This is a genomic window from Streptomyces sp. NPDC047081, assembly GCF_040643775.1.
Taxonomy (GTDB): Bacteria; Actinomycetota; Actinomycetes; order Streptomycetales; family Streptomycetaceae; genus Streptomyces.
In genome coordinates, this window is the sequence record NZ_JBEYUY010000026.1 from 55,992 (window position 1) to 166,274 (window position 110,283).

The window sequence follows — 110,283 nt, forward strand, 5'->3', positions numbered from 1 at the left end:
GTACGGGCGTAACGGTCGAGGGCCGCGCTCAGCTCCTGCTCCGCGCGCGATACGTCGCCCATGCGCAGCCCCAGCTGGCCGAGCTGGAAGTGCGCCCAGGCCTCGCCGTGCACGGACTCGCCCGCCCGGTGCAGCACCAGGGACTGGGTGAGCAGCCGCATCGCCTCCGAGAGGTGGGCGCGGTCCCGCTCCACCGCCGCCAGGGCGTGCATCGTCCAGGCGCGGTCCGTCGCCAGTTCGGGTGCGGCCTGCAGGTCCAGGGCCTCGCGGAGTTTCGCCGCGGCCTCGGTGAGGTTGCCCTGGTGGTGGAGCGTGATGCCGAGGGAACACAGGGCGCGGGCCGCGCCGGCGTCGTGATGGGCCTCCATGTAGAGGTCGACCACCGAGGTCAGCGTCGTGCGCGCCTTGTCCAGCTCGCCCAGCTGCCGGGCCGCGATACCCGTGCGCCACTGCACCGAGCGGACCAGGAGCCCCTGGTCGACGGCCTGCGCCAGCTCGCTGATCTCGCCCAGGCGGTAGAGGTCGCCGCGCAGCAGGCAGTAGTCGCACAGGGCGCCGAGCAGGTTCAGCACCGCCGCCTGGTTCACGCCCTCCGCGTGCCGCAGCGTCGAGGTGATGAAGCTCGACTCGTCGTCGAGCCAGCGCAGCGCCTCGTCCAGGGACGTGAAACCGTGCGGACTGAACCGGTCCGAACGCGTCGACATGTTGCCGTCCACCAGCCGCAGCACGGAGTCGGCGAGGCCGCCGTAGTTGACGATCAGCCGCTCCTGCGCCGCCGTGCGCTCGGCCGGCTCCTCCTCGTCGAGCAGCCGGGCCTGCGCGAACGCCCGCACCAGGTCGTGCAGCCGGTACCGGTTGCCGCGGACGTGGTCGATCAGGCCCGCGCGGGAGAGGGCGACCAGCTGCCGGGTCGCCTCGGTCTCGTCGGTCGCCAGCAGCGAGGCGGCCGCGGCGGCACCGAGGGAGGCGCGGCCCGCGAGGGCGAGGCGGCGCAGCAGCCGGCGGGCCGTGTCCGACTGGTCGGTGTAACGCAGCCACAGCACGCGCTCGATCGGCTCGACCGGGCCGTACACCCCAAGATCCGTGGCCAGTTGGCGCGGTGAGCGCGGGCCCAGCGAGGAACCGGCGATGCTCAGCGCGAGCGGCAGCCCGCCGCACAGCTCCCTGATCCGGTCCGCGGAATCCGCGTCGTACGGGCCCGTACTGTCCTGCGCCGCAGCGTCCAGCAGCTCCTCGGCGCCCGCCGCGTCCAGCGCCTCCACCGCCAACTGGTGCACCTGGGCCGGGAGATCGGACGGCAGCTCCAGCGGTTGCCGGGCGGTCACCAGGACCAGGCTGTCGGAGCGCTCCGGGACCAGTGTGCGCACCTGCTCGGGGTCCCGGGCGTCGTCCAGCACGATCGTGACCGGCAGGCCCGTCAGATGCTGGTGGTACAGCTCGCTCAGCCTCTTGACCTGCTGGTCGGGGGAGGAACGCTCACGGAACAGCAGCTGCTCCCGCGGCGCGCCCAGCCGGTTCAGCAGGTGCAGCAGGGCGTCCCGGGTGGACAGCGGCTGCTCCTCGCTGAGGTCGCCGCGCAGGTCGACCACGCAGGCGCCGCGGAAGTAGTCCTTCAGGTCGTGCGTGGCACGCACCGCCAGGGTGGTACGGCCGCTGCCGGGCTCTCCGTGCAGCACCACGACCGTCGGCCGGGTCTCCGTGCTCGCCCGCGAGGCCTGCACCCACTGCCGGATCCGCGCCATCTCCTCCCGCCGGCCCGCGAACGCGCCCTCCGGATCCGGGAGTTGCCCGAACGACTGGGCCAGCACGCTGCGCCCCCGGGCCGCCGCGCTCTTGTCCGCGCCCTTCAGCTGTGGTCCGCCCGCCTTCTTCGGCGTCCTGGTCGCGGCCGTCAGCACCCGCTGCTGGTCGAGGAACGGACGGATGCCGCGTACCTCCAGCGCCGTCAGCCACTGCAGCCGCAGCTGCTCGGGACCGCCCGGCTGGCTCGCCGCGCCCGCGCGGTGATGTGCGGCGGGCAGATGGGAGCCGGCCACCTTCACCACGGTCGCGGCGGCGCCGACGACAGCGACCGTCGCGCCCACGCCGAACGCCGTGCCCGTGTCGGTGCCGAACGCGAGGTCGGCGGCCACGGCCGCGACCGCGGCGACGACCGCCACCAGCAGGGGAGTTCCGGCGCCCTCCTTGGCGTACCGCTGTCCGAAGGTGAGGCGGCCGGCCTCCGTCTCGTCCAGCGCCCGCGCGTAGGCCTCGTACTCCTCGGCGGCCGTCTCCGCCATCGCGTCCAGCGCGGCGCGCGACCGCGACAGCAGCACGGCTCCGTCGGTACGTCCGCCGGAGCGCCGCACCTCCTCCTCCACGGCCCGGGCCAACAGCCGTTCGGCGTCGGCCCGGTGGCTGTCCCGCATGTCACGTCCCCCTCCGGCGTCAACTCCTTTGCCTACGAGTGTCCTTCGGGGGAGCCGCGAGCGACAGAGGGCGGCGATCACGGGTGGGGCCTGGAGCGACCGGGTGGCTGGCACTCGCGAGGGGCGCGGCGGTCCCTGACGGCGAGCCGGACGCAGACCGCGGCCAGCGCCGCCTCCGCCGCCGCGCAAGCGACCGCCCGGGTCAGCTCGGTGCCGGGGCGGGCCGTCGTCATGTCGAACCACGCGTCCAGTACGGCGACCGCCGCCGTAGCCGAGGCCGTGAGGCGGGCACGGGCGTCGCCGCGCAGACCGAGCAGGGCCGTTGCCGCGCAGCCCGCCGCCATCAGGACGTCGAGGCCGATCCAGGCCACCGACCAGTTCCGCGCCTCGGTGTCGGCCGGGAGAGTCAGGCCCAGCACGACCATCCACGGCACGAGCAGCACCGCCGCGGCGCCCAGCAGGACCAGCGACCATCTCCGCAGCGCCACGACCGACGCGCCGACCGCCACGCCCAGTAACAGCAGCGTCCACCCCATGAACCGCTTCCTGCAGTGCCGCTTCTCCGTTCCCATGCCTCCACGCTAGACCGCAGAGAAAATTCTGCAAAGAAAACTCGGCAGACATCAGGGATGAGTCAGGGTTCTCAGGGTTACCGTGGGCCGCATGACCGACGGCACGCCCGCCCCGACGACCGGCGCCGAGCGCACCGAGCTGACCGGCCTCGAACGCACCGCCCTCTACAAATCCCTCGGCAACCCCCTGCGCCGCCGGATCCTCGACTACCTCGGCCGGCACGGTGAGGCCAACTCCACCGTGCTCGCCCGCGAGCTCGGCGAGAGCTCCGGCACCACCAGCTACCACCTGCGCAAACTCGCCGAGCAGAAGCTCATCGAGGAGATCCCGGAGAAGTCCGGCGGCCGGGAGCGGTGGTGGCGGACGCTGCCGTTCAGCCACACCACGCCCGACCCGGCGACGATGGGCCCCGAGGAGTACGCGGCGGCCGAGCAACTCGCCCTGCTGAAGATCGAGATGGACACCCGCCTGTTCCGCCGCGCCCACCAGGAGTACCGCGGCCCCGAGGGCTGGGCCCAGGTCCAGCGCACCGGCACCTGGATGACCAGGGAAGACCTCATCGAGTTCGTCCACGCCTACCAGGAGCTGCTCGACCGGTACGGCCACAGCCCGGAAGACGCCCCGGAGGGGGCGCGCCACATGTTCCTGCGCTTCTACGCGGCTCCCGAGCCCGTGGGAGAGTGGAACAGTGAACCGACTGGCCCATGAGACGTCCCCGTACCTCCTCCAGCACGCAGACAACCCCGTCGACTGGTGGCCCTGGTCGACCGAGGCCTTCGAGGAAGCCCGCAAGACGAACAAGCCCGTCCTGCTGAGCGTCGGATACTCCAGCTGCCACTGGTGCCACGTCATGGCTCACGAGTCCTTCGAGGACCAGGACACCGCCGGCTTCCTCAACGAGCACTTCGTCAGCGTCAAGGTCGACCGCGAGGAGCGGCCCGATGTCGACGCCGTTTATATGGAGGCCGTGCAGGCCGCCACCGGGCAGGGCGGCTGGCCCATGACCGTGTTCCTCACCCCGGACGCCGAACCCTTCTACTTCGGCACCTACTTCCCGCCCGCCCCCCGCCACGGCTCGCCCTCCTTCCGGCAGGTCCTGGAGGGTGTCCGCGCCGCCTGGGCCGACCGGCGGGACGAGGTCGCCGAGGTCGCCGGCAAGATCGTGCGCGACCTCGCGCAGCGGGAGATCTCCTACGGCGACGCCCAGGTCCCCGGCGACGAGGAGCTCGCGCGCGCCCTGCTCGGGCTCACCCGCGAGTACGACCCGCAGCGCGGCGGCTTCGGCGGCGCCCCCAAGTTCCCGCCGTCCATGGTGATCGAGTTCCTGCTGCGCCACCACGCCCGCACCGGTGCCGAGGGCGCCCTCCAGATGGCCGCCGACACCTGCGAGCGGATGGCCCGCGGCGGCATCTACGACCAGCTCGGCGGCGGCTTCGCCCGCTACTCCGTCGACCGGGAGTGGGTGGTGCCGCACTTCGAGAAGATGCTGTACGACAACGCCCTGCTCTGCCGCGTCTACGCCCACCTCTGGCGTGCCACCGGCTCCGAGCTCGCCCGCCGGGTCGCCTTGGAGACCGCCGACTTCATGGTCCGCGAACTGCGCACGAACGAGGGCGGGTTCGCCTCCGCGCTCGACGCCGACAGCGACGACGGGAGTGGCAGGCACGTCGAGGGCGCCTATTACGTGTGGACTCCGCAGCAGCTCCGGGAGGTGCTCGGGGACGACGACGCCGAACTCGCCGCCCACTACTTCGGCGTCACCGAGGAGGGCACCTTCGAACACGGGCAGTCCGTCCTCCAACTCCCGCAGCAGGACGGGCTGTTCGACGCCGGGAAGATCGCCTCCGTCCGTGAGCGCCTGCTGGAGAAGCGGGCCGAACGCCACGCCCCCGGCCGGGACGACAAGGTCGTCGCCGCCTGGAACGGGCTCGCCGTCGCCGCGCTCGCCGAGACCGGCGCCTACTTCGGCCGCCCCGACCTGGTCGAGGCCGCGACCGGCGCCGCCGACCTCCTCGTACGACTGCATCTGGATGAGCAGGCCCGCCTCTCGCGTACGAGCAAGGACGGGCAAGTCGGCGCGAATGCGGGGGTGTTGGAGGACTACGCTGATGTGGCCGAGGGGTTCCTCGCGCTCGGGGCCGTCACGGGGGAGGGGGTGTGGCTGGAATTCGCGGGGTTCCTGCTCGACCATGTGCTCGCGCGGTTCGTCGATGCCGAGTCGGGGGCGCTGTACGACACCGCAGCGGACGCAGAGCGGTTGATCCGCCGGCCGCAGGACCCGACCGACAACGCGACGCCCTCCGGGTGGACCGCCGCAGCGGGCGCGCTGCTGAGCTATGCCGCGCAGACCGGCGCCGAGCCTCATCGCGCCGCCGCCGAGCGGGCGTTGGGTGTCGTGAAGGCGCTGGGGCCGCGCGTGCCGCGGTTCATCGGGTGGGGGCTGGCGGTCGCCGAGGCGCTGCTCGACGGGCCGCGCGAGGTCGCGATCGTCGGGCCCGCGCTGGACGACGAGGCGACAAGGGCCTTGCACCGTACGGCACTTCTGGGCACCGCCCCGGGTGCGGTCGTCGCCGTGGGGGTGCCGGAGAGTGATGAGTTCCCGCTCCTCGCCGACCGGCCGCTCGTCGGCGGCGAGCCCACCGCGTACGTCTGCCGTAACTTCACCTGCGACGCGCCGACCACCGATGCCGAGCGCCTGCGGACCGCGCTGAACAGCTGAAACGACAAGGGCGTAACGAACCCGCACGCAGCCGGTGTTCGAATTGTTCACTCTATGGTCCCGTTGTGACGAAACGCGCTCTTCATCCAAACGGCCTGCGGGCTTCACAGATCGCCCCTAATGTCTACACAGTAACGCGACAGGTGTGACACACGGTCGCGGCAGGGGGCATTGGGGATCTGGGGGGATCTGTTGCTTACGTCTGTCTTCATCGCTGCCGTTTCACTGGCCCTTTTCTGGATGGCCGCCTTCACTTTGTGGTGGCAGATGCACGCATGGCGCACGCCGGAAGTGCTCGCCTCCACCCGGTTCAGCAGACCGGACGGGAACGAACATGTCTCGTTCTCGCTGCTGCTGCCGGCGCGGCATGAGCAAGCCGTCCTCGACCACACCATCCAGCGGCTGCTGGAGTCCACCCACACCGACTTCGAGATCATCGTGATCGTGGGGCACGACGACCCCGAGACCACGGCGGTGGCCGAGGCGGCCGCCGAACGCGACCCGCGCGTGCGGGTCGTGGTCGACACCCACGAGAAGAAGAACAAGCCGAAGGCCATGAACACGGCGCTGCCGCACTGCCGCGGCGATGTCGTCGGGGTCTTCGACGCCGAGGACCAGGTCCACCCGGAGCTCCTCGCCCACGTCGACCACGCCTTCCGGACCACCGGCGCCGACGTCGTGCAGGGCGGTGTCCAGCTGATCAACTTCCACTCCAGCTGGTACTCCCTGCGCAACTGCCTGGAGTACTTCTTCTGGTTCCGCTCGCGACTCCATCTGCACGCGCAGAAGGGGTTCATCCCGCTCGGCGGCAACACCGTCTTCGTCCGGACCGACGTACTGCGGGAAGCCGACGGCTGGGATCCCAACTGCCTCGCCGAGGACTGCGATCTGGGCGTACGGCTGTCGTCCGTCGGCAAGAAGGTCGTCGTCGCCTACGACTCCGACATGGTGACCCGGGAGGAGACACCCGGAAGCCTCATGTCGCTGCTCAAGCAGCGAACCCGCTGGAACCAGGGCTTCCTTCAGGTCTACCGGAAGAAGGACTGGAAGCAACTCCCGGGCTTCGGGCAGCGGTTGCTCGCACGCTACACCCTGATGACACCGTTCCTGCAGGCCTTCTCCGGCGTGATCATCCCGCTGAACGCGGCGGTCGCGCTCTTCCTCGACGTGCCCGTCGGGATCGCCTTCCTCACCTTCCTGCCGCTGGTCACGGCGGCCGTCACCTTCGTCTTCGAAGTCGTCGGACTGCACGACTTCGGCAAGCAGTACGGACTCCGTGTCCGGCTCGTCCACTACCTCAAGCTCGTCGTGGGCGGCCCCTTCTACCAGGTCCTCCTGGCCGGGGCCGCCATCCGCGCCGTCTGGCGTGAGCAACGCGGCCGCAACGACTGGGAGTTGACCAGCCATGTCGGCGCACATCTCAACGACACAGCGGTAATCCGAGAGGACGTCCCTGCGTGACCTCCACCCTTCCCGCGGTGACCACCCCGACGGTCCCCGCGCAGCGCCAGCCTGTGCCTGAAGCCCGTTCGACCGGTCGAACGACGCCGTCCGGGCGCCTCCGCTCCTCCCGCCCCGACCTCATCCTGTGCGGCACGCTCCTCGTGGCGATCCTCGTCGTGCAGGCCTGGAACATCGCCGACTACCCGACGCTCAGCGACGACGAGGGCACCTACCTCGCCCAGGCCTGGGCGGTCCAGCAGGACCGGGGCCTGGCCCACTACACGTACTGGTACGACCATCCGCCGCTCGGCTGGATCCAGATAGCCGTGCTGACCTGGATCCCGTCATTGCTGAGCCCCGGCTCGATGACCGTCGGCTCCATGCGCGTCGTCATGCTGCTGGTCTCCGCGGTCAGCGCCGTCCTCGTCTACGTCCTCGGCCGCCGCCTGTCGCTGCCCCGCTGGGCCGCCGGTCTCGCGATGGCCCTGTTCGGCCTCTCGCCGCTCTCGGTCGTGCTCCAGCGGGAGATCTTCCTGGACAACCTCGCGGTGATGTGGACGCTGGTCGCGTTCACCCTCGCCGCCTCGCCGAGCCGGCACCTGTGGCACCACTTCGGCGCGGGCCTCGCGGCCGCCACGGCCGTGCTCACCAAGGAGACGATGCTCGTCGTCCTGCCCGCCCTGTTCGTCACCATGTGGCGCCACAGCCACCGCGACACCCGCAAGTTCGCGGTCACCGGAGCCGTCACCGCCTGCGCCCTGATCGGCTTCAGCTACCCCCTCTTCGCCCTGCTCAAGGGCGAGCTGCTCCCCGGCGGCGGACACGTGTCCCTCTGGGACGGCATCAAGTACCAGATGACCAGGCCCGGTTCGGGCTTCATCCTCGACCAGTCCTCCGGCTCGTACGGCGTGCTCCACTCCTGGCTCTACTACGACCGTGTCCTGCCGCTCGGCGGCCTCGCGGGCGCCCTCCTGCTGATCGCCACCTGGCGCTGGTCCGTCACCGCCCGCGCCCTCGCCGGCCCGGCCCTCACGGTCGCGATCCTCACCGCGCTCGCCCTGCGCCCGAACGGCTATCTGCCCGCGATGTACGTCATCCAGGCGCTGCCCTTCCTCGCCCTGGTCCTCGCCGCGGGCACCGCCTCCGTCGCCCACGGCGTCCTGCGCAGGTGGCGGCGGCCCGACGAGCACAAATGGATGACGTACGGCCGCTACAGCCTCGCCGCCGTCCTCGCGCTCGCCGCCGGCGCGTACGTCGTACCGAAGTGGTACGACGGTGATCACACCGCCGTCACCGCCGACGCCAACGCCCCCTACCGGGCCGCCTCCAAGTGGCTCACCACCGAGGTCGCCGACCCCAAGGACACCCGCGTCCTGGTCGACGACGCGCTCTGGCTGGACCTGGTGCACGACGGGTACCGGCCCGGGCTCGGCGCCATCTGGTTCTACAAGGCCGACCTCGACCCGGCCGTCACCAAGACCATGCCGAACGGCTGGAAGGACATCGACTACGTCGTCGCCTCCCCGACCGTGCGGCGCGACGCGGTGGACCTGCCCAACGTGAAGGCGGCCATCGAGCACTCCACCCCGGTCGCCACCTTCGGCACCGGTCCCGACCGCATCGAGATCCGGCACGTCCAGACGACCGGTACGGCTGACGGAGGCCTGCGATGACCCACGAGTACACCGCCCCCGGAAAGCTGGGCGATCCCGCCGTACGCGGCGCGGAAGTCGCCGAGCCGGGTGCCGTCACCATCGTCGTACCGACGTACAACGAATCCGCGAACATCCGTCAACTCCTGCACCAGATCACCGAGTCGGTGCCGTCCCGGCTGCCCTGCGAGGTCGTCTTCGTCGACGACTCCACCGACGACACCCCCGAGGTGATCCACGAGGCGGCCAAGGACTGTCCGTTCCCGGTGACCGTGCTGCACCGAGAGGAGCCCGTCGGCGGGCTCGGCGGTGCGGTCGTCGAGGGCATGCGGGCGGCCGGGTCGGACTGGATCGTCGTCATGGACGGCGACTGCCAGCATCCGCCGTCGCTGGTACCGGAGTTGGTGGCCACCGGCGAGCGCGCGCACGCCGGGCTCGTGGTCGCCTCCCGGTACATCAAGGGCGGCAGCCGCGCGGGGCTCGCGGGCAGCTACCGGGTGGCCGTCAGCCGCGGGGCGACCTGGCTGACCAAGTCCCTCTTCCCGCGCAGACTGCACGGCATCAGCGACCCGATGTCCGGCTTCTTCGCGATCCGGCGCAGCGACATCACCGCCGACGCCCTCAAGCCGCTCGGCTACAAGATCCTCCTGGAGCTGGCGGTCCGCAGCCGCCCGCGCCAGGTCACCGAGGTGCCGTTCGTCTTCCAGGACCGGTTCGCCGGGGAGTCCAAGTCGAGCGCGCAGGAGGGCTTCCGCTTCCTGCGCCACCTGGTCGGCCTGCGCACCGCCTCGCCGATCGCCCGCATGGTGGGCTTCGGCCTGATCGGCGCGAGCGGATTCCTGCCGAACCTGGTCGGCCTGTGGGCCCTGATGGCCCTCGGCCTGCACTACGTACCGGCCGAGATCCTCGCCAACCAGCTCGGCGTGGCCTGGAACTTCGTCCTCGTCGAGCATCTGCTGTTCCGCGACCGCCGGCAGCACCGCAACCGGTGGGACCGCGCGGGCCGGTTCGCGCTGCTCGCCAACGCCGACCTCGTGCTGCGCATCCCGCTGATCGCGCTGTTCGTGGACCGGCTGGGGATGGGGGCCCTGTCCGCCACCGCGCTCGCGCTGGTGACGACGTTCGTACTGCGCTTCGTCGGGACCGAAGCGCTGGTCTATCTCCCGCGCAGGGGGCGCGGGGGACGCACGGAAGCAAGGAGAGCCGCGTGAACAGATCCCGTAGGAGAACGGCGCTGGTCGGGGTGGGTGCCCTGACCGCCGGTCTGCTGCTCACCTCGCCCCAGTCGGCGCAGGCCGCCAACCTCGTGGTCAACCCGGGCTTCGAGACGGCCGGTTCGGGCGACATGCCGTACTGCTGGGAGAAGTCCGGGTGGGGTGACAACGACTTCAGCTTCGAGACCACCTCGGACGCCCACTCCGGGTCCAAGGCCATGAAGGTCACGCTGACCCGGCGGGTCGAGGGCGACCGCAAGGCCATGATCCTGGAGACCTCGGACTGCGCGCCGGCCGTGGCGGTCGGCAAGCAGTACGACCTCTCGCTCTGGTACAAGACGACCACACCGGACGCCAACATCACCCTGTTCCGGCACGACACCACGGCCGGCTGGCAGTACTGGACCGACCTCAAGACGCTGGAGATGCAGGGCAGTTGGACCCAGGCCACGGTCCGCACACCCGAGGTCCCGGCCGGTACCGACCGCATCACCTGGGGCGTCTCCGTCTACGGCACCGGCTCGGCGACCACCGACGACTACACGATGGACCAGGTCCCCGACGTCACCCCGCCCGCGACCTGCACGGGCACGGCGGACGAGTGCGCCAACGGCCGCTGGGACGTGCTGCCCACGCAGAACCCGGTGCGCTCCATGCACTCCGTCGTCCTCAACAACGGCAAGGTCCTGCTGATCGCCGGCTCCGGCAACAGCGAGGAGAACTTCAACGCGGGCACCTTCACGAGTGCCGTCTACAACCCGGCCGACGGCTCCTACAAGGTCATCCCGACCCCGAAGGACATGTTCTGCTCCGGGCACATCCAGCTCCAGGACGGCCGGGTGCTGGTGCTGAGCGGCAACAAGGCGTTCCCGGCGGCGGACGGTTCGCACGGTTACGAGGGCTACAAGGACTCGTACATCTTCGATCCGGTCACCGAGACGTACAGCAAGACGAACGACCTCAACGACGGCCACTGGTACCCGTCGGCGACCGAGCTCGGCAACGGTGACGTCATCTCCTTCGGCGGGCTGCGCGAGGACTCGACCGGGTCGGTGACCGCCGAGTACTGGTCGGACGCCGAGCAGAAGTGGCTGGCGCTGTGGCAGGTCAACCAGACCTGGTCGTACTGGGGTCTGTACCCGTCGATGATCCTGATGCAGGACGGCCGGCTCTTCTACTCGGGCAGCCATGTCTTCGGCAACAACATCCCGGGCACCGGCTCGGCGATCTACGACTACGGCGCGAACACGATCACGCAGGTCCCGGGGCTGCAGAACAAGGACCAGCGCGACCAGTCCGCGAGCGTGCTGCTGCCTCCGGCGCAGGACCAGAAGGTCCTCACCATCGGCGGCGGCAACATCGACTCCAACCCGGAGGGCAACCGCCTCACCGACGTCATCGACCTCAAGCAGGCCAACCCGGCCTACACGGCGGGCCCGTTGATCCCGCAGGGAACGGTGGACCTGGGCAACGGGCCGGTGGCGGAGACCGGCAACCAGGGCAAGATGTACGTCTCCGCCGTACTGCTGCCCGACGGCAAGGTGCTGGAGACCGGCGGCGGTCTGCACAACCGGGCCAACCCGGTCTTCGAGGCGTCGATCTACGACCCTGACTCCAACACCTTCGATCCCGTCGCCGCCGACCCCGAGGCCCGCGGCTACCACTCGTCCGCGTTCCTGCTGCCGGACGGCCGGGTGATGGCCACCGGTGACAACCCGGGCAACGGCACCTGGAACCACAACGTGTCGATCTACACCCCGCCCTATCTCCTCAAGGGCACGCGGCCGACGATCACTTCGGTGATCGACACCGAGTGGAACTACGGCGACACCCAGCGGATCACCGTCGACCGGCCCATCGCCAAGGCCGAGTTGATCCGCCCGGCCGCGGTCACGCACTCCTCGGACCCGAACCAGCGGTTCGTGGACCTGCCGCTGTCCGTCGACGGCAACAACGTCGACCTGAACGTGACGAGCAACCCGAACGTGGCCCCGCCCGGCTGGTACATGCTCTTCGCGGTCGACGCCAACGGTGTTCCGTCGGTGGCCAAGTGGGTGCACCTGGCGGGCCCGCAGGCCCTCAGCGCCGAGACCGCCGACGCACACGTCCACTCCTTCGCGGACTCCCTGTCGGGCAAGGTGGTCGAGCCCGGCAAGCAGCGGAAGTCGCAGAAGGTCTCCGTCACCATCTCCGGCTGCGACCGGCACTACGGCACCATCAACGTCTGCGTGCCGACGGCCTTCCCGAAGGGCGTGAAGAAGACCACGGCCTCACGCTGCGCCTGGCTGAAGAAGAACGACTACGGCCGGCTCAAGGTCAACGGCAAGGACGACCCACTGGGCCTCGACCCGAGCGGGGACGGCGTCGCCTGCGGAAAGGCGGACCTCCGCAAGAGCTAACTCGCGAAGTCCTCCAGGGCGCGCTCCACGATGGCCACCAGCTGTTCGTGGTGCGCGCCCTTCCAGTAGGCGCGCCCGCAGTCCTGGCACTGCGCGAAGACGTCGTACGACCGCTGCGTCCCGCCGTGCAGCTGGTCCGCGACCTCCTCCAGGGTGGCCTCCTTCAGCAGGCCGTTGCAGGCGGTGCAGCGGGTCCAGGGCCGCAGTTCGGGGCGGAACCGGTCCAGGATGTCGCGGAGCTGGTCCTCGGGGCGGGTGCTGTAGACGTAGGCGCCGGCCCACAGTTCGCGGCGGCGCAGCAGCCCCCGGTCGCGGCTGAGCATCACGCGCTTCTCGGCGGCCGAGCGGGAGGCGAGGGCCGGGTCGCCGATGTCCGTCGACTCGTACGCCGTGTCCACGCCGAGCAGCCGCAGCCGGCGGGCCAGGGTGCCGAGATGGACGTCGAGCAGGAAGCGCAGGGGAGCGCCGGGGACCTGCTGGGGGCGGTCGACGGATCGCACCTCGACCGAGTCGCCGGCGGCGGGGACGTACGACGTGGGCACCTCACGGCCGTCGACCCACAGCGCCCCGACCTCGGTGAGCGGGACGCCGGTCGACTCGACGACATGGCCGAGGGAGGAGACGCCGTCGGTGACGACGGTCCGGCGCGGGGCGCGCTGCACGAACAGGGTCAGCTCGGGGGCGAACTCGACGTGGATCTCGGGACCGTTCACCCGGTCAGGATGTCACGGGAGGGGAGGCCGGGCTCAGGGGTTTTCGGCGGGGAAGCCGTGTTCCAGGATGGTGAGCGTCCGGTCCACGATGTCGCTGAGTTCGCCCTTGCAGTCGTTGTCCGCCCAGTACATGTAGGCCTCCAGGAGGCCGCCGGTGAGGGACATCGCGTAGACCCGGACCTCCAGGCTGTCGGCGTCCAGGCCGGTGCGCGCGGCGAGGGCCTCGCGCAGCAGCGACCCGGTCGCCGACATGCTCTCGACCATCCGGGAGCGGACGGCGGGGACCTGCCCCACCAGGTGCGTCCGCAACCGGATCACCTCGGGGTCCTCCACCATCATCAGCTCGTGGGAGCGGTGCAGCACGTACCGCATGGAGTCCATCCACGACTCGTCGGCGGGCCGCTTGCGCAACTCCTCCAGCATCACCGGGTCGTACTCGTCCGTGAGGACGATGTCCTCCTTGGTGGGGAAGTACCGGAAGACGGTCGACGGCGACACCTCGGCGCGCTCGGCGATCTGCTCGATCGTCGTGGAGTCGTAGCCCTGCTCCTTGATCAGCCCGTAGGTCGCGGTACGGATCGCCTCGCGGGTCTTGATCTTCTTGCGTTCGCGCAGGCCGAGCCCGGGTCGGTCGGCGGGGGAGAAGGGGGTATGTGCGGCCGTCATGCCGGTCATTGTCAGGCATCCGCCTGCTCGGCGGCCATCTCCGGGGTCTCGGCCGGCGTCGCGGCGGCCGGCGCGGTCCGGCCGCCCGGCAGGAACGCCGCCGACAGGAGTGCCGATACGAGTGCCGCGACACCGCACACCAGCAGCACCAGGCCCATGCCGTGCACGTACGCGCTGTTGGCGGAGGCCAGCAGATCCGCCGAGCCGGTCTTCTCGGCGACGAGGTGCGCCGCGACCACGGACTCCCCGGCGGTGTCGGCGGCCTGGGCGGGCAGCCCGGTCACGTCGAGCCGGTCCTGGAAGGTGCTGGAGAGCAGGCTGCCGAGCAGGGCGATGCCGATCGCGCCGCCGACCTGTCGGAGCGTCATCAGCAGCCCGGAGCCGCTGCCGGCGCGGTCGCGGGGCAGGGCGCCGAGGGCGTTGCCCATGGCCGGCATGAGCGCGAAGCCGAAGCCGAGACCGGTGACGGAGAGCCAGAGCGCGGTGTAGCCGTAGCCGTAGTCGACGCTCGTACGGCTGCCGAGGAAGGCCGCGAAGGCCAGGACCACCAGGCCCGCGCTCACCGTGGCGCGTCCGCCGAAGCGCACGGCGGCCTGCGGGGCGGTGCGGGAGGCGATCAGGAGGCCGCCCATCATCGGCAGCAGCCGGACCCCGGTGCCGAGGGCGTCGTTGCCGAGGACGGCCTGGAGATAGGGCGGCAGCACGAACAGCAGGCCGGACAGGACGAACATCACCAGGGTCGCGGCGATGGTGTTGAAGAGGAAGCCGCGGTGGGCGAGCAGGGTCATGTCCAGCATGGGGCGCTCGACCCGGCGTTCCCGCACGACCAGAGCGGCGATGAGTACGACCGCTGCGGCGAGCATGCCCAGGACCAGCGGGTCGCCCCAGCCGCGGGTGGGCGCCTCGATGATCGCGTAGACCAGGGCGCCGAGGCCGGTCGCGGTGAGCGCGGTGGAGAGGGAGTCGACCTTGGGGGAGGCGGGGTCGCGGGTCTCGGGGAGCAGGAAGACGCAGGCGACGATGCCGATCGCGGCCATCGGGACGTTGACCAGGAAGACCGAGCCCCACCAGAAGTTGTTCAGCAGCCAGCCGCCGATGATCGGGCCGAGCGGCAGGCCGAGCGCGGAGGCCGCGGTGACGATGGCGGTGGCCTTGGGCTGCTCGTCGGTGTCGAACATCGTGGGCAGCACGGAGAGCGCGAGCGGGGTGATCAGGGCGGCGCCGACGCCCATCAGGGCGCGGGCCGCGATGACCTGGTTGACGTCCCCGGCCAGGGCGCCGAGCAGCGAGCCGGCGAGGAAGACGCCGAGTCCGGCGATCAGCATCCGGCGCCGTCCGAAGCGGTCGCCGAGGAGTCCGGCGGGGAGCATCAGCGCCGCGAAGACGATGACGTACGCGTCCGCCATCCACTGCTGCTGGCCGGTGCTGGCGCCCAGGTCGGCAGCCATCGTCGGCAGCGCCACGTTGAGGATCGTCGTGTCGAAGCCGAGCGTGAGCATGCTCGCGACCAGGGCCCCGAGGGCCCACCAGCGCCGTGGGTTCAAGGTGGTAGTAACCATTAAATGAGAGTAGCTCTCAAAATATGGTTGCTGTCAATCGGGTTGGGCTCTCAATCTGCTTCGGGCATGCGAAAAGGGCCACGGCTGAGCAGCCGTGGCCCTGAAGGTGTGCCCGTGAGGCGCTACGCGTGCTGGTAGGCGACCAGCGAGATCCCCACGTAGTGGACGACGAAGGCGGCCAGCGTGAAGGAGTGGAAGACCTCGTGGAAGCCGAACCAGCGCGGTGACGGGTTCGGCCGCTTGATGCCGTAGATCACGCCGCCCGCGCTGTAGAGGAGGCCGCCGACGATCACCAGGACGAGGACCGCGATGCCGCCGGTGCGCATGAAGTCGGGCAGGAAGAAGACCGCCGCCCAGCCCATCGCGATGTAGCAGGGGGTGTAGAGCCAGCGCGGGGCGCCGACCCAGAAGACCCGGAAGACGATGCCCGCCGCCGCGGCACCCCAGATGCCCCACAGCAGCCACTGCCCCTTCGCGCCGGGCAGCAGCAGCATCGTCAGGGGCGTGTAGGTGCCCGCGATGATCAGGAAGATGTTGGCGTGATCCAGCCTGCGCAGGATGCCGTCCATCCGCGGGCTCCAGTTGCCCCGGTGGTACAGCGCGCTCACGCCGAAGAGCAGGCAGGCCGTCAGGACGTAGATCCCGCAGGCGATCCGGCCCCGGGAGGAGTCCGCGAGGGCCGTGAGGACCAGGCCGGAGACGAGCACGGCGGGGAACATGCCCAGGTGCAGCCAGCCGCGGAGCTTCGGTTTGATCGGCTCGGCGAGGTGCTGTGCGTGCTGCTTCAACTGGTGCGGCAGGGAGGGCGCGCTGGGACCGCGGCCGGCGGCCGGCGTGTCCGTTCGTGCGTCGGGGACGGGCGCAGTCATGCCCGGCATCGTACCTACGGAACCGTAAGTTACGGATTAGTGCGGGCTGAGAACCGGCGAAGAGTGGCCATCATCTCACGGCAGTTGACCACTCAGGATTCCCGCGCAAAGAAACGGTCACTTGAACCCTACGTGCACGCAAATAAACGCGTCGTACACGAAAGGCACGTGACGATCCCCACTCCGCTCACCTGTGCGGCCCTCTGGACATATGGGCGGAGGCGTCGGATGATCAAATGAGTGCGGTCGGCACCGGATGAGCGCTGAAGATCCAGCCACGAAGCGTCCGGGCCGCAGCCCCCACGGGGCCTCCAACAACAAATCCCTCACTTAGGAGCAATCGTGGCGCGCGACATCGCGGCTCCCTCCGTCGTTCCCACCAACCACAAGGAACTGGTCTCGTGGGTCAACGAGATCGCAGAACTGACGCAGCCGGACAGCGTGGTCTGGTGTGACGGATCCGAGGCCGAGTACGAGCGCCTGTGCGAGGAGCTCGTCGCGAAGGGCACCTTCAAGAAGCTCGACCCGATCAAGCGCCCCAACTCCTACTACGCGGCCTCCGACCCGACCGACGTCGCGCGCGTCGAGGACCGCACCTTCATCTGCTCCGAGAAGGAGGAGGACGCCGGCCCGACCAATCACTGGAAGGCCCCCGCGGAGATGCGGGAGATCTTCCAGGGCGAGAAGGGCGTCTTCCGCGGCTCGATGAAGGGCCGGACGATGTACGTCGTCCCGTTCTGCATGGGCCCGCTCGGCTCGGACCTCTCCGCGATCGGTGTAGAGATCACCGACTCCGCCTATGTCGCGGTCTCCATGCGCACGATGACGCGCATGGGGCAGCCGGTCCTCGACGAGCTCGGCTCCGACGGCTTCTTCGTGAAGGCCGTGCACACCCTGGGCGCGCCCCTCGCCGAGGGCGAGGCGGACGTCCCGTGGCCGTGCAACTCCACCAAGTACATCTCGCACTTCCCGGAGACCCGCGAGATCTGGTCCTACGGTTCCGGTTACGGCGGCAACGCGCTGCTCGGCAAGAAGTGCTACGCCCTGCGCATCGCCTCCGTCATGGCGCGCGACGAGGGCTGGCTCGCCGAGCACATGCTGATCCTCAAACTGACGCCCCCGCAGGGCGAGTCGAAGTACGTCGCCGCCGCCTTCCCGTCCGCCTGCGGCAAGACCAACCTCGCCATGCTGGAGCCCACGGTCTCCGGCTGGACGGTCGAGACGATCGGCGACGACATCGCCTGGATGCGCTTCGGCGAGGACGGCCGCCTCTACGCCATCAACCCCGAGGCCGGCTTCTTCGGCGTCGCGCCCGGCACCGGTGAGCACACCAACGCCAACGCGATGAAGACCCTGTGGGGCAACTCGGTCTTCACCAACGTGGCGCTGACGGACGACAACGACGTGTGGTGGGAGGGCATGACGGAGGAGACCCCGGCCCACCTCACCGACTGGAAGGGCAACGACTGGACGCCCGCGTCCGGGACTCCGGCCGCCCACCCCAACGCCCGCTTCACCACCCCGGCCGCGCAGTGCCCGATCATCGCGCCGGAGTGGGAGGACCCGAAGGGCGTGCCGATCTCGGCGATCCTCTTCGGCGGGCGCCGCGCCAGCGCCGTACCGCTGGTGACGGAGTCCTTCGACTGGAACCACGGCGTCTTCCTCGGCGCCAACGTGGCGAGCGAGAAGACGGCCGCGGCGGAGGGCAAGGTCGGCGAACTGCGCCGCGACCCCTTCGCGATGCTCCCCTTCTGCGGCTACAACATGGGCGACTACATGGGCCACTGGGTCGACGTCGCCAAGGGCAGGGACCAGTCGAAGCTCCCGAAGATCTACTACGTCAACTGGTTCCGCAAGAACGACGAGGGCAAGTTCGTCTGGCCCGGCTTCGGCGAGAACAGCCGCGTCCTGAAGTGGATCGTCGACCGCCTCGACGGCAGGGCGGAGGGCGTCGAGACCCCGATCGGCATCCTGCCGACCAAGGACGCCCTCGACACCAAGGGCCTCGAACTCTCCGAGTCCGACCTCGACTTCCTGCTCACCGTCGACAAGGAGGTCTGGCGCGAGGAGGCCGCGCTGGTACCCGAGCACCTGGGCACCTTCGGCGAGCACACCCCGAAGGAGCTGTGGGACGAGTACCGGGCGCTGGTGCAGCGCCTGGGCTGAGCACCCGAAAGACTCCGCGGCCGGTTGGGATGCCCTGACCAGTGATCGTCACGGCCGGCCGCGGTGCGAACCGACGAGGTCCCGTACAACGGCGTACGGGGCTGTGGGCCTGCCGTCGCTGTTCCGTCCGCCCCGACGGGAAGGCGACGGCAGGCCTTCGTCTTTTCCGCCGTCGCTTCCGTACGGACTTCCCGGCCGTCACCTCTGTGCGGATTTTTCCGCCATCACCTCTGTACGGACCGGGATTTCGCGGCACACTCGGGACATCCTGCAACGAACCCCGAAATGAGGTGAGCGGGGTGCGCACACCGGTCAGCGATCCCCTGAAGGTGGGGCCGTACCGCGTCGTCGGGCGCCTGGGCTCGGGCGGTATGGGCTGGGTGTATCTCGGCCGCTCGCCCGCCGGGCGCGAGGTCGCCGTGAAGGTCGTACGGCCCGAACTGGCCGCCGAGCAGGAGTTCCGGGAGCGTTTCGCCCGCGAGGTCGCGGCCGCGCGGGTGGTCAGCGGCGCCTACACCGCGGCCGTGGTCGACGCCGACCCCGAGGCCGAACTGCCCTGGCTGGCCACGCTGTACGTGCCCGGCCCCTCGCTCGCGGAGGCGGTCCGCACGGACGGTCCGCTGCCCGAACCGCAGGTGCGCCGGCTGGGCGCCTTCCTGGTCGAGGCGCTGCAGGCCATCCACGGCGCGGGGGTGGTGCACCGCGACCTCAAGCCGGCCAACGTGCTGCTCGCGTCCGACGGTCCGCGCGTCATCGACTTCGGGATCTCCCACGTCGACGGGGCGCCCGGACTCACCCAGGCCGGAATCGTGGTCGGCACGCCGCCGTTCATGTCGCCGGAACAGATGAAGGGGGCGGCGGTCGGTCCGCCGAGCGACGTGTTCTCCCTCGGCGGGGTGCTGGTGTACGCGCTGACCGGGAAGCCGCCGCACGGCACGGGGGAGGCGGTGCGCTACCGGGTCGTGCTCGGCGAGCCCGACCTCGACGCCGTACCCGCGGAGATGCGTCCGCTGATCGCGCACTGCCTCGCCAAGCGGCCCGAGGACCGGCCGCGGCTGGACGAACTCCTCGCCGCGCTGCTGGAGGAGACGCCGCGGGCGCCGGCCTGGCCGCCGGCGAAGGTGAGACGGACGATCGAGATACGGGTCGACGAACTCGCCGCGCGCCGCAAGGCCGGTACGAGCGTGTCCGTGCCGTCCTGTCTGCTGCTGCACGCCCAGGCGCTGCTGGACGCCGGGCTCACCGACGGGATGGTCGTGCGGGCGGTGGGCCGTGGCAGCGTCTGAGTCGCGGTCCGGTGCGGTACTCGAAATCGGGACGCACTGGCGGGAGTTGGTGCGGAATTGGGGGGACGGGCGGAATTACCGTGCCGCCGCCGACACGGATTCGGTGTCCCTCCAATTCGATCTGGAGGAAACGGGGCGGACGCTCACGGTCAGATTCATGACCACGAAACGGCTGCTTGTCGCTTTTGTCACGGACGGTCATTCTCTGCGCCACGATCAGCTGGCTGTTGCGGCGGCGGCGTCGAACGCGTGGAATACCGAACAATTGAACCCCATGCTTTCCGTGTGGGACGTACGGGGGCCGCGTCCGTGCCTCGCGGGGGTGTGCGATCTGCCGCTGACCTGCCGGGTCACCCAGGCGGACTTCGACGCGCTGGCCAGTGACTGGGTGGAACGGGCGCGACAGATGTTCCTGCGCTGCCACGAGGTTTTCAAGCTGTAGAAGTGAATTGCGAGAGTGCCTTCAAACCCTTTCGGCTAAGGGCTGGTTGCCGCCATTATGGGCGGGGGTTTTCGGGCCACGGGGGGTCGCCCATGAGGCGTTGGGTGTGTTGTGCGGTGCTGCTCGGGGTGGTCGCCGTTTTGGGGGCGGTGACACCGGCGAGTGCGGATGAGAAGTGCGGCGGGGACTTTCGGGCGAGGCTGGCGTGCTGGAAGTCGGGGCTGAGCGACGGGCTCGTCGGCGTCACCCTCAGACGGGAGCTCCCGCTCGACGGCAGCAAGGCCGGCCGCGCGACCATCATCGACGGCGTCCTGAAGCAGAGCGAGAACCTGGAAGTCCAGGTACCGGCCGGAGTCACCACCGGCGAGGGCGGCACGGTCCTTCTCATGCTGGTGGCACAGAACCACAGGCTCGTCGACCCGAAAGCCGTGATCACGCCGTTGTCGCCCGGCACGCGCACGGAGCTGGACAACGTCTGCAAGCAGAGGCAGTCGTTCTGTGACGCGGTCGACGGCAAGGGCACGCTCACCGGTGAGGACCTGGTCGGCAAGGGTGTGGCGACCCGTCACCACGCCTACGCCGTGGGCTCCACCGGCGACGACAACGGCCGTGACCAGTGGCTCCTCTTCGGCACCGCCACCGCCCTCATCCTCCTTCTCGCCGCCTTCGTCCTCGTCGTACGCCGCACCCGCACAGCCCCCGCCGCCCCTGCCGCCCCCGCCGTCCCGGCTGCCCGCACCGCCGACGAACCCACCCGCGCCCTGCGCACCTCCCGCGCTCCCTCGCGCCGCGTCGGCCCCACCCACCCCGCCACCCTCCGCACCCCCCTCCACCCCCAGGGCTACGTCGAGCTCGACCGGGTCCTCTATCGCGCCGTGTGGGCCGAGTCCGCCGAGGCGCCGCCCCCGCCCGGCTCCCGTGTCGATGTCGCCGATCCGCCCGACCCCGGCTCCGACGTGCTGTACGCCTATCCGCCCGCCCCCGCCCGGCACGCCCGTGCCCACTGAACGCACCGGTTCTTCAGGAGTAGCCATGTCCAGCGAATACCCGCCCACCCTGCCGGCGGAGTACGCCGACATCGAGTTCGAGAACAACGCCCAGCGGCTGCCGCTGGTGCTCTGCCTCGACACCTCCAGCTCCATGGCCGGCCCGCCCATCCAGACCCTCAACAACGCCCTCGTGGAATGGACCCGAGAGCTGCACGACGACGTCGCCCTCAGCTACAGCGTCGAGGTCGCCGTCGTCACCTTCGGCGGGCAGGGCGTCGCCGCCTGGCGCGGTCCCCAGCCCCTCGCCCCCGGCGCCCCGGTGAGCCCCTTCGTGCCCGCCCACATGTTCAGCCCGCCCCAGCTCGGCGCCGCAGGCGTGACCCTGATGACGGAGGCCCTGGAGCTGTCGATGCACATCGTGGCCGCGCGGAAAGCCGAACTGCGCGCCTCCGGGCTGCAGTACTACCGCCCGCAGATCTGCCTCGTCACCGACGGCCTGCCCACCGACGGCACCGGCCACCGCACCGACTCCTGGCACCGCCTCGTCCCCGTCCTGGAGGAGGAGCAGCGCGCCCGGCGCTTCCGGCTCTACGCCATCGGCGTCGGCGGCATCACCGACCTCGGCGAACAGGTCCTGCGCGCCTTCGCGCCCACCTTCAACGCCCGCATCCAGGGCTTCCCGTTCCGCGAGCTGCTGCAGATGATGTCCGCCAGCGCCAACGCCGAGCAGAAGGGCGCCGGAGACGAGGTCTTCGAGAAGATCTTCAGCCAGTTCAAGACCCAGCGGCCGGCCTGGGAATCCTGAGGCGGCCGGCGATGGGCGAAGGAACCGCCCTGCGGGGCGACGACGACCGGGACTCCCCGTGGCGCATCCACGGCGTCAGCGTCACCGGCTACCGCCACCACCGGGCCGGCATGCCCGGCCAGGACGCCTGTACGTACGGTTCGTCGGCGTCCGTCGCGGTGCTCGCCGTCGCCGACGGCGCGGGCAGCCGGCAGCGGTCCGGCCAGGGCTCGCGGCTCGCCGTGGAGCTGGCCGTCGAGCACTTCGGGCGCCGGGCGGCCGCCGCCCACGACTGTGAGCCGGGCAAAGGCGTCCACGAACTGCTCACGCAGGCCTACCGGGACGTCAGCAAGATCTTCCTGGACCGCACCGGCGCCGAGGCCGACGACTTCGCCACCACCCTCACCGTCGTCGTCCTCGCCCCCGGCTGGCTGGGCCACCTCAGCGTCGGCGACGGCTTCGTCGTCCTGCGGGCGGGTACGGAGGACGGCGAGCGGCAGTTCCATCTGCTGCCGCAGCCGGACGCCGCCGGTGAGTACAGCAACGAGACCGTCTTCCTCACCTCACCGGACGCGGCCCGCTGGGTCCACACCGACTGTGTCTCCGACCCCGGCGTCGACGGCGTACTGCTGTCCACCGACGGGCTCGCCCAGGCCGCGCTCTCCCGCTCCGCCGCGGGCCCGCCGATCCCCAACTCCTCCTTCGCCGACGCCGTGTTCCGCTCCCTCGACGCCCCCGGACCCGTCTCCGAGAGCGCCCACGAGAGCCTCACCGCGCTGCTCAGGTCGGACCGGCTGACCGCACTGAACGCCGACGACAAGACACTCCTGCGGGCCGTGCGCAAGGTGCGCCCATGAGCGGCCGCAAGGTGTTCCTGGACGGCAAGCGCGTCACGCTCGCCGAGCTGCCCCTCAAGGGCGGCGGACAGGCCGCCGTCTTCCCCGTCGAGGGCGACGACCACACCGTCGTCAAGCTCTACCGCGACCCCCCGGGCCCCGACCAGGAACGCCGGCTCACCCGGATGCTCGCCATGTCCCCGCTCGCCGCCCGCCCCACCGACGCCTCCCAGCCGCCCGAACTGGCCTGGCCCACCGCACTGGCCCGGGGCCCCGAGGGCGAGTTCCTCGGCTACGCCATGCACCGCTTCGGCGAACCCGGACACGTCCAGCTCGTCGGCCTGTTCACCCGCGCCCAGCGGCTGCGCCTCTTCCCGGACCGCGCGGACTGGCGGTTCCTGCTCGGCGTCTCCTGGAACCTCGCCTTCATGACCGCGCGCATGCACCACGACAACCTCGTCATCGGCGACTTCTCCAGCAGCAACGTGGTCGTCGACGCCAACGGCTTCGTCACCTTCCTCGACTGCGACTCCATCGCCTTCACCGACCCGGTGACCGGCGAGGCCTTCCCCTGTCTGATGCACACCACCGACTACTCCTCGCCCGAGCGGCAGGCGGGCGGCCCGGCGACCCGCGCCAGCGACGACTTCGCCCTCGCCGTCCTCGTCTACCAGCTGCTCACCGCCGGCAACCATCCCTTCGGCGGCGTCCCGCACGAGAGCACCTCCGAGTCGACGGTCAAGGACAACATCGCCGCCAGCGTCTCCTACGTGGTCCGCCCCGAACTCGTCGTCGTCCCGCGCGGCACCGTCGACCCCTCCGTCCTCCCGCCCGAACTCCTCACCCTGGCCCGCTCGGCCTTCGGCCCCGGCGTCCACGCCCCCGCGGCCCGCCCCTCGGCGGAGGCCTGGCTGCGCGCCCTCGACAAGGAACGCGCCCAGGTACGGGTGTGCCCCGCACGCCCCCTGCACACCTACGGCTCCCACCTGCCGACCTGCCCGTGGTGCACCCGGACGGCGACGACGGGCCACGACGTCTTCAACGGCCGGCGACCGGTCCCCGTACCGGCCCCGGCTCCACCTCAACAGCCGCCCGCCGCACGCCGGTTCAGCCCGCTGGTGGGTGTCGCGCTGCTGGTCGCGCTCCTGCTGATCATCGTGATCGTCGCACCGCTCCTGTGACCGCCCGCCTCACTTCGACCGGTCCTCCAGATACCGCGTGTGCGACTCCTGCCGCCGCGCCTCCGTCTCCCGCAGGGCCGCGGCCAGCCGTTCCGCCTCCTCCTGGAGCAGGGCCAACTGCCGCTCCAGGTGCCGTTCCGGCGGCTCCGCGCCCGGTGTCATCCGGGTCCACCACCGCGTTCGTACGAAGCTGTCGACGGCCTCGGGAAGGTCCTGCCGTACGAGCCGCGACAGGGTGTGCACGGCCTCCGGGTCCTGGGCGAGGGCCTCGGCGACCCAGCCGGGCTCCAGCAGCGCGGCCAGCACGAGCATCAGGTCGGTCTCCTGGTGCTTGGCCGCGCGCGGCAGGTCCACCTCCAGCAGATAGTCACCCAGCTTCCCGAAGTCCTCGCGCAGCTCGTCGAGTTGGGCCGACGGCGTCGGGAAGTCGGGCAGCGGAGGGCGTTCCGGCGGGGCGATCAGGGCGCCCGCGCCGTAGAGGCCGGCCACCACGACGGGCCAGTACGGTCCCGCCACACCGGTGAAGGTGAGGACGAGGCCGAGCAGTCCGCACGCGCTGCCCGCGATGTTCTTGCGCGACTCGAGGTACTTACTGATAGCCACGGATCTCCTCGAAGGCGCCGTCCAGCGAGCCCTGTCGGGCGTCGAAGAGGCGGCCGCCGGTCAGGTCGGCGATGTGGGACAGCTCACTGCGGTCGGAGTCGCCGAAGAGGATCGGGAAGACCGGGATCTCGCGCTGCCCGGCGCCGAGGGAGCGGTAGAAGGAGTCGAACTCCCCGGCCTTCGCGCCCTCGGTGTTCTCGCCGTCCGTCATCAGCACGATCGACGTGAACGTGTCGCGGTCGGTGCCGAGATGGTCGTACGCCTTCTCCAGCGAGGTGTAGATCGCGGTGCCGCCGTCCGCGGACAGTGCCTTGGTGTCCTTGCGGATGGCCGCGAGGCCGGCTTGCGGATCGGCCGGGTCGACGACGTGCGCCCGGACGCTCTTCACATCGGAGCCGAACGGCATCAGCGTCACCTCCTCGCGGTCGCGGAAGTCGCCGGTGAGGTCGGTGAGGGCCTTCTTCAGGCGGCTCAGGCGGTCGCCCCGCATCGAGCCGGAGGTGTCCAGGACGTAGACGGTCCGCGAGGGGCGGCGCAGCTCGTTCTCGTACGAGTCGAGCAGGCCGTCGGCGACGGATCGGGTGCCGGGGAAGGGGAGTTCGCGCCGGCGCGTGGTGTCGAGGCCGGCCGCCGGGGCCACGGAGGGGATCACCGGGCGGCGGTACGTGCTCGTGGTGATCGCGCGCTGGACCTTCGCCGTGCGCAGGGCCTCGGTCAGCCGGCGGACGTCCTCGCGGGTCGCGGCGGAGGTGCCGGCGAGCGAGGAGAGCGGGTAGTCGGCGGTGACCACGCCGTCCTTGGGACGGATCACGGTCAGGCCCGGGATGCCCTTGAGGACGGACTCGTAGTTGAGGAGGGCGTCGACGTTCCCGCGCCGTTTGTACGCCGTCGCCAGCCAGCCCGACGAACCCGACGTGAGCTTCTGGCCCTTGAAGAACTCCTTCAGCCGGGGCGTCGCCTTCGCCACGTCCGCGTCGGTGAGCGCGGACTGCGCGCCGGAGAGCGCCGAGGCCACGGAAACGAGGGTGGAAAAGCCGGAGTTGGAGCGCGCCGGGTCGGTCATGCCGTACGTCAGCCTGCCGTCCTGCACGGCCTGCTCGACCTGCGACCAGGTGACGTCGTCCGGCTGCCAGCCCAGTTCGCGGACGGTGGCCGTCTTCACTCCCACCGCGACCGGACTCGACATGATCGGCGTCTCCGAGACGATCTTCTTCGCCGCCTCCGGACGCAGCCGCAGATAGTCGTCCGAGGACAGCCACACGGCGTCGTAGCGGCCGTCGGCCTTTCCGGCCGCGAGCAGGTTCACCGCGTCCAGGGTGCCCAGGTAGGTGGGGCGGACCGTGATGCCGGAGTCCTTGCGGACCTGCTCCAACACCGGTGCCATGTCGGCGAGTTCGCTGGAGGCGAGGATGCGGAGGGTGCCCGGTGTGGGGGCGGCGGGGTCGGCGGGCTTCTTCGCCGTACTGCACGCGGTGAGCAGGGCGGCCGAGACCGCGACCACCGCCGTGAGGCTCCGTCTCATCCGAGGCCCCCTTCCAGGGCGCCCCGGGAGCGGCTGCGCTCCAAGTACGCGCTCGCGGACCGGAGTTCGACCGTGAGCGACTCGACGGTGGACGCCATCGCCTCGGTCGCCTGCACCTTGTACGTGTCGATCGCGTCCAGCGTCCGGTAGATCTGCTGGAACGCGGAGCGCAGGGTCTCGGCCCCCACGGCCGGGTCCGCGGCGATCCGCTGGATCTCCCCGCTCTGCGCGGCGAGCATCTCGGCGTTGCCCCGGATGAGGTCCTCGGTCGTCCCGCGCAGGGCGTTGACCTGCTCTACGACCTTCTTCTGGTTGTCGAGGGCGGAGGCCAGCATCACGGAGATCCGCAGGGCCGACACAGTCGTCGTGGCCGCCCGGTCGACGCCCTTGATCAGCTCGTCGTTGTTGCGGCGTACGACGTCCATGGCGAGGTAGCCCTGGGCGCACACCGCGAGCTGGGTGAGCAGGTCCTGGTGCTTCTGCCGGACCGGGAAGAGCACGTCGGCGCGGAGCGAGTCGGCCGCCTGCGGGTCGGCGACCCCGGCGATGTGCTGCTCGACCGCCCCGTCCAGCGCCTCGGTCAGCACGACGTACTCCTGCAGCTTGCCCATGGTCTCCCACAGGCGCACCCGCTCGGTCTGCAACGCGGCGTTGTCGCGCCGCAGTTCGTCCTGCCCGCCGCGCAGCGAGCCCACGATCTTGTTCAAAGTGCCCTGCGCGGAGGCGTACTTGGCGACGTGGTCGCGCAGCTTGTTCCCGCCGGGCAGCCGGGAGAGGAACTTCCGCCCCTTGTTGGCGGGCAGGTCACGCGGGTCCAGATCCTCGACCACACGCCGGAGTTCGACGAGCGAGCCCGCGACCTTCGACTGCGCGTCCCCGCCCCTGCTCGGCAGCGAGTTGACGGTCCGCTCCAGCATCCGGTTGGACTGCGCGGCCGCGGTGCGCATCTCGCCGGCGCCGAGACCGGTGATCTCGCCGACCTTGCCCGCGAACTCGGGCGAGCGGGCGTCCAGGGCGGCGAGATCGGCGACGTAGGCCGAAGCCTTCCGGCTCATGTCCGTGCGCACGCTGTCGTCGACCGGGACGAGCCCGCCGGCCTTCTCCCGAGGCACCGGCGCGACGGCCTCGGGCGGGGTGAGCGTGAAGACGTCGTCCCCGCTGAGGGTGTTCTGGTGACTGTTCTGACTGGTGTTGAAGCTGCTGGTCATGTTGGATCCCCCCGTTTCAGCCGCGCGCCCGGCGCGCCATCTCGTGCAGCACCGCGGAGGTGGGCACGGGCGCCTGCCGGACACCGGTCAGTTCCTGCTTGAGATAGGTGGTGTCCGAGGCGAACTCGGACGCGGCCCCCTGCGGCCGGAACCCGTGCCGCACCGCGAGCTTCCGCAACTGCGGGTCGGTGGACAGGAGTTCGGCGAGCGCCTTGCCGTTCTCGGTCAGCGGTACGACGGTGTGGTCGCTGTTGACCGTGGTGTCCGGGTACAGCGTCACGAGATCAGCAACGTCGTCGGGCTTCTGCCCGCCCGTCAGCAGCGAGGCGACCTGGGACTCGTACACCCAGACCAGCGGATTGCCGGCCCCGCTGACGAAGTCCCGGAACACGGCGTCCGAGCTGGACTGCTGGGCACCCTGGACGCTGACGAGCTTCTTCAACAGCGGCTCGGTACGGTCGAGTTCGGCCTTGTCCGCGACCACCTTGCCGCCGTTCGCCACGTAGGAGGCGGCGGCGAGGTAGAGGGCGCCGGAGTTGGAGGACTCGGGATCGGTGCTGGAGATGAACAGCGTCCCGCCCAACTCCCCGTACTTACCGGCCCCCTTGAGCTGCTGCCAGGTGCGATCGTGCTCGGCGGCGTCCACATAGGCGCTCATCTTCAGGACGCCGCGGTGCTCGGTGTCGAGCGTGGCGAGGCCGTTCGCCGCGAGCACCTGGGCGGCGCTGCGGTGGGCCACCACGACGAGCGGCGAGTAGAAGGGCCGCGGGAGGGTGCCGTGCACCTTGTAGCGGGAGGCCAGTTCGACGGCCGGGGCCTGGCTGGAAGGGAACGCGAGGTCGTACCCCTTGAGGTCGAGCCCCTCCATGGCCCAGGACCCGGAGGTCTCGGCCTTCACGGTGTAGCCCTTGGCGGCGAGGGCCTTCACCACAGCCGGATCCGAGAAGTACTCGGCCTTCTCCGACCCGATCACCATACGCACGGTCTTCGTTGCCGTGCCCTTGTCGTCCGTTTCCCGGCCCGCGAAGACGGCGGCCACCACGCCACCCATCAACAGAACCGCGAGGACGATCCCTGCGATACGTCTCACGCCGAGGAGCGTGCTCACGGAACCCCATGTTCCAGGGTTCCCTCGGTGAACGGACGATGAAGCAACGGTCCCGGAACCCAACGGAACCAGCCACGCCCCTAAGGGGCGCGGGGAACTGCGCGATCAACCACAACGGACCCGCACCCGCACCACGACACGCACCCCTACGGCGACTGGGCGCCGCGGCTCAAGCCAACGCAGTGTGCGGCTCCAGCGCCGCCGCGTGTACGTCCATCTGCTCCGCGGCGAGGATCGCCGCCGCCGTGTCCGCCCGGGACGCCGCCACCACCAGGGCGCGGCCGGCCAGGGCGTGGGCCCGCTCGTGCAGGGCCAGGGGGTCGTCGTCGGCCGGCACCACGGACATGCGGACCGGCGTCGTACCACCCCGGAGGCGGGACACCTGCTCGGCGAGCCGCTCGGCCGCGGTGTCCAGTTCCGCTGCCGGGGCCAGCGCCCGCAGCTCGTCGGTCACCGCGAGCAGCGCCGCGAGATGCCCCGCGAGCTGGATGTCCAGCTCCTCCTCGCGCGACCGGTGGGGGAAGTCGGAGGTGGTGCCGGCCATCGTGCTGTGGACCGACTTGGTGCGGATCGGTTCGTACATGGGATGGCCTCCTGAGCTATCAGGAAACCATCCTAGCTTAGATTCCGTCTAAAGTTGAGCAAACCAAAAAGATCTACGGCTGGCTGTATCCGTCCAGGAAGTTCCCGATCCGGGTGACCGCGTCCCGCAGATCCCCGACCGTCGGCAGGGTCACGACGCGGAAGTGGTCGGGCTCGGGCCAGTTGAACCCCGTCCCCTGCACCACCATGATCTTCTCGCGGCGCAGCAGGTCCAGGACCATCCGCCGGTCGTCCCTGATCTTGAACACCTTGGGGTCGAGCCGCGGGAAGAGATACAGCGCGCCCTTGGGCTTCACGCAGGTCACGCCCGGGATCTGGGTGAGCAGCTCGTACGCGACGTCCCGCTGCTCCTTCAGCCGCCCGCCCGGCAGCACCAGGTCGTTGATGGTCTGCCGCCCGCTCAGCGCGGCGACCACCCCGTGCTGCCCCGGCATGTTCGCGCACAGCCGCATGTTGGCGAGGACGGTGAGCCCCTCGATGTACGAGTCGGCGTGTGCCCGCGGCCCGGAGATCGACATCCACCCCACCCGGTAACCGGCCACCCGGTACGCCTTCGACATGCCGTTGAAGGTGAGGGTGAGCAGGTCCGGGGCGACGGCGGCGGTGGGCGTGTGCGTGGCGCCGTCGTAAAGGATCTTGTCGTAGATCTCGTCGGAGCACACGAGCAGGTTGTGCCGCCGCGCGATGTCGGTGAGCCCCTTGATCATCGCCTCTTCGTAGACGGCCCCCGTCGGGTTGTTGGGGTTGATGATGACGATGGCCTTGGTGCGGTCGGTGACCTTGCGCTCGACGTCGGCGAGGTCGGGCATCCAGTCGGACTGCTCGTCGCAGCGGTAGTGCACGGCGGTGCCGCCGGAGAGGGAGACGGCGGCGGTCCACAGCGGATAGTCGGGGGAGGGTACGAGGACCTCGTCCCCGTCGTCGAGCAGCCCCTGCATGGCCATGACGATCAGCTCGGAGACGCCGTTGCCGACGAAGACGTGCTCGACGTCCGTCTCGATGCCGAGGGTCTGGTTGTGCATGACGACCGCGCGGCGGGCCGCGAGCAGTCCCTTCGCGTCGCCGTACCCGTGGGCGCTCGACACGTTGCGGAGGATGTCCTCCAGGATCTCGGGCGGGCACTCGAAGCCGAACGCCGCCGGGTTGCCGGTGTTCAGCTTGAGGATCCGATGCCCGGCCGCCTCGAGCCGCATCGCCTCCTCGAGCACCGGGCCCCGGATCTCGTAACAGACGTTGGCGAGCTTCGTCGACTGGATCACCTGCATGTCTGGGAGCTTACGGCCCGGTAACGCTTCCCGGACCGTGTTTTCCACCACGCGAGACGCGGCGGTTTGACCTGTTATCGCCGGTAGCTGTCCCACCCGCCCCGCCCGTCCCTACAATGCGCGGCCATGCCGAGACGAGCTGACCACGAAAACGGGACGTACGACGCGAATGCGACGCTGGGTGCGGCGGGCTCGTATGGCATGCCCGGCGCGGGCGCGGAGGGCGGCGACCGTCAAGGTCCGCCGAACGTGTACCACCCGCGAGTGGAGGCGGCTCCCTCCTACGACGCGTACGCGGATCCGGCGGCGGCGCACGGGTGGGCGGACAACGCGTACGACGCGACGGCGGAGCTGCCGGCGGTGGTCGACGGGGGCGGCGAAGGGGCGCGTGAATCGGCGGGTGCCGCGGGTGAGGTGCCTACGGCTCTGGGCGGACGCCCCGTCGCCGGCGGTCGGGGCCGGCGCCGACGTGCCGTCCGGCGGTCGCGGCGGCCGCTGGCGGTCGCCGGCGCGGTGGGTGCGGTGTCGCTGGCCGCGGTGATCGCCGGGCTGTCGCTGTCCGGATCGTCTTCGCCGGACGGGGCGGAGGGCAAGGAGGGTCGGCCGGGACCGTCGGCCACGGCGTCCGATTCCGCGGCGCCCGGAGAGGCGGCGGGTGTGTCGGCGGACCCCTCGGGCGGGGCCCCGGGGGAGAACTCGTCGGACACCGGCGCATCTTCGGATACGACGTCCACGACGCCCGGCGCCGCGTCGAGCCCGTCCGTGCTCCGGGATGCCGCGAGCGCGTCGGCCACGACGGCAACCACCGCCCCGACCGCGAGCCCGTCCGCGTCGGACGGTTCAGGTGGGCACCCCGGCCGGGGACAGGGCCGCACCAAGCGACCCAAGTGAGCCGCGCGGGCTAGGCGCTCCGCGGGAAGTGCGGCGGCGGGCCGTCGAGCGTCTGCGGCATCGTCGTGGCTGGTCGCGCAGTTCCCCGCGCCCCTTTGGGGCGCTGCCGAACCGGTAGCGGACTTCACTCGGTCCGCTTAGAGCCCGCAGGCGGAGCCCTCGCCGCCCCAGATCCCGACCCCGCCCCAACCCGCGGCCGGAAACAACTCCTTGCTCAACCACCCCCCTCCCCTCACAATGCACATGTCAAAAAAGTGGGCGGCCGGAAGATCTCCGGTCGCTCAACTCGCAAGAGGGGACCCCCACATGAAGAAGCCTCTCGGCGCCGTCGTCACCGCCCTGGTACTCGCCGGGGCCGGCGCGGCACCAGCGGTCGCGGCGCCCGTGCAGGACACCGCGGCCGCACCGACGATCCAGGCCGTCAACTTCGCCGGCACCGTCTCGCTCAGCAACTGCTCCGGCTCGGTCATCCGCTTCCCCAACTCCGCCGACACCGACCCGGCGCTGGTCCTGACCAACGGCCACTGCCTGGAGACCGGCTTCCCGGAGCCCGGCGAGGTCATCACCGGCCAGTCCTCCAGCCGTACCTTCGGCCTGCTCAACGCCTCCGCCACCCGGGTCGCCACGCTCCGGGCCAACCAGGTCGTCTACTCGACCATGACCGACACGGACGTCACCATCTACCGGCTGACGACCACGTACTCCGCCATCAAGAGCTCCTACGGCATCAGCCCGCTCACCGTGCAGGACACCCACCCGACCGCCGGCACCGCGATCACGGTCGTGTCCGGCTACTGGAAGCGGACCTACGCCTGCAACATCGACGGCTTCGTCTACCGCCTCAAGGAGGGCGACTGGACCTGGAAGGACTCGGTCCGCTACACCTCCGCCTGCCAGACCATCGGCGGCACCTCGGGCTCGCCCGTGATCGACAACGCCACCGGCAAGGTCGTCGCCGTCAACAACACCGGCAACGAGGACGGCGAGCGCTGCACCGAGAACAACCCCTGCGAGGTCGACGAGAGCGGCAACGTCACCGTCCGCCAGGGAATCAACTACGCCGAGGAGACGTACAACATCCCGGCCTGCTTCACCACCGGCAACGCACTGAACCTCAGCGCGAGCGGTTGCACCCTGCCCAAGCCGTAACTCAGGGGCGGCCGGCGCTCCGTCGCACGGGACTGCGACGGACCGCCCTGCCCGCCAGCACGTCCGTCCTGCGCCCGTCCTCGATCACGAAACGGCCGTCGATCAGGACGTGCGGGATGCCCGTCGGGAGTGTGCGCGGGTTCTCGTACGTCGCTCCGGCCGCCACCGTCGCCGGGTCGAACAGGACCAGGTCGGCCCGGTAACCCTCGCGGACCAGACCCCGGTCGGGAAGACGCAGGCGCGCCGCCGGGCGGGAGGTGAGGTGCGCGACGCACTCCTCCAGGGACAGGACGCCCAACTCGCGCACGTAATGGCCGAGATACTGCGGGAACGTGCCGTACGCGCGCGGATGCGGCTTCGTGCCCTGCAGGATGCCGTCCGAGCCGCCGGTGTGGACCCGGTGCCGCATGATCTGCCGCACGTTCTCCTCGTGGCCCACGTGCTGGAGGATCGTCGAGCCCAGCCGGTCGTCAAGGAGCAGCCGCCGGGCGGTCGTCCAGGGGGCCTCGCCGCGCGCGTCCGCCGACTGCCGGACCGTACGGCCGACGAAGTCCGCGAGCTCGGGCCGGGTCACCCCGGAGATCTCGATCGTGTCCCAGTCGATGGGCACCCCGTGGCAGCCGTCCGCGCCGACCACCTCCATGTGGTGCCGGATCCGCTCGGCCGTCTCCTCGTCCGCGAGCCGCCGGAGGATCGCCTCCGGCCCGCCCTCGCTCGCCCAACTCGGCAGCATCGCCACGAGAGTTGTGCAGCCGGGCGTGTAGGGGTAGGTGTCGAGGCTGATGTCGGCACCCTCCGCCAGCGCCTTGTCCAGCAGCGACAGCAGCTCCGGCGCCCGGCCCTCGTTCACGCCGAAGTTCATGGTGGCGTGGGCCAGATGCAGGGAGCAGCCCGCCTCCCGGGTGAGGGCCACCATCTCGTCGTACGCCTCCAGCGCGCCGGCGCCGTACGAGCGGTGGTGGGGGCAGTAGTAGCCGTCGTACGAGGCCACCACCCGGCACAGCTCGGTGAGTTCGGCGTCCTTCGCGTACATGCCGGGCGTGTACGTCAGCCCGGACGACATGCCGACCGCGCCCTGCTGCATGCCCTCCGCGACCAACTGCCGCATACGGTCCAGCTCTTCGGGCGTCGCCTCCCGGTCCTCCCACCCCACGGCCAGCATCCGGACCGTGCCCTGGGGGATGAGATAGGCCGCGTTGACGGCGATGCCCCGGTCCAGCCGGTCCAGGTACTCGCCCACCGAACGCCAGTCGAAGTCGATGTCGTCCCCGTAGCCGTTCCACCCGGTGATCGCGCGGCGGACCTCGGCGAGCGTGCGGTCGTCGACGGGGGCGTACGACAGCCCGTCCTGGCCCAGGACTTCGAGGGTGACCCCCTGCGCGGCCTTCGCGCTGTGGTCGGGGTCGCGGAGCAGCGCGAGGTCGCTGTGCGCGTGCATGTCGATGAAGCCGGGGGAGAGGACCAGGCCCTCCGCGTCCAACTCGCGCCGCGCCTCGGGGCGTTGACACCCGGCCGCCGCGGCCTCCTGCACGATCGAGACGATCCGGCCGCCGTCGACGACCACGTCCGCGCGGTACGACGGCTCCCCGCTGCCGTCCACCACGTCCGCGTCCCGGATGACGAGTTCTTCCACGGCCTGCCTCCTAAAAGAAGGTACGGATGTAGTCGACGACCGTGCCGTCCGCCTCGACCAGCGGGATCAGCGGCCACTTGTCGAAGGACGTGCACGGGTGCGACAGCCCCATGCCCAGCCAGTCCCCGACCTCCAGGTCCGCCTCCCCGGTCGTGCGCAGCCAGGCGTGCTGGTCGGACAGGCCGGTCACCGACACCCCCGTCGCCGGCCGCTCGACGCCGTCCCGGTGCACCACCTGGGCGAACGGGAGGTCGAGGTCGTACGCCGCGTCCCGCTTGCCCGCGTTGGCGAAGGCCTGCTCGGCGGAGGGGCGGGAGACGACCTGCGCCCAGAGGCGGAACGCCGGCTCCAGCGCGCCCTCCTCGGGGACGCGGTTGAAGGGCGTGACCTTCCGGTAGTGGCCGTCGTCGTGCGAGACGTAGGCGCCGGAGCGCAGCAACTTCAGTACGGGCGCGGACAGTTCGGGAATCTCCGCGAACACGTCGGCCACCGCGTCGAACCAGGCGCTGCCGCCCGCGCTGACCACGATCTCCTCCAGCCCCGCGAACCGCCCCGCCTTGTCGAAGTCGACGGCGAGACCGACGAGTCGACGCAGCCACGCGTGCACGCGCTCCGGGTCGGCCTGCGGGACCTCGCCCTCGTAACCGGCGACGCCCGCGAGCCGCAGGCTGCGGGTGCCGGCCACGGCATCGGCGACCGCCGCGCACTCCGCCTCCGTACGGACGCCGGTACGGGCCCCCTCACCGGCGCCGAGCTCGACGACGACGTCGAGGGGGCGGGCGGCCCCTTGCAGCGCCGTGTCCATCAGCTCGACCCCGCGCACGGAGTCGACGTAACAGATGAAGCGGAAGCCGGGGTCGGCGTCGAGTTCGCGGGAGATCCAGCGCAGGGCCGCCGGGTCGACGAGTTCGTTGGCGAGGAAGACGCGCTGGACGCCGAACGCCCGGGCCACGCGCACCTGGTGCGGGACGGCGAGGGTGATGCCCCAGGCGCCGCGTTCGATCTGCCGGTGGAAGAGCTGCGGCGCCATGGTCGTCTTGCCGTGCGGGGCGAAGGCGAGACCGTGCCGGGTCGCGTACGTCTCCATCAGCGCGAGGTTGTGCTCCAGGCGCCCGGCGGACAGCGCGAGCACGGGCGTGGCGAAGCCGCCGGTGAAGAGGTTGCGGCGCTGGGCGGCCAGCTCGGCGACGGTGTGGCCGTCGGCGTCCGGGGGGAGGCCCTTGAAGCGGTGGTCGACGCGTTCGGCGGCAAGGCGGGCGAGAGCCTCGGCGGGGCTGTCGGCTGACATGGAGCCTCCCTGATCTGGACTGTTGCATTCTCTGCAACATCCATTGCGTATGTCGCTTACTGCTGTCTAACATCTCGGCCAACGCGGGGTCAACGGAGCCGCCACCTCGCACCGCACCCGGGAGCTACGACGATCGTGACCACCGACGGACAGCGCAATGCCCCCGACGGCGTGGACGTCGTCGCGCTCGGCGAGTCCATGGTCACGTTCCTGCCGACCAGGCCGGGGCGCCTCGCCGACGTTCCGTCGTTCGAGCGCGGGATCGGCGGCGCGGAGTCCAATGTGGCCTGCGTGCTCGCGGCGGCCGGGCACTCCGTGCGCTGGGTCAGCCGGGTCGGGGCCGACGGGTTCGGCGACCACCTCGTCGAGACCATCGGCTCCTACGGCGTCGACGTCACCGCCGTCCGCCGCGACCCGGCACGCCCGACCGGCATCTACTTCCGCACGGCCGGCGACCGGGCCACCGACGCGCACGAGGTCGCCTACTACCGGGCCGGATCCGCCGCCTCCGCGATGGCCGTGGGCAACACCGACCTCGACGCCGTGCGCGCGGGGCGGGTGCTGCACCTGTCCGGGATCACTGCGGCACTGTCCGAGAGCTGCCTGCGGCTGATGCGCGAGCTGACCGCGCTGCGCGCCGGCCGGCCGCTGGTCTCCTTCGACGTCAACCACCGGCCCGGCCTGTGGCTGGACGGCGACGGCCCGCAGGCGCTGCTGGAACTGGCCCGCCGCGCCGACCTCGTGTTCGTCGGGGAGGACGAGGCCGAGGAGGTCTGGGGCCTGCACGGCGCCCACGCCGTCCGTGCCGCCTTCCCCGACCCCGAGACCCTCGTCGTCAAGCAGGGCGGGCGAGGCGCCACCGTCTTCGCCAAGGGCGACGTCACCTTCGTCCCCGCGCCGCGGGTCGACGTCGTCGCCGCCGTCGGTGCGGGGGACGCCTTCGCCGCCGGCTTCCTCTCCGCCACCCTCCGCGGACTGCCCATGAAGGCCCGTGTGAGGCACGGACACCTCACCGCTGCCGCCGCGCTCACCGTCCCCGGCGACCTCGCCCCGCCCCCCGCCCGCGCACACGCCGACCGCCTCGCCGCCCTCGACGACGACACGTGGGAGACACTTCGACTCGGCCCCGGCTGGACGCAAGCCGAGCAGGCCCCGGAGGAGGTACGTACCCCATGAGCCAGACCGTCGACCGCGCGCTGAGCATCCTGCCGCTGCTCGCCGAGGGCCCCGCCGACCTCGGCCAGGTCGCCGCCCGCCTCGGCGTGCACAAGTCCACGGCCCTCCGCCTCCTGCGCACCCTGCACGAACACGGCATGGTCTACCGCCAGTCCGACCAGCGCTACCGCCTCGGCGCCCGCCTCATCGCCCTCGCCCAGGAGGCGATGGAGAACCTCGACATCCGCGAGATCGCCCACCCCCACCTCGTACGCCTCAACGAGCAGTGCGGACACACCGTCCACCTCGCGGTATACGAGGAGGACGAGGTGCTCTACATCGACAAGGTGGAGAGCCGCTACCCGGTACGGATGTACTCGCGGATCGGCAAGCCCGTCGCCATCACCGTCGCGGCGGTGGCGAAGCTGCTCCTCGCCGACCTCCCGGCGGGCGAGCGGCGGACGCTCGCCGACAAGCTCGACTACCCCATGTACACATCCCGTTCGACCCCCAACGCCCCTGCTTTCCTGCGGGAGTTGGACAAGGTGCGCGAACAGGGCTGGGCCACCGACCTCGGCGGCCACGAGGAGTCCATCAACTGCGTCGCCGCCCCCATCCGCGGCGCCGACGGCCGGGTGGTCGCCGCCATGTCGGTCTCCGCGCCCAACGTCGTCGTCACCGCCGACGAACTCCTCACCCTGCTCCCGCTGGTGCGCCGCACGGCCGACGCGATCAGCGGGGAGTACTCCGGCAAGACCCCCGTCAAGGAAGTCACCTCATGACCGAGAAGATCGCCCTCACCCCGAAGACCCACACCACTCCGCCCGCGAAGTTCTCGCACGGCGTGAAGAAGGGGAACGTCCTCCAGGTCGCCGGCCAGGTCGGCTTCCTCCCCGCCGAGGAGGGCAGGCCGCCCACGCCGGCCGGCCCGACCCTGCGCGAGCAGACCCTGCAGACCCTCGCCAACGTCAAGGCGATCCTGGAGGAGGGCGGCGCGAGCTGGGACGACGTGATGATGATCCGCGTCTACCTGACCGACGTCGACCACTTCGCCGAGATGAACGGCATCTACAACACCTACTTCGAGGAGCAGGGCCTCACCGCGCCCCCGGCCGCCCGCACGACGGTGTACGTCGGCCTCCCCGCCGGCCTCCTCATCGAGATCGACGCGCTGGCCGTACTCGGCTGACGCCCCCTCAACTCCCGCACGCCGTAACCGGCATGGCCGCTGCATGGGCCATGCCGCGGTCCCCCCTGCCCGAAAGCTCCATGTACTTACCCAGAGGACCCCCAATTGTCCTATCCGCTCGCCGCAACAGCCCCCGCCGTCACGACCCCACCCCACACCGGCGGACTGCTCCTCCTGGTCGACGGTACGGCCGGTCTCCTGACCGTCGCCGCCATCGGCATCGCGCTCCTCCTCTTCCTGATCATCAAGGTCAGACTCCAGCCGTTCGTGGCACTGCTCGCCGTGTCCATAGCCGTCGGCCTGATGGCCGGCCTCTCGGTGACCGAACTCTTCGGCACGGTCCAGCGGTCGGACGCCGTGTCCACCATCGAGACCGGCATGGGCGGTATCCTCGGCCATGTCGCGATCATCATCGGCCTGGGCACGATGCTGGGCGCGATCCTCGAAGTCAGCGGCGGCGCGGAGGTGTTGGCGTCCCGTTTGCTGAACCTGTTCGGCGAGAAGCGAGCGCCGCTGGCCATGGGTCTCACGGGCCTGATCTTCGGCATCCCGGTCTTCTTCGACGTCGGCATCTTCGTGCTCGCGCCGATCGTGTACGCGGCGGCGAAGCGGGGCGGCAAGTCGATCCTCCTGTACTGCCTGCCCCTGCTCGCGGGTCTGTCCATGACCCACGCGTTCCTGCCGCCGCACCCGGGCCCGGTGGCCGCGGCCGGCCTGCTCCACGTGGACCTCGGCTGGGTCATCCTGATGGGCATCGTCTGCGGCATCCCGGCGGTGCTCGCGGCCTGGGCCTACTCGGCGTGGGTCGGCAACCGCATCTTCGTCGCCGTACCGCAGGACATGGTGGAGGCGGCGGCGGAGGCCAAGCTGGCGGTCATCAACGAGCAGCGTGAGTCGGGAGTGGAGCCGCGCGAGCAGCCGGTCCCGCTGGCGACGGTCCTCGGCATCATCGGCACCCCGCTGGTCCTCATCCTCGCCGCGACCTTCTCCTCCATCGCGCTGGACCCGTCCACGGGCCGCTCCGTGATCGAGTTCTTCGGCCACCCCTTCGTGGCCCTGACGATCGCGCTGCTCCTGGCGTACTACCTGCTCGGCATCCGCCGCGGCTGGTCCCGCAAGTCGCTGGAGACGGTGTCGACGGCGTCCCTGAAGCCGGTCGGCAACATCCTGCTGGTGGTCGGTGCGGGCGGCATCTTCGGCGCGATCCTGAAGGCGAGCGGCGTGGCCCAGGCCCTCTCCGACACCTTCCACGACGTGGGCCTCCCGGTGATCGTCCTCTCCTACCTGATCTCGGTGGTCCTCCGGGTCGCCCAGGGCTCGGCCACGGTCGCGATCGTCACGACGGCCGGCATCGTCGCCCCCCTCCTCACGGAGGGCCACCACTCCCAGGCCTTCGTGGCCTTGGTCATCATGGCCATCTCGGCAGGCTCGATCTTCGCGTCCCATGTGAACGACGGGGGTTTCTGGATGGTGGCGAAGTACTTCGGCATCAGCGAACGCGACACCCTGAAGACGTGGACCGTGCTGGAGACGGTGCTGTCGGTGGTGGGGTTCGTGGTGGCTGGTTTGCTCAGTGTGTTCGTGTAAGGCGCGTGTAGGCGTCTGATAACGAAGTAGGGGCTGGCTGTGTTCGACACAGGATCGTCGACCATACTGCCCGCTGTGGAGCAGCGCATAGGTTCGAGCAGCCAGCCCCTGAAGGGCGAGCCCGTGAAGGGTGCCGGTTTCGACCCGGCCTTCATCCCCGGGCTCACCTCACCCGTGACCGAGGCCCCGGAGGACGCGAAGCCGGAGGTCGAGGACGAGGTCGATGACGAGGCCGAGGCCCTGGACGCGGAGGCCGACGAGGCCGAGGCCGCTGACGAGGCCGACGACGACTCCGAGGAGGGCGACGGCCCCGAGGGCCCCGTCTTCGAGGCCTCCGACCGGCGCGCGAGGATCGTCGCCGACCGCGACGGCGTCCGCCTCGCCCTCGACGACCAGGCCTGCGAGTTCCGCTGGGACGAGATCGGCGCGGTGGAGACGGAGTCCCCCCGCTTCGGCAAGCGTTTCACCATCACGGTCCACACCCCTGACCGCCGCTGGTACCCGATCGAGATCGAGGCGACGGCCAGGGCCCGCTTCAGCGAGTGGGAGAAGGAGTTGGACGCGGTACTCGACGCCTACTTCGAAGAAGACGCCGAGGACGCCGACTAGCCGCAGTACTGGGCGGCCTTCCCGATCGACCGGTACATGCAGTCCGCGTTCTCCAGCAACTGCAGCACCGCGTCCCGGTTCCGGGAGGTCTCCCGCTCGATCACCTCGTCGGGCGGGTAGAACCCACCCCCGGAACTGGACGTCGGATACATCTCGAAGGTGTACGAGAAGATCTTCTGCGTACCCCAGAGATAGTCGTCGATCGACCCGTCCGTGATGTACAGGTCACTGGACTGCTCGGCGGTGTACCCGTTGCTCGCGGCCATCTTCTGCCCCACGGCCTTGAACGCGGCCGCGTCGTCCGCCGTCATCCCGGTCGCCGTGTCCGAGTACGTGTACCCGAACGGCCACAACACCAGCTCGCTGTACGTGTGGAAGTCGATCCCGGCGGTGATCTGCTGCTTGCCGCCCACCACCCGGCCGCGCACGAAGTCGGCGACGACCTTCACCTCGGGCGCGGACTCGGCGGCGGCACCACGGTACGTTTCGGAGGACGTGGACCCCGAAGACCCGCCGCAGCAGCCCCACTTGTAGTTCCAGTTCCGGTTCAGGTCCGTACCGACGTACGAGGACCCGGAGTTGGGCTGCCGGTTCTTCCGCCAGGAGCGGTACGAACCCGTCGCGATGTCGTACTCCCCGCCGTCCGGGTTGAGATCCGGCACGATCCAGATCTCCCGCCCGTTCACCATGTCGGTGATCCGGGAGTCGCTCCCGTATCCAGCCCCCAACTCCCGCAGCAGGTACAGCGCCATCTCCACGGTGAGATGCTCGCGCGCGTGCTGGTGGAAGGTGAACAGGACCTCCGGCTCGTTCTCGTCCGTCGCCACGTTGTCGCTGACCTTGATGGCCACGATGTCCCGGCCCTGGTACGACTTGCCGATCACCCGCTTGCTCATGATGCTCGGGTAGGCGGCCAGCCGCTGGTCGATCTCCGTGTTCATCTCGGCGTAGTTGTGGTACTTCGAGTCGGCCGACGGGAAGTCGTAGAGCCGTACGTCGCCCGCGCCGGACGAGCGGTCCGGGGCCGAGCCCAACAGCGAGACGTCGTATCCCTGTTGGCGCAGTTTGGCGATCTGCGCGGCCCGCCCGGAGACGACCACCGTCTCCTCGTCGGCCTCGTCCACCGTGACCCCGGCCGCCGCGATCGCGGTACGCGTCACCGGCGTGTTGTGGTCGACGTTGATCTCGTACTGCCGGACGTCGTCGGCGGACGGGGCCGTGGCCCGCGCGCTGTCGGCGTTCGCCGAGAGGGGCGCCGCGAGGGCGAGGGCCAGGAGGGTGGCCAGGGCGGCGGTGCGTCTGCCGCCACGGGCGCCGGAGCCTCGTATCCGAAGTCGCATGAAGTCTCCTAGTGGGAGGTGGGGGTGGTTCAGCGCGACGTACGTGTGCGGGTGCGGTGCGCCCCATGGTCAGGGAATGGCATGGACAGGTCAAGATAGCGAAAACCGGCCGCGCAGTGTACGCGTGCTCGCACCCCCCGCATCGACCTCCGGCAAAGTGCACCCGCCCGTGTGAGCGGCACGTGCATATATGCCGGGCCGGGAGGAGAGTTGGGTTCCGTTGCCAGGGGAGGCTGATCATGGGCGGATCAGCGCCGCGACGGGACCGTCATCTGCCGGTCGAGACCACCAGTTTCGTCGATCGGCGCGGCGAACAGACCGAGGGCCGGGAACTGCTCACCAGGGCACGCCTGGTGACGCTGACCGGACCGGGCGGCGTCGGCAAGACGCGTCTCGCCATGCGTATCGCGGCCCGCGTCGAGCGCACCTTCCCGGACGGCGTGCGCTTCGTACAGCTGGCCGGGCTGCACGACCCGGCGCTCGTCCCGGTCGCCGCCGCCGACGCGCTCGGCCTGCACGACCACTCCCGCCAGCCCCCGCTGGACGCCCTGGTCGAACAGGTACGCGACCGCAGGCTGCTCCTCGTCATCGACAACTGCGAGCACCTGCTCCAGGCCTGCGCCGACCTGGCCGCCGCCCTGCTGCGCGGCACCACCGGCGTCCGCGTCCTCGCCACCAGCCGCCACCGCCTGGGCCTGACCGAGGAACACCTGCTGGAGGTACGGCCGTTACCCGTCCCCGACCCGGACGGCGATCTCAGCGCCGCCGACGGCTACCCGGCCCTCGCCCTCTTCGCCGACCGGGCCGCCGCCGTCGTCCCCGGCTTCGAGGTGACCGCCGCCAACCGTGCCGCAGTGGCCCGGCTGTGCCGCCGCCTCGACGGGCTCCCGCTCGCCATCGAACTGGCCGCCGTCCGGATGCGCGTCCTCGGTGTCGAACAGCTTCTGGAGCGCCTCGACGACCGCTACCGCCTTCTCACCGGGGGCTCCAGCGCGGCCCTGCCCCGCCATCAGACGCTGCGCGCCGCCGTCGACTGGAGCCACGAACTCTGCACCGAACAGGAGCAGTTGGTGTGGGCGCGGGCCTCCGTGCTGGCCGGCAGCTTCGACGCGGAGGCCGCCGAGGCGGTGTGCGCGGACGGGGAGAGGGTCTCGTCGTACGAGGTGCTGGAAGCCGTCGCCGGGCTCGTCGACAAGTCCGTGCTGGGGCGGGAGGAGGGGCCGGACGGGGTGCGCTACCGGCTGCTCGACACCCTGCGCCACTACGGGCTCGACCGGCTGCGGCAGTGGGACGGCGAGGAGGCCGCGGCCCGGCGGCGGCAGCGGGAGTGGATGCAGCGGCGGGCGGCCGGCTTCGAGCGGGCCTGGTTCGGGCCGGGGCAGCGGGAGATCGTCGCCCGGCTCCGCGCCGACCAGGACAACCTCCGTGCCGCTCTCGACTTCAGCCTCACCGCGCCGGGCGAGGCCCTCGCCGGGCTGCGCCTCGCGGGCACCCTGTGGTTCTACTGGCATGCCTGCGGGGCGCCCCGCGAGGGCCGCTACTGGCTCGACCGGGCCCTGGCCGCCAGTCCCGGCCCGACCAGGGAGCGGGCCCGCGCCCTGTGGATCGTCGGGCTGCTCGCCGGCTCCGCGGAGGACCTCACCCTGGGCCTCGGACGCGCCGAGGAGGCCCGGGTCCTGGCCCGTTCGCTCGGCGACGAGGCCGAGGCCGCGCACGCCGAGTACGTCATCGGCGTACTGCGCCTGTTCAACAACGACGTCCGCGGCGCGCTGGAGCACTACCGTGCGAGCGTCGCCCGCGGCCGCGTCCCCGGGCAGCACCTCAGCCTCGTCGGCCTCGACCGGGTCGAACTCGCCTGCGCCCTCAACTTCCTGGACGAGCCCGACCAGGCCGCCGCCGTGTGCGCCGAGACCCGCCGGCTGTGCGAGGAGCACGGCGAGGAGTGGGTGCTCTCCTATGTACTGCGCCAACTCGCCCTCGCCCACGCCGTCAAAGAGGACTGGGAGGAGGCCGAACGGCACGCCCGCGACGCCCTGCGCCTCAAGCTCGCCGTGTCCGACGTCATCGGCATCGGGCTCACCCTCGACCTGCTCGCCCAGACCGCCGCGCGGCGCGGCGCGTTCGAGCGGGCGGCCGTGCTGCTCGGCGGGGCCGACCGGGTCTGGTCCGACGTCGACCGCTTCCGCTGGGGCTCGAAGAACCTCGGCGCCACCCGCCGCGACAGCGAGGTCCGGGCGCGGGCGGCCATGGAACCGACCGTCTTCGAGAAGGCGTACGAGTGCGGTGCCGCGCTCGGGATGGAAGGGGCCGTCGGATACGCCGTCGAAGCGGACACCGGGGGCCAACGGCCGCTTCCGGAAGCCGAGTCGGCCGCCGAGGGGAAACCCACCGACGGCGTCCGGCTCACCCGTCGTGAGACCGAGGTCGCCCAGCTCGTCGCCGAGGGCCTCGCCAACCAGCAGATCGCCGACCGACTCGTCATCGCCCGCCGAACCGCCGAAGGCCATGTGGAACGCATCCTCAGTAAGCTCGGCTTCAGCAACCGCAGCCAGATCGCCTCCTGGGTGACGGCCCAACGCTGAAGCACCGGCCACACACGCCGCACCGGAGAACACCAACCCTCCCCGCGGCCGAAACCACCCGCGCCCTCCCATCGGGGAGCCGGCGCCGCGCCTTCCCGCGGGGGAGCGGGCGCCGCGCCTTTCCGCGGGGGAGCCGGGACCGCGCCTTCCCGCCGGAGAATCGGCGCCGCGCCCTCCGATCGAGGGAGCTGGCACCAGGCCCCCCATCGGGGAGCCGGCGCCGCGTCTTCCCGCGGGGGAGCCGGGGCCGCGTCTTCCCGCGGGGGAGCCGGGGCCGCGCCCTCCCACCGGAGAGCCAGGACCACGCCTGCCGTCGGGGAGCCGGAACCGCGCCTTCCCGTCGGGGAGCCGGGCGCCGCGCCCTCCCCCGGGAGAGCCGGAACCCCGCCCCCCATCGGAGTCGGCACCACGCCCTCCCGCCGGAGGGTCAAGACCACGGAGGAGTCATGACCGTTCAACCCGCCCCCCACGCCGCCCCGTTCGACCACCGCATGGCCGTCTTCGGCGCCGACGACGAGTTCGTGGCCGCCGCGCTGCCCTTCCTCGCCGAAGGCCTCGGCATGCCCGGGGAACCCCCGCCCGTCGCCATCGCCGCCCCCGACAAGCTGGACCTGCTGCGGGACGCCCTCGGCAGCGACGCCAAGGACGTCGGGCTCATGCCGCACACCGAGTGGTACACCGGCTCCGCCGCCAACGCCGTGGCCCAGGGCGCCGGTTACCTCGCCGCTCACGCCGGCCCCGGCGGCCGTATCCACCTCCTCATGGAACCCGAGTGGGACGGCCGGGCCGGCCGATCGGCGCGCGAGACCACCGAGTGGATCCGCTACGAGGCCCTCGCCAACCTCCTCTTCGCGCCCATGGCCACCACCGTCCTGTGCGCCTACGACACCCGCACCGCCGGCACCGCCATCGTCGAGGCCGCCCGCCGCGCCCACCCCAACACCGGCGTGTACGAGGACCCGGTCCGGCTCACCGCCGAGCTGGACGCCGTACCCCTGGCACCGCCCCCGTACGACGCGGAGCCGCTCGCCGAGCCGTACGCCGACGCCGTGCGCTCGCGGGCCGCCGCGCACGGGCTGTCCCGGGTGGACGCCGAGCTGTTCACCGAGGCCGTCACCGCCGCGGCCGACGCGTACGGGCCGGTCACCGGCGCCCTGCTGTGGGGCGAGGCACCCGCCTGCGTCGTCGAACTGCGCCTGCCGCGCCGGGTCGACAACCCGCTGGCCGGCTTCGTCCCACCACCCGTCCCCGACCTCGAACCGGACCAGGGCCTGTGGTTCACCCGCCAGGTCTGCGCGTACGTCGACATCCGCGACGACGCCCACGGGGCGACCGTACGGCTGCAGTTCGGGTAGCCCGTGGGGACCTACGCAGGTATGGAATCGGGTAGTCCTCCCCGTGCCCCGCACCCGCGGGGAGGCCAGGCTTCTCCCATGCTGCAACTTTCCGGGAGCCCCCACCCGGACCCCGACCCTCAGCACGCCGGCTACCCCGAACCGCCCCTGGGAGCGGGCTACTTGAGCGTCGAGTACGACCCCCGTCCCACCGCCGCCCGCGAGGCCCGCGTGGAGGTCCGCAGACAGCTGGAGCGCTGGGGTCTGGCCGAGCGGGACGCGGCGGGGGCCGGCGACGGGGCCGGCGGTGACCTCGTCGACGTGACCGAACTGCTGGTCAGCGAGCTGGTCACCAACGCCCTGCTGCACTCGCGCAGCCGCTTCCGGCTCACCCTGTCGGCCGCGCACGGCGTCCTGCGCTGCGAGGTGACCGACTCGGGGCGCCGTATTCCGCGAGTGGTGGAGGCGGGAACCTCGGAGAGCGGACGCGGAATGTTCCTGGTGGACGCGCTGGCGCTGCGCTGGGGCTGCCACCAGGACGGGCCGGGCAAGACCGTGTGGTTCGAGCTCGGCACCTGCGGGCTGGACGGCTGCGGTCGGCGACAGCCGTAACGCTCCGCTGGAGTTGGCCGTCCGGGGTTCGCCCAGACGCCGGGCGGCCAACGCCTCGTCCTAGGATCGTCCCCAGGATCTTCCTAGGACCACCACTTGGGGCTGAGGGCGATCGTGCGGAGCTGCTCGATGGTCAGTGCCGGAGTGCCGCGGGTCGCCGCCGTGTCCTGGGCGCCGGGGTTGAAGGCGCTGACCACCACGCGCCGACCGTCGCTGCGCAGGGTGTCGACGGTCCACATCACGACCCCCGAACCGCCCTTCTCCCCGGGCCCCTTGCGCACGGCGACCTTCGTCCCGTCGGCCAGGGTCTCCGAGTCCGCGCCGAAGAGGTCCCCGGCCACGTCCGACATGTCGGCCTGCACATTGACCTGGACCAGGCTCTTGCCCTTGCCGTCGTCGAGGACCAGGTAACCGAAGCCGGGGTCGTCGCCGCTGTCGTCGCTGGTCGCCTTGATCCCCTTCGGCAGCAGGGACTTGAGCGTGGTGCGCGCCGACGCGGTCGAGACCGGCGTGGACCCGGTCGGCTCCGCGCTCGGCTTGGCCGTGTCCTCGGGCATCGCGTCGATCGCGTCCCGCCAGGGCCTCGCCGCGGCGAGCTTCCTCAACTCACTCGCGGAGAGCGGTGGTTCGGGCCGGGTGATCGGCGCGTCCTTCTCGGCCGCCGCGTTCCACTCGCTGACGCTGACGTGCTGCCCCTCCGGCGAGACGAGTTCGGCGTTCCACCACTTGGTGTCCACGCGGCGGTCCGGATACTCGTACCCCTGCAGCACCATCACCAACGAGCCGTCCGGCAGCCGGGTCCGGGTGCAGGCGTCGTAGTGGGAGTAGACCTTGCCGGGGCACTGGGTGACCTGCCGCGCCTCGTCGCTGCCCGGCTCCACCCGCCCGAGGCTCACGCCGACGGCGGCGGCGCCCTTCCCGTCGTCGTACACGAGATGCACGTACGGCCCCGGCTCCTCGTTCGTGCCCCGTGCCTCGGCCTGGCTGAACTTGCCCTCGGGGAGCAGCTTTTCGAGCGTGCGGATCAGTTCGGCGCCGGAGACGGGGGAGGGGGCGGGTGCGGTGGCGCTGGGCCTGCTCGTGCCGACCGAGGACTCGTCCCGGTCCGCGGAGCCGGCCCCGGGCAGCAGCAGCGCGCCGCCCAGGCCGACCAGCGCGAGGGAGGCGGCCCCGCCCGCGACGGCGGCCCGGCGCCGCAGCAGCCGTCGGCGGCCCTTGAGCGCACCGGCCGTGACGAGCGCGGCCCGGTCGGTCTCGAAGACGGCGCCGGTGTCGCGCAGGCCGGCGGAGAGCCGCTCCTCGAAGGGATCGCTGTGCTGTTCGACGGGCATGACGGACCACCGTTTCGTGGAAGTTCGTGAAATTCGTGAAGTTCGTGGAAGATCGCTGAAATGAGAGGGAAGGGTGGGATGGGACGAGCTTTCAGGGACGCGCGTACTCGCCGAGGTCCTCGCCGAGCAGCTCCCGCAGCCGCCCCAGCGCACGGACGCACCGCGTCCGCACGGCGGCCGAGCTGACGTGCATGACGTCGGCGGTCTCCTCGATGGAGCGGTCCTCCCAGTAGCGCAGGACGACCACGGCGCGGTCCTTGGCGGGCAGCCGGGACAGGGCCTCCAGGAGAGTGAGCCGCAGGGGCGTGTCACCGCCGTCGGCGGGGCGTTCGGGCAGTACGTCGGTGGCGCGCTCGGTGCTGGAGCGCCGGCGCTGATGCGCGAGGAAGGTCCGCGTCAGCACGGTCTGCGCGTACGCGGCGGGGTTGCCGACCCGCGACATCCGCCCCCAGCTCACGTACAGCCGCCCGAGGGTCTCCTGCACCAGGTCCTCGGCGAGATGCGTGTCCCCGGCGGTCAGCAGACAGGCGGAACGGTAGAGATGACCGGCGCGCACCGCCGCGAACTCCGCGTATTCGTCCGCGCGAGCCTGTCTCATACCGTTCCCCCTGTCCGCGACGCCGTCCTCACTTCATTGATGCGATGGGCCCGGGGAAATGTTTCATGAGAGGGGGGATCGGCATGACGGACGACGACGGCCCACCGGCCGGCTGGGACGAGGGCGAGTGCCGGATGTGGGAGGCGTACCGCCGCGGCGAGTGGTGCGAGGGGCCGTCGGAGGTGCGCGGGTCGGCCGTGCGCCGGCTGCTGCTGGTCGCGCCGCCGGCGCACCCCGGCCACCTCGCCCGGCTCCGGCTGCGGGGCGTGCGGATACGCGGGGAGCTGGACCTGTCCGAGGCCGTGGTGCGCGGGGCCGTGCGCCTGCGGCGGTGCCGGTTCGACGAGGCGCCGCGTCTGGACGGCGCACAGTTGGAGGCGCTCGAACTCGACGAGTGCCGGCTCCCCGGGCTGCGAGCCCACAGCGCCCGGACCGCCCGGGAGTTCAAGGTCACCCGCTGCACGGCGGACGGCACCCTGGACCTGCGCTCACTGACCGTCGGCACCCATCTCCACCTCGACGGCACCAAGGTCCGCCCCGGCGCCGGGGAAGCAGCCATCGACGCCCGGTCCGTCGCCGTGGACGAATCCCTGTCGGCGACCGCTCTGGACTGCGCGGGCACCTTCTACCTGACCAACGCCCGCGTGCAGGACCTGCTCATACTCCGGGGAGCGACGATCAGCACCCCCAGCGGCAATCTCCAGATGTCCGAACTCACCGTCGGCGGCGGCCTGTACATGGGCCGCGGCTTCTCCTGTGCCGGAACGGTCAACCTCTGCGGGGCCTCGATCGGGGCGTCGCTGGAGCTCCTCGACGCCACCCTCACCGGCCCGGGCCCGGACGCGGGCGACTACGCCCTCCACCTCGGCTGTGCCCTGGTCGGCGGCGACATCCAGGCCGAACGGGGTCTCGTCGTCGACGGACCGATCACCCTCGCGGACACGTCGATACGCGGCAGCGTCGTCCTCAAGGGCGCCCGCCTGAACCATCCTTCGGGCACGGCACTCACGGCGGCCCGCGCACACATCGGCGGCGACCTCGACTGCCGGGACGGCTTCTCCGCGCACGGCACGGTCGACCTGTGCGACGCCCGGATCGGCGGTTCGCTCCTGCTTGATGGCGCCGAACTGACCGCGCCCGACAGCAGCCCGACCGCCCTGAGCGCCCACGGCATCGACGTCGGAGGCGTCGCGCACTTCAGCCGCGGGTTCACCGTCCACGGCAAGGTCGGCATGAGCAACGCCACCGTCCGCAGCTCCCTGTCCTTCAAGGGTGCGATCCTCGACACGGCCGTTGCCGAGGAAGCCCTCGTCTGCCGCAGCACGACGGCCGCCGCACTCTTTCTCCAGTTCCGGGAGCCTCCCAGGGGCGTCGTCGACCTCAGCCGTACCAAGGCGGCACTGATCTGGGACGAGCCCGCCACCTGGCCCGCCTCCCTGATCCTGGACGGCACCGTCTACGGCATCCTCCGCCCCGCCCTGCCGGCCACGGAACGCCTGCCCTGGCTGGCGCGCGACCCGCAGGGGTTCACGCCCCAGCCGTACGAGCAACTCGCGACCGTCTACCAGAGCCACGGCCGGGACGCCGACGCCCGCACCGTCCTCGTCGCCGAACAACGCAGCCTGCGGCCGACCCTCGCGTCCCCCGCCCGGCTGTGGAGCCTGCTGCAGGACGCGACGGTCGGCTACGGATACCGCCCGCTGCGGGCGGTATGGCTGCTGCTGTGCCTGCTGGCCGCCGGCTCCGTGCTGTTCGGGACCTGGCGGCCCGAACCCGTGGGCGGCGGCCCGTACCCCCGCTTCCAGCCGGTCATCTACACGCTCGACCTCCTGTTGCCGTTGGTCGACCTCGGCCAGGAGCGGGCGTACGAGCCGTCCGGGGCCATGCAGTGGGCGGGGATCGTACTCATCGGCACCGGCTGGCTGCTGGCCACCACCGTGGCGGCCGGCGCGAGCCGTGTGCTGCGCAGGAACTGACTAGGGCAGCGCGTGCACGTGCGGCCCCACCGTGTTGGACCACGCGCTTCCCGCCGCCGCGTCCCAGTTCGTCGACCAGGTCATCGCGCCGCGCAGGTCGGGATAGGTCTTCGACGGCTTGAAGGAACCGCAGTTGGTGCCCTTGGCCAGGCAGTCCAGGGCGTTGTTCACCACGGTCGGCGACACGTATCCGCTGCCCGCGCCGCTCGTCGAGGCCGGCAGGCCGAGGCCCACCTGGGACGGGGACAGGCCGCCCTCCAGCTGGATGCAGGCGAGGGCCGTCAGGAAGTCGACCGAGCCCTGCGAGTACACCTTGCCGTCGCAGCCCAGCATCGAACCGCTGTTGTAGTACTGCATGTTGACGACCGTGAGGATGTCCTTGATGTTCAGGGCCGTCTGGAAGTAGGCGTTGGACGTCGACTGCATGTCGATCGTCTGCGGGGCCATGGTGATGACGAGGGACGAGCCCGCCTTCGAGGAGAGCGACCTGAGCGCCTGGCTCATGTACGTCGCGTTGATGCCGTTCTCCAGGTCGATGTCGACGCCGTCGAAGCCGTACGTCTGCATCAGGGAGTAGACGGAGTTGGCGAAGTTCGTCGCGGATGTCGAGTCGCTCACCGACACGGTGCCGTTCTGGCCGCCCACCGAGACGATGACCTTCTTGCCGGCCGCCTGCTTCGCCTTGATGTCCGCCTTGAACTGGTCGACCGTGTAGCCGCCGAGCCCCGCCGAGTCCAGGTTGAAGGTCACCGCGCCCGGCGTCGTCGTCGCGTCCGCGAAGGCCACGGCGATGATGTCGTACTGCGAGGAGACGTCCGAGATCTTCTGGACCGTGGCCCCGTTGTTGAAGTTCTGCCAGTAGCCGGTCACCGCGTGCTTCGGCACCGAACCCCCGCCACCGGAACTCCCCGTGGTCGTCGTGCCCGTCACCGCCGTCGACTTCGCCGACTCACCGGCCGAGTTCGTCGCCGTGACCTGGAAGGAGTACGAGGTGGAGGCGGCGAGGCCGGTCACGGTCGCCGAAGTGCCGGTCACCGCCGTCACCTTCGTACCGTCGCGGTAGACGTTGTAGCCGGTCGCGCCGGAGACCGCGCTCCAGGCCAGCGACACCGACGAGGACGTCGTACCGGAGACGGCGAGGCCGCTCGGCGTGGCCGGGACCGTCGGCAGCGGGTCGGTGCCGCCGCCCCCGTCGGGGCCGTACACCGAGATGTCGTCGGCGTAGTAGGCGGCCTGGCCGTACCAGCCGTGCGTGTAGACCGTCACCGAGGTCGTCGCGGACCCGGTGGTGAAGCTCGTCGTCAGCTGCTTCCAGGAGGAGGAGTCGGGCGTCCATGTCGACACGTCCGTGGTGCCCGTGCCGGTGACGCCCAGGAACGCGTAGCCGCCCTGCACCCACGCGCTCAGCGAGTACGTCGAACTGGGCTTCACGGCGACCGTCTGGCTGCACTGCGCGCTGTCCTGCCCGGCCGGGGTGGCCTTCAGCGCGGCCGAGCCGCCGTGCACGGGGGAGGAGACCGTCGTACCGCTGCTCGCGGAACAGGTCCAGTTGCTCAGGCCGGACTCGAAACCGGCGTTCTTGGCGTTGTTGACGTCCGCTGCGGACGCCTGGCCCGCACCCAGGAAGGACAGGGCGAGGGCGGCGGTGACGGCTCCTGACCAGAGCCGGGCTGATCGTCTCTGAGGGGACATGACAATAAGTTGGTCCAGACCAATTCTTCTGTCAATAGGTCCAGACCAAATTGGGGATCGGTAAGATGCTCAACCTGCCCCGATTTGGCGTGTCTTGTGAGTCGACAGTTCCCCATCAGCTACAGAAACGCTGTTCTCCGGTCATAGAGGCGTGGTTACAGTGCTCAGGTAGTCACGGAGTGAAGTCATCTCGGTGCACCGGAGTGACCCCGGTGGATCGACGGCGTAACACGGGGAGTCGCGCGTGCCAACTGCCATTGCCGTGACCAGTGCCGACATGGCGCTGCCGCCGCTGGACGAGCGGACCCTGCCCGCCGTCGTGCTGCGCGACCTCGACCGGCAGCCGCTCGACCAGGCGCTGTCCGCCGTCCAGACCCTCATCGATCAGTACGGTCATCTCGTCGTCGTGAGCTCGCAGGCCGCGCCGCCCGGAGTGGAGCGGCGGCTGCACACCATCCGCTCCCTGCTGGAGAGCGACCGTATCGCCCTGTTCCGTCCCGATCTGCCCCCGCTCGGACTCGCCGTCCTGGCCCGCCAGTTGAGGCAGCTCGCCTCCTGCGACCTCAGCCCCGGCGTCCTCGCCTCCGCGGGCCGGCTGCTCACCCACTACATCCACGCCGGCGCCCTGCTCGGCTCGGTCGCCCGGCTCGACCGTATCCCCGTCGGGCTCCGGTCGCACGCCAAGTCCTGGGTGCCCGGCAGCCAGTTCGCGGTCCTCGCGCACCCCGAGCCGCAACTGGTGAAGCTCGGCCCGGGAGCGTCCCTGGCCGGACCGGAGTTCGGCACCTGGATGCTGGTCGCCAAGGGCCAGCTCCAGTCGGACTGGGTGACCGCCACACTGGCCAAGCAGTGGAGCGCGCAGGGCCTCAGGGAGATCGCGCCGCCCGCCGAGTCGGCCGCGTGGTGGGGCACGAACAAGCTGGTCGAGTTCGCGGCCTTCCTGCCCGACCTCTCCGTCCTCTACCAGCTGGTGACGTCGGTCCGGCAGAGCAGCTGCCACTGGTGCGGCATCGACGTCATCGGCGACCGCTGTGTCTTCTGCTCCGCCACCGCACCCCTGGTCAACAACGAACTCCCCGCCGGACGGGGCTCCTGACCCACCCGCTCGCAGAAGTATCTCACCACCCCCCATCCCCCAATGAGGTCGTACGGTTCATGAACTCCCGTCAGCGCCGCGGCGTGCTCCTGCTGATCGTGTCGGTGATCTGCGCCATCGGCGCCTTCGCCGGCGTCCTGTCCGTCATCAGCGACGTGAAGTCCAAGGTCGGACCGGAGGTGACGGCGTACGAGATCAAGAGCGACATCCAGCCGTACACCAGCCTCAACTCGTCCCAGTTCGAGAAGACCAAGATGCCGAAGCGCTGGCTGTCGGCCACCGCGATCACCGATCTGGACGCGATCCGCGACAAGGTCGCCGTGACGACCCTCAAGAAGGGCTCCCTGCTGCAGAGCGACATGATCGCCGATCAGCCCGCTCTGCAGCCCGGGCAGCAGGAGGTCGCCATCATGATCGATGCGGCGACCGGCGTCGCCGGCAAGATATCGCCGGACTCGCGGGTCAACGTCTACGCCACCTTCGAGGGACAGAAGGAGGGTGATCCCGACCTGTCCAAGATCATCGTAACGAACGCCCGGGTCCTGGACGTCGGCGACCTCAAGTCCCTCCAGCCCGACTCGAGCGACCGCACGCAGGCCACCGAGGTCGTCCCCATCACCTTCGCGCTCTCCGCGCTCGACGCCCAGCGCCTCACCTACGCCGAGTCCTTCGCCAAGCGGGTCCGGCTCGCACTGGTCGCGCCGGGCGAGACCGGCAGCATTCCCGAGCAGGACCGCACGTACGAACTCTCCAAGGACAAGTGAGAGGCCGCCATGCCCACGAGGATCCTCCCGGCAGTCGGCGACGCGGACGCCGTACGGTCCATCACGACGCTGCTCAGCCAGCTCCCGGACGCCGAGCCGGTGACGCCGGTCGTGGACTCCACCCAGCTCGTCGACACCCTCGCGCGGCTGGCCGCCGAGTCCGTCGACGAACTGCCCGAGGTCGTCGTCGTCCACGAACGCATCGGCCCGGTCCCGGCCCTGGAGCTCATCCGCGAAGTCGCCCTGCGCTTCCCGGCCGTGGGCGTCATCCTCGTCACCTCCGACGCGAGCCCCGGCCTCTTCCAGGCGGCCATGGACTACGGCGCCCGCGGCCTGGTCGCCCTGCCGCTGAGTTACGAGGAGCTCGCGAGCCGCGTCCAGGCGGTCGCCCAGTGGTCGGTGGGCGTACGGCGGCACCTCGGCGCGGGCGCCGGCCTCGACGTGTTCACCGGCGTCGGCGGCACCGTCGTCACCGTGAGCGGCGCGAAGGGCGGGGTCGGAGCGACCCTCACCGCGATCCAGCTGGCCCTGGCCGCGCAGGCCTCCGGGCGCAGCGCGGCCGTGGTCGACATGGACCTGCAGACCGGCGACGTGGCCTCCTACCTGGACGTCCAGTTCCGCCGCTCGGTCGTCGACCTGGCCGCCATCACCGACATCTCCCCGCGGGTGCTGGCCGACGCGGTCTACCGGCACGACACCGGCGTCGCGCTGCTGCTCGCGCCGGGCGAGGGCGAGCGCGGCGAGGAGGTCACCGACCGGGCCGCCCGGCAGATCGTCAGCGCCCTGCGCTCCCGCTACGAGGTCGTGGTCGTCGACTGCGGGGCGCAGCTGAGCGGCGCGGGCGCGGCGGCCGTGGAGATGGCGGACCTGGCCCTGCTGGTCACCACCCCGGACGTGCTCGCCGTGCGCGGCGCCAAACGGACCGTGCGCATGTGGGACCGGCTGCAGATCCGCAAGGCGGAGGAGACCACGGTGGTCGTCAACCGCTTCTCGCGCGGCTCCGAGATCCAGCCCCCGCTGATCCAGAAGATCACCGGCACGGCGGTGGCCGCGACCGTGATCCCGGCGAACTTCAAGGAGCTGCAGGGCGCGGTCGACGCGGGCCGCATCCACGAACTGGACAACAAGGGCACGGTGAAGCAGGCCCTGTGGGGGCTGGCGGCCGAACTGGGCCTGGTCAGGACGGCCGAGGGAGCGGCCCAGCGCGGCGGCCGGTTCCGCGGCGACCGGGGCGCGGTGAGCTTCCGGCGCCGACGGGAGCTCGGGCCGTGAGGGCGCCGGGGGCGATACGGCGCCGCGACGACGGCCAGGTCACGATCGAGTTCCTCGGCATGACCCCGCTGATCATCGTCACGCTGGTGCTGCTGTGGCAGTTCGTGCTGGCGGGATACACGTACACGCTCGCGGGGAATGCTGCCGACGAGGCGGTACGGGCGGGCACGGCGGCCGAGCCGGGGGAGCGAGCCGCCGCCTGCGAACAGGCCGCGCTGAAGGAGCTGTCGGCCGCGTGGAGGGACGATGCCACCGTGACCTGTGGGGGGACCGGCTATGTCACCGCCGACGTACACCTCAAGGTGCCCGTCCTCTTCCCCGGCGCCATCGCCTTCCCGTTCACGGTCGACGCCCACGCCGGCGCCGTAGAGGAGGCGAAGTGAGATGTCGTACGACATCGAAGAGCGCCCCGAGAGGCCGGGCCGCCGTGGGCGCCGGGACCGGGGGCAGGTCGCCATCGAGTATCTCGGGTTCATCCCGGTGCTGCTCCTGGTCGCGCTGGCCGGGGTGCAGTTGGGGCTGATCGCCTACGCCGCCCAGCAGGCCGGCACGGCGGCGCGGGCCGGGGCGCGCAGCGCGTCCCTGGAGCGGGACTACGCGGCGGACTGCGCGAACGCGGTCAGTCTGGACGCCACCTGCGACCGGGCGGACCTGGGCACCGAGGTGCAGGTCACCTCGCACGTCCGTATCCCCGTGCTGTTCCCGGGACTCGGCGACTACCAGGCCAGCAAGACCGCGGTCATGCCGCTCGACCACTGAGCACAGCGAGGAGCACCATGAGCCTGCGGGCACGCATCAACTCCCCGGAGGAGAACGGCCACCGGGGCGAGGACGGCCACCTGGTCGCCTCCTACCGGGCCAAGCTCCTGGAGGAGATCGACCTCGCGGAGATGTCCTCGCTGGCCGCCGCCGAGCGCCGGGCGCGTCTGGAGCGCGTCCTCGGCCACATCATCAGCCGCGAGGGCCCGGTCCTGTCGACCGTCGAACGCTCCCAGCTCATACGCCGGGTGGTCGACGAGGCACTCGGCCTCGGCATCCTCGAACCCCTCCTCGAAGACGCGTCGATCACCGAGATCATGGTCAACGGCCCCGACGCGATCTTCGTCGAGCGGGGCGGCCGCGTGGAACAGCTGCCCCTCCGCTTCGCCTCCCACGACCAGCTGATGCAGACCATCGAACGCATCGTCTCCACGGTCAACCGCCGCGTGGACGAGTCGAATCCGATGGTCGACGCCCGCCTCCCGTCCGGCGAACGCGTCAACGTCATCATCCCGCCGCTGTCCCTGACCGGCGCGACCCTCACCATCCGCCGCTTCCCGCGCTCCTTCACGCTCCAGGAGATGATCGGCCTCGGCTCGCTCGACGAACCCGTCCTCTACCTGCTCGCGGGGCTCGTGCAGGCCCGTTTCAACGTGATCGTGTCCGGCGCGACCGGCACCGGGAAGACGACACTCCTCAACGCCCTCTCCGGCCTCATCCCGGAGGGCGAGCGGATCATCACCATCGAGGACTCCGCCGAACTCCAGCTCCAGCAGTCCCACGTCGTCCGGCTTGAGGCCCGCCCGCCGAACGTCGAGGGCCAGGGCCGGATCACCATCCGCGACCTGGTCCGCAACTCCCTGCGGATGCGCCCCGACCGCATCGTCGTCGGTGAGGTCCGCGGCGGCGAGTCCCTCGACATGCTCCAGGCCATGTCCACCGGCCACGACGGCTCCCTCGCCACCGTGCACGCCAACAGCGCCGAGGACGCCCTGATGCGCCTGCAGACCCTCGCCTCGATGTCCGACGTCGAGGTCCCGTTCGTGGCCCTGCACGACCAGATCAACAGCGCCGTCGACGTCATCATCCAGCTCACCCGGTTCGCCGACGGCATGCGCCGCATCACCGAGATCGCCCTCCTCGACAGCCACGGCGGAGAGCCGTACCGCCTCGCGACCGTCGCCCGTTTCAACGCCCAGCCGATGACCCCCGACGGCCGCATCCACGGCGCCTTCCAGCACTTCCCGCTCACCCGCCGCACCGCCGACCGCCTCTTCATGGCCAACCAGCCCGTCCCGCAGGCCTTCGGCGTCGCCCAGTCCACCCACCAGCTCGCCCTCCGAGAAGCCAGGTAGTCCCCATGGAGCTGCACACCCTCGTCCAACTCACCACCGGCATAACGCTGCTGACCTGCGTCCTCGCCGTCGCCGGCCTGCACGCCTACGCCGCGGGCCGGGCCGAGCGGGCGGCACTCATCGAGCGGCTCTCGCAGACCGGCCAGATCACGTCCGGCCGCCGCGCCCGCCGCTTCCGCAAGCTGGACCGGCGACTGCGCCGCACCAAGGCCGGCAAGAAGCTGGAGCTGAGGCTCGCGGCGACCGGACTCGACGTCACCCCGGGCGAGTTCTTCGTCTACATGCTCGCCACCGTCGCCGCCCTCTGGCTCGTCGGCCAGGCCTCCCTCGCGCCCTTCTTCGGCCCGATCGCCGGCCTGCTGGGCGTCTGGGCGGCGCTGCAGTTCCTCAACTGGCAGCGCCAGAAGCGCATCGAGAAGTTCATCAACCAACTCCCCGAACTCGCCCGCATCCTGGCCAACGCCACCCAGGCCGGACTCGCCCTGCGCACCGCCATCAGCATGGCCGCCGAGGAGATGGAGGCCCCGGCCGGCGAGGAGCTGGAGAAGGTCGCCAACCAGCTGGCGATCGGCCAGTCCATGGACGACGCGCTGGGCGACCTCGCCGACCGGCTGCCCTCGCGCGAACTGGTCGTCCTGGTCACCACGCTGGTCCTCTCCAACCGGGCCGGCGGCCAGGTCGTCGGCGCGCTGCGCAACCTCACCGAGACGCTGGAGGAACGCAAGGAGACCCGGCGCGAGATCCGCACCCAGCTCGCCCAGGTCAACATGACCGCGTACGCCGTGCCGGTCATGGGCGTGGGCGCCCTGTTCCTGATGGACGGCGTCAAGGAAGGGGCCCTGGACCGGATGACCGGTTCCCCGATCGGCCAGGCCTGCGTGCTCATCGCCTTCGGGCTCTACGCGGTCGGCTTCTTCCTCATCCGCCGCATGTCCCGCATCGACGTCTGAGGAAGGAGGAAACCGACATGGCACTGCTGCTCGCCCTCGCGATGGGCCTCAGCGTCTGGGGCGTCTTCGCCGGCATCCGCATGTACCGGTCCGAGGCCAAGCTGCCCAGCGACCTGGTCCTCGCCCTGGAGGTCGGCGCCACCCGCACCGGCGCCGTCGACTCCCTCATCGACCGCATGGGCATGCGCTACGCCCCCGCGGTCCTGCGCATCATGGGCCCCAAGATGGTCGCCAAGTACCGCCGCAAGATCGACCTGGCGGGCAACCCCGGCGGCCTCACCATCGACCGCTACGCGGCCCGCCGAGCGGTCTACGGCTTCCTCGGCGCGGTCGGCTTCCTGGTCTTCCTGATGCGCGGCCAGTACTTCGTGGCCCTTCTCCTCCTCGCGTTCGGCGCGTTCTGGACGGAGGTCGGCATCTGGGCGGCGATCCGCATCCGCAAGGACGTGATCGAGCGGACGCTCCCCGACTTCCTCGACGTACTCGCCGTCGTCGTCAGCGCCGGCCTCGGCTTCCGCCAGGCCCTCGACCGCGTGGCCACCCGCTACGAGGGCCCGTGGGCCGACGAACTCCGCATCACCCTGCGCCAGATGGACCTCGGCATGAGCCGCCGCCAGGCCTTCGCGGAACTGCGCCGGCGCAACGACTCCGAGCAGGTGGCCATGTTCGTCACCGCCCTCCAGCAGGGCGAGGAACTCGGCGCCCCCATCGTCGACACCCTCGTCTCGCTGGCCAAGGACATGCGCCGCACGGACGCCCAGAACGCCCGCCGCAAGGCCGCGCGGGCCGTACCCCGGGCCACCCTCATGATCACCACGTTCATGGTCCCGGCCACCCTGCTCCTGCTCGGCGCGGGACTGCTGCTCGGCTCGGGCACCGACTTCGGCACGATCACGGGCAAGTAGACGGAGGAGGGCGACGACCATGGCGACGACGAGGGAAGTCAGCGGGCTGCTGTGGCGCCGCCCGAAGCCGCCCGAGATCACCACCCCGCCGGCCGGCACGATCCTCCCGGACCACGCCCGAACGGGCGCCCCCGACGTCCCGGTGACCTCGGTGACACCGGCACTGCCACCGGGCTGGGTACCGGCGGACGTTCCGCAACGGCAGCCGCTGCCGGGGGTGCCGCGGCAGGGGACACGGGCGGCGGAGCCGACGGCGGCCGACCGGGCTCCCGTCCTGGAGACCCCACAGGAACCCCCGGCGCCGAAGCCGAAGAGCGTGCCCGAACCGACCAGGAGGAGGCTGAGGCTGCCCAAGCGGCCCTTCAGGCTCAGCAAAGGGCAGGCGCCCGAGGCCCCGACCATCCCCCTCCAGATCAACGCCCTCCAGGCCATGTGCCGCCAGGTCTTCGCCTTCCGCCTGGCGATGATCGCGCTCGCGGCCCCCGCAGCCCTCCTCAACGCCGCCCCCGGCGTGCCCACCCGTCTGGTCGGCGCCGCCGTGGTCGTCACGTTCATGGGCTCGTACGTCCTCTACCGCGACTGGGAACGCTTCGGCCCCCTCCTCCTGCGCCACCCCACCCTTCTCGCGGCGGACACCCTGTTCGGCTCCCTGCTCCTGATCTCGGCGGGCCCGGACACCACCCTCGCCTACGTCGGCGTCTGCACCCCGCTGCTCGCGGGCATCGTCTACAGCTGGCGCGGCGCGGCCTGCTTCGCGTCCCTCCAGTCCCTGATCCTCCTCCTGGTCTACGCGACCAGGCACGACCTGCACGGAAACCTGGCCGAGTCGCTCCTCCTCCCCGGCCTCTGTGTCATCGCCGGCGCCGTGGGCTCGTCTCTCCGGGGCCTGATGCTCCGCTTCGGCACCGCGACCCAGGCCCTCACCCAGGTCCAGGCCCGCCTGGCGGTCACCGAGGCGGTCAGCGCCGAACGCGCCCGCCTGGCCCGCGAGATGCACGACTCGGTGGCCAAGACCCTGCACGGAGTGGCCCTGGCCGCGGACGGCCTCGCGGCCTCGGCGGACGCCGACCGCATCGACGCGCCCCTGATCAGACAGCAGGCCGAACTGGTGTCCCGCTCAGCCCGCCGCGCGGCCGCCGAGTCCCGCGAACTCCTCACCGACCTCCGCCGCGAACACGACCCGGACCACGGCACGGACGTGCTGACCGAACTGGCGTCCCACACAGCCGACTTCACCACCCGCACGGGCCTCCCTACCACCTACCGCCCGACGGGGGAGCCCCCAGCCCCTCAGCTGCTTCCCCCGGCCGTGGCGCGCCAGCTCCTCACGATCGCCGCGGAAGCCCTGGAGAACGCCCACCGCCACGCGGAGGCGACCCGAGCAGAGGTCACCGCCGGAGTCCAGAACGGCCTCCTGACCATCACCGTCCACGACGACGGCCGCGGCCTGCCTCCCGGAACGACCCTCGAACAACTGCGCCGCGAGGGCCACTTCGGCCTGGTCGGCATGGTCGAGCGCGCGGCCTCGGTGGGCGCCCGAATCCGCATCGGCCGCGGCGCCCACCCCCGCGGCACGGAGGTCCACCTAGAACTGCCGCTCGCGGCCCTTCGCACCACGGCCCCGGCATGAGTACGACGACTTCACCGCCCCCGACGCTCAACTCCCCCCACACCGACGAGAGGAGGCCGCCGATGCCGGACCCGACCAGTCCCCACCCCGGCTCCCCGCAGCCACCGCCACCGAACCCCTTCGAGGACTTCCCGCCGCCCGCACCGGCGACCCCCCTCCGCGTGGTGGTGGCCGACGACAACCCGGTGGTCCGGGCAGGCCTGACGGCCCTCCTCTCCGGCCGAGCGGACATAACAGTCGTGGCGGAGGCGGCGGACGGCCGTGAGGCCTACGAGGCGACGAACCACCACCACCCCGACGTCGTCCTGCTGGACGTCCGCATGCCCGGCGTCGACGGCATCTCCGCGCTGCCCTACCTGGCGCCGCTCGCGCCGGTCGTGATGCTCACGTACAGCAGGGAGTCGCAGATCGTCCAGGAGGCCCTGCGCCGGGGAGCCGGCGGCTACCTGGTCCACGGCGAGTTCACGGCGGACCAACTGGTGGCGGCGGTACGGGACATCACGGCAGGCCGGCCCCACTTCACACCCACGGCGGCAGGAGCACTGCTGGCCCAGCTGCGGGAGACGCCAGCAGGCGCCGGCACGACATTGCCCGAAGATCTCGGAAGTGCAACTGCACACAAACAAGATCCCCCAACACCCCGCTCAGAAGGCATTTTTATGAAAGGCCTTTCGCGATTGCAACCAGATGTGGGACAGTCGTGGAGACTCAGTACGAGGGAGGCGGAGATCATGGACCTCATCGCGTCCGGCATGAACAACCAGCAGATCGCCGCCACCTGCTTCATCAGCGAGAAGACGGTCAAGAACCACATCAACCGCATCTTCGCCAAGCTCCACAGCACCAGCCGCTCCGAGGCAACGGCCAAATGGCTCGGCACCGCGCCGCGCCCGGACCGAGGGCTGGGGTGAGCCGCGGTGAGGGGGCGGGAGTCGGGCCGGGCCTCGAATTGGGCCCGGATTTGGGCCCAGGGGCCCTCGGGGGCCCAGGACGCGGCGCCTTACGGTGCCCGGGTCGGAAGCGAACCCGGAGGGAAGCGCCATGAGCGACCTGATGCTGAAGAAGGCCGTCGCGGCCAAGGTGCGCGTGAACGGCTGGAAGAACACGACGGCCGAGGCGATGCGCAGGCGCGCGGGGGACAAGGGGCAGACGGCGGTCGAGTACCTGGGGATCATCGCGGTGGTCGTGGCGATCGTGCTGGCCATCACCGGCACGGACATCGGCCAGACGATCCTCGACAAGATCAAGGCGAAGATCGCCGAGATCACCTGAGGCCGTCGCGCAGGTTCAGTGACGCAGGGCAGGCTTTCCCCATCTACATCACGGTGGTGGCGGGCCTGCTCTTCCTTGCGTTCGCCTACTTCGCGGTCGGCCAGGCCGCGGTCAACCGGAACGGTGCACAGACGGCCGCCGACGCGGCAGCGCTGGCGGCGGCACAGAAGACCCGGGACCAACTCGCAGGTGACTGGGTCGACGACGTACTCGACCCGACCAAATGGCAGGACATCTTCGACGGGATCGGAGCGGTCGACGGTTGCGACCGTGCCGGTCAGCTCGCCGCTCAGAACGACGCGACGCTCGATTCCTGCAATCCGGGCAGTCTGCGTTACGACGTCGAGGTGACGACCAACAAGACGGTCGGGGAGTCGGTCGTCCCCGGTACGGAGAACATCAAGTCGGACGCCTCCGCCACCGCCGTGATCGAGCCGCTGTGCACATTCGAATCGCCGGGCGAGGACGGCGTGCTGCCGCAGCTCACCTGCAAGGACAAGACCTGGGACCTGGACCCGGACGATCTCGCCGATCTCCCGGAACCGCAGGACCTCTTCGACGTCCACCTGGCCGACTGACAAGCGAACGACGAGTGGAGAAGGAAACAGAGAGATGAGCATTCGGTTCACTGCGAAGGCCCGCAGGGGGATGGTCGTGCTGACCGTTGCGGCTGGTCTGGCCCTCGGGGTGACCGGCTGCGGCTCTGGCGGTGGCGACGACAAGAAGCCGGACACGTCGGCCTCCGCGTCCAAGGAGAGCGGGTCCGAGCCGAGCACTCAGGAGGGGCAGTCGGAGGAGCCGCTCGCCGAACTCAAGGGCCCGCAGAACCTGCTGCTCCAGATCACCTCGGCCAAGCGCGACTCCGGCGGGTTCGTCACGGTGAACGGAATCATCAAGAACGACGGTGGCAGCACCGCCGTGATCCCCTCCAACCTGAGCGGCAACGAGACCGAGATCATCAAGAACGGAAGCTCGCTCGGAGGCGCCACCCTCGTCGACTCCAAGGGGAAGAAGCGCTACTACGTCCTGCGTGACACGGACGGCCGCCCCCTGACCACAACCGGCCTGCCGACCCTGAAGTCCGGTGAGTCCATCCCGGTGTTCATGCAGTTCCCGTCACCACCGACCAGCACCACGGAGGTCGACTTCCAGCTGCCGGGCTTCGCCACCGCCACCATCCAGATCTCCGGGTGAGGCCCACCGTGACCACTCCACGCCTCCCCCTGGCCCTCACGGCCGCCGCCCTCCTGATCGCCACGAACCTGGTCGGCGTCACGACGGCCCGTGCCGACGAGACGCCCACCCCCCTCCCCCCGGACACGGAGGCCTCCGCGGCTGCCCCCGTGAAGGTGGACCCGAACGACCCCGACCTCAAGCTCCCCGAGGGCGCCACGCTCGCCGACCCGAAGGTGCTGGACATCAAGTCGGTCGTAGAGGACCAGTCCGGCGACGAACGCCGCGAGGACACCAACACCAGCGTCACCTTCGCGCTCCAGGCCGAGGTCCTCTTCAGCAAGGACAGCGCGAAACTGAGCGCCGAGGCGAAGGCCCGTATCGCGGCGATCGCCGAGGAAATCAAAAAGCAGAACGCGACCCAGGTCCGAGTCTTCGGCTTCACCGACAACCTAGGCTCCTCGGCCCACGGCGACGTCCTGTCCAAGCAACGAGCCGACGCGGTACAGGGAGTCCTGGACCAGGACCTGAACGACCCCGACATCACCTTCGAGGTCCGCGGCTACGGCGAGCAGTACCCCATCGCCGACAACTCCACGGAAGCGGGCCGCAAGAAGAACCGCCGAGTGGAGGTCACGTTCCCCCGGACGGAGAGCTGAGCACCTCGACCTCCACCCGCACCCCGACCCCCAGCCCCCACCCCTCCATCGCCCCGGCCGCCGCCTCCAGCACATGCCGGGCCCGCAGCCGAGGCAGCCCCAGGCGCCCCGGCTTCATGGTGCGTACGGCGACGACCTTCAGGCGGCGGTCGAGGTAGGCGACATCAATCGGAATCCGCATACGGAAGGTGTGCACGCTGTTGGCGGGGGACAGGAGCAGCGCGCCCTCGACCGCGTCGCGCCCGAGCAACCCCTTCGTACGGGCCCGATAGGAGCCGGCGATCTCCAGCGGAACCGAAACCGCAGAGGAGCCCTCCCCGGGAAGCACCACCAGCGTGCCCCGCCCGTCCCGCCATCTCCGCCCCATCCCGGCCCCGCCTCCCGCATCCGCCACACCGGCCCGTCAGTCACCTCAACAGAACGTATCCGCACGCGTAGCGTGGACGCCGCCGACCCCGAGGACCGTCCGACTTCCGAAGCGAGGCCGCCGATGCCGAAGATCGTCCTGATGATGTCCGTGTCCCTGGACGGCTACATCGAGGGCCCCGGCCACGACCTCGGCTGGCACCGGGTCGACGAGGAACTCCACCGGCACATGAACGACACCGTCCGCCGCTTCGGCGGCCTGCTCAGCGGCCGTCGCGTCCACGAGAACATGGCCGCCTTCTGGCCCACGGCCGACGCCGACCCCGACGCCTCGCCCGCCACCGTCGAATTCGCCGGGATCTGGCGTGAGATCCCGAAGGTCGTCTACTCCCGCACCCTGGAGAAGGCCGACTGGAACACGACGGTGGTACGGGAGGTCATACCCGAGGAAGTACGGGCGCTCAAGGAGGCGGCCACCGGCGACCTGGGGCTCGGCGGGTCGGAGGTGGCCGGCGAGTTCCTCCGCCTCGGCCTCGTCGACGAGTTCCGGACCTACGTCCACCCCGCACTCGTCGGCCACGGCACCCGCCTCTTCCCCGAGGCAGACATCGCCGCCTCCCTCGACCTGATCGAGAGCCACACCTTCTCCAACGGCGTCGTCCTGCTCCGCCACGACCGCCGGGCCGACTGACGACCCACACCCCCATAAAGACGTTGAACGGCCGCGACCACCCGGGTAGACAGGGGCCCATGACTGGACTCGGCGCGGTGTTCCGACCCCAACTCCCTCCCGAGCGGCTCCGCGAGGTCGCCCGGCTCGCCGACGAGAGCGGTCTGGAGGAGCTCTGGCTCTGGGAGGACTGCTTCCGCGAGGGCGGCATCTCCACGGCCGCGGCCGCCCTGGCCTGGACCGAACGGGTACGCATCGGCGTGGGCCTGCTCCCCGTACCCCTGCGCAACGTCGCCATCACCGCGATGGAGACGGCCGCACTGCACCGCATGTTCCCGGGCCGCCCGGTGATCGCCGTCGGACACGGCGTACAGAGCTGGATGGCCCAGGTCGGCGCCCGCGTCGAATCCCCGCTCACCCTCCTCCGGGAACACCTCCAAACCCTCCGGGCCCTGCTGCGCGGCGAGCACCTCACGATCACCGACGGCCGTTACGTCCATCTCGACGGCGTAGCCCTCGACTGGCCCCCCGCCGACCCGACCCCCGTCCCCGTCCTGGCCGGCGCCACGGGCCCCCGCTCCCTCCGCCTCTCCGGCGAGGCCGCCGACGGCACGCTCCTCACGGCCTCCACCACGCCCGACGGCGTGCGCAAGGCCCGCCAACTCATCGACGAGGGCCGGAAGTCGGCGGGCCGCACCGACCCGCACGAGATCATCGTCTACCTCCTCACCGCCACCGGCCCCGACGCCCCCGCCCGCCTACGCGCCGAACTGGCCGAAGAGGGCCTGGCAGACACCCCCGACCTGGGCGTCGCCGGAGACGCGGCCACCGTAGCCAAGGCCGTCCAACGCCTGGCCGAGGCCGGCGCGGACCGAGTGATCCTCCAGCCCACAGGCGACGACCCCGACCCCGAGGCCTTCGTCCGCTTCACGGCCCAGGAAGTCCGCCCCCTGGTGCCGTAACGGATGGAGAACCGCCCCCGGCATTGGACTGCAAGCGTCGGCACCACCGGCCGGCGGCCGCCCACGCACGGGAGCGGGTTGGGGCGGTACGGCGCAACCCGCCGCGTACATGGCAGTAGCGCAGGCCCACCCCTCGAAGAAACAACAACCCCGTAGGCGGCGGGTTCGCCGTACCGCCCCAACCCCGACCCACAAGCCACCCCTGCGAGGCCCACCGATGCCCACCTTCGAATCCCTGGTCGCCGAGGGCGCCGCCGTCCCCACCGAAGGCTGGGACTTCTCCTGGTTCAAGGGCCGCGCCACGGAGGAACGCCCGTCCTGGGGCTACGCCGTCACCCTCGCCGACCGCCTGACGCGGGCCACCGCAGCCCTGGACGTACAGACCGGCGGCGGCGAGGTCCTCGACTTCGCCCTCGCCCGCGCCCCCAAGACCCCCGCCCTCACCGCCGCCACAGAAGGCTGGCCCCCGAACGTCGCCAAGGCCACCGCCCTCCTCCGCCCCCGCGGCACCGTGGTGGTCGCCGCCCCCGAAAACGCCCCCCTCCCCTTCGCGGACGCCACCTTCGACCTGGTCAGCAGCCGCCACCCGGTCACCCCGCACTGGCCGGAGCTCACCCGCGTCCTCCAGCCCGGCGGCACGTACTTCGCCCAGCACGTCGGCCCGAGCAGCGTCTACGAACTCGTCGAGTACTTCCTCGGCCCCCAGCCGGACGCCTCCCGCAACGCCCGCCACCCCGACCATGAGCGCGCCGGCGCCGAAGCCGCCGGCCTGGAGATCGTCGACCTGCGCGCCGAACGCCTCCGCATCGAGTTCCACGACATCGCGGCGGTCGTCCACTTCCTCCGCAAGGTGATCTGGATGGTCCCCGGCTTCACCCCCGAGGCGTACGAGCCCCAACTCCGCGCCCTGCACGAACAGATCGAGAAAACAGGCCCCTTCATCGCACACAGCACCCGCCACCTCATCGAGGCCCGCAAGCGATAGCAGTACAAGCACCCCCATCAAGCATGCGGTCCTGCCGCCACCTCCCCCACCACCAACTCCGCCTCGGCCTCCAGCACTTCCCCAACCCGCTCCACCTGCGCCAACAACTCCCGCTCCTGCGACGCCCCGAGCCGCCCCAACGGCTCCACCGTCACCGTCATACGCCGCCCCCGCCGCCGCTGATGCCACACCCCCGCGACCACCCCGTCGACCAGCAGCACCGGATAGTTCCCGGCCTGCCCCCGAGCCAGCGCCCGCCGGTACGCGTCCCCCGGAAACAACAGCTCCCGAGGCTGCGCGGCGATCCCGTACGCATCGAAATAGGGAAGCAGCCGCACCCCGCGCACACCCCCACCCCCACCCCCAGCCCCACCCCCCTCCGGGAACCCCGTGTCCCCCGAGACGACCCACCACCCCGCCTCCCCCTCGAACACGACCTCCTCGATCACGCCCTCCCCGGCCAGCCGCCCGAACAGCTCCACCGCCCAACCCCCGCCCGCGGCCAGCCACTTCGCGAAACCGCGCGGCGTGGCCGGCCCGTAAGCACGCAGATACCGCCGGACCAGCTCCCGCACGGCCTCCTCCGCCGGCATCGGCGTGAAGCGCGGCGGCCGGGTGTACGTCACCTTCCGCCCCCGATCCGGCCCGAAGCACAGCGCCCCGGACTGCCCGGCCCGGTGCATCACCTGCCGCCACCGCGGCCACATCCCCTGGAACGCGGGCATCACCAGATCCCCGGCCCAGGAACCGACCCGGGCGACGACTTCCTCGCTCAGCTCGTCGATCGTCAGGCAGACCCCGTCGAGCGCGTCCCCGTCGAGCGCGTCCCCGATCGCCGCCACGATCTCCCGCGCCTGCTCCTCGCTCACCCGGACCCCCGCCGCGAACGGACTCGCCCCCGACGGCACGGCGGGCAACGCGGCGCACCACAGCGGAAGTTCGGCGGCCGGCAGCAGATGCACGGTCCCGCGCGGTCCGTATGTCTTCACCAGAGTGCGCCGGCCCCAGAGCGCGTCCCGCACCCCGGCCCGCGTCACCCCGACCGCCCGCACGCCGACCGACAGCTCGGCCGCGGACAGCACCTGCGCATGCGCGCCGAGCATCGCGCCGACGATTTCGGCGACCTCCGTGTCCTCGTCGGCGGGATTGGCCAGGAACTGCCGTTCCAACCGGCGTGCACTGGCCTCGTTCCACGTGATCCCCAGAGTCATGGACCGACCGTAGAACCCAATGAGGACAGATCATGTCCTAGATCACTCAGGCGCGCCGCAACCCCGCACGCGCAAGGGTTTCCACATTGTTATCCACAGAAGTCGCATCCAGCCCCGCGCGTCACGTAAGTTCAGACCAAGGTAATTCGCGTAAGCAAAGCTGCGCGGCGGCACCGCGCAGAGGAGGGGGCTGCGCGGTGCCGTTTTTACGCGCCCATGGCCCACGGCGACGTCAAGCGGACGTTCGCCACTCCCGTCACCCGCCCGGGGGACCCGCGGACAACTCGCCAAGCAAGGCCTCAGAACCGTCATACCCTCCGGATCGCTCCGCATCCCGCACGTTTCCCCTGGGAATCCGCTGTGATCCGGCCAGGAATCCGCCATGAAATGCCCTCCGGACGACCACCGCCGCGTCGCCGTTCGATTCCGGAGAGTAGTTGTGGCACGCCGATGCACGCAGCATCACTTACGAAGGGTTATGGTGGAAACCCCCCCTCGGGCCGGTCCGTCTCCCCCCCACGGACCGGCCCGTTTTTTGTGCCCGGGACGACCCCGGTACGCTCCCGGCACGGGGACCGCAGACACACGGAGGGGCGGACATTCAAGTGAACCTGCGCGACAAGCTGCGCGGCCTGCTGGTCAGGCTGTACGCACGCCGGGTGGAAGGCCACCTGGACCACGCTCAGGTGCCCAAGCACATCGGCGTCATCATGGACGGCAACCGACGCTGGGCGAAGGCCGCGGGTTCGACCACCGTGCACGGCCACCGCGCCGGCGCCGAGAAGATCGAGGAGTTCCTCGGCTGGTGCTCCGAGACGGACGTCGAGGTCGTCACCCTGTGGCTGCTGTCGACGGACAACTTCGACCGCCCGCAGGAGGAACTCGGCCCCCTGCTCGGCATCATCGAGGACGTCGTGCGCACCCTCGCCGCGGACGGCCGCTGGCGCGTGCACCACGTCGGCACCCCCGACCTCCTGCCCTCGCAGATGCAGAACGCCCTGAAGGAGGCCGAGGAGTCCACCGCGGCCATCGACGGGATACTGGTCAACGTCGCCATCGGGTACGGCGGCCGCCAGGAGATCGCCGACGCCGTGCGCTCGATGATCCTGGACGCCCAGGACAAGGGCACCTCGATGGAGGAGCTCGCCGACTCCGTCAGCGTCGACCTCATCGGCCGCCACCTCTACACCGGCGCCCAGCCCGACCCGGACCTGGTCATCCGCACCAGCGGCGAGCAGCGGCTGTCCGGATTCATGCTGTGGCAGACGGCCCACTCGGAGTACTACTTCTGCGAGGTCTTCTGGCCGGCCTTCCGCAAGGTCGACTTCCTGCGCGCCCTGCGCGACTACGCGGCGCGACACCGGCGTTACGGCGGCTGAGCACAGAACCCGCCGTCTACCCCATTTGGGACGGAAGTAACAAGGAGTTCACCAGGGCGCCGTCATATGCGTCGGCATGGCACCGCATGTTCGAGGGCATAAGCCAGACAGGTCGATGCCCGAACCACGGGTGTCGGATCTCAGCGGACGGCACGGGGCCGTCCGCCCGGGAGGCCCTTTGCACCAGCCCGATCGTGCGGTCACAGCACGGACGAAAAGGCGGAGGGCCGGTTCCCGGCCCGTGCAAACGGGCCGTCGACCGGCCCAGCTCCACTCCGTCGCTCCCCGACCTCATCCGAGGGGGTACGTCCTTCCGTGGTGACCAGCACAAAGCGCCACAAGCCAGACCGGCGCACCTATGTTCTCGACACCAGCGTCCTGCTGGCCGACCCGAACGCCCTGAGCCGCTTCGACGAGCACGAGGTCGTGCTCCCCATCGTCGTGGTCACGGAGCTGGAGGCCAAAAGGCACCATCCCGAGCTCGGCTACTTCGCCCGGCAGGCCCTGCGTCTGCTCGACGAGTTCCGGGTCAGGCATGGCCGCCTCGACGCCCCCATCCCGATCGGCGAACTCGGCGGCACCGTCCGTGTCGAGCTCAACCACTCGGACCCCAGCGTTCTGCCGACCGGCTACCGCCTGGGGGACAACGACTCCCGCATCCTCGCGGTCGCCCGCAATCTGCAGGCCGAGGGGTTCGACGTCACCGTCGTGTCGAAGGACCTCCCGCTCAGGATCAAGGCCTCCTCCGTCGGTCTCCTCGCCGAGGAGTACCGCGCCGAGCTCGCCATCACGGACTCCTCCGGCTGGACCGGCATGTCCGAACTCACCCTGGGCGCCGAACAGGTGGACATCCTCTTCGAGGAAGGGCACCTGTACGTCCCCGAGGCGAGCGAGCTGCCGGTGCACACCGGTCTGACGATCCACTCCGAGCGCGGCAAGGCGCTCGGCCGGGTCACGGCCGAGGGCAACATCCGGCTGGTGCGCGGCGACCGTGAGGCCTTCGGCATCAAGGGCCGCAGCGCCGAGCAGCGGATCGCGCTCGATCTGCTCCTCGACCCGGACGTCGGGATCGTGTCGATGGGAGGCCGGGCCGGCACCGGCAAGTCGGCGCTCGCGCTGTGCGCCGGTCTGGAGGCGGTCCTGGAGCGCCGCCAGCACCAGAAGGTGATGGTCTTCCGTCCGCTCTACGCGGTGGGCGGGCAGGAGCTCGGCTATCTGCCCGGCTCCGAGGCCGAGAAGATGAGCCCCTGGGCGCAGGCGGTCTTCGACACGCTGTCCGCGGTCACCAGCCGCGAGGTCATCGAGGAGGTCACCGCGCGCGGCATGCTCGAGGTCCTTCCCCTCACCCACATCCGCGGACGCTCGCTGCACGACGCGTTCGTGATCGTGGACGAGGCGCAGTCACTGGAACGGAATGTACTTCTCACCGTTCTGTCCCGAATCGGCGCGAATTCACGGGTCGTTCTGACCCATGACGTGGCCCAGCGGGACAATCTGCGCGTCGGTCGCTACGACGGTGTGGTCGCCGTCGTGGAGAAGCTGAAGGGGCATCCGCTCTTCGCGCACGTCACGCTGACGAGGTCCGAGCGCTCGCAGATCGCGGCCCTGGTGACCGAAATGCTCGAAGACGGCCAGATCTAACCAAATCCGCCCGATTCGGCAGGAGTTGGCGCCGTCCCGCAAAGGCCTAGAGCCTAGTGGGGCGGCGCTTTCGCGTGTTGCGGTTTGCCAAAATCCCCTGGACCAAACGGGATGTGAGCTTTCACACGCAACTCAGAATTGCCACCCGGCGTCCAGGTGCGGCAGAGTCTCACTCCTGTCAGGCCCCGCATACGACACACCTGTACCCCCAGCGGTACGGAACAACAGCAGCACCACCGCTAACTCCATAGCGTCGTCGTATGCCGCCCGAGTACCACGCGGCGCTTCCCGCAAGGGAGTTGCCCACCGGGCCCGTGTCTCCCGTGACCCCGTAGTTGGGAGGCCAGCGTCAGGGGCACGATTGCGTCCGCCAGGGTCACCGAAGCGGGCGATGCTGGAAGGAAACCGTGTGAGCCGGATTTCGGTCCGGGGATTCGCAGTGGCCTCGGCCACCGCGGTCACCGCCGTCGGAAGCGTCGTCGGAGTTGCCTCGGGCAGCGTCGCGCAGAACAACGACGCCGAGGCGACGGCAGCCGACACCACGCTGCTCGCGGACATACCCACGGGCCAGCAGGCCCAGGTGCAGACCGCGTCCCTGACGCAGCAGGCCGACGCTCAGGCCATCCAGGCTGACGCGAGCGCCAAGAAGGACGCCGAGGCAGCAGCCCGCAAGGCCGCCGCCGACACCGCGGTCGCCAAGAAGGCCGCGGCCGAGAAGGCGGCCAAGGAGGCCAAGGAGCGCGCCGAGGCGAAGGCCGCCGCCAGCCGCAGCTCCGCGGACTTCCCGGTGCAGAGCTCGTACTCCGTCGCCGAGATCCAGTCGATGGCCCGGCAGATGGTGCCGAGCGGCCAGTTCCAGTGCTTCAGCAACATCGTGGACCACGAGTCCAGCTGGAACTACCACGCGGTCAACGCCTCCTCCGGCGCCTACGGTCTCTTCCAGGCCCTGCCCGCCAGCAAGTACTCGTCCGCCGGCTCCGACTGGCAGACGAACCCGGCCACGCAGATCAAGTGGGGCCTCAACTACATGAACAGCCGCTACGGCAGCCCGTGCGAGGCCTGGTCCTTCTGGTCGGCCAACCACTGGTACTAGACGCTCCGCTGGGTGCGGCCGCTATGCGGCTGCGGGTGGTCCGTGGCTGGTCGCGCAGTTCCCCGCGCCCCTGAAGGGGCGCTCCAGCCGGCCTTCTCAACCTTCAACAGCCCCTCCCCGTCCTAGGGGGAGGGGCTGTTGCCATGTACGGTCGGACGCGGACGGCTCCAGGGGGAGGGAGTCGTGGCCAGCACCCGGGGACGCGGGGGAAGAGGACGGATCATGTCGCGAGTGCCAGGGTGGCTCGGCCGGATCGGCGCCGGGCTCACCGAGGTGAGTGAGCGGTTGGACGAGCGCCGCGCCGAGGTGGCCCGCGAGGAGTCCGAGGTCGGCCCACCGCCCCGCAAACCCCGCCCCGCCCCGCCCGCGCCGCCCGAGGACCAGGCCCCCGTCGCCGACGAGGCGCCCCGCACCCCGGCTCCCGTCCTGCCGCCCCGCCCCGACCCCGCCCAGGCGGTCCCCTGGGGCGTACGCGTCGCCGCCGAGGCCGGCTGGCGCCTCCTCGTGCTCGCCGGCACGGTCTGGGTCCTGATGCGGGTCATCAGCAGCGTCCAGCTCGTCGTCTTCGCCTTCGTGGTCGCCCTCCTCATCACCGCCCTGCTCCAGCCGACGGTGGCCCGCCTCAAGGGTTACGGCGTCCCGCGCGGCCCCGCGACCGCGCTCACCGCGATCCTCGGCTTCGTCGTACTCGGCCTGATCGGCTGGTTCGTGACCTGGCAGGTCATGGAGAACATCGACACGCTCTCCGACCAGATCCAGAACGGCATCGACGACCTGCGCGACTGGCTCCTGAAGAGCCCCTTCCACGTCACCGACAAACAGATCAACCAGATCGCGAAGAACCTGCGCGACGCGGTCGGCGCCAACACGGACCAGATCACCTCCGCGGGCCTGGAGGGCGTCCAGGTGGTCGTGGAGGCCCTCACCGGCATCCTGTTGACCTTCTTCTCCACGCTCTTCCTGCTCTACGACGGCGAGCGCATCTGGCAGTGGACCCTGAAGCTGGTCCCCGCCGCCGCCCGCCCCGGTGTCGCCGGCGCCGGCCCGCGCGCCTGGCGCACCCTCACCGCCTACGTCCGCGGCACGGTGATAGTCGCCCTGATCGACGCCATCTTCATCGGCCTGGGCATCTACTTCCTCGACGTCCCGATGGCCGTCCCGCTGGCCGTCTTCATCTTCCTGTTCTCCTTCATCCCCCTGGTCGGCGCGGTGGCCTCCGGCGCCCTGGCGGTGGTCGTGGCCCTGGTGACCCAGGGCGTCTTCACCGCGGTGATGACCCTGGTCGTGGTCCTGCTGGTCCAGCAGATCGAGGGCCACATCCTCCAGCCCTTCATCCTCGGCCGAGCGGTCCGGGTCCACCCCCTCGCGGTGGTCCTGTCGGTGGCGGCGGGCGGCATGGTGGCGGGAATCGGCGGCGCGGTGGTGGCCGTACCGCTGGTTGCGGTGTCGAACACGGTGGTCGGCTACCTGAGGGCCTACGACGAGGAACGCCAACTGGCGAACGCAGGGGAGTATCCAGCACAGGACGAGCCTGCCTGAACCCGTCGGCCAATCGGTCAAATGAGCGCCGAACAAAGCGAATTGAAAGGAACCGCCGGGCAACTTCCGTCACCTGGGGACAGGTCGGAAATCTCCGGCCGGAATATGCCTCCAGGCTGATAAACCTTCCCCCCTCAGCGCTACGCGTCAGGCGTATGTGCGACTCGGCTGCGGCGGGCGAGGGGCGTGATGTCGGGCTACGAGCTGCTGGCGCGGTCCCTGGACTCCTGCGGCCGTGAGGGCCTCACAGGAGAGCTGCGCGTGTCCGGCTCACCCGGCGGCACCTTCCACTTCCGCGGCGGTCTGGTCGTCGCCGTGGAGTCCCCCGGCGCACCGGGCGCGGAGGCGCTGCTGCTGCGCTCCGGCAGGGTGACCGGCGAGCAGTGGGCCGCGCTGGTGCGGGAGTCCGGCGGGACGCGCTGGCCGGCCGCCGGGCTGATCGCCCACGGGTACGCCGGAGCCGCCCAGTTGCGGGTCGTGTGCGTGATGGCGCTGCAGGACGCCGCGTTCGCGGTCGTCGCCGGCCGTGTCGACGGCTGCGAGCGCGGCGCCGCCGGCTTCGAACCGCCCGCCCCGGTCCCGGTCGGCGAACCGCCCGCCCGCCTCCTGGAGGACGCGGCCCGCAAGATCGCCGCCCTCGCCGCACTGCCCCACCCCGTCCACCCGGACCGCGAACGGCCCCTGCCCGCCCGGCACTTCGCCGACGACGAGCTCGGTGAGCTGCGGCGCGACCTGCTCGCCCACGCCGACGGCCGCCGCAGCGCCCGCGACCTCGCCTTCCGCACCGGCCGCGGGGTCTACACGGTCACCGTCGAAGTCGGCCGGATGCTCGCGGAGGGGCTGCTGCAGTGCGCCCCGCCGCCCGCGCCGGTCCCGGTCCGGATGCCGCCCGAGGGCATCCGGCACCGCACCCCGCCGCCCGCCCCGCCCCCGCCCGAACCACCGGCCCCCGCCGACCTGCCCCGGCGCAGGCCCGGCGGCTTCTTCCGCCTCCGGAACGGAACCCCGAGATGAACCGATCACGGAAACCCCACCAACCACCGATACACCACCGATCACCGAAATCCCACCGATCACCGAAGCCCCGAGACGCACGGATCCCAAGAAAATTGCGGGAGTTGAATACATGGACCACGAAGCCCTGACGCACGAGATGCGCGGCCTGCGGGAGCAGGTCACCGGCATCACCGACACCGCGGTGGCGGCCGCCGACGGACTGCTCATCGCGGCCGACACCGCCGACTCGATCGACCCGGAGGGACTCGCCGCGCTCGCCGCGGCCGGCCTGGGCCTGGCCCGCCGTACCGCGCAGGCGACCGCCCGCGGCGCGCTGCGCCAGACCGTGACGTACGGCAGTCACGGCTGTGCGGCCTTCTACGCGGTCGGTGACACCGCGCTGATGGTCGTCCTCGGGGACGAGGGCCTGGACGTCGACCGACTGCACCGGGCGACCCAGCCCGCCCTCGACCGCATCGGCTCGATCCTCATGAACAAGACAGCAGAAGGAGTCTGAAGGGATGGCGACGAAGCGTATGACCCCCGGTTTCTCCGACCAGGTGATGGGCCTGGTCAAGTCCCTCCGTACCGACGCCCCCGACTGTGTGGCCTCGGGTGTCGTCGACATGTCCACCGGCATGCTGCTGTCGTACGAGACGGTCGACAACCACCCGCCCGAGGTCCTGGACCTGCTGGCGGGCGCCACCCTCGATCTGTTCCAGGGCCGTACGGTCGTGATGATCGAGGACGTCTTCAAGGAACGCCGTGGTATCCAGAGCGAGAACCACTTCTTCCAGGAGATCCTCGTCAACAGCGAGAACCTCACTCACCTGTTCGTGCGGATGACCGAGCAGCAGGACGTCGTCGCGGTCGTCGTGTGCCGTAAGTCGGTCAACGTGGGCATGCTCTTCGCCCAGGTGCGGCGGGTGGTGCGGGAGTACAACCTGTGAACGGGTCAGGCCCCTCCCCGAAGCGGGGGAGGGGCCTGGACACGGCTCGTACGGCCGTCATTCGGTGCGCAGACCGTCCGGGCGCATCAGCCGCAGCAGCGGCGGCAGGCTGAGCAGGGTCACCGCGAGGACGACGCCGGCTCCGATGCCCGTCATCGACAGCACGCTCGCCCAGTCGACGGTCACCGAGTCACCGGTCATCCGCAGCAGCACCGCACCCAGCGTCAGCCCGACCGCCGACGCCAGCAGCAGGCCCAGCGCGATCGGGATCGCCGTCTGCCACAGCACGGACAGGCTCAGCGTGCGGCGCCGGGTGCCGAAGGCGACCAGCGACGAGAGCAGCTTCTTGCGCTCGCGCAGCTGCTCCAGCTGGGAGACCAGCAGGCTCGCGCCGATCAGCATGAGGACACAGGTGGCGCCGACGAACAGGCCGTTGCGGATGGGCTTGAACTGCAGCGACTGCTCGCTGGCCGCCAGGTTGAAGGTCTCCGACAGCGGATCCAGCCGGGCCGCGGCGTTGCGTACGTAGTCACGGGCGTCCGGCACGGACTGGTTCAGCGACACGTACACCATGGGGCTCAGCCCGGCCTCCGCGGACGCGGGCAGCGCGCCCGGCGTGAACAGCAGGCCGCCGCGCTCGTAGCCGGTCGGGTCCTCCCGCCCCTCGGCGGTCAGGATGCCGGGGGTCACCTTCCAGGCGGCCGTGTGGCTCGTCATGCCGTCGTAGCGGGGGTCGAAGTACAGGGTCCGGCCCGGTGCGGCGAACTTCTTCGTCTGGGCCTCGTACTCGCCGCCGACGATCCGGAAGGCGTCGCCGTCCCGGCAGGTCGCGAGGCGCGCCACCTCGCGCAGCTCCGCGCAACTGCCGACCGCCACCTCGATCGTGCCCTCCGGGTTCTTCGCCCGGTCCCCGGCCGAGCCCAGCGAGAGCGCCGTCGCGTGGCGCACGCCCTTGGTCCCGGACAGCGCGCCGCTCACCTCGGCCAGGGGGACGTCACCGCGCAGGGAGACCTGCATCTGCGCCCGGTTCAGGTCGTTGCGGGTCTGCTTGGTGTAGTCGTTCTCGACCCCGGCGAACAGCATCTGCAGCGCGATCGCCCCGGCCACCGCGACCGCGATGCCGTTGACCATCCGGGCCGCCGAGCCGCTGCTCAACTGGAGCCTGCGCACGGCCAGTTGCCAGGAGACCGAGCCGGAGTTCAGCCGGGCCACCACGGCCTCGACGACCCAGGGCAGCAGCGCGGTGACGCCGATCAGCAGCAGCACGGTGCCGCCGATGACCATCCACTCGTTGAAGCTGCCGTTGTCGTTGCCCTGGCCCATCATCGGGTACAGCAGCGCCAGACCGCCGAGCGGCAGCAGCAGCCGCCACCACAGCCGGCGGCGCGGCGGCTTCGCCGTACGGACCACGCCGAGCGGTTCGATGACGACCCCGCGCAGCGCGAACAGCGTGACGAGGACGGCCGCGGCGGGCACGGCGACGGCGACCAGCGCGACGAGCGCGGGGGAGGGGTTGAGGTCGCTGGGGAAGACGCTGACGTTCCGTACGACCAGGACGCTCGCGGACTGCCGGGCGGCCACGAAGAAGACCGTGCCGAGCACCAGCCCGAGCAGCGCCCCCGCGAGGGCCTCACCGCCGGCGATCCGGCGGGCCATCCGCCCGTCCGCGCCGACCAGCCTGAGCGCCGCGAGGCGCCGGTCGCGGCGCTCCCCGCCGAAGCGGACGGCGGCCGCGATGAAGACGCCGACCGGCAGCAGCAGCACCACGAAGATGATCATGATGAGCAGGATCAGGACGGGGTCCAGCTCGTCCGGCGTCGCGTTGGGGGACGGCCCGAAGTAGTCGATGCGCTCGACATAGCCGTTGGAGAGATGGTCCTCCAGGCCGGTGGCACCCGCGTAGAAGGCGAGTTCGGCGGGCCCGATCAGCCCGGACTTCCCGATCGTCCCCACGATCCGGTACGGGTAGCGCTCGCGCAGCAGCTCGCCCGAGCCGGACTCCAGCAGCTTCTTCAGCGCGGGCGAGGCGACCATCTCGCCCTTCGCCGGGAACTTCGCCACCCCCGGCGGCAGCGGCGCCTTCACGCCCTCGGGCTCCACGAACCGGCCGCGGATGTCCTTGGAGCGGAAGGTCGTCTCCGCGTTGGCGATGATCAGCGTGTCGTCCGCCTTCGGCAGCCGCTTCGCGCTGTACGTGAAGTCGTCCCGGTCGCTGTTGCGCTTGTCCCGGGCGGACAGCGCGCTCGGTATCGCCGTGGTGATCAGCAGCAGCGCCACCCCCAGCCCGACGCCCACGGCCGTCAGCAACGCCCGGGTCCAGCCCTCTCGCCCGCCCGCGAAGGCGAACCGCACCCCCATGGCCAGATCCCTGACCCACTGACGCATGCTCATACGACCCGCTCCATGTCCCGGGACTTGCCGTCCCGTACGACGATCTCGCGGTCGGAGTAGGCGGCCACCCGCGCCTCGTGCGTGACGAGCACGACGGCCGCGTTGGTGGTCCGGGCGGCGTCCGTCAGCAGCTCCATCACGCGCTCGCCGTTGAGGGAGTCGAGCGCGCCGGTCGGCTCGTCGGCGAACAGCACCCGCGGATCGGTGACCAGCGCCCGCGCCACGGCGACCCGCTGCCCCTGGCCGCCCGACACCTCACCGGGCCGCTTCCTGCCGAGGTCGTCTACCTCGAGCCGCTCCATCCACGTCAGAGCGGCCTTCTCGGCCGCCTTGCGGGAGGTGCCGTTCAGCCGCAGCGGCAGGGCGACGTTCTCCACACAGGTCAACTCGGGTACGAGCTGCCCGAACTGGAAGACGAACCCGAACTGGGAGCGCCGCAGCTGACTGCGCTCGGCGTCGCTCATGGTCGCCATCTCGCGCCCGTTGTACATGATCGACCCCGAGTCGGGCGTCACGATCCCGGCGAGGCAGTGCAGCAGCGTCGACTTGCCGGACCCCGAGGGGCCCATCACGGCGACGACCTCACCGGGGTGGATGGAGAACTCGGCACCGTCCAGCGCGGTGGTCGGCCCGTACGACTTGTGCAGCGCGTCCGCGACGAGCAGGGAACCGGCAGGAGTCACTTGGCCACCGCCTCGGCGAGCTTGTCGAGGCGCGCGGCGGTGAGCTCCAGCCAGCGCAGGTCGGCCTCGAGATGGAACAGGGCGTGGTCGCAGATGAGCTGATCGGCGAGATCGCCCTTCCGCTTCCGGTCGGTCAGGATCCGCATCATCCGCAGGTGCTCGGCACGCTGTGTGTCGAGGATGTCGGCGGCGTTGCGGTGGGTCAGCAGCGCGAGGACGACCTTGGTGTAGAGCGTCGACTGGAGATACGGCTCCGGCGCCTCGGGCGTCGCGAGCCAGCGCTCGACGTCGGTGATCCCGGCGTCGGTGATGGCGTACCGCTTCCGCTCGGGCCCGCCGCCCGCCTCGATGCCGTCGACCTCGACGAGACCGTTCCTCAGCAGCCGGGACATCGTCGAGTAGACCTGGCCGTAGTGCAGCGGCCGGTCGTGACCGAACTTCTCGTCGAAGGCCCGCTTCAGGTCGTAACCGTGGCGCGGCCCGGACTCCAGGAGCCCTAGAAGGGTGTGACCGATGGACATGCCAAGGACTCTACACGGGGTGTATACGCGTCATGTATACGCGGAGTGTGTAGATCATGGCAGGGGGTGGAGGTGTGCAGGTCGGGGGCCATTGTCATGGTTCTGCAACAGCCGACCCAGCCCGTCCGGCGTTTGAGGACGAGGCCGTTCAGGCCGACGGGGGTCTGGGGGCGGAGCCCCCAGGCGGCCGACCGCGGCGGGGAATCGGCCCGGCCTCGCCCGGCAGCCGCCCTGCCTCCTTCAAGGCCCGCCGCAGCAGGAACTCGATCTGCGCGTTGGCCGAGCGCAGCTCGTCCCCGGCCCAGCGCGCGAGCGCGTCGTACACCGACGGGTCCAGCCGCAGCAGCACCTGCTTGCGCTGCTGCGGCCGACGCTGAGGGGAGGAACCCCCTGAAGGAGCCGTCACTGGTAGAGGGTCCCGGTGTTGAGAACCGGCTGCGGGGCGCGGTCGCCGCACAGGACCACCATCAGGTTGGACACCATCGCCGCCTTGCGCTCCTCGTCCATCTCCACGATGTCCCTCTCGGTGATCCGCGCGAGCGCCGCCTCGACCATCCCGACCGCCCCGTCCACGATCTGCCGCCGCGCCGCGACGACCGCCCCGGCCTGCTGCCGCTGGAGCATCGCGGAGGCGATCTCCGGAGCGTACGCGAGGTGCGTGAACCGCGACTCGATGATCTGCACCCCGGCCGCCTCCACGCGCGCGTGCAGCTCGGCGGCGAGCTTCTCGGTGATCTCCTCGGCGTTCCCGCGCAGCGAGAGCCCGCCCTCGTCGTGGGCGTCGTACGGGTACTCGATGGCGATGTGCCGCACGGCCGCCTCGGTCTGGGTGGAGACGAACTCCAGGTAGTTGTCCACCTCGAAGGTCGCCTGCGCGGTGTCCGCCACCTTCCACACCACCACCGCGGCCAGTTCGATCGGGTTGCCGTAGGCGTCGTTCACCTTGAGGACGGCCGTTTCGTGGTTGCGTACGCGGGTGGAAATCTTCGTGCGCGAGGTGAAGGGGTTCACCCAGCGCAGGCCGTCCTGCCGGATCGTCCCCCGGTAGCGCCCGAAGAGCTGGACGACCCGCGCCTCGCCCGGTGCCACGGTGTTCAGCCCGCGCAGTGAGATCAGCGCGGCGATGAGCACGAAGACCCCGCCGACGGCGAAGCCCGGGCTCGCGGAGGAGGCCGCGAAGAGGATCACGGCGATCAGCAGGCCGAGCAGCCCGAGCAGCAGCGCGAGCGCGCCGCCGATGCTGGGCGCGGTGAACTCGCGGACGTGCGGTGCCGGCATCTCCGGTACGTCGGCGGCCGGTGCGGAGTCGTGCGTGGACATGGCTGATCCCCCGTTCTCGTACTCGTACTCGCTCGTACGATCTGTCTCCAGTATAGCTAAGTGATATCACTTTATCCTCTGCGGGCAACCCTCAACCCCTCTCGTCCGTCGGTTCCTTTGGTGGCGGGTGCTGATTGTCACGTCCGCAAAAGGCCGGAACGGCGGACCTGTGCCACATCTCCCAGTGTTAGCTTTCTGAGCTGACCTGAGCGGCGAACCTGTGTGACTCATGAGCACACATGAACGAAGCGGAGCGGATCGGACCAATGGGACGAGCGGACGATAGACGAGCGCGACAGCGTGGTGGCCGCCGCGCAGCGCCCCCTGCGCGCTCGTCCGTGGCGACGGCGCCCCAGCCGGGCCCCGCCGAGGCGGAACCCACCGTCATAGGCGGCCGGGCGGCGGCCCGCAGGGCTGCCCAGGGCAAAGGCCGCGGCAAGGCGGGCAAGGGCAAGGGCAAGGACGGCCGGAGCTTCATACGCCGGATGTTCACCTGGAAGAAGGTCGTCGGCGGCTTCTTCGGCGTGTGCCTGCTCGGCATGGGCGCCTTCATCGCGCTGTACATGATGATCGACATTCCCAAGGGCAACGCGGACGCGACCCTGCAAAGCAACGTCTACCAGTACAGCGACGGCTCGGTCCTGACCCGTGACGGCGAGCGCAACCGCGAGATCGTGGATCTGGCGAAGGTGCCGAAGCCTGTCCAGCACACCTTCGTGGCCGCCGAGAACAAGACGTTCTACCAGGACAACGGCGTCGACCTGAAGGGCACCGCCCGCGGTCTGCTCAACACGCTCTCCGGCAAGGGCGCCCAGGGCGGTTCGACGATCACCCAGCAGTACGTCAAGAACTACTACCTGACGCAGAACCAGACCGTTTCGCGCAAGCTCAAGGAACTGGTCATCTCGCTGAAGCTGGACCGCGAGAAGAGCAAGGACTACATCCTCGCCGGTTACATCAACACCAGCTACTACGGCCGCGGCGCCTACGGCATCCAGGCCGCCGCGCAGGCCTACTACCGCGTCGACGCCGAGAAGCTCAGCGTCGAGCAGGGCGCCTATCTCGCCGCGCTGCTGCAGGCGCCGAACCAGTACGACTGGGCGATCGCCACCGACACCGGCAAGAGCCTGGTCAAGGCGCGCTGGAACTACGTCCTGGACAACATGGTCGAGCAGGGCTGGCTGGACAAGGCCAAGCGCGAGGAGATGAAGTTCCCGGTCCCCAAGGCCCCGAAGGCCGCGCCCGGCATGGGCGGCCAGACCGGCTACCTGGTGGAGGCGGCCAACAACCAGCTGGCCAAGCAGCTGGTCGCGCAGGGCACCGCGGACAACGTCAACGACGCGCTGACGATGGTCAAGGCGGGTGGCTGGACCATCACGCTGAACATCGACAAGAAGAAGCAGAAGGCTCTGGAAGCGGCCGCCAAGTCCCAGCTGACCAGCAAGCTCGACCCGAAGAAGCGCTCGGTCGACGCGGACGTACAGGCCGGCGCGGTCTCGGTGAACCCGAAGACCGGCGCGGTCGTCGCGCTCTACGGCGGCCAGGACTACTACAAGCACTACCGGTCCAACGCGACCCGCACCGACTACCAGCCGGCCTCGACCTTCAAGCCGGTGATCCTCGCCGCGGCCCTGGACGAGGACGCCCAGACGCAGAGCGGCAAGCCGATCACCGCGAACACGATGTACGACGGCACGAGCAAGCGCCAGGTCGTGGACGACGGCACCAAGGTCGGCTTCGCGCCGGAGAACGAGGACGACCAGGACTACGGCAACATCACCGTCCAGACGGCGATGAACAAGTCCGTCAACTCCGTCTTCGCGCAGATGGGCGTGGACGTCGGCATGGACAAGGTGCTGAAGGTGGCGAGCCAGCTCGGCATGGACACCGCCGACCTGAAGTCCGTACCGGCGCAGACCCTCGGCACGATGGGCGCGAGCCCGTGGCAGATGGCCGGTGTGTACGCGACCCTCGACAACCACGGCAAGAAGGTCACGCCGACGATCATCAAGTCGGTGGAGAGCAGCCAGCACCAGGTGAACCTGCCGGACCCGATCGGCGAACAGGTCGTCAGCCGCGAGGCCGCCGACTCGGTGACCTCGGTGCTGACGGGCGTGGTCGACGACGGTACGGCCAAGGTGTCGGTGCGGGACAACTCCAACCGGGACGGCCGTAAGGTCGCCGGCAAGACGGGTACGTCCGACGAGAACCGCTCGGCCTGGTTCACCGGCTACACGCCCGACCTGGTCACCTCGGTGGGCCTGTTCGGTGAGTCGAAGAAGAACGGCGCGCAGGTCTCGATGTACAAGGCGGGCGGCTTCCCGCGCGTCAACGGTGGTGGCTTCCCGGCGCAGATCTGGGCGACGTACACCTTCGGGGTCTCCGCGACGGGCGTGAAGTTCGACCTGGACACCACGCAGGGCGCGGCGGTCCAGCCGTCGTACACCCCGTCCCAGACGCCGAGCCAGAGCGCGTCCCAGTCCCCGTCGCAGACGCCGACCCAGACGCCGACGCAGACACCCACCCAGACGCCGACCCAGACACCCACACAGACCCCGACGCAGACGCCGACGCAGACACCCACCCAGACGCCGACGCAGACGCCGACGGGCGGCGTCGACGACCCGCTGAACCCGAACGACGATCAGTAGGCACGGAAAAGAGAGGGCGCCCGGCAATCACCGGGCGCCTTTTCGCACCTAAGGGGCGCGGGGAACTGCGCGATCAGCCACAACCGACCCGCAGCCGCCCCACAACCGATTCACCCCTGAACAGACGACTTGCTCAACTCGAACCAGACAACCTTCCCGGTGCTCAGCCGAGTTGCCCCCCACCGCCGGGCCAGCCGGTTGACGAGGTACAACCCCCGCCCGCCCTCATCGGTCGCCCGCGCCTGCCGCAGCCGCGGCAACTGGGGTACGTCGTCGCCGACCTCGCAGCGCAGCACATCGGTCCGCAGCAGTCGCAGGGTCACCGGCCGAGTGGCGTACCGCACCGCGTTCGTGACGACCTCGCTCACCAGCAGCTCGACCGAGTCGCTGAGCTCCTCAAGACCCCAGCGGGACAGCGCCCGCCGGGCCAGCCGCCGCGCACGCCCGGGCGCCGCGTCCTCCGGTTCCAGGAACCAGTACGCGACGTCACTCGGCGCGATCCCGTCGAAGCGCGCGGCGAGCAGCGCGATGTCGTCGTCCCGGTCGCCCGGCCCGAGCATGTCGAGGACCTCGTCGCACAGGGCCTCCAGCGGCGGCGGATGATCCGGCCCGGTCAGCTGGGCGGTCGCGGCGAGCTTCTCCCGCAGCTGCTCTATCCCGGTCCACACGTCCCGCAGCCGCGACTCGACCAGCCCGTCGGTGTAGAGGAGCAGTGTCGCGCCGGCCGGCGCGTCCAGCTCCACCGCCTCGAAGTCGACCCCGCCGACGCCGATCGGCGCGCCCGGCGGCACGCGCAGCACCTCGGCGCGCCCGCCCAGATGCAGCAGCACCGGCGGCGGGTGGCCCGCGTTGGCGATGGTGATGCGGTGGGAGACCGGGTCGTAGACGGCGTACAGGCAGGTCGCCATGCGGTCGGTGCCGAGGCGCTGGGCCTGCTCGTCGAGGTGGTGCAGGACCTCCTGCGGGGGCAGATCCAGACCGGCCAGCGTCTGGGCCGTCGTCCGCAGCTGGCCCATGATCGCCGCCGAGGTCATGGAGTGGCCCATGACGTCACCCACGACCAGCGCGACCCGGCTGCCGGGCAGCGGGATCGCGTCGTACCAGTCGCCGCCGACGCGCGCGGTCTCGGCGGCCGGGAGGTAGCGGGAGGCCAGCCGTACGCCCGTGGGGCGCGGGAGGGTCTCCGGGAGCATGGTGCGCTGCAGTTCGTCGGCGATGTAGGCCTCGCGGCCGTACAGCACCGCCTTGTCGATGCCCAGGGCGCTGTGCGTGGCCAGCTGGGCGGCGACGAGGAGGTCGTCCGGCTCGAACGGGATCCGCTCGGGCCGGCGCAGGAAGAGCGCGGCGCCGATCACGCGGCGGCGGCCCCGCAGCGGGGCCAGGATCGAGCGCTGACCGCCGGGTACGGCCAACTCGCCGCCCTCGCCGAGCAGTTCCGGCAGGGCCGCGTGGGCCGCGGGCGCGTCCGTGAAGACCGGGCGCACCCCGCGCAGCACCTCCGCGAGCGCGCTGCCCGGCCGCACCTCGCACAGCTCGGCGCCGAGCGTGTCCAACTGCGACAGCTCGGCCGGCTCGGGCTGGAGCGCGGGCGAGAAGCCGCCCTCGGTGTCCCGCTCGGCCGGGATGCGGTCGGTGCGGCGCAGGCGCAGCAGCAGCGGGCCCATGGGCCGCTCGTCGCCGACCGGCAGCGGGTCGCGCAGATAGACGAGGATCGCGTCGGAGAAGGTCGGCACGGTCGCCCGGCACAGCCCCATCACGATCTCGTCCAGGTCGATGCCGCGGGCGATCCGGCGGGTGGCCGCGCCCACGAAGCGCAGCCGGTCTCCGTCCCGGCGCATGGGCGTGGGCTGCCCGGGCGCCACCCCCTGCCCCTTGCGGCGCTCCTGGCCCGCCGTGGCCGCCTTCTCGGGCTCGGTGCCGGGCTGGGCGGCGATCGCCTCGGGCACGGGCCGCGGGCGATGCGTGTCTGGTTCTACGGCGGCCGGCTGGGAGTGCTCGGGGCCGGTGGTGTCGGGGGGCGAGGCCGGATCCTTTCCTTTGGCGCACGGCGGGGCCGTACCCGGCGTCGACGGTGTCTCTCCGGTGCGCGCCTGTGCGGGTAAGGCGGCCGCGGGGGAGTGGGGGACCGGCGTCGGGGTGTGCAGGAGCGCCCCGCGGGGGTCCGCGGGGTCGGCGCCCGGCTGTCGGCGCTCGAAGGAGGTCGGGTGCTCCGTCACGCGTGTCGAATCCATCCGTCCGGGGCTGCGCGCCAGGCGCGCGGTTCGTCCCGCCGAAACTCCGATACCCGGAATGCGTGCACCCGGAACGGAATTCCCGCGTGGTCAGAGGCGATTCCTGTGCCACCGGCGAACCGTCTGCGGCTCGCTTGGGTGTTGCCCTCGTACCACTCGCTCACGTCCTGCCGCCCCTCGGTGACGTTCGGTCAAGCCCAGCGCATGTTCCGGGAGTTGCCGCCCTGTGCCCTTGCGGAGGACGATCCTACGGTTGTGGACCGGGGGCGCATCAAGGGTCTCATGTGGACACGTGCGCGGGCGTACGGTCCCAGTCCTCCGGCAACGAAGGTACAGCCCAGGACGGATCCGGGCGCCAGTGCTGCCAGCCGTCGTCGAACGGCTTGCCCCAGGCGCGGATCACCTCCAGCGCGCTGCGCCCCGCCTCCCGCACCCGCTCGGCGGCCGACGCGTCCATCAGACCGTCCCGCTGGGCCTGCGTGAACTCGTCCTCGTCGAGCAGGCGCCAACTGCGGTCCGGGTGCACGGAGATGTCGAGGAAGTGGTCCTGCGAGTCGACCCCGCCGGCCCAACGGGCAAGCGGCGCCTCAAGATTCACGTACCAGTTCTTGAACTTCCAGCCCGGTTCCCAGAACAGCCACACGGACCAGGGATCGCCGGGCCGGGCCAGCTTCAGCACACCCGTGCCGAACCAGCGGTCGCGCTGGACGGTCCGCGGCTTGGTGTAGCGCGAGTCGAGCGGCTCCTGGTGCACGGGCGTGCCGTCGGCGAGCACCGGCTTCACGCACTCGGTGCCCGGCGCGAGCCACACCGCGAGCAGCTCGGAGTCGTCGCGGACGACCGTGACCGGGCGCACGATGTGGAAGTGCTCGCCGGCGTTCTCCCGGTACCGCCACAGGACCTGTGTCCCGGGGGCCCAGAAGCCCGTCGCCGAACCCGCCACCTCGTCCGCTCTCACCGCTCCGCCCTCTGCCATGCACAGATATTAGGTGCCATGGGCATACGACGCTGCGGTGAGCGTCACGGTTCTCCCACCGGCCATGATTGGTTACGGGCGCGTCATACGCAGGACATCCAGCGCCTGGTCGAGCTGCTCCTCGGTGAGGTCGCCGCGCTCCACGTAACCGTTCTCCAGGACGACCTCGCGGATCGTCCTCCGCTCCGCGAGCGCCTTCTTGGCGACCTTGGCGGCCTCCTCGTACCCGATGTACTTGTTGAGCGGGGTGACCACCGACGGCGAGGACTCGGCGTACTCGCGGGCCCGCTCCCTGTTGGCGGTGATGCCGTCCACGGTCCGGTCGGCGAGCAGCCGGGAGACGTTGGCGAGCAGCCGGATCGACTCCAGGACGTTCTTCGCGATGACCGGAAGCATCACGTTCAGCTCGAAGTTGCCGGCGGCGCCCGCGGTGGCGACGGTCGCGTCATTGCCGGTGACCTGCGCGGCGACCATGAGCACCGCCTCCGGGATCACCGGGTTGACCTTGCCCGGCATGATCGACGAACCGGGCTGCAGATCCGGCAGGTTGATCTCGGCGAGCCCGGTCCGCGGCCCCGAGGCCATCCACCGCAGGTCGTTGGCGATCTTCGTGAGCCCGACCGCGATGGTCCTCAACTGCCCGCTGGTCTCGACGATCCCGTCCCGCGCGCCCTGCGCCTCGAAGTGGTCGCGGGCCTCGGTGAGCGGCAGCCCCGTGACGCGGGCGACCTCCTCGATCACGGCCGCGGAGAACCCGGCCGGGGTGTTGATGCCGGTGCCCACCGCCGTCCCGCCCAGCGGCAGCTCGGCGAGCCGGGGGAGCGAGGCGTACAGCCGCTCCACGCCGTACCGCACCTGGGCCGCGTACCCCCCGAACTCCTGCCCGAGGGTCACCGGGGTGGCGTCCATCAGATGCGTCCGCCCGGACTTCACCACGTCCCCGAACTCCTCCGCCTTGCGCTCCAGGGAGGCGGCGAGGTGCTCCAGGGCGGGGATCAGGTCCCGGGTGACGGCGGCGGTGGCGGCGACATGGATGGACGACGGGAAGACGTCGTTCGACGACTGCGAGGCATTGACATGATCGTTCGGGTGTACGTCCCTGCCGAGCCGCTCGCTCGCCAGCGTGGCGAGGACCTCGTTGGTGTTCATGTTGGACGAGGTACCGGACCCCGTCTGGAACACGTCGACCGGGAAGTGCGCGTCCCAGTCCCCGCGGGCGACCTCCGCGGCCGCCTCCTGGATGGCCTCGGCGACGTCCTTGTCGAGCACCCCCAGCCGCGCGTTCACCTTCGCGGCGGCCCCCTTGATCCGCGCGAGCGCCTCGATGTGCGCGCGCTCGATCCGCTGCCCGGAGACCGGGAAGTTCTCCACGGCCCGCTGCGTCTGGGCCCGCCACTTGGCGTCGACGGGAACGCGGACCTCGCCCATGGAGTCGTGCTCGATGCGGTATTCGCTCATGTCCGTATAGCGATCGGGACGGTGGAGATGTTCCGGACCTTGAGCCACCCGGGGGCTGTGACCCAGGTCTCACCGCCGCCGTGCAGCAGACGCGGGCGTGTCCACGTCGAGGACGGGTGACAGGAAGGGAGGAGCGTGTGGAGAGCGACTTCCACGGTTTCGTGACCGCCCGGTCGGCCGCGCTGTTCCGGGGCGCCCTGGTGCTGACCGGTAACCGCGACGCGGCCGAGGACCTGGTCCAGGAGACCCTGGAGCGGGCCTGCCGCAAGTGGCGCACGATCGCCGCCGCGGACGCCCCGGACGCCTATGTCCGGCGGATCATGGTGAACCTCGCCAACGACCGCTGGCGCAGGTTCCGCAGGACCGTCCCCGACAGCGGCGAGCGGATCGCGCCCGGCGACGAGTACGGACAGGTCGACAGCAGGGACCAGTTGGTGCGCGCGCTGCAGCAACTGCCCATGCGGATGCGGACGGTCGTGGTGCTGCGGTACTTCCACGACCTCTCCGACGCCGAGATCGCCGCCGACCTCGACATCTCGCCGAGCACGGTGCGCTCCCAGCTGGCCCGGGGGATCGAGAAGCTCAGGAGCCAGTTCCCCGCACTCTCCGGCCCTTCACCACGGCAGCCCCAGGGAGGACCCCGATGACTTCGTACGGCGACGCACGGCCCTCCGGCTGCACACCCTTCGAGGAGCAACTGGTGAACGCCATGAACGACTACGCAGACTCGGCCGACGCCCCCGACTTCGACGCGCCGGGCATCGTGCGGCGCACCCGCCGCCGGCGGACGGTGGGCATCGCCGCCGTCGCCGCCGCCCTCATCCTGGGCGGCGGGGGCACGGCCCTGGCCTCGATGAGCGGTGGTACGGAAGCGCACAGCGCCGTCGCATCGAGCGGCCCCACCCAGCACGGGAGCAAGCTCACCACCGTGCTGGTCGGCAAGCCCGGGGACTCGTTCACCATCGACTTCGCGGGCCTGGACCTGGCGTACGCCAAGCAGTTGCTGGCGAAGGCCCAGCTCCAGCTCGGCGCGGTCTCCAAGCGGCCGGTCACGGGCTGCAAGCCGGGCACGGTGTTCATCGCCGACCCGCACAGCCCGAAGACGGTCCCGGTGGGCGGCACGGTCAACCTGGTCCTGTGCTCCGGCTGACCTGAGACGCCCGCCCCTGCTGCAATCAGGGGCGGGCGTCCGTCACAGGGTCAGGCCAGCCCCGGCCCCCGCACCGGAATCGTCGTGAACGTCGGTGCGGGCGCCGGGTCCTGGAAGAAGTCGTTGCCCTTGTCGTCGACCACGATGAACGCCGGGAAGTCCTCGACCTCGATCTTCCAGACCGCCTCCATGCCGAGCTCCTCGTACTCGACGACCTCGACCTTCTTGATGCAGTCCTGGGCGAGACGCGCGGCCGGGCCGCCGATGGAGCCGAGGTAGAAGCCGCCGTGCGCGTCGCACGCGTCGGTGACCTGCTTGCTCCGGTTGCCCTTGGCGAGCATCACCTTGGAGCCGCCGGCCGCCTGGAACTGCTCGACGTAGGAGTCCATGCGCCCGGCCGTGGTCGGCCCGAAGGAGCCGGACGCGTAGCCCTCGGGCGTCTTCGCGGGGCCCGCGTAGTACACCGGGTGGTCCTTCAGGTACTGCGGCATCTCCTCGCCCGCGTCCAGCCGCTCCTTGATCTTGGCGTGCGCGATGTCACGGGCGACGACGAGCGGGCCGGTGAGGGAGAGCCGGGTCTTGACCGGGTACTTGGTGAGCTCGGCGAGGATGGCGTCCATCGGCTGGTTCAGGTCGATGCGCACGACGTCACCCGACTCGTCCAGGTGCTCGTCCGTCGTCTCCGGCAGGAAGCGCGCCGGGTCCGTCTCCAGCTGCTCCAGGAAGACACCCTCCGGCGTGATCTTCGCGAGGGCCTGGCGGTCGGCCGAGCAGGACACGGCGATGGCGACCGGGCAGGACGCGCCGTGCCGGGGCAGCCGCACCACGCGCACGTCGTGGCAGAAGTACTTGCCGCCGAACTGCGCGCCGATCCCGATCTTCTGCGTCAGCTCGAAGACCTTCTGCTCCAGGTCCTTGTCCCGGAAGCCGTGCCCGAGCTCCGAGCCCTCGGCCGGGATCTCGTCCAGGTAGTGCGCGGAGGCGTACTTGGCGGTCTTCAGGGCGTACTCGGCGCTCGTACCGCCGACGACGATCGCCAGGTGGTACGGCGGGCAGGCGGCCGTACCCAGCGAACGGATCTTCTCCTCCAGGAACTTCATCATGGAGGACTCGTTCAGGACCGCCTTGGTCTCCTGGTACAGGAAGGACTTGTTGGCGGAGCCGCCGCCCTTCGCCATGAACAGGAACTTGTAGGCGCCGCCGTCGGTGGCGTACAGCTCGATCTGGGCCGGGAGGTTGGAGCCGGTGTTCTTCTCCTCCCACATGGTGAGCGGAGCCATCTGCGAGTAGCGCAGGTTGAGGTTCAGGTACGCGTCGTAGATGCCCTTGCTGAGGGCCGCCTCGTCGCCGCCCTCGGTCAGCACGTTCTGTCCGCGCTTGCCCATCACGATCGCCGTGCCGGTGTCCTGGCACATGGGGAGCACGCCCGCCGCCGCGATGTTCGCGTTCTTCAGCAGGTCGAGGGCGACGAACTTGTCGTTGCTGGAGGCCTCGGGGTCGTCGATGATGCGGCGCAGCTGGGCGAGGTGGGCCGGGCGCAGGTAGTGCTGGATGTCATGGATGGCCTCGGCCGCCAGCTTGCGCAGCGCCTCCGGCTCCACCTTGAGGAACGTCCGCCCGTCGGCCTCGAAGGTGGAGACACCCTCGGAGGTCACCAGCCGGTACGGGGTGGTGTCCTCTCCCATGGGGAGCAGATCGGTGTACGCGAACTCAGGCATCGCAGCCCATTCCTCACTCGACAGACGGCCGCCCGCCGACACTGGCGGGCGCTCACCAGCGTAGAACCTGCGTCCGACAGCGGGCTTGTGAGGTTGTCCTCAGTTGGGGTAGTCGCGATCTATCGCGTTTCGGTACGCTGCTGCCGTGGACCTTCAGAAGCAGGACCTTCAGAAGCAGTCGGAACTCCGCGCCTCCGACGCCGACCGGGACCGTATCGCCGACATCCTGCGCGAGGCCCTGGCCGAGGGCCGGCTGACCGCCGACGAGCACGCGGAGCGGGTGGAGGGCGTGCTCGCCGCGAAGACCGTCGGTGAGCTGGAGGTCTTCATACGGGACCTGCCCGCCGCCCACCGCCACCGCGCGGCCCCCTCCTTCGCCGCGGCCCCGAACCGCCCCACCATGGGCGCGATCCCGGCCGACCCGGACGACAACGTGGTGGCGGTCTTCAGCACCGCAGTCCGCAAGGGCCGCTGGCGCGCGGGCCGCCGTATCCACGCGTACGCGATCTTCGGCTCCGTCGAGATAGACCTCAGCGAGGCGCTCTTCGAGTACCAGCAGGTCGTGATCAAGACGATCTCGGTCTTCGGCAACGTCGAGATCCGCGTCCCGGAGAACGTGTCGCTGCGCGGCACCGGCGGCGGCGTGCTGGGCAACTTCGAGGTGGCGCCGCTCGACTCGACGGATCCGGACGCGCCGGTCGTCTACATCGACGGCTGGGCCGTACTGGGCAATGTCGAAGCGAAGCCGAAGCGGGGCAAGCTCGTCGCGGACATTCTCGATCGGGTTCAGCGCAAGGTCGACAAGAGTTTGCGCAAGCATCTGGATCGTTGACGGTTGTGAATCCGACCGGTCCTGCACTCAGTGCATAGGCGCGCGCACAGCGGGTAGGGCTTGCTGCATCGTCGCTCGCTCGCGAAGCCGTCGTCAGGAGTAGACCGTGCTGCAACCGCCGCATTCGTCCCTGCAGGTAGCTGCCGTTCCGGCCCAGCGGGTGCCAGTGCGGGACAGGGACCAAGACGCACCCTGGCACACCGAGGCGGTGTGTCGGCGCGACGAGGCAGGCCTGTTCTTCGCACCGTCCAAGGAACCCACCGCCGCGCGCCTCTCCAGGGAAGAGGCGGCCAAGCGCGTCTGCGCGCGCTGCCCGGTCATGGTCGAGTGCCGCGAGCACGCCCTCCTGCAACCCGAGCCGTACGGCGTCTGGGGCGGCCTGACGGCAGCGGAACGCCGAGTTGTCCTGGCCCGCAGGCGCCGCCGCGACATGGAACTGAAGAAGGCGGCCCGCGCGAGCCGTATAGCGCAGGCCGGCTGAACAGACCCTTTGGGACGGCAGAAGGGCGCCCCCTCCGCACCGGGGGCGCCCTTGCCTTCCCTACGGTCCTGCTCGGGACCTACTTGGCCCGGTCGAAGTCGATCGCGCTGTAGGCCCGCAGCTTGCTCAGGCGGTGCTCCGAGTCGATCCGCCGTACCGTCCCCGACTTCGAGCGCATCACGATCGAGTCGGTCGTCGCCGTCTCCGAGCGGTACCGCACACCCCGCAGCAGCTCACCGTCGGTGATCCCGGTCGCGACGAAGAACACGTTCTCCCCGGAGACCAGGTCGTCGGTCATCAGCACCCGGTCGAGATCGTGCCCGGCGTCGATCGCCCGCGCCCGCTCCTCGTCGTCCTTCGGCCACAGCTTGCCCTGGATCGTGCCGCCGAGGCACTTCACCGCACAGGCCGAGATGATCCCCTCCGGCGTGCCGCCGATGCCCAGCAGCATGTCGACGCCGGTGCCCTCGCGCAGCGCGTAGATCGACCCCGCCACGTCACCGTCGGAGATCAGCTTGATCCGCGCCCCGGCCTCCCGGATCTCCTTGATGATCCCCTCGTGCCGCGGCCGGTCCAGGATCACCACGGTCACGTCCTCCGGCGTGGACCGCTTCGCCTTCGCGACCCGTCGGATGTTCACCGAGACGGGCGCGTTGATGTCGACGAAGTCCGCGGCCTCCGGCCCGGTGACCAGCTTGTCCATGTAGAAGACCGCGGACGGGTCGAACATCGACCCGCGGTCCGCCGCCGCCAGCACGGAGATCGCGTTCGGCATGCCCTTGGCCGTCAGCGTGGTCCCGTCGATCGGGTCGACGGCGATGTCGCACTCGGCCCCGGTCCCGTCACCGACCTGCTCCCCGTTGAAGAGCATCGGGGCCTCGTCCTTCTCGCCCTCGCCGATGACGACCACGCCGTTCATCGACACGGTGGACACGAGGGTCCGCATGGCGCGCACCGCGGCACCGTCGGCGCCGTTCTTGTCGCCCCGCCCGACCCAGCGGCCCGCGGCCATCGCGGCGGCTTCGGTCACCCGGACGAGCTCCAGGGCGAGGTTGCGGTCGGGGGCTTCGCTGGGGACTTCGAGTTCGGACGGCAAGTGATGATGCTCGGTCATCGAGGCGCACCTTTCTGATACGACGACGGCCGGATGAGGGTTCGACCCTCGACTCTATCGTCAGTCCGACAAAATGAGCAGGGGACCCCACGGATGAGCGGACCGGGCACCTGCGACGATAGAGGGCGTGGCAGGTTCGAACGGCAGGCAGAAGACGGCCCGGGACATGATCCTCTCCCTGGGCATCATCGGGATCGCGGCGGCGCTCATCTACGTGTTCATCCCGCACGACGACTCCGCTCCGGACATCAAGCGGGTCGACTACCGGGTCGAGCTGCTCACGGCGCGCCGCGCCGCGGCCTACCCGGTGGCCGCCCCCGAGGGCCTGTCCAAGTCCTGGAAGGCGACCTCGGTCCGCTTCGACGGCGCGAACTTCGACGCCTGGCACCTGGGCTTCCACGCCCCCGACGGTCAGTACGTGCAGATCGAGCAGTCGACTCAGAAGGCGTCGGAGTTCATCGACGACGCCAGCCAGGGCGCCTCGGCCACGAAGACCACCCAGGAGATCAACGGCCGGACCTGGACGCACTACACCGGCGGCCGTTACGACGCCCTCGTGCTCCCCGGGAAGAGCTCGACGACGGTGGTCGCGGGCACGGGCTCGTTCAAGCAGCTGACGGAGATGGCGCAGGCGCTGAAGACGTCGTGACCGCGTCCGCGCACGCGAGAGGCCCCCGGCGTCGCTGCCGGGGGCCTCTCGCGCATGGGGTCCGATCAAGCCGTGGGTTCGCTCAGACCGTGGTGACGACCTGGTCGTACTCCAGGCGCGGGGAGCGCGGGAACCAGGCGTCCTCGCCCGGCTTGCCGATGTTGATCACCATCAGCGGGGTGTGGTCGTCGTCCAGGAACTCCTTCTGGATGCCCGCGAAGTCGACACCGGTCATCGGGCCGGCGGCGAGCCCCGCGGCGCGGACGCCGATGATGAAGTACGCGGCCTGCAGGGAGGCGTTCAGGGCGGCGCTGCCCTCGCGGACCTCACGGGCGCCGAAGACGGCGTCCTTCGCCTGCGGGAAGTGCGGGAAGAGCGCGGGCAGCTCCTCGTGGAACTCGTTGTCCGCGGAGAGGATCGCGACCAGCGGGGCGGTGGCGGTCTTCTTCTGGTTGCCCTCGGCCATCAGGCCGACCAGGCGCTCGCGGGCCTCCGCGGAGCGGACCAGGGTGATGCGCAGCGGCGACTGGTTCATGGAGGTCGGGCCGTACTTGACCAGGTCGTAGATCGCCTGCACCTGCTCGTCGGTCACCGGCTCGTCGGTGAAGGTGTTCGCGGTGCGGGCCTCACGGAACAGCAGGTCCTGGGCGGCGGGGTCAAGAACGAGAGACATGCGGGGGACTTCCTCGGGTATAGCCTTGATCCGGATTTCCGGACCGCGGTCCGTTTCGGCCGACAAGGCATGACGGTACGCCGTGGAAGTTCAAGGTTCAACAAAAAGCGGGGCGTAGTGGTCCGCTTCACAAGGACCCGCGTCACAAGGACGGAGTACGAGGACTACTCGTCGCCCTCCTGGCCCCCGGCCCCTTCCTCTTCCTCCTCCGCCAGCGCCGCGTCCAGCCGCGCCCGCGCCCCGTCCAGCCAACGCCGGCACACCTTGGCCAGCTCCTCGCCGCGCTCCCAGAGCGCGAGGGACTCCTCCAGCGTCGTACCGCCCGCCTCCAGGCGTCGTACGACCTCGATCAACTCGTCCCGAGCCTGCTCGTACCCGAGCGCTTCTTCGGCCACCTTGCTGGTCATCCGCCCACCCTATGCGTCGACTCGTACGGAGAACTCGCCCTCGGAGACCCGCGCCCGCAGCGTCTCCTCGGCGCTCACCTCGCCGGGATCCCGCACCACATGCCCGTCCGCCTTCTGCAGCACGGCGTACCCGCGCTTGAGCGTGGCGGCGGGGGAGAGGGCCACCACGCGCGCGTGCGTGTGCGTCAGCTCCGAGTCGGCGCGGTCGAGGAGATGGCCGAGGGTGCGCCGCGAACGGTCGACCAGCGAGGCGACATGGTCGGCCCGCTCGTCGATCATCCGGTGCGGATCCTCTATCGACGGCCGCGCGAGGGCATGCGCAAGCCCCCGCTCCTCCCGCTCTATGAACGCCTCCACACACCGCCGCGCGCGGTCCCGCAGCAGCCGTACGCGCTCGTACTCCTCGCCGACGTCCGGTACGACCTTCTTGGCGGCGTCGGTCGGGGTGGAGGCCCGCAGGTCGGCGACGTAGTCGAGCAGCGGGGTGTCGGGCTCGTGCCCGATGGCGGAGACGACGGGCGTACGGCACTCGGCGACGGCGCGCACCAACTGCTCGTCGGAGAAGGGCAGCAGGTCCTCCACGCTGCCGCCGCCGCGCGCGACGATGATCACGTCCACGTCGCCGAGCTCGTCGAGCTCCTTCACGGCCTGCACGACCTGCGGGACGGCGTGCACGCCCTGCACGGCGACGTTGCGCACCTCGAAGCGGACGGCGGGCCAGCGGTGCCGGGCGTTCTCCAGGACGTCCCGCTCGGCGGCGGAGGCCCGGCCGCACACCAGCCCGATGAGCTGCGGCAGGAACGGCAGCGGCTTCTTCCGCTCGGCCGCGAACAGCCCCTCGGCGGCGAGCGACTTCTTCAACTGCTCCAGCCGGGCGAGCAGTTCCCCGACCCCCACGGGCCTTATCTCGGCGGCCCGCAGCGACAGCTGCCCCCGGGGCGCGTACCACTCAGGCTTCGCGTGTACGACGACCCGGGCGCCCTCGCTGACGACGTCGGCGACGGCGTCGAACACCTGGCGGTAGCAGGTGACGCTGACCGAGATGTCGTACGACGGATCCCGCAGGGTCAGGAACACGACCCCGGCCCCGGGCCGCCGCGACAGCTGAGTGATCTGCCCCTCGACCCACACGGCCCCGAGCCGGTCGATCCACCCCCCGATGAGCCGCGAGACCTCACCGACGGGGATGGCGGTTTCGGCACTGGTGTTGAGAGCCATGCCGCGAGGGTATAGGCCGACACCGACACTTCAGCCCGTCCGGCGTTTGAGGACGAGGCCGTTCAGGCCGAAGGGGGGTCTGGGGGCGCAGCCCCCAGTGATGGGACGGGTAAGGGCGGCGGGGGCGATCAACGCCTGCGCTGCCCCACCAACACCGCGAGCCCGACGACGAACCACACCGCCCCCACCACCTGCGCCGCCCCCGACGCCTCCACGATCACGGCAATGGTGATCGCCGCCCCGACCACCGGCACCAGCACATGCCGCCACCACACCACCGGCCCCCCGGCCCGCCGCACCGCGAACCAGCCCACCACGCTCGCGTGCAGCAGCGTGAACGCCGTCAGGGCGCCGATGTCGACCACCGACACCAGGTGGTCCATCCCGTCGTCCCGTCGCGCCGCCCACACCGCCGCCACCAGCGTGATGACGGCCGCGCACAGCAGCGCCACCCGCGGCACCCCGGAATCCGTCTTCGACAGCGCCCGCGGCAGCCGCCGCTCCCGCCCCATGGCGAACAGCAGCCGCCCCGCCGCCGCCTGCCCGGCAAGCGCCGCGAACGCCGCCCCGATCGCCTTGCTGACGGCCACCAGATCGTGCAGCCAGCCCCCGACGGACGTGTCGACGGCGTCGTAGAACGCCGACCCCTGCTTCCCCGGATCCGCGGCCAGCTGCGCCGACGTCGTCGGCTCCAGCAGCGCCACCAGATACGACTGCGCCACGAACAGCACACCCGCCAGCGCGAGGCAGAACAGCACCGCCCGGGCGACCTTCTCCGACCCGCCGGTGACCTCCTCCGCGAAGGTGGCGATCGCGTCGAAGCCCAGGTACGAGAGGACGGCCACCGACACCGCGCCGATCACGGCCGACAACGCGAACGCGCCCTGCGTGCCGTCCCCCGACAGCGGCGACAGCCAGCCCCGCTCGGCGCCGTCCCGGGCCAGCACCACCACCGCAGACACCAGGAAGACCAGCAGCACCACGATCTCCAGCGCGAGGACCAGGAAGCCGACCCGGGCCGCGGCCCGTACGCCCCAGAGGTTCAGGAGCGTCGTGACGACCACCGCCAGCGCCGTCCACACCCAGCGCGAGACCTCGGGGACGAGGGCGTTCATCGCGATACCGGAGAAGAGGTACGCGACCGCGGGGATGAGGAGGTAGTCCAGCATCGCCATCCAGCCGGCGACGAACCCCGCCTCCTTCCCGAGCGCCACGCGCGCGTACGCGAAGACCGAGCCCGCCTGGGGCACCACCCGCACCATCTGCGCGTAACTGAACGCGGTGAACGCCATCGCGACCGTCGCGACGACATAGACCAGGGCCACCGCCCCGTGCGACTTGGCGTCGAGCGTGCCGAACACGCCGACGGGCGCCATGGGGGCGATGAAAAGCAGCCCGTAGACCACCAGATCCCGGAAGCCGAGGCTGCGTCGCAGGTCACGGCCCTCCTCGGTGCTCCGCGTCGCCGTTCCGGTGTCGGACATGGTGCCTCCGCCAGTGCCTCGCCCGTCGTGTCCTTCCCCACCTCTCCCACTCCAGGGCATGTATCCCCGAGGACGCGATCTTTGACCCGCCGAACGTGGCCCTACGATGGATCCCATGACTGCTTCGCCTGGCCGACGTGTCCTCCTCGCCGCTCCCCGTGGTTACTGCGCGGGTGTGGACCGCGCCGTGATCGCCGTCGAGAAAGCCCTGGAGCAGTACGGGGCTCCGATCTATGTCCGGCACGAGATCGTGCACAACAAGTACGTGGTGCAGACCCTGGAGAAGAAGGGCGCCATCTTCGTCGAGCGGACGGAGGAGGTCCCCGAGGGGAACATCGTGATGTTCTCCGCCCATGGCGTGGCCCCGGTCGTGCACGAGGAGGCCGAGCGCGGCAGGCTCGCCACCATCGACGCCACCTGCCCGCTGGTCACCAAGGTCCACAAGGAAGCCGTCCGCTTCGCCAAGGAGGACTACGACATCCTCCTGATCGGGCACGAGGGCCACGAGGAGGTCATCGGCACCTCCGGCGAGGCTCCCGACCACATCACGCTCGTCGACGGCCCGTCCGACGTCGCCAAGGTCGAGGTCCGCGACCCCTCCAAGGTCGTGTGGCTCTCCCAGACCACGTTGAGCGTGGACGAGACGATGGAGACCGTCGACGCCCTGAAGGAGAAGTTCCCGCAGCTGATCTCCCCGCCCAGCGACGACATCTGCTACGCCACGCAGAACCGTCAGCTCGCGGTGAAGCAGATGGGCGCCGAGGCCGAGCTGGTGATCGTCGTCGGCTCGCGCAACTCCTCCAACTCCAAGCGGCTGGTCGAGGTCGCCAAGCTGGCCGGCTCCCGCGAGGCCTACCTGGTGGACTTCGCCGACGAGATCGACGAGGCCTGGCTGGAGGGCGTGAGCACGGTCGGCGTCACCTCGGGCGCCTCCGTGCCGGAGATCCTGGTCGAGCAGGTCCTGGAGTGGCTGTCGGCGCGCGGCTTCGAGGACGTGGAGATCGTCAAGGCGGCCGAGGAGTCCATCACCTTCTCGCTGCCCAAGGAGCTGCGCCGGGATCTGCGCGACGAGGCGGCGGCGCTGATCGCCGAGCGGACCGGCTCCACGGCCGCCTCGGCCGAGTGACTGTCAGTCGTCCGTCGTAACGTAGGGCCATGCAGATCTTCGGTGTGGACATCGGTGGGTCCGGGATCAAGGGCGCCCCTGTCGACCTCGACAGGGGTGACCTCGCGGAGGAGCGCTTCAAGGTGCTCACCCCGCACCCGGCGACTCCCGACGGCGTGGCCGACGGGGTGAGAGAGGTCGTCGAGCACTTCGGGTGGACGGGCCCGGTCGGGCTCACCTTCCCGGGCGTGGTCACGGGCGGCTCCACGATCCGTACGGCGGCCAACGTCGACAAGAGCTGGGTCGACGTGGACGCGCGCGCGTTGTTCACCGAGCGGCTCGGCGGGCTGGCGACGACGGTGGTCAACGACGCGGACGCGGCGGGCGTCGCCGAGATGAACTTCGGCGCGGGCCGCGGCCGGATGGGCACGGTCATCCTGCTGACCTTCGGCACCGGCATCGGCAGCGCGGTCTTCATCGACGGCGAGCTCGTGCCCAACACCGAGCTGGGCCACCTGGAGCTGGGCGGGCATGACGCGGAGAAGCGGGCCTCCAGCAAGGCCAAGGACGACGGCGAGCTGACCTGGGAGCACTGGGCCCGGCGCGTCACGAAGTACCTCGCCCATGTGGAGATGCTGTTCTCGCCGGAGCTGTTCATCATCGGCGGCGGTGTCAGCCGTAAGTCCGAGAAGTTCCTGCACTTCATCGAGGGCATCCAGGCGGAGGTCGTCCCGGCGCAGCTGCAGAACAACGCGGGGATCGTGGGCGCGGCGATGCGGGCGGCCAAGGACGGCTAGAGCGTGGCGAGGGCGCGGCGCGGGGTGGGCCGCGCTCGGGCCTGCTCGGCGGTTGTTCGTGACCCGGGGCCGGTCACCCGGGGCGGGTCAGGCCCTCGGCGGTCGGCGCCGGGCGACCTGGCGGCGCATCAGGGCGATCTTGCGTACGCTCACGATCACGCCCGCGACGAGTGTGCCGCCGTAGAGCCAGCCGGCCTGGGTGGCCAGCGCCGTCACCAGGCCCATCAGGCGGCCCGCCAGACCGCCGCCGCTCTCGGCCACGGGGAGCAGGCCCACCGCGAAGGCGATCGGTACGACGACGGGGGCGGTCACCAGGTCGCCCTTGCGCACCCACAGCGCGGTCAGCACGCACACCGGCAGGAACAGCACGCCGTACACCGTCGGCGAGGCCCCGAACAGCAGTGCGTCCAGGCCGCCGAGGACGAACATCGCGGCCCCGCAGAACAGGCCGCCGCCCAGCCCGGTCAGCCGGGGGTTGGGCAGCCGCCGTACCCTCTCGGCCGGCGGTGGACCGGACTGCCGTACCCCCGCGGGGCGGGCCGCCTGCGGGGGCAGGGGAGGGGTGCCGCGTCGCGTTCCGTTGTGCGGGGGTCGCGTCCTGTGTTGCTCCACCCGACCAACTTAGGTCGGTTTATGTGTCGAATCGCCCCTCAGACACGCCGTAGGGCAGACCTTGGCCATGCGTTCGAGAGGTCCGGCGGGGCGGGGTCGGGCAGCCCGTAAACTGGGGGATCGGTCGGCCCGCCGGCCCCCTGGCCCGCCCGGTACGGGCACCGGCCCCCTGGCCCTCTCACTACGGGAAGTCGCAACGTGTCGCTCACGATCGGAATCGTCGGTCTGCCGAATGTCGGCAAGTCGACCCTGTTCAACGCCCTGACCAAGAACGACGTGCTCGCGGCCAACTACCCGTTCGCCACGATCGAGCCGAACGTGGGCGTGGTCGGCGTCCCGGACCCGCGCCTGACGAAACTGGCCGAAATCTTCGGTTCGCAGCGCATCCTCCCGGCGACCGTCGACTTCGTCGACATCGCGGGCATCGTGAAGGGCGCCTCCGAGGGCGAGGGCCTGGGCAACAAGTTCCTCGCGAACATCCGTGAGTCCGACGCGATCTGCCAGGTCATCCGCGCCTTCAAGGACGAGAACGTCGTGCACGTCGACGGCAAGGTCTCGCCGAAGGACGACATCGAGACGATCAACACCGAGCTGATCCTCGCCGACCTCCAGACCATCGAGAAGGTCCTGCCGCGCCTGCAGAAGGAGTCGCGGATCAAGAAGGACGTGGCGCCCAAGGTGGCGGCGGTCGAGGCGGCGAAGGCGATCCTGGAGAAGGGCGACACCCTCTTCTCGGCGGGCATCGTCCAGGGCTCCGGCAACGAGGAGCTCCTGCACGACCTGCACCTCCTGACCACGAAGCCCTTCCTGTACGTCTTCAACGTCGACGAGGACGAGCTGGTCGACGACGACTTCAAGGCTGAGCAGCGCGCCCTGGTCGCCCCCGCGGAGGCGATCTTCCTCAACGCCAAGCTGGAGGCGGACCTCGCCGAGCTGGACGAGGAGGACGCGATGGAGCTCCTGGAGTCGGTCGGAGCCGAGGAGCCGGGCCTCACCACCCTCGCCCGCGTCGGCTTCAACACCCTCGGCCTGCAGACCTACCTCACGGCCGGCCCCAAGGAATCCCGCGCCTGGACCATCAAGAAGGGCGCCACGGCCCCCGAGGCGGCCGGCGTCATCCACACCGACTTCCAGAAGGGCTTCATCAAGGCGGAGGTCATCTCCTTCGAGGACCTGGTGGAGACGGGTTCGGTGGCGGAGGCCCGCGCGAAGGGGAAGGCGCGGATGGAGGGCAAGGAGTATGTGATGCAGGACGGGGATGTGGTGGAGTTCCGCTTCAACGTGTAGCGGGTCACCTTCGACTTGAGTCACCACAGGGGTCTGGGCCTTCGGGTTCAGGCCCCTTTGTTCATGCCTCCTCGCTGCTGTGCTGCTGCAGTCGGAGGAACGCGGGGGCGTGTGGTGCCGTCGGGGCCAGGGTGTACGTGACGATCGTCAGGGCGGGGTCGGCGGGGATGTCCCGGGCGTCGTAGTCGAGGTCCAGATCGCCGACGGCGAGTTCGTCGACCAGGTCGGCGAGGTCGGTGTTGCCGGGGGTGCGGGCGGCCTCGGCGCGGGGGCTGCCGACCGCGTCGTGGGTGATGCCGTCCCAGTCGCGGTAGAAGCGGCGGGCGCGTGGGTCGAGGAAGACGAAGCGGGCCAGGTTCGGGGGCTGTTCGGCGGTGTCCAGGGCCTCCTCGTACAGGGCGCGGGCCAGTTGGTTGGTGGCCACCTGCGTGTGCGGCTCCGACCTGTGGGACTACCGCGGCATCAACCCGGCCAGGGACCCCGCTCCCGTCGGTCACGAGTACGTCGGCATCGTCGAGGAGGTCGGCCGCGAGGTCACCACCGTGCGTACGGGCCAGTTCGTCGTCGGGTCCTTCTTCGCGAGCGACGGCACCTGCCCGAACTGCGTCAACGGTTACCCCAGCAATTGCCTGAACCGTGAGTTCGTGGGCGGCTGTCAGGCCGAGTACGTCCGTGGCCCGCTCGCGGACGGCACCCTGGTCGCCACGCCAGAACTGCCCACCGAGGCCCAGGTCCCCGACCTGCTGGCCTGCTCCGACGTCATGGGCACCGGCTGGTGGGCCGCCGTCGCCGCCGGGGTGCGGCCGGGTGACACCGTCGCCGTCGTGGGTGACGGAGCCGTCGGGCTCTCGGCCGTCCTCGCCGCCCGCGAACTCGGTGCCGAGCGGATCACCGCCATGTCCCGCCACGAGTCCCGGCAGAAGCTGGCCGGCGAGTTCGGCGCGACCGACGTCTTCACCGAGCGCGGTGCGGAGGGCGTGGCCCGGATCAAGGACCTGACCGGCGGTATCGGTGCCGACCGGGTCCTGGAGTGCGTCGGCACCCAGGAGTCGACCGAGCAGGCCCTGAACTCCACCCGGCCCGGCGGCGTCGGCATCACCGGCGTCCCGCACGGCGTCAGCCTCGACGGCACGGCCCTCTTCTACTCTCACGTCGCCGTACAGGGCGGCCCCGCCCCCGTGCGCCGCTTCCTGCCCGACCTCGTCGACCGCGTCATGAGCGGCCGCATCAACCCCGGCAAGGTCTTCGACCTCATCCTGGCCCTGGACCAGGCCGCCGAGGGCTACCGGGCGATGGACGAACGCCGCGCGGTGAAGACGCTGCTGGCCCTTGACGCCTGGTGCGGCGGGCGGACCGGGCCGCGGCACGAATCGTTCTCGTCGGATGGTTCTAGGACACCGCGAGGGCGGATCAGCGGCGGCGTTGTTCGCGCAGGATTCGCAGCGTGGCCAGGAGTGGTGGGCGGGCGGAGCCGTGCAGGAGGGTTGGGCCGCGGGTCAGGGCCGTGTCGGCTGTGAGGAGTTCGATCTCGGTGAAGGCGGTCAGCAGGGGCTGGTTGAGGGGCGGGAGCTGTGCGCTGAGTTCCTGGGCCTTGCGGAGGTCGGTGCGGGCCGTCTCGATCTCGTGTGCCAGCAGCTCGCGCAGGCCCGGGGGCTCGTGGCCCGCCGTGAGGGCTGTGGGGGTGAGGTCCGTCGGGGTGAGGGAGAAGCGGGCCAGGGTCTCGGACGGGATGCCCGGTCGGCCCTCCGCGGTGTCCTCGGCGAGGTCGTTGACGAAGTCCAGGCGCTGGCTGCCGGCCATGAGGGTCCGGCACATCGCGCGGTAGCGGCCGTCGTCGTCGCGCTCCGGGCCCAGGAGGGTGGCGAGGAGCATGAAGGAGGGGAGGGAGTAGGAGTCGACGTAGGACTGGTAGTCGGCCTCGGAGGTGAAGCCGGTGAAGTCGAGGTCGGTGTGGGCGGTGGCGAGGTACTCCTCCACCGTGCCGTGGAGCCGTGGGTACGCGGTGATGGTGTGGAGCAGCGCGCGGATCAGCGGTTCGTCGGCCGCGCCCTGGGCCAGGGCCTTGCGTACGCGCTGTTCCCAGGAGGCCCAGGCCTCGATCCGCTGCTGCTTCGGGCCGGTGTCCAGGAGGTTGTCCCCGTGGTGCATGAAGGCGGTCGCGGCCACGACGTGCGGCAGCGTCTCCGGGGGCAGCAGCAGCCGGGCCGCGAGATAGGAACTCCGGCGGAAGCGGGACACCAGCCGGCGCCCTTGGGAGTAGTCGTCGCGGAGGCGGGGTTCCCGGATTCCCGCCGCGGTGAGGCTCCGCCCCCAGGTGCTCACTCCGGTCACCTCTTGTCCTCCGGGCAGGTGTACTGCCCGTGCTCCAGCGGAGTGCACTCCTTGATGCCGTTGACGTTGAACTCGTAGACCTGCTTGGGGTGTTCCGCGATGCCGTGCACGCTGAAGGGCTTTCCGTTGTTCGTGATGTCCTGGGTGTGGGTGCCCTTCGAGTCGACGTAGGTGACCTCGAAGGCCTTCCAGGTGCAGTCCTTCGTGCCGGAGGTGACCTGGATGCGGAGGCCTCCGGGGGTGGCGCCGTTGCCCAGGTCGATCTTCTTCTCGGTGAAGTACGGCTCGCCGTAGTGCTTTTCCTCGCTGCCGGTGATCACCGGGACGCTGGTGGAGCGGTTGACGTCGAAGAGGATTCCGGCGTAGCTGCCCTCGCCCTCACCGCGCGAGACGATCACGGTGTCGGCCTTCGCCGGGGTGCAGCTGACGTCCTTCATGCGCATGCCGTTGATGGCCAGGGCGGCCTTGCGGTCGCTGATGAGGTCCACCAGCCAGGCCTCGGAGTAGCCCCACCAGTCCCCGCGGATCGAGGGGTGCCAGACGTCGGAGTAGAAGACCGGGCGGGCGTGGTGGGCCGTGCCGAACGGGTTCAGGTCGTGCGGCGGACCGACGACCTGCCGTTTCTCGGCGTCGGTGAACGGGGCGTCGAAGAGGGAGGCCTCGGCGTACTGGGTGTCCTGCCGGACGCTCGCGGTGAAGGCCGGGCCCTCCCGGTCGACCTTGTCGTCGGCGTCGCTCGCCACCCGTGCGTCGTGCTCCGAGGACAGCTGGTCGACGCCCTTCGTGAGCAGGAACAGCACGAGCGAGCTGACGGCCACCCAGGCCACCCTGATGAGGATCTTCCGGTTCCGTCGGCGGCGGTCCGGGTCGGCCGCGTCGGGGAAGAGGCCCTCGATCACGTCACCCAGGAAGGACGGGCGCGGGCCGGAGCCCGCCGTGTCGTGGCTGTCCGTGGTGGCGCCGGTGTCCGGAGAGTCGCTGGTGTCCGCCGTGTCTCTGTCTGGCATGCGGGCAGTTCCGGGAGGTAAGTGGCCGATCGGGAAGGGAAGTTGATGTTACGGCATCCGCGCGGGCAGTGCGCTTTCCGCTGCTGCCACCACCACCCGGGTCTGGAGTTCCACCTGGGCGTGTATCGGCACCCAGCGCAGGCGCAGGGCGGCTTCGAAGGCGGTGCACCAGGTGGTGTAGAGGTCGGTCAGGTCCTGGTGGAGGGCCGGCGCCGCGGGGTCGGGGGCCGCGTGGAGGAGGCGTAGGAGGAGGCCTGCCGCGCGGAGGGGCTGGCGGCGGGCCACGATGTCCAGGGCGCAGATCTGGGCGCGGGGGAGGGGGCGCGGGGCGGGTTCGCGGGTGAGTGGTTCCCAGCAGGTGGCGACCAGGTCGTACAGGCCGTCGGCCATCCATTCCAGTACCCGGCGGGACGCGTCGGTCTCGGGTGGGGGCAGGAAGGCGCGTGCCTTGTCCAGGACGGTGGTCACCTGGCGGCCGCCGTCACGGACCAGCGTGGCCAGGTCGCGGAGGGCGGACACGGGGTCCGGGTCCGGGGTCGGGTCGTCGGCCAAGTCCGTCGCCCACATGGGGACTTCGACGATCGCCGTGAGTCCGCCGTACCGCTGGGGCGCGCACCACGTGGACAGGGCGATGTTCTCCGAGCCGGGCGCCAGGCGGGCCGTGCTGTGCGGTGGGGGCAGTACGTGGATGCCGGGGGCCGGGTTCTCCCAGTACAGGGCGTCGAAGGTGCCGTGCTGGACGGGGATGCCGAGGTTTGTGGCCGACGCGAGGAAAGGGGTGGGTAGTTCGGGTAGGGCGCGGGTCAACTGGACCCAGGTACCGCCTGCTTCGACGCTGTGCAGGGAGCACTGGAGGAACGGGCGCAGCTCGTCGATGACCGTCAACAGGGCTTGGGTCTCCGGGAGTTGCCGTGACTCGATCGGGGCCCACTCCGGCTGTTCCGCGGCGATCGGGCGGAAGGCCGTGCGGTAGTAGTCGTGGAGGGTGGGGGCGGGGGGCGCCGTCGCCGCTTCTATGCCCTTGCCCAGGGCCGCGCCGTCCGGGTCCAGGCACAGGATGATGTTCCAGGTGGTGCGGGCGGGGTCCGTCGCCGGCGAACTGCCGTCGCCGCCTGCCACCTGGTTCGCCAGGGCCAGTGCCGTCGTGCCGCCGACCGGTTCGTCGGGGTGCGGGCGGGCCACCACCAGGACGTGGTACGGGCCGTGGCCCACGGACAGCAGCTCGATCGGGCGGCCCGCACGAGACGTACCGACCCGGCGCAGGCGGGCGGTCCCGGGGCACCGGGCCACCAACTTCCGCGCCGAGTCGGCCACTTCCTCGACCGTCAGATACCGGCCCGGATATCGCACCAGCTGTCGGTCCGGATATCGGTACAGGTGGCGGTCCAGGTGTTGGTCCGGCATCCGCGGCTGATCAGGAGCCGCCGTTGCCGCTGCTCTCGCTGGTCGTCTCTTTCTTGTCCAGCGGACGGATCTCGATCTTGTTCGCCATGCCGTGTCCTCCCGTTGGTGGCTGGGACGTGCCGTGGTCGATGTGCTCTTGCCAGAGTTCGCTCTGCCGGTGAGGCTTGTCAACGTCCGTTGTTCTGCGCGTAGTTGATGTTCACGAGATTGGCGTGAAGATGACGGTGCACACTCTGCGGCGGCCTCGGATCAAGCCGGAGCACCGGGCCTATCGGACCGTCGACGGCCATGTGCGGATCGGCAGCGTCGTCCACGGCATCGGGGCCGAGGTCAAGGATCCCGACGGTTGGGTGTGGACGCTGGTCGAGGCGATGGACGGGACGCGGGACATGCCGGGCGTCGTGGGCGAGGTGTCCCGTCGTCATCCCGGACTCCGGCTGACGGAAGCGGACATCGTCGAGGCGGTCACCGACCTGGCCGCGGCCGGGTACGTCGAGGACGTCGGGGTCGCGCCGCCGGCCGAGCTGAGTGAGCGGGAACGTGAGCGGTACGGCAGGGGCATGACCCTGATGCGCTGGATGGACCTCCGGCCCAGGGAGAGCGCGTGGGAGCCGCAGGTGCGGTTGCGGCGGGCACGGGTTCTGCTGGTCGGTGTCGGGGGTACGGGGGGTGCGGCCGCGCGGGATCTGGTGGCCTCCGGGGTGGGGCTGCTGCACTGCGTCGAGCCGGACGTCGTCGAGCTCTCCAACCTCAACCGGCAGACGCTCTTCGGGGAACGGGATCTCGGCAGGCCGAAGCTCGACGTGGCGCTGGCGGCTCTGCGCGCGCTGAACTCGGACGTGACGGTCACCGGGGAGCGGCGGGAGGTGCGGGGGCCGGGGGATCTGGAGGAACTGCTGGCCGGGGGCCAGGACGGCGGCGATGGCCCAGGTGACTCCGGTGGTTCAGACGGCTCCGGTGATTCCGGTGACTTCGGCGGCCCCGGTGATCCTGGTGGCTCCGACGGCTCCGACGGTCCAGGTGACCGCAGTGGCTCCGACGGCTCCGGCGGCCCGGGCGGCCCTGGCGCTTTCGACAGCCCCGGTGACCCCGACACCCCCCGCGCCGGATCGGCGTACGACGTGCTGCTCCTCGCCGCCGACCGGCCCGCCGTGATCCGCCGTTGGGTCAACCAGGTCTGTCTCGCCTCCGGTACGGCGTGGGCGGAAGCCGGTTATCGCGGGCCTCTCGTGAGTGTCGGGGTCTTCGCGCCGGGGCACGGGGCGTGCTGGGAGTGTCTGCGGGCTGCCGAGATCGAGCGGCGTGATCTGCGCCTCGCGCCCGGTCAGGACGAGGATGTCGCCTCGCCCCGGATGCCGTGGAACCCGGTCAACGCCGTGACCGCGGGGCTGTCCGGCAGTCTGCTCGCCCATGCCGCGCTCATGCTGCTGTGCGGGATACCGCCGGTGGAACCCGGGTGCCGTTTCGGCCTCAACCTCATGACACCGGGCGACGGCATCCTGCAACGCTCGGAGCGCCGGCCGGACTGCGCAGCCTGCGGGGATCCAGGCCCAAGGGGAACACCGTGACGGACACCGCCGCGAGGACGAGTCATGCCCGCCCCCATCCCACGGACCTCGCCCCCATCCCACGGACCCCGCCCCCATCCCGCGGACCTCGCCCCCATCCCACCGACCCCGCCCCCATTCCCACCAACCCCACCCTCACCGACCCACCGCCGCGGACCCGTCACGACTGCCCCCGCCCCCGAGGACTCCTGGTGACCGACCCCGCCCCCGAGGCTCCCTCGTGACCGCCCCCACCGCCGACGACCCACCCCGCATCGACCCGTCCGCCAGCGTCCTCCTCCACGACCTCGGCGTACGGCGTGACGGTGACGAGTGGATCGTCGGTCGTATGGCCACCCGCACCTTCGTCGCCCTCCCTGCCGCCGGCGCGCGTGCCGTGGAGCTGCTCGGCGAGGGGCTCAGTGTGGCCCGTACCGCCGAGGTGCTGTGGGACGAGACCGGTGAGGAGCTCGACATCCCGGACTTCGTGCGGGACTTGGCCGCGCTCGGGTTCGTGGCCCGGATCGGGGACTCGGCCGTTCCGGACGTCGACGCGCCGCGCGCCTCCCTGCCGTGGCTGCGTCCCCACCCCGTCCGCTTCGCGCTGCACCCCGCGCTTCCCGTGCTCGTCGCGGCACTGCTCACGGCAGCCCTCGTCGTCCTGGTCCGCCGTCCCGACCTGCTCCCCGGCTACCGCGACCTGCTCTGGAGCCCGCACGGCAGCCTGGTCCTGCTCACCGGGGCCGCGATCGGGTGGGTTCTGCTGTTCGCGCACGAGCTGGCGCACCTCGTCACCGCGCGGGCCGCGGGCGTACCGGGGCGGATGCGGCTGGGCACCCGGCTGCAGTTCCTCGTCATGCAGACCGACATCAGCGGCATCGAACTCGCCCCCCGCCGCCACCGGTTGACGGCCTACCTGGCCGGCATCGCCGTCAACCTCTCCGTCGCGTCGGCGCTCGTCCTGGCCCTCGCCGCCATGGACACCGGCACGATCCTCCACCGCATCCTCGCCGCGATCCTCCTCCTGGCCCTGATGCCGCTGCCCTTCCAGTGCATGGTCTTCACCCGCACCGACCTCTACTTCGTCCTCCAGGACCTCACAGGCTGCCGGAACCTGTACGGCGACGGACTCGCCCACGCCCGATACGTCGCCCGGCGAGCGCTCCGCCGAGAGCGCGGCCCCGATCCGAGCACCCCGCTGCCCCCGCACGAGCGCCGGGCCGTCCGCGTCTACAGCGTCGTCCTCGTCGTCGGCACCATCGCCTGCCTGGGCTTCATGGCCGTCGTCACCCTCCCCGCCGACATCACCCTGCTCGCCCGCGCGGTCCGGGGAATCGGACCGGGCCACGGCCTCGCCGGCAACGCCGACTCGGCCGCCGTACTCCTCACCCTCGGCGGGATCAACGTCCTCTGGCTGGTCACCTGGTGGCGGAACCGCCGTAAACCTTAGGCGAGGTGGTGCGGCGGAGGCGTTCCGGCAGTGGGGTGCGGTAGTCCGGCAGCAGGGTCTGGGCGCGGAACGCCGACTTCAGGAAGAGGCGGACCAGGCGTTCGCGGTGCGGGGGCGGCCAGCCGATCCCGTGGAGGCGGCAGACGCGTTCGCCGGCGAGGTAGCGGGTTATGTCGCGGGCGAACGGCCGTAAGGGGCGCGGGAACCAGCGCTCGGCGAAGTGGTCCATCATCGCGGTCGCCACGCGGTGGCCGGCCTCCGTCGGCTCGTAGGGCCTCGCGTCGTACTTCTGCGCGAACTCCGTCATCGCCGTCCAGTCCTCGGGGAACCGCTCCGCGGCCAACGGGCCCGACTCGCGGTCCAGTTGGCGGAAGACCGCCTGCGCCCAGTGGTGCCACGCGCTCTTCATGGGTTCGCTCGTGCCGGGCAGGCCGAGCGAGGTCTGCAGGCGGTCGCCGAACGTGGCCAGCAGGACCAGGGGGTAGACGAAGTCGTCGACGTCGTCGAAGTTGCCGGGGAGGTGCGGGGTGCGGCGGGCGACGGACCGGTGGATGCGGTTGAGGCGTTCGGACGCCCCGCGGCCCGCCGGGCTGGTCGGGCCGTCGACCATCCAGGCCGTCAGGAAGGCGTTCCCGTCCTGGAAACGCCGGTGGGGTCTGGTCTCCAGCTTCCCGGTGTGGGCCAGGGTGGCGGCGGTCGGCGGCGGCTGCATCATCCGCATCGTGCCCGGATAGATCATCATCGCCAGGGCGAACTCCGGGACGCGATGGCCGACGTACAGGGAGACCATCCGCTCCCAGTCCGACTCCGGGTCCATTCCCGCCAGTTCACGGTCCACCCACCTGTATCCACGGCGCACGGCCGGTCCTCTCCGCAGCTTCCCCGACATCACTCAAAGGTCCTTCATCACACGGCAGTTGACCGCATGCGACACACAAGCGCTCGCTATGCTCGGGCCGTTCGAACGGACGACTGCCGGCGGGCGCGCAGTTCCGCCGGGAAGGAAACGTGAGCGAGCGCGTGATATCCGAAGAAGGCGACCAGCGAGCGACGACGGGGTCCGAACGCGGTGCGCAGCGGCTGATCGCCGACCGGTACCTGCTGTACGACGTCCTCGGCCGAGGCGGCATGGGCACGGTCTGGCGGGCCCACGACCAGGTGCTGGACCGCCCGGTGGCCGTCAAGGAGCTGCACATCCTGAGCCTCGGCGACGAGGAGCACCGGGTGCGGCTGCGCCGGGCGACCCGGGAGGCGCGGGCCGTCGCGCGGGTGCCGCATCCGCATGTGGTCGGGGTGCACGACCTGGTCGAGGACGAGGACCGGCTGTGGATCGTCATGGAGCTCGTCGAAGGGCCCTCGCTGGCCCGTCGTGTCGAGGAGACCGGACCGCTCCCGCCCGAGCACACGGCCGCCGTCGGGCTGCAACTGCTCGACGCGCTGGAGGCCGTGCACGCCGTCGGCGCCCTGCACCGCGACGTCAAGCCCGCCAACGTCCTGCTGCGCCGCGACGGCAACGCCGTGCTCACCGACTTCGGCATCGCGGCCCTGGACGACGGGGACTTCCTCACCACCACCGGCGAACTCGTGGGCTCCCTGGAGTTCATGGCGCCCGAGCGGGTGACCGGGGCCGAGGCCGGGCCGGCCTCCGACCTGTGGTCGCTCGGCGTCACCCTCGCCACGGTCTGCGGCGGGCAGTCCCCGTTCCGCCGGCCGGCCGCGCCCGCGACGCTGCACGCGGTGGCGTACGAGGAGGCCGTACTGCCCGAACGGCTGGGCCCGCTGCGGCCCGTCGTCGAGGCGCTGCTGCGCAAGGCCCCGCAGGAGCGGCCCTCGGCGGGCGCGGTCCGCGCCGAGCTGCGGCGCGTCGCGGCGGGGCAGCCCGGCACCGGGCCGTCCCCCGGAGCGGCTATGAGCCCGCCCGCGAGAAGCAGCCCCGCACCACCGAGCCGCACCCGCTTGCACTTGCGGAGCGGGCGGATGTCGGG

100 protein-coding genes and 1 pseudogene (1 of these 101 cut by a window edge) are annotated in these 110,283 nt (G+C 70.8%); 61 read left to right on the plus strand and 40 right to left on the minus strand.

The window, feature by feature from the left end; translation table 11 throughout:
- Positions 1-2,408: the 5' portion of a tetratricopeptide repeat protein gene (locus ABZ848_RS36830; protein WP_360839020.1), read on the minus strand. Its footprint begins 799 nt before the window's first position; the window shows 2,408 of its 3,207 coding nt (coding positions 1-2,408); the start codon lies at positions 2,406-2,408; its stop codon lies beyond the left edge, outside the window.
- 77 nt (positions 2,409-2,485) lie between these two features.
- Positions 2,486-2,980, minus strand: a complete 495-nt coding sequence (locus ABZ848_RS36835) for a hypothetical protein (RefSeq protein ID WP_360839021.1) — start codon at positions 2,978-2,980, stop codon at positions 2,486-2,488.
- 91 nt (positions 2,981-3,071) lie between these two features.
- Here ABZ848_RS36835 and ABZ848_RS36840 point away from each other — a divergent pair, with 91 nt between their 5' ends.
- The 6 genes from ABZ848_RS36840 (at position 3,072) to ABZ848_RS36865 (ending at position 12,408) form a co-directional block, all read left to right on the plus strand.
- The gene (locus tag ABZ848_RS36840; RefSeq protein ID WP_360839022.1) at positions 3,072-3,689 is read left to right on the plus strand and encodes a helix-turn-helix domain-containing protein; all 618 of its coding nucleotides are present in this window, start codon (positions 3,072-3,074) and stop codon (positions 3,687-3,689) included.
- Entirely contained in the window at positions 3,670-5,700 is a 2,031-nt protein-coding gene (locus tag ABZ848_RS36845; protein ID WP_360839023.1) for a thioredoxin domain-containing protein, read from the plus strand. The genes ABZ848_RS36840 and ABZ848_RS36845 overlap by 20 nt, the downstream gene beginning before the upstream one ends.
- 192 nt (positions 5,701-5,892) lie before the next feature.
- Positions 5,893-7,161 carry a glycosyltransferase gene (locus tag ABZ848_RS36850; RefSeq protein ID WP_360839026.1) on the plus strand — a complete coding sequence of 423 codons (1,269 nt, stop codon included), beginning with the start codon at positions 5,893-5,895 and terminating at the stop codon, positions 7,159-7,161.
- Positions 7,158-8,816, plus strand: coding sequence for a phospholipid carrier-dependent glycosyltransferase (locus ABZ848_RS36855; protein WP_360839027.1), 1,659 nt, complete (start codon positions 7,158-7,160; stop codon positions 8,814-8,816). Before ABZ848_RS36850 ends, ABZ848_RS36855 begins: the two co-directional genes overlap by 4 nt.
- Positions 8,813-10,006, plus strand: a complete 1,194-nt coding sequence (locus tag ABZ848_RS36860; RefSeq protein ID WP_360839028.1) for a glycosyltransferase family 2 protein — start codon at positions 8,813-8,815, stop codon at positions 10,004-10,006. Before ABZ848_RS36855 ends, ABZ848_RS36860 begins: the two co-directional genes overlap by 4 nt.
- On the plus strand, positions 10,003-12,408 hold the full coding sequence (locus ABZ848_RS36865; RefSeq protein ID WP_360839029.1) for a galactose oxidase-like domain-containing protein: 2,406 nt from the start codon (positions 10,003-10,005) through the stop codon (positions 12,406-12,408). The genes ABZ848_RS36860 and ABZ848_RS36865 overlap by 4 nt, the downstream gene beginning before the upstream one ends.
- On the opposite strand, the gene ABZ848_RS36870 is transcribed toward ABZ848_RS36865, so the two are convergent.
- From ABZ848_RS36870 to ABZ848_RS36885, 4 genes are all read right to left on the minus strand, one after another.
- Positions 12,405-13,121, minus strand: a complete 717-nt coding sequence (locus ABZ848_RS36870; RefSeq protein ID WP_360839032.1) for a Mut7-C RNAse domain-containing protein — start codon at positions 13,119-13,121, stop codon at positions 12,405-12,407. The genes ABZ848_RS36865 and ABZ848_RS36870 overlap by 4 nt on opposite strands.
- A gap of 33 nt (positions 13,122-13,154) precedes the next feature.
- A complete protein-coding gene (locus ABZ848_RS36875; RefSeq protein WP_360839034.1) occupies positions 13,155-13,796 on the minus strand; it encodes a TetR family transcriptional regulator in 642 nt (213 codons plus the stop codon).
- A gap of 2 nt (positions 13,797-13,798) precedes the next feature.
- Entirely contained in the window at positions 13,799-15,346 is a 1,548-nt protein-coding gene (locus tag ABZ848_RS36880) for an MFS transporter (protein ID WP_360839035.1), read from the minus strand.
- Positions 15,347-15,468: 122 nt separating this feature from the next.
- Positions 15,469-16,215, minus strand: a complete 747-nt coding sequence (locus tag ABZ848_RS36885; protein WP_360839037.1) for a hemolysin III family protein — start codon at positions 16,213-16,215, stop codon at positions 15,469-15,471.
- A gap of 342 nt (positions 16,216-16,557) precedes the next feature.
- On the opposite strand from ABZ848_RS36885, the gene ABZ848_RS36890 reads away from it, so the two are divergent.
- The 7 genes from ABZ848_RS36890 to ABZ848_RS36920 all read left to right on the plus strand — a co-directional run bounded on the left by ABZ848_RS36890 (position 16,558) and on the right by ABZ848_RS36920 (position 23,899).
- Positions 16,558-18,381, plus strand: coding sequence for a phosphoenolpyruvate carboxykinase (GTP) (locus tag ABZ848_RS36890; protein ID WP_360839039.1), 1,824 nt, complete (start codon positions 16,558-16,560; stop codon positions 18,379-18,381).
- A gap of 299 nt (positions 18,382-18,680) precedes the next feature.
- The gene (locus tag ABZ848_RS36895; RefSeq protein WP_360839041.1) at positions 18,681-19,667 is read left to right on the plus strand and encodes a serine/threonine-protein kinase; all 987 of its coding nucleotides are present in this window, start codon (positions 18,681-18,683) and stop codon (positions 19,665-19,667) included.
- A gap of 157 nt (positions 19,668-19,824) precedes the next feature.
- Positions 19,825-20,109, plus strand: a complete 285-nt coding sequence (locus ABZ848_RS36900; RefSeq protein WP_242765965.1) for a hypothetical protein — start codon at positions 19,825-19,827, stop codon at positions 20,107-20,109.
- Positions 20,110-20,201: 92 nt separating this feature from the next.
- Positions 20,202-21,116, plus strand: a complete 915-nt coding sequence (locus tag ABZ848_RS36905) for a hypothetical protein (protein ID WP_360839043.1) — start codon at positions 20,202-20,204, stop codon at positions 21,114-21,116.
- Positions 21,117-21,141: 25 nt separating this feature from the next.
- On the plus strand, positions 21,142-21,903 hold the full coding sequence (locus tag ABZ848_RS36910) for a hypothetical protein (RefSeq protein ID WP_360839045.1): 762 nt from the start codon (positions 21,142-21,144) through the stop codon (positions 21,901-21,903).
- A gap of 11 nt (positions 21,904-21,914) precedes the next feature.
- On the plus strand, positions 21,915-22,739 hold the full coding sequence (locus ABZ848_RS36915; RefSeq protein ID WP_360839047.1) for a PP2C family serine/threonine-protein phosphatase: 825 nt from the start codon (positions 21,915-21,917) through the stop codon (positions 22,737-22,739).
- Positions 22,736-23,899: a hypothetical protein gene (locus tag ABZ848_RS36920; RefSeq protein WP_360839049.1), complete on the plus strand. Its 1,164-nt coding sequence runs from the start codon at positions 22,736-22,738 to the stop codon at positions 23,897-23,899. Before ABZ848_RS36915 ends, ABZ848_RS36920 begins: the two co-directional genes overlap by 4 nt.
- Before the next feature lie 9 nt (positions 23,900-23,908).
- Here the strand turns inward: ABZ848_RS36920 and ABZ848_RS36925 are convergent, their stop codons facing one another.
- The 6 genes from ABZ848_RS36925 to ABZ848_RS36950 form a co-directional block, all read right to left on the minus strand.
- Positions 23,909-24,502: a hypothetical protein gene (locus ABZ848_RS36925; protein ID WP_360839051.1), complete on the minus strand. Its 594-nt coding sequence runs from the start codon at positions 24,500-24,502 to the stop codon at positions 23,909-23,911.
- Entirely contained in the window at positions 24,489-26,024 is a 1,536-nt protein-coding gene (locus tag ABZ848_RS36930; RefSeq protein ID WP_360839052.1) for a substrate-binding and VWA domain-containing protein, read from the minus strand. The genes ABZ848_RS36925 and ABZ848_RS36930 overlap by 14 nt, the downstream gene beginning before the upstream one ends.
- Positions 26,021-27,232 (minus strand): toxic anion resistance protein, encoded by a 1,212-nt coding sequence (locus tag ABZ848_RS36935; RefSeq protein ID WP_360839054.1) that lies wholly within the window; start codon positions 27,230-27,232, stop codon positions 26,021-26,023. The genes ABZ848_RS36930 and ABZ848_RS36935 overlap by 4 nt, the downstream gene beginning before the upstream one ends.
- A 16-nt stretch (positions 27,233-27,248) precedes the next feature.
- Positions 27,249-28,322 (minus strand): hypothetical protein, encoded by a 1,074-nt coding sequence (locus tag ABZ848_RS36940; protein ID WP_360839056.1) that lies wholly within the window; start codon positions 28,320-28,322, stop codon positions 27,249-27,251.
- A 187-nt stretch (positions 28,323-28,509) separates the two neighbouring features.
- Positions 28,510-28,923 (minus strand): hypothetical protein, encoded by a 414-nt coding sequence (locus tag ABZ848_RS36945; protein ID WP_360839058.1) that lies wholly within the window; start codon positions 28,921-28,923, stop codon positions 28,510-28,512.
- 73 nt (positions 28,924-28,996) lie between these two features.
- Entirely contained in the window at positions 28,997-30,208 is a 1,212-nt protein-coding gene (locus tag ABZ848_RS36950) for a pyridoxal phosphate-dependent aminotransferase (RefSeq protein WP_360839059.1), read from the minus strand.
- 126 nt (positions 30,209-30,334) lie between these two features.
- Between ABZ848_RS36950 and ABZ848_RS36955 the strand changes: the two genes are divergently transcribed.
- On the plus strand, positions 30,335-31,099 hold the full coding sequence (locus tag ABZ848_RS36955; protein ID WP_360839061.1) for a hypothetical protein: 765 nt from the start codon (positions 30,335-30,337) through the stop codon (positions 31,097-31,099).
- 306 nt (positions 31,100-31,405) lie between these two features.
- Complete coding sequence (locus ABZ848_RS36960; RefSeq protein ID WP_360839063.1) at positions 31,406-32,248, plus strand: serine protease; 843 nt, start codon at positions 31,406-31,408, stop codon at positions 32,246-32,248.
- Between the two features lies 1 nt (position 32,249).
- Here the strand turns inward: ABZ848_RS36960 and ABZ848_RS36965 are convergent, their stop codons facing one another.
- A complete protein-coding gene (locus ABZ848_RS36965) occupies positions 32,250-33,881 on the minus strand; it encodes a D-aminoacylase (RefSeq protein ID WP_360839064.1) in 1,632 nt (543 codons plus the stop codon).
- 10 nt (positions 33,882-33,891) lie between these two features.
- A complete protein-coding gene (locus ABZ848_RS36970) occupies positions 33,892-35,169 on the minus strand; it encodes an amino acid deaminase (RefSeq protein ID WP_360839066.1) in 1,278 nt (425 codons plus the stop codon).
- A 135-nt stretch (positions 35,170-35,304) separates the two neighbouring features.
- Between ABZ848_RS36970 and ABZ848_RS36975 the strand changes: the two genes are divergently transcribed.
- The 5 genes from ABZ848_RS36975 (at position 35,305) to ABZ848_RS36995 (ending at position 39,709) form a co-directional block, all read left to right on the plus strand.
- Complete coding sequence (locus ABZ848_RS36975) at positions 35,305-36,345, plus strand: sugar kinase (protein ID WP_360839067.1); 1,041 nt, start codon at positions 35,305-35,307, stop codon at positions 36,343-36,345.
- Entirely contained in the window at positions 36,342-37,106 is a 765-nt protein-coding gene (locus ABZ848_RS36980) for an IclR family transcriptional regulator (RefSeq protein ID WP_360839068.1), read from the plus strand. Before ABZ848_RS36975 ends, ABZ848_RS36980 begins: the two co-directional genes overlap by 4 nt.
- Complete coding sequence (locus ABZ848_RS36985) at positions 37,103-37,513, plus strand: RidA family protein (RefSeq protein WP_360839070.1); 411 nt, start codon at positions 37,103-37,105, stop codon at positions 37,511-37,513. Before ABZ848_RS36980 ends, ABZ848_RS36985 begins: the two co-directional genes overlap by 4 nt.
- A gap of 105 nt (positions 37,514-37,618) precedes the next feature.
- Entirely contained in the window at positions 37,619-39,100 is a 1,482-nt protein-coding gene (locus ABZ848_RS36990) for a gluconate:H+ symporter (RefSeq protein WP_360839072.1), read from the plus strand.
- Between the two features lie 75 nt (positions 39,101-39,175).
- The gene (locus ABZ848_RS36995; RefSeq protein ID WP_360839073.1) at positions 39,176-39,709 is read left to right on the plus strand and encodes a hypothetical protein; all 534 of its coding nucleotides are present in this window, start codon (positions 39,176-39,178) and stop codon (positions 39,707-39,709) included.
- Here ABZ848_RS36995 and ABZ848_RS37000 read toward each other — a convergent pair.
- Positions 39,706-41,049: a M14 family metallopeptidase gene (locus ABZ848_RS37000; protein WP_360839074.1), complete on the minus strand. Its 1,344-nt coding sequence runs from the start codon at positions 41,047-41,049 to the stop codon at positions 39,706-39,708. The genes ABZ848_RS36995 and ABZ848_RS37000 overlap by 4 nt on opposite strands.
- Before the next feature lie 239 nt (positions 41,050-41,288).
- Here ABZ848_RS37000 and ABZ848_RS37005 point away from each other — a divergent pair, with 239 nt between their 5' ends.
- The 3 genes from ABZ848_RS37005 to ABZ848_RS37015 all read left to right on the plus strand — a co-directional run bounded on the left by ABZ848_RS37005 (position 41,289) and on the right by ABZ848_RS37015 (position 45,577).
- Complete coding sequence (locus ABZ848_RS37005; protein ID WP_360839075.1) at positions 41,289-43,631, plus strand: LuxR C-terminal-related transcriptional regulator; 2,343 nt, start codon at positions 41,289-41,291, stop codon at positions 43,629-43,631.
- A gap of 446 nt (positions 43,632-44,077) precedes the next feature.
- Positions 44,078-44,986, plus strand: coding sequence for an MEDS domain-containing protein (locus ABZ848_RS37010; protein WP_360839077.1), 909 nt, complete (start codon positions 44,078-44,080; stop codon positions 44,984-44,986).
- 78 nt (positions 44,987-45,064) lie between these two features.
- On the plus strand, positions 45,065-45,577 hold the full coding sequence (locus ABZ848_RS37015; RefSeq protein ID WP_360839078.1) for an ATP-binding protein: 513 nt from the start codon (positions 45,065-45,067) through the stop codon (positions 45,575-45,577).
- A gap of 83 nt (positions 45,578-45,660) precedes the next feature.
- Here ABZ848_RS37015 and ABZ848_RS37020 read toward each other — a convergent pair whose 3' ends face one another.
- Entirely contained in the window at positions 45,661-46,908 is a 1,248-nt protein-coding gene (locus ABZ848_RS37020) for a hypothetical protein (protein WP_360839079.1), read from the minus strand.
- 91 nt (positions 46,909-46,999) lie between these two features.
- Entirely contained in the window at positions 47,000-47,506 is a 507-nt protein-coding gene (locus ABZ848_RS37025) for a SigE family RNA polymerase sigma factor (RefSeq protein ID WP_360839081.1), read from the minus strand.
- 83 nt (positions 47,507-47,589) lie between these two features.
- Here ABZ848_RS37025 and ABZ848_RS37030 point away from each other — a divergent pair, with 83 nt between their 5' ends.
- A complete protein-coding gene (locus ABZ848_RS37030) occupies positions 47,590-49,482 on the plus strand; it encodes a hypothetical protein (protein WP_360839082.1) in 1,893 nt (630 codons plus the stop codon).
- Here ABZ848_RS37030 and ABZ848_RS37035 read toward each other — a convergent pair whose 3' ends face one another.
- Complete coding sequence (locus ABZ848_RS37035) at positions 49,483-51,174, minus strand: glycoside hydrolase family 18 protein (protein ID WP_360839084.1); 1,692 nt, start codon at positions 51,172-51,174, stop codon at positions 49,483-49,485.
- A 277-nt stretch (positions 51,175-51,451) separates the two neighbouring features.
- Between ABZ848_RS37035 and ABZ848_RS37040 the strand changes: the two genes are divergently transcribed.
- The 14 genes from ABZ848_RS37040 (at position 51,452) to ABZ848_RS37105 (ending at position 63,009) form a co-directional block, all read left to right on the plus strand.
- Entirely contained in the window at positions 51,452-52,270 is an 819-nt protein-coding gene (locus ABZ848_RS37040) for a hypothetical protein (RefSeq protein WP_360839180.1), read from the plus strand.
- 59 nt (positions 52,271-52,329) lie between these two features.
- Positions 52,330-53,034 carry a Flp pilus assembly protein CpaB gene (gene cpaB / locus ABZ848_RS37045; protein ID WP_360839086.1) on the plus strand — a complete coding sequence of 235 codons (705 nt, stop codon included), beginning with the start codon at positions 52,330-52,332 and terminating at the stop codon, positions 53,032-53,034.
- A 9-nt stretch (positions 53,035-53,043) separates the two neighbouring features.
- The gene (locus tag ABZ848_RS37050; protein ID WP_360839088.1) at positions 53,044-54,306 is read left to right on the plus strand and encodes an AAA family ATPase; all 1,263 of its coding nucleotides are present in this window, start codon (positions 53,044-53,046) and stop codon (positions 54,304-54,306) included.
- 59 nt (positions 54,307-54,365) lie between these two features.
- The gene (locus ABZ848_RS37055; RefSeq protein WP_360839182.1) at positions 54,366-54,689 is read left to right on the plus strand and encodes a pilus assembly protein; all 324 of its coding nucleotides are present in this window, start codon (positions 54,366-54,368) and stop codon (positions 54,687-54,689) included.
- A 1-nt stretch (position 54,690) separates the two neighbouring features.
- Positions 54,691-55,065 (plus strand): TadE/TadG family type IV pilus assembly protein, encoded by a 375-nt coding sequence (locus ABZ848_RS37060; protein ID WP_360839090.1) that lies wholly within the window; start codon positions 54,691-54,693, stop codon positions 55,063-55,065.
- Positions 55,066-55,082: 17 nt separating this feature from the next.
- Positions 55,083-56,420, plus strand: a complete 1,338-nt coding sequence (locus ABZ848_RS37065; RefSeq protein ID WP_360839092.1) for a CpaF family protein — start codon at positions 55,083-55,085, stop codon at positions 56,418-56,420.
- Between the two features lie 5 nt (positions 56,421-56,425).
- The gene (locus ABZ848_RS37070; RefSeq protein ID WP_360839094.1) at positions 56,426-57,370 is read left to right on the plus strand and encodes a type II secretion system F family protein; all 945 of its coding nucleotides are present in this window, start codon (positions 56,426-56,428) and stop codon (positions 57,368-57,370) included.
- A gap of 17 nt (positions 57,371-57,387) precedes the next feature.
- Positions 57,388-58,275, plus strand: a complete 888-nt coding sequence (locus tag ABZ848_RS37075) for a DUF5936 domain-containing protein (protein ID WP_360839096.1) — start codon at positions 57,388-57,390, stop codon at positions 58,273-58,275.
- Positions 58,276-58,294: 19 nt separating this feature from the next.
- Positions 58,295-59,905 carry a histidine kinase gene (locus ABZ848_RS37080; RefSeq protein ID WP_360839098.1) on the plus strand — a complete coding sequence of 537 codons (1,611 nt, stop codon included), beginning with the start codon at positions 58,295-58,297 and terminating at the stop codon, positions 59,903-59,905.
- A gap of 62 nt (positions 59,906-59,967) precedes the next feature.
- Positions 59,968-60,816: a response regulator transcription factor gene (locus tag ABZ848_RS37085; protein ID WP_360839100.1), complete on the plus strand. Its 849-nt coding sequence runs from the start codon at positions 59,968-59,970 to the stop codon at positions 60,814-60,816.
- Between the two features lie 130 nt (positions 60,817-60,946).
- Positions 60,947-61,177, plus strand: a complete 231-nt coding sequence (locus ABZ848_RS37090) for a hypothetical protein (protein WP_360839101.1) — start codon at positions 60,947-60,949, stop codon at positions 61,175-61,177.
- Positions 61,174-61,755, plus strand: coding sequence for a pilus assembly protein TadG-related protein (locus tag ABZ848_RS37095; RefSeq protein WP_360839184.1), 582 nt, complete (start codon positions 61,174-61,176; stop codon positions 61,753-61,755). Before ABZ848_RS37090 ends, ABZ848_RS37095 begins: the two co-directional genes overlap by 4 nt.
- 34 nt (positions 61,756-61,789) lie before the next feature.
- Entirely contained in the window at positions 61,790-62,371 is a 582-nt protein-coding gene (locus ABZ848_RS37100; RefSeq protein ID WP_360839103.1) for a hypothetical protein, read from the plus strand.
- Between the two features lie 8 nt (positions 62,372-62,379).
- Complete coding sequence (locus tag ABZ848_RS37105) at positions 62,380-63,009, plus strand: OmpA family protein (protein WP_360839105.1); 630 nt, start codon at positions 62,380-62,382, stop codon at positions 63,007-63,009.
- On the opposite strand, the gene ABZ848_RS37110 is transcribed toward ABZ848_RS37105, so the two are convergent.
- Positions 62,984-63,376: a DUF192 domain-containing protein gene (locus ABZ848_RS37110; RefSeq protein ID WP_360839106.1), complete on the minus strand. Its 393-nt coding sequence runs from the start codon at positions 63,374-63,376 to the stop codon at positions 62,984-62,986. The two genes, ABZ848_RS37105 and ABZ848_RS37110, sit on opposite strands and share 26 nt — an antisense overlap.
- A gap of 123 nt (positions 63,377-63,499) precedes the next feature.
- On the opposite strand from ABZ848_RS37110, the gene ABZ848_RS37115 reads away from it, so the two are divergent.
- The 3 genes from ABZ848_RS37115 (at position 63,500) to ABZ848_RS37125 (ending at position 65,992) form a co-directional block, all read left to right on the plus strand.
- Positions 63,500-64,066 carry a dihydrofolate reductase family protein gene (locus ABZ848_RS37115; protein WP_360839108.1) on the plus strand — a complete coding sequence of 189 codons (567 nt, stop codon included), beginning with the start codon at positions 63,500-63,502 and terminating at the stop codon, positions 64,064-64,066.
- Positions 64,067-64,125: 59 nt separating this feature from the next.
- Entirely contained in the window at positions 64,126-65,007 is an 882-nt protein-coding gene (locus ABZ848_RS37120) for an LLM class flavin-dependent oxidoreductase (protein ID WP_360839110.1), read from the plus strand.
- A gap of 217 nt (positions 65,008-65,224) precedes the next feature.
- Positions 65,225-65,992, plus strand: a complete 768-nt coding sequence (locus ABZ848_RS37125) for a methyltransferase domain-containing protein (RefSeq protein WP_360839111.1) — start codon at positions 65,225-65,227, stop codon at positions 65,990-65,992.
- A 17-nt stretch (positions 65,993-66,009) separates the two neighbouring features.
- On the opposite strand, the gene ABZ848_RS37130 is transcribed toward ABZ848_RS37125, so the two are convergent.
- Positions 66,010-67,203, minus strand: coding sequence for a winged helix DNA-binding domain-containing protein (locus ABZ848_RS37130; protein ID WP_360839113.1), 1,194 nt, complete (start codon positions 67,201-67,203; stop codon positions 66,010-66,012).
- A 605-nt stretch (positions 67,204-67,808) separates the two neighbouring features.
- Between ABZ848_RS37130 and ABZ848_RS37135 the strand changes: the two genes are divergently transcribed.
- The 7 genes from ABZ848_RS37135 to ABZ848_RS37165 all read left to right on the plus strand — a co-directional run bounded on the left by ABZ848_RS37135 (position 67,809) and on the right by ABZ848_RS37165 (position 74,801).
- Positions 67,809-68,582 carry an isoprenyl transferase gene (locus ABZ848_RS37135; RefSeq protein ID WP_360839115.1) on the plus strand — a complete coding sequence of 258 codons (774 nt, stop codon included), beginning with the start codon at positions 67,809-67,811 and terminating at the stop codon, positions 68,580-68,582.
- 315 nt (positions 68,583-68,897) lie between these two features.
- Entirely contained in the window at positions 68,898-70,223 is a 1,326-nt protein-coding gene (locus tag ABZ848_RS37140) for a PhoH family protein (RefSeq protein WP_242766016.1), read from the plus strand.
- 409 nt (positions 70,224-70,632) lie between these two features.
- Positions 70,633-71,316, plus strand: a complete 684-nt coding sequence (locus tag ABZ848_RS37145) for a transglycosylase SLT domain-containing protein (RefSeq protein WP_242766017.1) — start codon at positions 70,633-70,635, stop codon at positions 71,314-71,316.
- A 222-nt stretch (positions 71,317-71,538) separates the two neighbouring features.
- Entirely contained in the window at positions 71,539-72,855 is a 1,317-nt protein-coding gene (locus ABZ848_RS37150) for an AI-2E family transporter (RefSeq protein ID WP_360839117.1), read from the plus strand.
- 189 nt (positions 72,856-73,044) lie between these two features.
- Positions 73,045-73,869 (plus strand): MarR family transcriptional regulator, encoded by an 825-nt coding sequence (locus ABZ848_RS37155; protein ID WP_360839118.1) that lies wholly within the window; start codon positions 73,045-73,047, stop codon positions 73,867-73,869.
- Between the two features lie 112 nt (positions 73,870-73,981).
- A complete protein-coding gene (locus ABZ848_RS37160) occupies positions 73,982-74,368 on the plus strand; it encodes a roadblock/LC7 domain-containing protein (RefSeq protein WP_242766020.1) in 387 nt (128 codons plus the stop codon).
- 4 nt (positions 74,369-74,372) lie between these two features.
- Positions 74,373-74,801 carry a hypothetical protein gene (locus ABZ848_RS37165; protein WP_360839120.1) on the plus strand — a complete coding sequence of 143 codons (429 nt, stop codon included), beginning with the start codon at positions 74,373-74,375 and terminating at the stop codon, positions 74,799-74,801.
- Between the two features lie 57 nt (positions 74,802-74,858).
- Here the strand turns inward: ABZ848_RS37165 and ABZ848_RS37170 are convergent, their stop codons facing one another.
- The 5 genes from ABZ848_RS37170 to ABZ848_RS37190 all read right to left on the minus strand — a co-directional run bounded on the left by ABZ848_RS37170 (position 74,859) and on the right by ABZ848_RS37190 (position 79,716).
- The gene (locus ABZ848_RS37170; protein WP_360839121.1) at positions 74,859-77,192 is read right to left on the minus strand and encodes an FtsX-like permease family protein; all 2,334 of its coding nucleotides are present in this window, start codon (positions 77,190-77,192) and stop codon (positions 74,859-74,861) included.
- On the minus strand, positions 77,189-77,875 hold the full coding sequence (locus tag ABZ848_RS37175; protein ID WP_360839122.1) for an ABC transporter ATP-binding protein: 687 nt from the start codon (positions 77,873-77,875) through the stop codon (positions 77,189-77,191). Before ABZ848_RS37175 ends, ABZ848_RS37170 begins: the two co-directional genes overlap by 4 nt.
- Positions 77,872-78,396: a PadR family transcriptional regulator gene (locus ABZ848_RS37180; RefSeq protein WP_360839124.1), complete on the minus strand. Its 525-nt coding sequence runs from the start codon at positions 78,394-78,396 to the stop codon at positions 77,872-77,874. The genes ABZ848_RS37175 and ABZ848_RS37180 overlap by 4 nt, the downstream gene beginning before the upstream one ends.
- 148 nt (positions 78,397-78,544) lie before the next feature.
- A complete protein-coding gene (locus ABZ848_RS37185; protein WP_360839126.1) occupies positions 78,545-78,802 on the minus strand; it encodes a hypothetical protein in 258 nt (85 codons plus the stop codon).
- Entirely contained in the window at positions 78,799-79,716 is a 918-nt protein-coding gene (locus ABZ848_RS37190; RefSeq protein ID WP_360839128.1) for an SPFH domain-containing protein, read from the minus strand. Before ABZ848_RS37190 ends, ABZ848_RS37185 begins: the two co-directional genes overlap by 4 nt.
- A 266-nt stretch (positions 79,717-79,982) precedes the next feature.
- On the opposite strand from ABZ848_RS37190, the gene ABZ848_RS37195 reads away from it, so the two are divergent.
- Positions 79,983-82,367 carry a transglycosylase domain-containing protein gene (locus tag ABZ848_RS37195; RefSeq protein WP_360839185.1) on the plus strand — a complete coding sequence of 795 codons (2,385 nt, stop codon included), beginning with the start codon at positions 79,983-79,985 and terminating at the stop codon, positions 82,365-82,367.
- A gap of 110 nt (positions 82,368-82,477) precedes the next feature.
- On the opposite strand, the gene ABZ848_RS37200 is transcribed toward ABZ848_RS37195, so the two are convergent.
- The 3 genes from ABZ848_RS37200 to ABZ848_RS37210 all read right to left on the minus strand — a co-directional run bounded on the left by ABZ848_RS37200 (position 82,478) and on the right by ABZ848_RS37210 (position 87,032).
- Positions 82,478-84,598, minus strand: coding sequence for a SpoIIE family protein phosphatase (locus tag ABZ848_RS37200; RefSeq protein WP_360839129.1), 2,121 nt, complete (start codon positions 84,596-84,598; stop codon positions 82,478-82,480).
- A gap of 280 nt (positions 84,599-84,878) precedes the next feature.
- Positions 84,879-85,574, minus strand: coding sequence for a DUF402 domain-containing protein (locus ABZ848_RS37205; protein ID WP_360839131.1), 696 nt, complete (start codon positions 85,572-85,574; stop codon positions 84,879-84,881).
- Between the two features lie 72 nt (positions 85,575-85,646).
- Positions 85,647-87,032, minus strand: coding sequence for a class II fumarate hydratase (locus ABZ848_RS37210; RefSeq protein WP_360839133.1), 1,386 nt, complete (start codon positions 87,030-87,032; stop codon positions 85,647-85,649).
- A gap of 137 nt (positions 87,033-87,169) precedes the next feature.
- On the opposite strand from ABZ848_RS37210, the gene ABZ848_RS37215 reads away from it, so the two are divergent.
- Both ABZ848_RS37215 and ABZ848_RS37220 read left to right on the plus strand, forming a co-directional pair.
- The gene (locus tag ABZ848_RS37215; RefSeq protein WP_360839135.1) at positions 87,170-87,679 is read left to right on the plus strand and encodes a SigE family RNA polymerase sigma factor; all 510 of its coding nucleotides are present in this window, start codon (positions 87,170-87,172) and stop codon (positions 87,677-87,679) included.
- Positions 87,676-88,182 carry a PASTA domain-containing protein gene (locus tag ABZ848_RS37220; protein WP_360839136.1) on the plus strand — a complete coding sequence of 169 codons (507 nt, stop codon included), beginning with the start codon at positions 87,676-87,678 and terminating at the stop codon, positions 88,180-88,182. Before ABZ848_RS37215 ends, ABZ848_RS37220 begins: the two co-directional genes overlap by 4 nt.
- Positions 88,183-88,232: 50 nt before the next feature.
- On the opposite strand, the gene ABZ848_RS37225 is transcribed toward ABZ848_RS37220, so the two are convergent.
- Complete coding sequence (locus tag ABZ848_RS37225) at positions 88,233-89,900, minus strand: fumarate hydratase (RefSeq protein WP_360839137.1); 1,668 nt, start codon at positions 89,898-89,900, stop codon at positions 88,233-88,235.
- A 145-nt stretch (positions 89,901-90,045) separates the two neighbouring features.
- Between ABZ848_RS37225 and ABZ848_RS37230 the strand changes: the two genes are divergently transcribed.
- Together ABZ848_RS37230 and ABZ848_RS37235 are read left to right on the plus strand one after the other, a co-directional pair.
- Positions 90,046-90,732 carry a DUF1707 domain-containing protein gene (locus ABZ848_RS37230; RefSeq protein ID WP_360839138.1) on the plus strand — a complete coding sequence of 229 codons (687 nt, stop codon included), beginning with the start codon at positions 90,046-90,048 and terminating at the stop codon, positions 90,730-90,732.
- 106 nt (positions 90,733-90,838) lie between these two features.
- Positions 90,839-91,213, plus strand: coding sequence for a WhiB family transcriptional regulator (locus ABZ848_RS37235; protein WP_360839140.1), 375 nt, complete (start codon positions 90,839-90,841; stop codon positions 91,211-91,213).
- A 79-nt stretch (positions 91,214-91,292) separates the two neighbouring features.
- Here ABZ848_RS37235 and glpX read toward each other — a convergent pair whose 3' ends face one another.
- A complete protein-coding gene (glpX, locus tag ABZ848_RS37240; RefSeq protein WP_360839142.1) occupies positions 91,293-92,327 on the minus strand; it encodes a class II fructose-bisphosphatase in 1,035 nt (344 codons plus the stop codon).
- 127 nt (positions 92,328-92,454) lie between these two features.
- Between glpX and ABZ848_RS37245 the strand changes: the two genes are divergently transcribed.
- A complete protein-coding gene (locus ABZ848_RS37245) occupies positions 92,455-92,976 on the plus strand; it encodes a DUF4245 domain-containing protein (protein WP_360839144.1) in 522 nt (173 codons plus the stop codon).
- An 82-nt stretch (positions 92,977-93,058) separates the two neighbouring features.
- On the opposite strand, the gene ABZ848_RS37250 is transcribed toward ABZ848_RS37245, so the two are convergent.
- From ABZ848_RS37250 to ABZ848_RS37265, 4 genes are all read right to left on the minus strand, one after another.
- A complete protein-coding gene (locus ABZ848_RS37250; protein WP_360839146.1) occupies positions 93,059-93,649 on the minus strand; it encodes a malonic semialdehyde reductase in 591 nt (196 codons plus the stop codon).
- Between the two features lie 164 nt (positions 93,650-93,813).
- On the minus strand, positions 93,814-94,056 hold the full coding sequence (locus ABZ848_RS37255; RefSeq protein WP_360839148.1) for an exodeoxyribonuclease VII small subunit: 243 nt from the start codon (positions 94,054-94,056) through the stop codon (positions 93,814-93,816).
- Between the two features lie 9 nt (positions 94,057-94,065).
- On the minus strand, positions 94,066-95,274 hold the full coding sequence (xseA, locus tag ABZ848_RS37260) for an exodeoxyribonuclease VII large subunit (RefSeq protein ID WP_360839149.1): 1,209 nt from the start codon (positions 95,272-95,274) through the stop codon (positions 94,066-94,068).
- Between the two features lie 128 nt (positions 95,275-95,402).
- On the minus strand, positions 95,403-96,758 hold the full coding sequence (locus tag ABZ848_RS37265) for an APC family permease (RefSeq protein WP_360839151.1): 1,356 nt from the start codon (positions 96,756-96,758) through the stop codon (positions 95,403-95,405).
- A 106-nt stretch (positions 96,759-96,864) separates the two neighbouring features.
- On the opposite strand from ABZ848_RS37265, the gene ABZ848_RS37270 reads away from it, so the two are divergent.
- Both ABZ848_RS37270 and ppgK read left to right on the plus strand, forming a co-directional pair.
- The gene (locus ABZ848_RS37270; RefSeq protein WP_360839152.1) at positions 96,865-97,884 is read left to right on the plus strand and encodes a 4-hydroxy-3-methylbut-2-enyl diphosphate reductase; all 1,020 of its coding nucleotides are present in this window, start codon (positions 96,865-96,867) and stop codon (positions 97,882-97,884) included.
- 29 nt (positions 97,885-97,913) lie between these two features.
- The gene (gene ppgK / locus ABZ848_RS37275; RefSeq protein ID WP_360839154.1) at positions 97,914-98,660 is read left to right on the plus strand and encodes a polyphosphate--glucose phosphotransferase; all 747 of its coding nucleotides are present in this window, start codon (positions 97,914-97,916) and stop codon (positions 98,658-98,660) included.
- An 87-nt stretch (positions 98,661-98,747) separates the two neighbouring features.
- Here the strand turns inward: ppgK and ABZ848_RS37280 are convergent, their stop codons facing one another.
- Complete coding sequence (locus ABZ848_RS37280; protein ID WP_360839156.1) at positions 98,748-99,272, minus strand: DUF6542 domain-containing protein; 525 nt, start codon at positions 99,270-99,272, stop codon at positions 98,748-98,750.
- A 198-nt stretch (positions 99,273-99,470) separates the two neighbouring features.
- Between ABZ848_RS37280 and ychF the strand changes: the two genes are divergently transcribed.
- Positions 99,471-100,559, plus strand: coding sequence for a redox-regulated ATPase YchF (gene ychF / locus ABZ848_RS37285; protein ID WP_360839158.1), 1,089 nt, complete (start codon positions 99,471-99,473; stop codon positions 100,557-100,559).
- Positions 100,560-100,620: 61 nt separating this feature from the next.
- Here ychF and ABZ848_RS37290 read toward each other — a convergent pair whose 3' ends face one another.
- A complete protein-coding gene (locus tag ABZ848_RS37290; protein ID WP_360839160.1) occupies positions 100,621-100,983 on the minus strand; it encodes a hypothetical protein in 363 nt (120 codons plus the stop codon).
- Here ABZ848_RS37290 and ABZ848_RS37295 point away from each other — a divergent pair.
- Positions 100,982-102,076: pseudogene (locus ABZ848_RS37295) on the plus strand (zinc-binding dehydrogenase); the annotation flags it as partial. The gene ABZ848_RS37290 and the pseudogene ABZ848_RS37295 overlap by 2 nt on opposite strands.
- Here the strand turns inward: ABZ848_RS37295 and ABZ848_RS37300 are convergent.
- From ABZ848_RS37300 to ABZ848_RS37310, 3 genes are read right to left on the minus strand one after another with little or no spacing between them, the layout of a single operon-like run.
- Positions 101,970-102,890: a squalene/phytoene synthase family protein gene (locus tag ABZ848_RS37300; protein WP_360839162.1), complete on the minus strand. Its 921-nt coding sequence runs from the start codon at positions 102,888-102,890 to the stop codon at positions 101,970-101,972. The pseudogene ABZ848_RS37295 and the gene ABZ848_RS37300 sit on opposite strands and share 107 nt — an antisense overlap.
- Positions 102,887-103,897, minus strand: coding sequence for a hypothetical protein (locus tag ABZ848_RS37305; protein WP_360839163.1), 1,011 nt, complete (start codon positions 103,895-103,897; stop codon positions 102,887-102,889). Before ABZ848_RS37305 ends, ABZ848_RS37300 begins: the two co-directional genes overlap by 4 nt.
- Before the next feature lie 48 nt (positions 103,898-103,945).
- Positions 103,946-105,301: a M14 family zinc carboxypeptidase gene (locus ABZ848_RS37310; protein WP_360839165.1), complete on the minus strand. Its 1,356-nt coding sequence runs from the start codon at positions 105,299-105,301 to the stop codon at positions 103,946-103,948.
- A gap of 218 nt (positions 105,302-105,519) precedes the next feature.
- Between ABZ848_RS37310 and ABZ848_RS37315 the strand changes: the two genes are divergently transcribed.
- Together ABZ848_RS37315 and ABZ848_RS37320 are read left to right on the plus strand one after the other, a co-directional pair.
- The gene (locus ABZ848_RS37315) at positions 105,520-106,869 is read left to right on the plus strand and encodes a ThiF family adenylyltransferase (RefSeq protein ID WP_360839166.1); all 1,350 of its coding nucleotides are present in this window, start codon (positions 105,520-105,522) and stop codon (positions 106,867-106,869) included.
- 220 nt (positions 106,870-107,089) lie between these two features.
- Positions 107,090-108,298 carry a hypothetical protein gene (locus tag ABZ848_RS37320; protein WP_360839168.1) on the plus strand — a complete coding sequence of 403 codons (1,209 nt, stop codon included), beginning with the start codon at positions 107,090-107,092 and terminating at the stop codon, positions 108,296-108,298.
- Here the strand turns inward: ABZ848_RS37320 and ABZ848_RS37325 are convergent.
- Positions 108,267-109,157, minus strand: a complete 891-nt coding sequence (locus ABZ848_RS37325) for an oxygenase MpaB family protein (protein WP_360839170.1) — start codon at positions 109,155-109,157, stop codon at positions 108,267-108,269. The genes ABZ848_RS37320 and ABZ848_RS37325 overlap by 32 nt on opposite strands.
- Before the next feature lie 161 nt (positions 109,158-109,318).
- Here ABZ848_RS37325 and ABZ848_RS37330 point away from each other — a divergent pair.
- On the plus strand, positions 109,319-110,283 hold a 965-nt coding region (locus tag ABZ848_RS37330), incomplete at its 3' end, for a serine/threonine-protein kinase (RefSeq protein ID WP_360839171.1).

Coding starts and splice junctions, on each gene's coding strand:
- ABZ848_RS37165 (WP_360839120.1), top strand. CDS start 74,373: ATGGCGACGAAGCGTATGACCCCCGGTTTCTCCGACCAGGTGATGGGC.
- ABZ848_RS37265 (WP_360839151.1), bottom strand. CDS start 96,758: ATGTCCGACACCGGAACGGCGACGCGGAGCACCGAGGAGGGCCGTGAC.
- ABZ848_RS37035 (WP_360839084.1), bottom strand. CDS start 51,174: ATGTCCCCTCAGAGACGATCAGCCCGGCTCTGGTCAGGAGCCGTCACC.
- ABZ848_RS37015 (WP_360839078.1), top strand. CDS start 45,065: ATGCTGCAACTTTCCGGGAGCCCCCACCCGGACCCCGACCCTCAGCAC.
- cpaB (WP_360839086.1), top strand. CDS start 52,330: ATGAACTCCCGTCAGCGCCGCGGCGTGCTCCTGCTGATCGTGTCGGTG.
- ABZ848_RS36840 (WP_360839022.1), top strand. CDS start 3,072: ATGACCGACGGCACGCCCGCCCCGACGACCGGCGCCGAGCGCACCGAG.
- ABZ848_RS36875 (WP_360839034.1), bottom strand. CDS start 13,796: ATGACCGGCATGACGGCCGCACATACCCCCTTCTCCCCCGCCGACCGA.
- ABZ848_RS36905 (WP_360839043.1), top strand. CDS start 20,202: ATGAGGCGTTGGGTGTGTTGTGCGGTGCTGCTCGGGGTGGTCGCCGTT.
- ABZ848_RS37155 (WP_360839118.1), top strand. CDS start 73,045: ATGTCGGGCTACGAGCTGCTGGCGCGGTCCCTGGACTCCTGCGGCCGT.
- ABZ848_RS37090 (WP_360839101.1), top strand. CDS start 60,947: ATGAGCGACCTGATGCTGAAGAAGGCCGTCGCGGCCAAGGTGCGCGTG.
- ABZ848_RS37220 (WP_360839136.1), top strand. CDS start 87,676: ATGACTTCGTACGGCGACGCACGGCCCTCCGGCTGCACACCCTTCGAG.
- ABZ848_RS37225 (WP_360839137.1), bottom strand. CDS start 89,900: ATGCCTGAGTTCGCGTACACCGATCTGCTCCCCATGGGAGAGGACACC.
- ABZ848_RS37110 (WP_360839106.1), bottom strand. CDS start 63,376: ATGGGGCGGAGATGGCGGGACGGGCGGGGCACGCTGGTGGTGCTTCCC.
- ABZ848_RS37180 (WP_360839124.1), bottom strand. CDS start 78,396: ATGTCCATCGGTCACACCCTTCTAGGGCTCCTGGAGTCCGGGCCGCGC.
- ABZ848_RS37040 (WP_360839180.1), top strand. CDS start 51,452: ATGGCGCTGCCGCCGCTGGACGAGCGGACCCTGCCCGCCGTCGTGCTG.
- ABZ848_RS37310 (WP_360839165.1), bottom strand. CDS start 105,301: ATGCCGGACCAACACCTGGACCGCCACCTGTACCGATATCCGGACCGA.
- ABZ848_RS37255 (WP_360839148.1), bottom strand. CDS start 94,056: ATGACCAGCAAGGTGGCCGAAGAAGCGCTCGGGTACGAGCAGGCTCGG.
- ABZ848_RS37010 (WP_360839077.1), top strand. CDS start 44,078: ATGACCGTTCAACCCGCCCCCCACGCCGCCCCGTTCGACCACCGCATG.
- ABZ848_RS36960 (WP_360839063.1), top strand. CDS start 31,406: ATGAAGAAGCCTCTCGGCGCCGTCGTCACCGCCCTGGTACTCGCCGGG.
- ABZ848_RS37120 (WP_360839110.1), top strand. CDS start 64,126: ATGACTGGACTCGGCGCGGTGTTCCGACCCCAACTCCCTCCCGAGCGG.
- ABZ848_RS37195 (WP_360839185.1), top strand. CDS start 79,983: ATGGGACGAGCGGACGATAGACGAGCGCGACAGCGTGGTGGCCGCCGC.
- ABZ848_RS37305 (WP_360839163.1), bottom strand. CDS start 103,897: ATGCCAGACAGAGACACGGCGGACACCAGCGACTCTCCGGACACCGGC.
- ABZ848_RS37055 (WP_360839182.1), top strand. CDS start 54,366: ATGACCCCGCTGATCATCGTCACGCTGGTGCTGCTGTGGCAGTTCGTG.
- ABZ848_RS37205 (WP_360839131.1), bottom strand. CDS start 85,574: ATGGCAGAGGGCGGAGCGGTGAGAGCGGACGAGGTGGCGGGTTCGGCG.
- ABZ848_RS37085 (WP_360839100.1), top strand. CDS start 59,968: ATGCCGGACCCGACCAGTCCCCACCCCGGCTCCCCGCAGCCACCGCCA.
- ABZ848_RS37100 (WP_360839103.1), top strand. CDS start 61,790: ATGAGCATTCGGTTCACTGCGAAGGCCCGCAGGGGGATGGTCGTGCTG.
- ABZ848_RS37050 (WP_360839088.1), top strand. CDS start 53,044: ATGCCCACGAGGATCCTCCCGGCAGTCGGCGACGCGGACGCCGTACGG.
- glpX (WP_360839142.1), bottom strand. CDS start 92,327: ATGACCGAGCATCATCACTTGCCGTCCGAACTCGAAGTCCCCAGCGAA.
- ABZ848_RS36970 (WP_360839066.1), bottom strand. CDS start 35,169: ATGTCAGCCGACAGCCCCGCCGAGGCTCTCGCCCGCCTTGCCGCCGAA.
- ABZ848_RS37170 (WP_360839121.1), bottom strand. CDS start 77,192: ATGAGCATGCGTCAGTGGGTCAGGGATCTGGCCATGGGGGTGCGGTTC.
- xseA (WP_360839149.1), bottom strand. CDS start 95,274: ATGGCTCTCAACACCAGTGCCGAAACCGCCATCCCCGTCGGTGAGGTC.
- ABZ848_RS36920 (WP_360839049.1), top strand. CDS start 22,736: ATGAGCGGCCGCAAGGTGTTCCTGGACGGCAAGCGCGTCACGCTCGCC.
- ABZ848_RS37250 (WP_360839146.1), bottom strand. CDS start 93,649: ATGTCTCTCGTTCTTGACCCCGCCGCCCAGGACCTGCTGTTCCGTGAG.
- ABZ848_RS37160 (WP_242766020.1), top strand. CDS start 73,982: ATGGACCACGAAGCCCTGACGCACGAGATGCGCGGCCTGCGGGAGCAG.
- ABZ848_RS37005 (WP_360839075.1), top strand. CDS start 41,289: ATGGGCGGATCAGCGCCGCGACGGGACCGTCATCTGCCGGTCGAGACC.
- ABZ848_RS36980 (WP_360839068.1), top strand. CDS start 36,342: ATGAGCCAGACCGTCGACCGCGCGCTGAGCATCCTGCCGCTGCTCGCC.
- ABZ848_RS37000 (WP_360839074.1), bottom strand. CDS start 41,049: ATGCGACTTCGGATACGAGGCTCCGGCGCCCGTGGCGGCAGACGCACC.
- ABZ848_RS37210 (WP_360839133.1), bottom strand. CDS start 87,032: ATGAGCGAATACCGCATCGAGCACGACTCCATGGGCGAGGTCCGCGTT.
- ABZ848_RS36880 (WP_360839035.1), bottom strand. CDS start 15,346: ATGGTTACTACCACCTTGAACCCACGGCGCTGGTGGGCCCTCGGGGCC.
- ABZ848_RS37075 (WP_360839096.1), top strand. CDS start 57,388: ATGGCACTGCTGCTCGCCCTCGCGATGGGCCTCAGCGTCTGGGGCGTC.
- ABZ848_RS37115 (WP_360839108.1), top strand. CDS start 63,500: ATGCCGAAGATCGTCCTGATGATGTCCGTGTCCCTGGACGGCTACATC.
- ABZ848_RS36835 (WP_360839021.1), bottom strand. CDS start 2,980: ATGGGAACGGAGAAGCGGCACTGCAGGAAGCGGTTCATGGGGTGGACG.
- ABZ848_RS36900 (WP_242765965.1), top strand. CDS start 19,825: ATGACCACGAAACGGCTGCTTGTCGCTTTTGTCACGGACGGTCATTCT.
- ABZ848_RS36930 (WP_360839052.1), bottom strand. CDS start 26,024: ATGAGACGGAGCCTCACGGCGGTGGTCGCGGTCTCGGCCGCCCTGCTC.
- ABZ848_RS37080 (WP_360839098.1), top strand. CDS start 58,295: ATGGCGACGACGAGGGAAGTCAGCGGGCTGCTGTGGCGCCGCCCGAAG.
- ABZ848_RS37200 (WP_360839129.1), bottom strand. CDS start 84,598: ATGGATTCGACACGCGTGACGGAGCACCCGACCTCCTTCGAGCGCCGA.
- ABZ848_RS37190 (WP_360839128.1), bottom strand. CDS start 79,716: ATGTCCACGCACGACTCCGCACCGGCCGCCGACGTACCGGAGATGCCG.
- ABZ848_RS36910 (WP_360839045.1), top strand. CDS start 21,142: ATGTCCAGCGAATACCCGCCCACCCTGCCGGCGGAGTACGCCGACATC.
- ABZ848_RS36915 (WP_360839047.1), top strand. CDS start 21,915: ATGGGCGAAGGAACCGCCCTGCGGGGCGACGACGACCGGGACTCCCCG.
- ABZ848_RS37070 (WP_360839094.1), top strand. CDS start 56,426: ATGGAGCTGCACACCCTCGTCCAACTCACCACCGGCATAACGCTGCTG.
- ABZ848_RS36945 (WP_360839058.1), bottom strand. CDS start 28,923: ATGTACGAACCGATCCGCACCAAGTCGGTCCACAGCACGATGGCCGGC.
- ABZ848_RS37020 (WP_360839079.1), bottom strand. CDS start 46,908: ATGCCCGTCGAACAGCACAGCGATCCCTTCGAGGAGCGGCTCTCCGCC.
- ABZ848_RS37315 (WP_360839166.1), top strand. CDS start 105,520: ATGACGGTGCACACTCTGCGGCGGCCTCGGATCAAGCCGGAGCACCGG.
- ABZ848_RS37060 (WP_360839090.1), top strand. CDS start 54,691: ATGTCGTACGACATCGAAGAGCGCCCCGAGAGGCCGGGCCGCCGTGGG.
- ABZ848_RS36885 (WP_360839037.1), bottom strand. CDS start 16,215: ATGACTGCGCCCGTCCCCGACGCACGAACGGACACGCCGGCCGCCGGC.
- ABZ848_RS36985 (WP_360839070.1), top strand. CDS start 37,103: ATGACCGAGAAGATCGCCCTCACCCCGAAGACCCACACCACTCCGCCC.
- ABZ848_RS37150 (WP_360839117.1), top strand. CDS start 71,539: ATGTCGCGAGTGCCAGGGTGGCTCGGCCGGATCGGCGCCGGGCTCACC.
- ABZ848_RS37030 (WP_360839082.1), top strand. CDS start 47,590: ATGACGGACGACGACGGCCCACCGGCCGGCTGGGACGAGGGCGAGTGC.
- ABZ848_RS37025 (WP_360839081.1), bottom strand. CDS start 47,506: ATGAGACAGGCTCGCGCGGACGAATACGCGGAGTTCGCGGCGGTGCGC.
- ABZ848_RS36935 (WP_360839054.1), bottom strand. CDS start 27,232: ATGACCAGCAGCTTCAACACCAGTCAGAACAGTCACCAGAACACCCTC.
- ABZ848_RS37125 (WP_360839111.1), top strand. CDS start 65,225: ATGCCCACCTTCGAATCCCTGGTCGCCGAGGGCGCCGCCGTCCCCACC.
- ABZ848_RS37270 (WP_360839152.1), top strand. CDS start 96,865: ATGGATCCCATGACTGCTTCGCCTGGCCGACGTGTCCTCCTCGCCGCT.
- ABZ848_RS36955 (WP_360839061.1), top strand. CDS start 30,335: ATGCCGAGACGAGCTGACCACGAAAACGGGACGTACGACGCGAATGCG.
- ABZ848_RS36860 (WP_360839028.1), top strand. CDS start 8,813: ATGACCCACGAGTACACCGCCCCCGGAAAGCTGGGCGATCCCGCCGTA.
- ppgK (WP_360839154.1), top strand. CDS start 97,914: ATGCAGATCTTCGGTGTGGACATCGGTGGGTCCGGGATCAAGGGCGCC.
- ABZ848_RS37130 (WP_360839113.1), bottom strand. CDS start 67,203: ATGACTCTGGGGATCACGTGGAACGAGGCCAGTGCACGCCGGTTGGAA.
- ABZ848_RS37065 (WP_360839092.1), top strand. CDS start 55,083: ATGAGCCTGCGGGCACGCATCAACTCCCCGGAGGAGAACGGCCACCGG.
- ABZ848_RS36950 (WP_360839059.1), bottom strand. CDS start 30,208: ATGCAGGTGATCCAGTCGACGAAGCTCGCCAACGTCTGTTACGAGATC.